Below are 115,343 nucleotides of genomic sequence, written 5' to 3'. Positions count from 1 at the left end.
TAAAGCGAGAATCCTGCATTACAGAATGCCGAAATGGAATGGAAAACTGCCGAGAATCCGTAAAATCCTACCGGGTCCATGCGGTTAAGCAGCAGGGCGCCGATTGCTTCTATAGAAAGCACCGCCGTGACTACGCCCACAATGAATTTACCAATATTAAAAGACGGGTCGTGAATTAGCGTCTGGCTGACAGCAATACGGTCCGAGGCACTGACCTTTTTACCCAGCAGGTAAATTACCAGACTGGCGTAAGTCATAATACCCAGACCGCCCAGCTGGATCAGGAAGAGAATTACACTCTGCCCGGTACGGCTGAAAAAGGTCCCGGTATCCACCACCGCAAGCCCGGTAACGCAGACCGCTGAGGTTGCCGTGAAAACAGCATCGAGAAATGAAAGTTCCTTTCCCGGATGGCAAATGTCCAGCTTGAGCAGCATTCCACCAACCAAAATAGTGGCGAAAAATGCGTAAATGGGCATCCAGAAAGGAGAAGTCGCTTTGGATTTCATCAAGATAATTTACGCTTGAGTTATAAAGATAGCAAGAAAGCTGTATTAGTGACGTATTCACAAGCTATATGCGAAGCAAATCAAAAGGTTTTGAAAGGGATGGGGTCTGGGGAAGGGAAAACTTTTGCAAAAGTTTTCCCTTCTCCAGCCGCCGGAGGCACTAAATTTTCCCAGTACGCTTCCTGTACTCAGCAAGCTTCTCTTCCACTTCTTCCCAGCGTTCGAAGGTGGTTTCGTGCTCTGCTTCGAGGTTTTCGAGCTTTGTTTGGGCAGCAGCCATTTCTTCGCCGGACTTTTTGTAGAATTCCGGGTCGGCCATGAGGGTCTGCATCTCTTCGATGGAACCTTCAAGCTCTTCGATTTTTCCGGGAAGCTCGACTATTTCCACTTCGAGACCTTCGAATTCGCGTTGCTCTTTGTAGCTGAGCTTTTCAGGGCGGTCGTTTGAGGTCTTCTTCGGTTTTGGCTTGGCAGCTTTGGGCTTTGCTTCCACTTCTTGTTGCGGACGCTGGCGCACCCAGTCGTCGTAGCCGCCTACGTAGTCATTTACCTTTGCATTACCGTCAAAAGCCAGTGTCCCGGTAACCACGTTGTTCAGGAATGCACGGTCATGGCTGACGATGATGACTGTGCCGGGATATTCCATGATGCGGTCTTCGAGCAGTTCAAGGGTTTCGGCGTCAAGGTCGTTTGTAGGTTCATCCATTATCAGCAGGTTGGAAGGGCGGGTAAACAAACGGGCCAAAAGTAAACGGTTGCGCTCACCGCCGGAAAGTACACTTACCGGGGAATTGGCCCGGTCCGGGGAAAACAGGAAATCCTTCAGATAACCCATGACGTGCTTGTTGCGACCATTGATGGTTACAGTATCGTTGCCGTCAGCTACAGAATCGCGCACGGATTTATTGGGGTCGAGCTGTTCGCGGTGCTGGTCGAAATATGAAATTTCGAGTTTGGTTCCCAGCTTTACGCTGCCGGAATCTGGCTTAAGGTTCCCAAGCAGCACTTGAATGAGGGTAGTTTTGCCTGCACCGTTGGGGCCGATAATACCGATGCGGTCCCCGCGCATGATGGTGGCGGATAGATCTTTGAAAATTGGGTTGTGGTCCCATGCGTAGGAGGCGTTAACGGTCTCGGCAACCACTTTGCCGGAACGTGTGGCTTCTTGAATTTCAATGGTGGCTTTTCCGGTCCGTTCACGACGCTGCTTGCGTTCATCTCGCAGTTTTTTGAGCGCGCGTACTCGGCCTTCGTTACGGGTGCGGCGGGCCTTGATGCCCTGCCTGATCCACACTTCCTCGCGGGCGAGTTTTTTATCGAATTCAGACCAGTTCTTTTCTTCGGCAGAGAGGATATCCTCTTTACGTTTGAGAAAGGTGTCGTAATCGCAGGACCAGTCCGCGACGTTGCCGCGGTCCAACTCAATGATGCGGGTGGCGATCTTGCGCAGGAACATGCGGTCATGAGTGATGAAGATCAGGGTGCGGATATTTTTGACAATAAATTCTTCAAGCCAAGCAATGGAGTCGATGTCCAGATGGTTGGTGGGTTCGTCGAGCAGCAGGACATCCGGCTTGCTTGCCAGTGCACGGGCCAGTAACGCACGTCTTTTCAGTCCCCCGGAAAGGGTTTCAAAGCGCATCTCGGCACTGAGCGAGAGACGGGAAATTACCATTTCAATGGTGGTCAGGGCCTCCCAGCCACCATGTTTTTCCATAACTTCTTCAACTTCGGAAAGCTTGGATACATCGCCGCTGTTTGCCACTTCAAGGCTGACCGTATGATAGCGGGTCAGGGCCTTACCCAGATCGCCGAGCCCTCCGGCAACAACTTCGAATATGCTTCCTTCCAGTCTTTCCGGAACTTTTTGGGAAAGGCGGGCTACACTGACTCCTTTCTGATAAGAAATGTTTCCGTCGTCGGGCACGAGGTCTCCGCTCATGAGCCTGAGCAGGGTGGATTTACCTTCCCCGTTACGGCCCACAATACAGATCCGCTGGCCTTCTTCTACTTGAAAGGAAACTTTATCCAGTAGTTGAGGGCCGCCGAAGGTCATGGAAAGATCACTTACACTCATCAATGCCATTTGTTTAACTCCGCACTATACTTGATTAAAAATATAATATAATTAAAGACAGGGGTGGTTGTTTTTTATAGTATTTCAAACTTGAGGCGGCAGTGTAGAATTTTGCCGCCAAAAAGGGAAGTCTATTGAATTGTGCTGAAAGGGTGTCTTTCAGGTTGCAATTTGTTGACGAAAGCCTGAGCTTAGGGCAGATAACACCTAATCCTGCTTCCGATGAGTTTTTTAGTTTGATTTTTCAACCCCTGCCAAAATGGCGGGTGGGATAAATAGATAAATATGAGTACCGGCGATAGATTACTGGACATCTTTCAGGACGAAACACTTGAACGGCTCGATAATATCGAGACTGGGCTTTTGCAGTTGGAGAACAGCCCCGCGGATCTTACCCCGGAGCTTATTAATTCCATTTTCCGGGATGCCCATTCCATCAAGGCCGGGTCCAATCTGCTTAAGCTGACCGTTATTGAAGAACTTTCCCACAAGCTGGAAAATCTTTTGGAAATGGTCCGATCTGAAGGACTGATCCCCACGGAACTTATTATCACCGCTTCTCTGGAGTCTGTGGATAAGCTCCGGTCCCTGACTGAAGACGTACTTAATAGTAATACCAAGAGTATCCGTTTGCAGAAAACCATGCTTGAGGTTTCAGTACAGCGTGCCTTGGCAGGTGAGAGTTAGGTAGAAATTTTGATTGCAAATTTTTAAGCCCCCGCACTTAGATCAGTGCGGGGGCTTTTTCATAAGAATTTCTGAATACTTAGCTTAAACTTTTTCAGCGATTTCCCTGCCCCATTCGGTAATGGCGTCCCGTTCCGGGTCTCCGTCTACTTTAAGGCTGTCGCCTATGACCACAGCACCCATTTTTTCGAGTTTTTCTTCAATGGCGTCCACTGCACCGCAAAAATAAGTGTAGTCGGAATCTCCGCAGCCAAACACGGAGACTTTTTTGCCTTTCAAGTCAGCACTTTCAAGGGCATCGTAGAGGGGGATAAAATCATCCTGTAATTCAATCTCTTCTTCGCCCCAAGTTGAGCAGCCGAAAAGTACGATGTCGTATCCGTTGCCGAGGTCGGCAACACTTACATCGGTGACGTTTTTCAGTTCTACTTCGATCTCTTTGTTTTCAAAAGCTTCGGCCACGTATTCGGCAGCTGTTTCAGTATTTCCAGTAGTTGAGCCGTAAACAATCAATGATTTGGACATGGAGTCCTCCTTTTGGTTCTGTAATCGGTTTGATAACGTTATTTAGAGCTTTAGTGAGAGTGAAATTCAAAGTCAATATCATTTATCAATAAATTGTTAAGAAAGTATGAAAATATCAGCTAAGGGGGGATTGTATGTTTACGCCGCGACTGAGTGGTGTTATGCATTCATTAAGACTGATCGGTATATTCCGCCCGCGCCATTGACGGCCTGCCGTGTTTTACCGAGTCCTGCCTCCCCGGCAGGGTGAAAGGTCCAACTTCATTTACAAATTGATATTGATAGCGCGAGATTGTTTATAGTCTTTCGTGTTCGGTGCTTACCTTTTTTATTCCGGCCGATTTATCCTGCTGTTTTCTGCATAGTCTGGTATATTCAGATTTCATTTTTGCAGTATCTTATTATTTAGCGCCATCAAACCGGCCCGGATTTATTTTCAACTTCAAATAATACGGAGGTCACTACCATGAGTGTAAAACTTGATGTAACCGGTTTGGATTCTTGGGGGTTCAATAACGACGGGCCGTTGATCATTGCCGGTCCTTGCAGTGCAGAATCTCGCGAGCAGCTTCTGGAAACCGCCCGCGGCATTAAAGACAAGGGTGTTCACCTGCTGCGTGCAGGTATCTGGAAACCGCGTACCCGCCCCGGCTGCTTTGAAGGCATGGGCGAGGAAGGCCTCAAATGGCTGGTAGAAGCCAAAGAGGAAACCGGGCTGCCCATTTCTTGCGAAACCGCTACTCCTGAACATGTGGAACTCTGTCTTAAGTACGGCGTTGATATGATTTGGGTCGGCGCACGGACCACTGTTAACCCCTTTGCCGTGCAGGCTCTGGCTGATGCTCTTAAGGGAACTGATATTCCAGTGCTGGTCAAAAACCCCATCAACCCTGATGTAGAACTCTGGCTCGGTGCTCTTGAGCGCATTAACAAGGCCGGGGTCAAAAAACTCGGTGCCATCCATCGCGGTTTTTCCTCCGCACGTGCCAGCGAATACCGCAATGCCCCCAACTGGAGAATTTTTATTGAGCTGCGCCGTCGCACTGAGGGCATGCCCATCATCTGTGACCCCAGCCATCTCTGCGGTAAGCGTGAACTCATCCCCGCAGTGGCCCAGAAATCCCTCGACCTCCTTTTTGACGGTTTGATGATTGAATCTCACATCAATCCTGATGTGGCTCTCAGCGATAGCAAACAACAGTTCACTCCCGAAGATCTCGGCAAGGTTCTGGCTGATCTTGAAGTGAAGCATGCAGCTGCGGAAGATGAAGAATTTGCCCTGCGCATGGAAAGCAAGCGTAACCGTCTTGTTGAGATTGATGATGCTATTGTTGAGCTTCTTGCTGAGCGTATGGCTTTAGGCCGCAAGATCGGTAAGATGAAATGTGAGCGCAATATTGCTCTTTTGCAGCCCGAACAGTGGAAGAAGACTGTTGAAAAGCGCACCCGCGAAGGTGTTGCCCGCGGCATGGATGAGCATTTCATGCTCCGTATTTTTCAGTACATTCATGAAGAGTCCCTGCGTCAGCAGGAGTGCGTGTTGGCCGGAGAAGAGTAATGTCCAAGGTCAATGTTGAGCTGCGCGGTGAGTTCGATAATTCTTATGAGATCAGCGTGGATTATTCCGTAATGGATGAACTTGTCGCGGACCTCAAAGCCAGGAAGTACGGACATACCCCGGTAGTTATCTGTGATGAAAATACCCGTGAGCTTTTCGGTCATGAACTGGTCGAAAAGCTCGCTCTTGAGGATATTGATCCGCTACTGCTCACGGTCCCTGCCGGGGAGAGCAGCAAATCCCTTGATGTGTTCGGCTCTTTGCTGGAAGCCATGCTTGAGGCCGGGATAACCCGTCAGGATGTGGTGGTTGCTCTTGGGGGCGGCGTGGTCGGGGATCTTTCCGGCTATGTTGCGGGTAGCTACATGCGCGGTATTAATTTCGTGCAGGTGCCCACTACTTTGCTTTCACAGGTGGATTCATCTGTGGGTGGCAAGGTTGCGGTAAACATCAAGCACTGGAAGAACTATTGCGGAATGTTCTATCAGCCCAAGCGGGTTTATACGAACATTTCAGCCCTTGAATCCCTTCCCGAACGGGAGATTCTCAGCGGGCTGGGCGAAGTGGTCAAGACCGCCTTCATCGCCGACCGCGATCTGGTTGATTACCTGTCCGCCAATGCGGATAAGGTCCGCTCCCTTGATCGCGAGGTTATGGCCAAGGTCGTGGCTCGCTGTTGTGAGATCAAGGCCGACGTGGTTGTCCGTGACGAAAAAGAGGGCGGGGTGCGCCGTATCCTCAACTACGGTCATACCGTGGGTCATGCCATTGAAACATTTGCCGGATATGAGATTTCTCATGGCGAGTGTGTTGCATGGGGCATGCGTATTGTTGCGCGGGCCAGCCACAAAGCCGGGATGCTTTCCTCTGAAGATCTCCAGTTGCACGAAGGCCTTATGGACAAGTTGGGGCTCGCCACCGGAAAACTTGACATTGAGCCAGCCAAGATCATGCAGCTTATGCAGAAGGACAAGAAGGTTAAGCAGGGCGCAGTAGTTATTGTCGGCCTCGACAGGTTGGGCAATGCTGTGGTCTGTGAAGATTTTCCGCTTGAGTTGATTGAAGCCGAGCTTGAAAAGATGGCTTAAGATGCCTCCGGCGGGTCTGCCGACGGCCTCTCCGAGGGGCCTCCCGGCGGGCGCTTTCAGCGGGACCAAAGGGACTAAGCCCCTTTGGATTCCCTATCAGGCTTCGCCGCGTTGCTTGCTGAACTTGTCATTAATATTAAATAAATTGCGGGGAACTGGTTGTTTTTCCAGTTTCCCGCTTTATCTTTTGGGGCAGAAACAACAAGGAGTTCTCATGAAAGATATTTCCACCAAGCTGGTCAATGCGGGCAAAGCTGAGGCCCTGCAAGTTATAGATACTATTAATCCGCCCCTGCACCGGGCTTCCACTGTTCTTTTTGATTCCTACGCTGACATGCTCAAGGCGAATAAGGGTGAATTCGAGGGAGTTGAGTATGGAACTTGCGGTTTGGGTGCCCAGAAAGCTTTTGAAGCTGCCATGGTTGAGCTTGAGGGTGCGCATGGTTGTAAGTCTTTTCAGTCCGGCCTTGCTGCCATTGCCATGGTGCTTATGGCTTACACAAAGCAGGGCGATCATATTTTGATTTGCGATAATGTTTATGGACCCACTCGTCGTTTCTGTGATGGATTCCTTTCCAAATATGGTGTTGAAACCGAATATCTACCCTCTGACGCCGGAGCGGGCATAGCTGATTACATCCGCAAAAATACAAAGCTGCTGTTTATGGAATCTCCCGGATCAAATACCTTTGAGATTCAGGATATTACCGCCGTCACCGAAGCCTGCCGTGTCAAAGGAATTATTTCGGTTATCGATAACACTTGGGCGACTCCTTTATATTTTAATCCCTTTGAGCATGGCGTGGATGTTTCTATCCAGTCCTGCACCAAATACATCACCGGACATTCTGATATTTTGCTGGGTACTGTTTCCACCAATGAGCGCAACTGGGAAGCCTTTGAAAAGTGCTCCGGTCTTTTTGAAGCTTTTGCTGCACAGGAAGATTGCTATCAGGCATTGCGCGGTTTGCGGACTTTGAAAGTGCGGCTCAAGGCCCATGAAGAGTCTGCCCTTGAGGTCGCCAAATGGCTGGTTGAGCATGGAATGGTCGAATCTGTGATCCACCCCGCCCTTGAAAGTCACCCACAGCATGATCTTTGGAAGCGTTATTTCAAGGGTTCAAGCGGACTTTTCGCATTTACTCTTAAAGAGCAATATGAAGATATCGACCATTCCCCATTCGTGGACAATCTGGATCTTTTCGGTCTCGGCTACAGCTGGGGCGGCTACAAAAGTCTGATCACCGGAGGTAAGTTCCGGCGCACGAACCATTTCGGTTATGAAGGGAAAACAATTTTCCGTCTTAATATCGGACTGGAAGACGTGGAAGATTTGAAGGCTGATCTGAAGCAGGGGCTTGAGCGGTTGCGGTAAGATAAGTCAGGATATGTTTTATTTCACACGGTCTTTTCGCGTTATTTGCGAAGCTTACTAAAAGTTATTGGGAGTCTTGAACCCTTTTTACAAAAAGGGTTTAAGCCCTCGGAGGGCCGCCGGAGGCGAAATATTTTGACTAAAGCGCATCAACTAATTCTTAGCCGCTTCCAAATAAATCTTCTGAAATTTTGGTATTCCCACTTCCTCGGCCCAGTGTAGGTAGAGTGATTTGAGGAAATTGCGGCGCAGCTGGGGTGCTGCTGCGATGCGGTTTTTTATTGCTGCTTCCACATCCATCTCGCTGATCACATTGTGCAGGGTCTGCGCGCGATGAATGATGCGGTGTTTGCTTTCGATCAATTCATTTCCCTGTCTGGCGATGCGTTCCCGCAATTCTTTGTCTGCCAGCAGGGTGTTCAGCTTTTCCACTAAATCTTCGGCATTATTCGGCTCGTAGGCCAGCAGATGCACCCCGTCTTCAAAGAGATCAAAAAGTCCGTTTTTAATTTTGGGTGTGAGCAGGCAGGACCCGCAGGCCAGTGCTTCAAATACGCGAAAGTTGAGGTCCCCGCGCTCGGCAATGTTGAGCACAACTCGGGCCTTGGGAAAAAGATTGCGATACGCTCCCTGAGTTACGTGCATCCCGGAAATTTTTTGAGAAACTTTATCCAGAAAATTCATGCGTTCCGGGGTCAGTACCGGATCGACTTTGCCTACGAATAGCAGATCCCATTCTTTTTCCATTTCAACAGGCTGGTCTACATCCATGACAATGGGCGGAAACCAGAGCAACCGCGATTCCTGCAAACGCGGGCTGAAACGGTCCAGATGATCCTTCAGGCTGACCAGACAGATATCGAATCCTTGGGCGTAAAGGGGGTACCAGCTGTGGATGTGGGTATCGATGCAGTGAAAGATGGTCAGACAGGGGTAATTTTCGACCCCGGCAAGGGGCGGGGCGATAGAGCGGTCAGCATAGACCACGGCATAAGGCTTAGTTCCGGTTTTTTCCAGAATATCCTGCCAAGTGAATACCTGCTGCCCTTGAATTGGGATGTGGACTGTTTTGTAGCCCAGTTCATCCATTCCGGTGCGGAAGAAGGTGTTCCCGATCCATGCTATGATTTTGGTTTCTTGCTTGTTCACGGATAGAAGATACCAATTTATCTTATTATTTGAAAGAGGCGGTCTCGGGAGTGCTTTTTACTTGAGCATATCAATCAGGGACGGTTCATCAAGTTCAAGCGATGGAGTGAATCTTACACCGAAGAGGCTGTCTTCCTGCCAGACAGCAACAGCCTTCTGGCTGCTGAGAAAACCGATTCTATCATTAAAAATACAGCCGCGAATAAAAAGTTCATCGTCCAGCTTTATTTTTCTGGAATCATTGTCCGAATTAATTTTGAATTTCATCCCTTTTGTTGAGATGTTGAGGATAGTTATATCGAGATCCCCACCGGAAGTAGCAGCAACATCGCATTGCCGGAAGAAACTGTTGATTGAACTAAGTTCAATCCTTGTATGCTTTCGCCTGTCTGATAATGTATTCATCTTTACCTCCCCATCGGGGTGAACACTAAATTCTTAATAAATGCAAGTGAATTATTTTTTGTATGACCGTGGCAAAACGTATTTCGCTAGTCAGTTTTGTTGTTGGATAGTCTCTTCAATATGGTCCGTTATTGTGCCTTGTGTTTATTGGAAGAGTGAATCTTAGAATTTTATGCAATGTTGACGAGAGTTGTTTTAGCTTTATAGAGTGTTAATGAAGTAGGTGGGTATTATAAATGCGGGGAAAATTATGGGGTCTGATGATCTTCAAAGATATGTATTTGAATTGAAAGAACAACTTGAATTGCAGACTTTACTTGCGGATTCTTCTTCAGAGGCCATAGGTGTCTTTGATGGAAATATGCTTTGCGTGGCTGTTAACAAGGAAGTTCTTAAAGTTCTGGGATATTCGCATGAGGACGTTCTCGGCATGCACGGGGAGGATTTTGTTGCCGAGGATTATCGTGATCTTGCAAAAGAGAAAATTTCTACCAGATATGACCAGCCATATTTTGTTATGGGGAGGCGCAAGGACGGTTCTACTTTTCCTGCTGAAATTCGTGCCCGCACTGTGGAGCTTCGGGACAAAATATACCGTATTTCAGCTATGCGCGACATTTCCTATCTGAAAGCAACGGAAATGGAGTTACGCGAAACCCTGCATGAACTTAAAATTATTTTTGAGAATAGCCGGGTCGGGATGATGTTTCTGCAAGGTGGGCGAATCTTGAAGAGGGCCAATCAGGCTCTTGCCGATATTCTGGGCTATGAATCCCCAGCAGAGATGCTTGGTTTGAGTATGTTGGACTTGCACCTTACTGAAGAAAAATTTCATGAATTTGGTCAGCAGTATTACTACACCCTTGTTAATCGTGCGCAGGCGAAGGTTGAGTACCAGTTACGGCGTAAGGACGGGAAACCGCTGTGGTGTTCTCTTGTCGGTCAGGCCGTGGATGTCAATGTTCCTGCTGATTTGAATCGCGGTGTACTTTGGGTGGTAGATGATATTTCCATACGTAAAGCGGAGGATGAGCGGCTTTTTCTGCTGGCAACAACGGACAGTCTTACCGGGGCCTTTAACCGCAGGGAGTTCTTTCGCCAGGCTGAGTTGTTCATGCATGGAGATAATCGCAATCCAATAGGCCCTTCCATGTTGATGGTTGATCTTGATAATTTCAAAAGAATCAATGATTCATATGGGCATGAGGTCGGGGATGCTGTATTGCGTTTTTTTGCCGACACCTGCCGCGAGGTTATCAGGGATGAGGATGTCTTCGCCCGTATGGGAGGGGAGGAGTTTGCAGTGTTTTTGCCCGGTACAGATCTTGTCGGCGGCATTGCTGTAGCCGAGCGGTTACGCAGGAAGTTTGCAGCGAGTGACATTCCTGTTGCGGCGGGTGTTATACGTTGCTCAATAAGTATCGGGGTTGCTACTATGAGTTTGCGCAGGCTTGATCTTGAACGGTTGTTGCGCATGGCGGATATGGCTTTATATGATGCAAAGGGGGCGGGCCGTAATCAGGTCAGTTTTTATGATTGATGAAATTTTTAAATAAAACACCTGTCGTCTTATTGAATTTGTTTTAACTCTTGGCTAATGCTGGTAAAAAAGTTAAACGGTTAGGTATAGGGAATTGTAATAACGCATTTAATGCGGTTTGACTTTTAGGGGAAGGCCGTAACTAATAAAGTCAGGAGAATGTGGTGAGGAAGTTACTCGTTGTTTTTGCGTTGATCGGAATGATGCTTTCCGGGTGCGTATACGTTAATATGGATGTTGAGAATAAACCTGTTTCGGGCACTGATTTCAGCGGACTGAAGACATTTGCTTTTAAGCAGAAAAGCGAATCCAAGAAAGATCTTGAAGCTATTCTGCTCAATACCGCCAAGCTGGAACTTGAAGCCAAAGGTTTCAAATATGATCCCAATTCACCTGATTTTGTAGTTGTTGTTAATTTCGGTTCCAAAGCTTTCATGGAAAGAGGTGTTACCTATAAAAGGGAAGCTTACGAGTACGATTATATCAGCAAAACGAATTCTGAAATCGGTGTTGTAAAGACCGCAGATGCCCCTCGCGTGGACAATACCGTACGTATCTATTTGATGACCCCTGAAGATGAGGGTTTGAAAACCTATCTCTGGCGGGGTAAAGCCACAAGTCAGGACCGCGAAGGTCTCGATATTGTCGGTAAATGTCTGGTCAAGGGCGCTTTACTGAAGTTTCCCGCAGCCAGTGGTAATTTTCGCGAAAAATTAAATGTTAGAGATTGTAAATAAACGATCACAATAAATAGTACCAAGTTTGAGGCCTCCGGATTAACTCCGGAGGCCTTTTCTTTTGCCCTGTGAAAATTTCAATAGCACTTGACTTTGAGGGTGAAGAATGTCATTTCTTCATCACTATATAACAATATTTTTATATATTGAATTTGATTTGTATGCGCCCGCAGGAAACGGAAGACGGTGAGAATCCGTCGCAGACGCGCTGCTGTAACCGGGTAAATCAAGAAGGGATGGTATCGTTCCACTGTTGCAAAACGGGAAGGAGCGGTGCTGTGCGTCAAACAGACCCGGAAGCCAGAAGACGTCCTGCGGGAGTAAGTGCCGGACCTCGCGAACAGGTCTGTGAAACAGGGACAGAAGTCCCGCGCCAACAGGCGGACACTTCGAACATGGAGAAATTTAATATGCTGACGCACACTTTAGGCTACCCCAGAATGGGCAGTAACCGTGAACTCAAACGAAAACTTGAATCTTACTGGAAGGGCCAAGCCGAGGCGGATGATCTTGGACTGACCGCCAAAAAACTTCGCGAATTGCATTGGAATGATCAGAAGCAGGCTGGAGTTGAGTTACTGCCGGTCGGTGATTTTTCCTACTACGACCATATGCTTGATAATGCGGTGAGATTTGGAGTTGTCCCCGCTAGATATAATGTTGAAGGCAGCAAGGCCTCCCTTGATGATTATTTCAGAATGGCACGTGGTGAAGCCGGTGAAAACGGTGTGGCTGCCATGGAAATGACCAAGTGGTTCGACACCAACTATCACTACCTAGTGCCTGAATTTAAAGAGGATCAGGAATTCTTTCTTGCTGACGAAGCTTTGCTTGAACAGGTTGACGAAGCTGGACTGCTTGGACACAGAATTAAAGCTGTCCTGCCCGGACCATTGACCTTTTTGCAACTGGGTAAGTGCGCGGATCAGGAATTTGACCGTCTTGATTTGCTGGAAAAACTGATTCTCGTTTATGTGGAACTGATCGAAAAGCTGTCCGCAAAATGCGAGTGGATTCAATTTGATGAGCCGATTTTGGCCCTTGATCTCGACGAATCCGTGCGTAAACTTTTCAACCCTGTTTACCGCACTTTCAAGGAAGCAGCTTCAAATTCCAAAATTCTTGTTGCCTCTTATTTTGGCGGTCTTGGTGATAATTTGGAAACCGCAGCCTCTTTGCCTGTTGATGCTTTGCACGTCGACCTCGTGCGTGGTGCGCAGGATCTTGAACCGCTTTTGGCGAAGCTGGCAGATAACTTGAGACTTTCCCTCGGCGTAGTGGATGGCAGGAATATCTGGCGGGCTGATCTCGATAAAGCTGTTGCTGCTGTGAAGTCCGCAAACACTGTGCTTGGCGAAGAACGGGTGCTGGTGGCTCCTTCATGCTCACTTCTGCATGTTCCCTTTGATCTTGACCTTGAGATTCAGTTGGATGCGGAGATAAAATCATGGATGGCTTTTGCTCGTCAGAAATGCGCTGAGATCAGAATTGTTGCTGATGCCGTAGGCGGCAGAGAGGTTGAGGGGGAGCTTGCTGAAAACCGCAAAATCCTTGAAGTCCGTAAAAATAGCCCACGCGTAAATAACCAGCAGGTAGCCCAGAGGTTGGATGCGCTTAAGCCCGCTGATTATCTTCGTAACTCTGTTTATGAAAAACGTGCTGAAATCCAGCGCGGGCTTGGTTTTCCCATCCTGCCCACAACCACCATCGGTTCATTTCCCCAAACCTCCGAAGTCCGTTCTACCAGAAGTGGTTTCAAGAATGGCCGCATTGAGCGTGCTGATTACGAAAGTTTTATGCGCGGATATATTGAAGATTGTATCCGCCGTCAGGAGGAAATCGGACTTGATGTGCTGGTTCACGGTGAACCTGAACGCAACGACATGGTCGAGTATTTCGGGGAAAACTTTGACGGCTACTGCTTTACCTCCAACGGTTGGGTACAGAGTTACGGTTCCCGCTGCGTGAAACCCCCGGTTATTTTCGGTGATGTTTCCCGCCCCGGTCCCATTACTGTGGATTGGATCAACTATGCCCGTTCCCTCTCCGACCGTGAAGTCAAGGGGATGCTCACCGGACCGGTAACCATTCTTTGTTGGAGCTTTGTGCGTGATGACCAGCCTCGCAGTGAAACCTGCCGTCAGATTGCACTGGCAGTGCGTGACGAGGTGGCTGATCTTGAAAAGAGCGGTGTGAAGGTCATTCAAATTGACGAACCCGCCCTGCGTGAAGGTTTGCCTCTGCGTAAATCTGAGCAGCCGGAGTATCTGAAATGGGCGGAGGAGTGCTTCCGTCTCTCCGCTTCCTGCGTTGAGGATGCCACCCAGATTCACACTCACATGTGCTATTGCGAATTTGATGAAATTATGAATTCCATTGCCGCCCTTGATGCTGATGTGATCAGCATTGAGGCCAGTCGCAGCCGTATGGAACTCTTGGGCAGCTTCAACCGGTTCAGCTATCCCAATGAAGTCGGTCCCGGTGTTTACGATATCCACAGCCCTGCAATTCCGGCAGCTGATGATATGGCCCTGCTGCTTGAGAAAGCTCTGGAAGTTATTCCCGCAGAACGGCTCTGGGTGAATCCCGATTGCGGGCTAAAGACCCGTAAATGGGATGAGGTTGTTCCGGCCCTTAAGAATATGGTTCAGGCGGCTGAAACAGTACGTCGGAAAATTCAGTAAAATAGATTAATAACTCCCGGGCCGTGCCTGCGGTCCGGGAATCAAGCAGATAAAAAATGGAGAATTAAAATGCAGGTGGCACAGAATATCAATGAAGCTGGACAGTTCTTTTCCTTTGAATTTTTTCCGCCCAAGGATAAATCCACATGGCCCGTATTTATGGAAAGGGCCGCAAGACTGGCCGCGCTGAATCCCCTTTTCGCATCGGTAACTTACGGAGCAGGCGGTACCAGCCACGACAATTCACTTGAAATATGTTCCCTGCTTAAAAAGGATATGGGTATTGATATTCTCGCCCATCTGACTTGTGTGGGTGCCAGCGAGAAGTCCATAGACGAGTTTGTCGGCCGCCTTGGCGAGGCCGGCGTCTCGGATATTCTGGCTCTCGGTGGAGATGGGGTTAAAGATGCCAACGGTGACGGTCAGAGTCGTTTCATGCATGCCTCCGACCTTGTGGAGTATGTGGACGAGAAATTTTCCGGAGTGGGAATGGCTGTGGCCGGGTATCCCGGTGGACATCCTGAATCTCCTTCCATTGTCAAAGATATTGAAGTTCACAATTCCAAGCTTTCCAAAGGAGCTGATTTCACCATGACTCAGCTTTTCTTTGATAACAGGCTCTATTTCGATTATGTGGACAGGCTGGCCGAGATTGGCAGTTCTGCTCCGGTTATTCCCGGTGTGTTGCCTATTCAGTCCTTAGGCTCTCTGCGCCGGATCATGTCTCTGTGCGGTGCGGCAATCCCCGGTGATCTTTATTGCGGGGTGGAAAAGGCCTTTGAAAAGGGCGGTGATGAAGCGGTTATGGAATTCGGTTTTGACTTTGCGCGTAAGCAGATTACGGACCTGCTCGATAAGGGGGCACCCGGAGTTCATATCTACAGTCTGAATCGCGCAGCCATGTGTGAGAGGCTGATTACGAATTTGAAGAGCGACGGATATTTTTGTTAAAAAATTACCCATCCTCCTAAAATAAAAGTCCCCATCCGTAGCAATACGGACGGGGACTTTTAGGTTGCATGAACAGGAATTACAAAAAGCCTTTGAAAGCTTCGGCGATTTGGGCGGCTGATTTTACCCGCTCCGGTCCGTTCTCGATGATGAAGGGCAGAATTTTATCTGAATATTCTCCCAGTCCGGAAAGTAGGGATTCGCTGAGTCCTTTGGCGGAAGGTGAGGCAATAAAATTCTTGATCTCGGTATAAAGGGTCTTGGCTTCGCCAACTGAGCTGTTACCGGAGGTGTAAGCTGTTGATGCATGACCGTAGACCTTTTGGGCTTTCTCAAAACTGCCCGGAGTGGTGATGATCTTGGTCAGCTTGGAGGTCAGGGAAGAGTCAGTTGTTCCTCCATCCATGCTTTCGGAAAATCCGACCAGTTTGGTAAGACGCGTAAAGGTAGAACCTGAATTAATGTCACCGAGTTTTGAGGTTAGGGCTGCTCCCTCATCGGGGTTAAGCAGGCTCATCGTTGTGGTTTGGGCATCTACGAGATTTTCCGTGGAATCGTAAAATCCTGTGTAAACATTTTTGGCCCGGTCAAGCAGGCTTGCTCCTTCTGCCGCGCTTTTAGCTGTTTCAGCAGAGGAGGACAGGTCATTGAGGCTGAAAGCTTGTGCTGTGGGTGCCTGAAAAAGTATGCAGGCTGCCAGCAATGAAAGAACTATCATAAGGGAACGGGAATTTTTCATCTTGTCTTCTCCATTTTTAGGTTAGATTTGCAGTATACTTGAATAGTAAATTTTTTCCATTAGAAATGGAGACAGGAACGGTAATAGGGGACTTTGTGGCAGGAAGCATAAGAAAAGGCCGCAACACCCGAGGATGTTGCGGCCTTCTTTTATGCGTGAACTATGCTGGTGTTATTTGGCGTCGTGTGTATTACGCACGGCCATGGCGTGGGTCAGACGGTCAATTATGATCGCTAGAAACACGATAGACAGTCCGGCTTCAAAGCCCATACCGATATCAATGCGGTTAATGGCTACCAGAACTTCCATACCCAGCCCTTTGGCCCCGATCATGGAGGCTACAACGACCATGGCCAGAGCCATCATGGTTGTCTGGTTGATGCCCACAACAATGGTCGGCCTTGCCAGTGGCAACTGTACCTTGAACAGAGTCTGCATGGGAGTAGCACCAAAGGCCCGGGCCGCTTCAATCACGTCCTTGGGCACCTCACGGATTCCCACATTGGTCAGGCGGATGATCGGCGGCATGGAATAGATAATGGTTGCGAAAAGCGCGGGCACCTTTCCAAGGCCGAAGAGCATCATTACCGGGATCAGGTAGACAAAGCTCGGCATGGTCTGCATGGCATCGAGTATCGGTTTGATGATGGTTTCCACGCGGTCGCTTCTAGCCATCCATATTCCCACAGGAATACCTACGGCAAGGGATATGAAGACCGCGCCGGTGACCAGTGCCAGAGTCATCATGGTCAGCTTCCAGTAACCGAAGCAGCCGATAGTGAACAGCATGGCCGACATGCCCAGTCCTCTTTTCCAGCTGCCGAGCAGCCACCAGCCCGCCACACCTACGCCGATTATTGTTACAGGCCACGGAATCATGAGGAAGAACTGCTGTAGCGCAATAAGGAGTTGCAAAAGGACACTGCCGAGGGCGTCGAAAAATTCCCCCCAGTTATCCATGACCCATGCCATTCCTGCATTTACCCAGTCAGCCAGTGGTATTTCCAGAGCTTTTGGAAACTTATACATTATAAAATCCGGTTGTTATGTTTATTGCGGTTATATTTTAGTTAAGTGCGGCCTTGATCTTGGCTGCTTTGTCTGCGGGAACCCATTTGGTCCAGATGTCTTCATTATTCTTAAGGAACCACTCGGCGACCTCTTCAAGGTTTGCCTTTTCATTTTTCATGTAGGCGAGACACTCGTTGGTCATGGCCATGGTGGTTTCGTAGTTCTTGAACATCTCGATGATTTTGGGAGCACGCTTCATCAGGGATTTGCCCACGATGATGTTAACATCGGAGTTGGGGTAATCGCAGAGTCTGGTCTCGTTCCATACTTTAGGATCATAGGGGGCTTCCTCAAGGAAGGTCATATCGATCATGCCCATTACCCAGGTGGGACCCCAGTAGTATCCAACCCAGCCCTTGCCGCGTTTGTAAGCGGATACCATTGAGCCTGCCAGTGCGGCATCGGAACCGGGAGCGAGCATATTAAAACTCTCGTCCAGTCCGTAGTTTTTCAGTTTCTGTTCGGTCTTCTGGGTGGCGGTCCATCCGGTTACGCCGGAATATATGAGGCCCATGGAAGGGTCTTCAGGATCTTTGAAAAATTCAGGGTACTTGGCAAGATCTGCAACTGTTTTGAGTTCCGGTGTCATGGGTTTGATGCCGCGTTTGGGATCGCCCTTGATCATGTAGGTGGGAACCATCAACCCTTCACGGGCATCCTTGAAGTTCGCGCCGAGGTCAAAAAGAGTGCCGGATTTGATCCCTTTATCGTAGAGGTGCTGTGAGTTTGAGGTCCAGGATTCCATGTCCACGTCCATGTCGCCTCGCATGATTGCTTCATATGCAATGGCGGTTCCGGCGGGGATATATTCTACGTCTGTGCCGTAACCGTGTTCAATTATGAATCCCGCAATGCGGTTGTGGATCTGGATGCTGTCCCAGTTGAGGTCAGCGAAAATTACCGGTTTGTCTGCCGCCTGAGCGGAGTTAACGGGCAAAATGCTAAACATTGCTGCGAAAACAATGCCTGCAATCCAAAACATTGTATGTGATTTAGTTTTAATCATAAAAAATCCTCCAGGATTATTAAATTGACGGGTCCGGTCCGTATTCAGCTACTGCGGCTATAAGGTTACCGCTGACCACAACACCGATAAATTCATTGTTTGTATCTACGACGGCAAGGGGCCAACCGGATTCGGATCTCATGGGATATAGTTCCAGCGCAGGAGTCTCAGCAGAGACACTGCGGGCAGGTTGAATTATGTCTTCAAGCTTTTTGTTTCCGGTTTCAACGGCTTTTGCCGCATCAGCAGCATGGACGATGCCGAGTACATGGTCGCTTGAATTGAGAGCAAAAATAGATGAAATATTGTTTTTGCGCATTTTACGCAGGGCAGCGCGCGGTCCGTCCACAGCAACGTAGACGACTGCTTCTGCTTTTTTCATGACGTTTTCCGCTGTGAGTACCTTGGTGGCGTCCACATCTTCTACAAAACGTCTGACGTAGTCGTTGGCTGGTTCGGTGAGAATTTCTTCGGGGGTGCCTGTCTGGACGATCACTCCGTCCTTCATGAGTACTATGCGGTCACCCAGTTTCAAGGCCTCGTCGAGGTCATGGCTGATGAAGATTATGGTCTTGTGCATGCGTTTTTGCAATTTGATCAGTTCATCCTGCATATCACGGCGAATGAGTGGATCAAGAGCAGAAAAAGCTTCATCCATGAGCAGGATATCCGGGTCAAGGGCAAGGGCGCGCGCTAATCCGACACGCTGTTGCATGCCGCCGGAGAGTTGTGAGGGGTAGCTGTCTCCCCAGCCTTCAAGTCCAACCTGAGAAAGCATTGCTTCGGAAACTTTCCGTTTTTCAGCAGCTGGCTTGCCCATAAGGTCCAAGCCGAATTCAACGTTTTCATAGATGGTCTTGTGGGGCAGAAGCGCAAAGTTCTGAAAAACCATGCCCAGCTTTTTTTGGCTTAATTTCCGCAGGTCCGGCCCGTCCAGTGAGGTTACGTCCACACCGTCCACCAGTACCTTACCGTCGGTGGGTTCAATAAGACGGTTGATGCAGCGTACAAGGGTTGATTTCCCGCTGCCGGAAAGACCCATGATGACTAGTAACTCACCCTCATTGGCGGAGAAGGAAGCTTGGTTGACTCCCACACTGAGTCCCGTCTGATTGAAGATTGTTTCTTTATCCAGTCCTTCACGGACTAATTTTAAACCCTTCTGCGGATTTGTTCCGAATATTTTTGTAACGTTCTCGACAACTAATTTTTTCATTTACTAATGATGCCCGTAGGCCTTGTTTGAATTTAAAACGAAGAGAAAAGGGTAACATAGGAGTGTTATATGTCAAATTGGGTTTTTATTGTATGAATGATGCACTTTTGTATGTTGTTTGTATTATTTTAAAGTTGCGCTGGTTGGTTGTGTAGTTGTATTTGGGCCAGAGTAGAAAAATAAAAAATACAACATGCTTTTTGATGTATGATTTGTAAAATGCATTGTAAGTCTGTTGTCGTTGTCGGATTAACAATGAAGAAAAGGAGATGACGGAGGGCGGGCCAGTATATGCGTTAACTTGAAAATATAAATATGATGAAAACGAAAAAAGCCGCAACTTTCGTTGCGGCTTTCGTCATTTACGAGTGGTGCCGAAGAGAAGACTCGAACTTCCACGGAGAAACCTCCACTAGACCCTGAACCTAGCGTGTCTACCAATTCCACCACTTCGGCACTCGGTAGAGAAGTGTCTATTGACTTCAGCCAGCTTTGGCAAGAACTTTTTTTATTAAATCATAAATAAATTGTAAAAAGTAGGCTCGAATTTTTCTCCGCCTGCCTGTTTCCAGCTTAAGGGTGGGCGGTGTCAGGCAAGAATTAAGGGGTTTCTAATTGTAGAGCCTGTGCTCTCCTGTTATATGAATCCATGCTTTAAAATAAATAAGGGGGAAAGCGCATGGACCCGTCCGCAATGATTCCGGCTGCCATAGGTATCTCTGTTCATCCTATCTGGCCGGTAACTCTTTCGATTATTACATTTTCCGTTCACCTGCTGCTTATGAATGCGGTCTTCGGGGGGGCGGCAATAGTTTTTGTCCACTCCCTTTCCGGGGGGACAGATATTTCCCGCAATATCTCCGGCAAATTGCCGACCCTGCTGGCCTTGGCTATTAATGCCGGGGTGCCGCCGCTTTTGTTTTTGCAAGCGGTCTATGGGCAGTTCAGTTATGTCTCTTCCATTCTCATGGCCGCGTTCTGGCTGGCAGTTATTTTAGCCCTGATCAGCGGTTATTACGGCTTATATTTCCATAATTATCGATATGAAAAGTTAGGTGTTTCAGGTCGCAGGATGGTTACATTGGCTGTGCTTGTGCTGATTTCTTACATCGGCTTCATGCTTTCCAACAAGATGACCCTTATGTTGCGCCCGGAAGTCTGGGCCGAATACTTTTCCGATCCCAACGGTTTTGTTCTTAACCTGAGTGATCCGGTACTTTATCCGAGGTTTATGCATTTTGCCATTTCCGCACTGGCTGTAGGCGGTTTATTTGTGGCCTTTGTGGGCAAGCGAAAGGATAATTCTGATTTTGTCGCCACAGGCATGAAATGGTTCTCCCGTTCAACGCTGATCAATGTGGTCATGGGCTTCTGGTTTTTGCTGGCCCTGCCCAAGGAAGTTATGCTTATCTTCATGGGGGGGGACATACTGGCTACCGTGCTGCTCTGTGTCGGACTTGTGGCCACATTTGCCATGCTTCATGCTGGATTTACCAAGAATGTTTACTTTGCCACAGCGGCGACAGTTTTTATTGTTCCGGTTATGGCCGTTATGCGCCACCTTGTGCGTCAGAAGTATCTGGAACCATATTTCACGCTTGATACCGCCCCTGTTTCTGGACAATGGGGCCCGTTTATACTCTTTGTTGTTTCGCTTCTCGCAGGCGGATTCTGTATCGTCTACATGCTGAAACTCATGCTCAAGGCTGAAAGGAGTTAATGATGGAATATCCAATCTGGCACCTTACAACTTTCGGCGGTGGTTTCTGGATCGCGCTTATTGCGACTGTGCATGTTTTTGTGGCTCAGTTTGCTGTTGGCGGTGGCTTGTTTCTGGTGGTGACTGAGAAACTGGCCTACAAAACCGGTTCCGATGAACTGCTTGATTACGTTAAAAAGCATTCCAAATTTTTCCTGCTGCTGACCATGGTCTTCGGCGGAGGAACCGGGGTGGCACTTTGGTTTACCATGGCCTTGCTCAGTCCGCAGGGGACCCTTGTCTTGGTTCGTGAATTCCTGTTTGCATGGGCTACGGAATGGGTCTGGTTCGTTGGCGAGATCATCGCTTTGCTCATTTATTATTACTATTGGGAGAAGATGAACCGCCGTGACCACCTGCTCATGGGTTGGTTTTATTTTCTTTTTGCTTTCCTGTCCCTGTTCACCATCAACGGGGTGATTTCTTTCATGCTGACCCCCGGAGTGTGGCTGGAAACACGCAATTTCTGGGATGCCATATTCAACCCCACCTTCTGGCCCGCGCTCTTTTTCCGTACCGCACTTTGCGGCATGCTGGCCGGGCTGTTCGGCTTTGTTACTGCGGCGCGGATTAAGGATAAAAGCCTGCGCTGCATGCTGGTCCGTTTCTGCGGTATCTGGACTCTGACCGGACTCGTCCTGACTATCTTTTCCGGGTATTGGTATCTCGGTAGCTTACCTGCGGAACAGGCTATGCTAATTGTGCATAAATCGCATCGGGTGGCCTTTTTCATGCAAGTTTTCAAGTATACCGCTCCGGTACTACTCTTTGGCGGTTTATTCATGGCTATCTGTGCGCCGGGGAAGGTTAACTTCAGTTCGGCCATGGTCATGTTGGTGGTAGCCTTGATGTTTTACGGTTCATTTGAATTCGTGCGTGAGGCAGGCCGTAAGCCCTATGTGGTTTGGGACGAAGTCTATTCCACCAACATCACTGTGGAACAGGCTGAGGAATTGAAAGGGAAACCTATCCTGCAAAACTCCAAATGGGTTCCGCAGGATCTGCGTGAAATAAACGATGATAATCGACTCAGAGTTGGTGAATGGCTTTATCAGATGCAGTGCGCTCCCTGTCATGCCATTAACGGTCCCATGAACGACATTGTGCGCCGCACATCCAAATATACCACAGCCGGATTGGATGCTTTCATCTCCGGTATGGGCAAAGTTAATAAGTATATGCCCGAATTTTTGGGCATAGCTGAAGAGCGTAAAGCTCTTGCAGAATATATACACTCCGTGGGGCCGGGTTATAATCCCGCCTTGCCGGAACCCGAAGAAGCCGAGCTTACGCCCGCACCATTTGAAGCTGATCAGGAATATGTGCTCATGGCTTGGCCGTTGGAAGGGTTGCGTTTGATTATTGATAAAGACCGGACCATGTCTATTTCTGATAAGGGCAGCATTGTCCGCGCGCAGCTCATCCTGCGCGGTGATTCACCGGAAATAATGACAGATGATGTAAAGATTGTTTGCAAGCCGCAGGGTATGGATAAGAGTTTTGAGCTAAGCGCGGAAGACGGCTATTTCCAGTCTTCGCCCATCGACATTCTGCCCTACACCACTGAAGCTTATCAGCCTCTACCTCCGGTGGAAGTGCAGGCTCTAGATGCTGAGGGCAATGTCCTTGCCTCCACGACCATTGTGCTTCCTGTTTCCACCCGTCCGGGGTGTAACAATTGTCATGGCGGCGGTTGGGATATACCGGAGCAGGGTGGATTTTCAGCGCAGACCGCAGCAGATATCGCAGGTGTGCATGATCGGGATAACAAGACTAACTTCAAGCAGCGTATTAAGGATGGCGAAATCATAGATTGCATGGCTTGTCATGATGGCGAGATGCAACTTAACCTGTCCACGGCCTTGCATGGCTTCCATGCGGTTTACCTCGCAGACAGGGAAAACGATGCTTGCATGATGTGCCATCCGCAGGAAAGTCTGCGCGGGGTGCATGTTGATGCTGGAATGGAGTGTGTGAATTGTCATGGCTCCATGGAGAACCATTCGCTTGCCTTACTTAAGGGCGAGGAGCAGAAACCTGCGGCCAAGCAGCTCATGAAGCTGATTACTCCAGTCGATTATGATCTGGATGAGATCAACCCACGTCAGCCGTGGGAGCAGCAGCCTGACTGCCTGACCTGTCATGTTGAATTTGCTGATCCTGATTCCGATTCGGCCTTCAATGAATGGACCGAAGATAAGGAAGGCTTATTCCGCAACCGCAAGGATGAGATGGATGCGGTAATGTGCGCAGCCTGCCACAATGCTCCGCATGCTATATTCCCGGCAGCTAACGAGCGCGACAATCTGCGGCCATTGCAATACATGGGCGAAGCACAGCCTATGGGAGCAGCCGGAACATGCACTGTGTGCCATGAGGATGAAATGGGCTACCCGGCTCACCATCCCGGAATGGGATTGGAAGAATAAAGTAAAAAGGCCGTAATATCTCGGGAGATATTACGGCCTTAATTATTGGCAATTTATTGTGCGAAGCGGCGAAGCCCTAATGAAAGGTTTTGGGATTCTTAAACCCTTTTGCAAAAGGGTTTAAGCCGCCGGAGGCAAATTAGCCGCGTTTCAACAAAGGTCTTTCGTTCTGGGAAGCCCTGTTTACTGTGCGCATTACGTTATCGGAATCACCTGCGGGCACGGTGAAGGTGGACTGGCGTCCCTGAATCTTCACGTGCTGGATGCGTACGGGATTGATGCGTGCGCGGCGGCAGATCATGTCTACCAGTTTGCGCGGGGTCATACCGTGAGAGCGGCCTACGCCTGCGGTGAAACGAACACGACCACGTGGGCCGCCTGCGTTGGGGCCGCCGCATTCATCAATCTTGCGGTAGCTGCGTTTGTCCAGAACACCACCCTGTGAATGCTTGAGCAGCGCGGCAACAGCCTCGATAGGATCAACGTCTTCGAGCAGTTCGTGAGCAAGGTCGAGGTAGGAAAGGTGTTTGCCTGCTTCAACAATCTCGCTGAGTTCAGCACCCATGCGGGATTTTTTGACATCAATAACTTGATCGATAGTCGGCAGAGGCTTTTTGTCTACACGGAGCTGGGTTACTTTGGTGATGTAACGCAGCTTGCCGAATTCGCGGGGGGAAATCAGGGTAACAGCTACACCTTTTTTACCTGCGCGACCAGTACGGCCAATACGGTGAACAAAGCTCTGCGGGTCCTGCGGCAGGGCGAAGTTTACAACGTGGGACAGGTCCGGCACGTCAATACCACGCGCAGCAACATCGGTAGCCACAAGGATTTTACAGCGGCGTTTACGGAAACGCATGAGGATATCCTCACGGCGGGCCTGTGAAAGATCACCGTGGATAGGTTCGGCAGGGTAACCGCGTTCGCCAAGTGCTCCGGCTACGCGGTCGGCATCTGCACGGGTGCGGCAGAAGACCAGTCCGTAAAATTCATTCTGCGCGTCAACAACGCGGCAGAGAGCTTCAAAGCGGTCACGCTCATTAACTTCGTGAAAAAGGAGCTCGGTGAGCTGTGCTTCGTTTTTCTCGCGTTTAACTGCGATGACATCATAATCGCCCATGAATTTCTTTGCGATACGCATGACTTCGGGAGGCATGGTAGCGGAAAAGAGCAGGGTGCGGCGGTCTTCGCCAGCGTGTTCCATGATCTCGGAGACTTCTTCAAGAAAGCCCATGTTGCACATTTCGTCAGCTTCATCGAGTACGAAGTTGTTGATCTGGGAAAGGTTGAGGGTCTTGCGGCGGATGTGGTCTAGTACACGACCGGGGGTACCAACTACGATATCCACGCCGCGTTTAAGGGCTTTGAGCTGCGGAAGCATGGGCTGGCCGCCGTAAACAGTGGCAACGAAAATTTTGCGCTTGCCACGGAAAGACATAATTTCATCCGCAACCTGCATGGCAAGCTCGCGGGTCGGGGTCAGGACAATCGCCTGAACATGTCCGGCACCTTCGCGGATGTTTTCAATGATAGGCAGGCCGAAAGCTGCTGTTTTACCTGTTCCGGTCTGAGCCTGACCCACGATGTCCTTCTCGCCGGAAAGGAGCATGGGGATGGTCTTTTCCTGAATAGGGGTGGGAGCGGTAAAACCTTTTTTTTCGAGGGCTTCAATAGTAGCGTCGGAAAGGCCTAAATTTCTAAATTTTTCCATGATATTTTATCTCTCTAAATGCGGTAAATATAAAAGTTGTATTAAAAAGGGCAAAAAACAGAGCAGCGCGTCTCAGTTCTCAGCTGGGCGCGTGTTTGATTCCCATTTCAGCTATTCCGGATTTATAAAAATCTTTTAGTATATTTCGTGATTGCTGGCAAAAGTACAGCAATGCAAAGCAGAGCGCGAAATTCGCGGTCTGTTAGGGATATTCCGGTCAGGCGGAAAAAGGGTGAAAAACAAAGCAAGACCTGCCCCTTATATACAGGGGAGGTTTGTAGCTACCGTAATTAATGTCCGGTATTTTTGGAGGGACCGTCCGGTTATCTCGATCTACTTAAGGAGGGGTAAAACTCATCAAGGGCAGATCGTACTTTCTCCTGAAACAGCAAGGCGAATTGCCTGCATCACTGGTCCCAATCTTCTAATTAGGTTTCAGGGGAATCGTCACATTAAGGACGATGTACGAAACAAGTACACTGCCCTTGCAATTAAAAACTCGGGTCTCTTAGGACCCAAAACAACCGGATATGGACGGACGCGAGAACTGTTAAGCACCGAATGGGTGTTGGGTCAAGGGTTTTCTTGATTGTGTTGAATTTTAAAAGTGTTCGTAATAATCATGGGGAAGATTATTAAATGATGAGGTTTTCATGAAATATCTTGTTCAGAGCAAAAAATTTTCTGTTTTAAAGCAGCTTGTAAAATTAAGATCTAATGAAGATCATCCTGATATAAATGATGTTCTAGGTAAGTACGGTTTAAATACCGCTGCGCATTTTAAGGATATGGAATGTCTACTTATAAATTTGTCGGACGAATTAGTGGACTATGAAGATGGATCCTTTTCTGTGAGTGTTGACGAAGTTAAAGCAGAAGTTAATCAGGTTGCTGTCGAAATGGTTTTAAACGGTAGGAATGCTCCTAGTGTGTATGGAGATTTTATTTGTTTTTTGTCTAGGTCGAACGTGGAAAAATTTAAATCATTCTCTAATGAAGTGTGGAATGACGTTTTATACATTTATTTTGAGCTTATTAGACGTGGTGAAAATCGGTGGTGGAAATTAATTAAACTTCAACTTCAGCAAGCGAACTTGAATTGTAGAATTTTGAAAGAAATGCGTAAGTATAAAATTACTTTCGCTGATGGTAAGTTTAATTATGAAAAAACTAAATATTTAAAAATTGTACGTGATATAGAATCGCTAGTGGTTGAAGTTGGGGCTATAGAATTTTTAGCAATAATTTTCGATAAATTAAGTAGTAAATATTCCTACGCAAGTGGGCGGTATTTACAGCCGCGTTTTTATGACTCAGGTACCAATAGATTGGTTCTTCAAATTCCGTATATGTATTTAATTATGTTATGTGTTAAAAACATACATTCATATCCTTCTAAAAAAAATAAATCTGTTAACACTAAAATTTGTAAAATTATTTTGCTGTCGTCAAATTTAGTATTTATGCATGACTGTTACCAGTTTAATCGCTATTCCGATATGCTTATGCTCAAGAGTGGGTACAGATATGTGCTGGACACAATTAAGCGAAATTTAATGTATGACGAATTATTCAAGCTCAAACAACTGGGAGAATATTACGTTTGTGATTTTTTAGAAGGACTATTGAAGCTTAAGGATTCTTCTGCTGTAGAACGGAAATTAGGATTTAGGATTAAAGACTACTTTTCATTAGTGAAGAAAATATATGCTTTCCCGAAGAGAAGTATGGTCCTTTTTAAGGAAAATTACTTTTTAGACTCTGAAATAAAAATTTTAAATGCGATTTCTCATGGGACGATGGTCAATGATGGTTATGGCCTTCCCAAGAATGCATCAAAGGTTGGAAATCTATTTTTGTCAAAACCATTGATACGAATAGAGTCAGACTACTTACTCATAGACAAATGCTTGTGCGGTTGGGGATTCTATGAAGTTATAATGTTATTGCTTGGTCATAAATATAGTTCAGATATCGGTAAGAATATTGAGGAAATTATTAAGAATAAATTTATTGATAGTGGCTTCACGGTGCATTCCGGGGAATACCTTGGTAGTTCCCGTGAATGTGACTTAGTTGTAGAGGAACAATGCCATGTCAGTTTTTTTGAAGTTAAAAAGAAATCAATCACACGCAAAAGTGTTGAGGGTAATGAGACAGCAATTATTGGAGATTTAGTTGATTCTTTTTTTCATGCCCAAGAACAAATTTTAGCTCATGAAAAGCATTTAGTAAATAATGGAAAAATGAAATTTAAAACAGGTTCCACATTAGTTGTGGGGGATAAGGATATTGAAAAAATATCGATGTCTTTGTTTGAAAGTAGTTACTTAAATACTAGGGGAGCAGCTTCATCTATATTTGATTTTATTAGAAGTGTTGAGTTTAAAGAAAATAGAAATAAGATGAAAGGGATGAAATTAAAAGATAGAGTTAAGGCTTCGCGATTTGTCAAAAGTAAGAATAAGTTGATTAAACGCGTCAACAAAGAGTTGTTTGAAATGTACGGAGATGATGATGAATTGTATAGATACGAGATGCATAGCGTTTGGTTTAACTCTTTAGAGTTTATTTGTTTTTTGGTTGATCAAGCGGGCCGTCGAGAGGAAAGCTTCTGTGAGCTTTTGCAGAAGGTTAAGTCGATCACCTGCAATTCATCTGATATTTTTTATGAATATGAGTATAGTGTTGGATTGTCGCGTTAAATAATTGAGTATGTCATTCTGTTGGTCCGTATATAAAAAAAGCCGCGACTCCCGTCGCGGCTTTCCAAGCTTTCTCCAATTCACCAAACCCTACAAAATCAATTCCTGATCAGGTTTAAATGATCCGGGTTTCTTGATCAGCGATATCATGTGCTGAAAAGCGGGACTCTGCATTTCGTCACTGTCCATGAAATAAGTGTGTCCTTTGAGATCCAGCTTGTTGTTGAAGCTGTCGCAGTTGGCGGCGATTACCTTTTTCTTGACAATTTCACCCCAATCTTCCGGCCCTGTGTGCCCCATTCGCCTGCTGAAGACCATGTTCTTTACGTTAGCAGCTTTGCTGGCGGGCATGGCAATGTCATCATTGGCGTAATAGCAGACGATGTTTCGGGACGCGCTGCATATGTAATGACCTTCTTCGCCTTTGCCTAAACACTCGTTGGGGATGTCGGAGGCCATGAGAAAGGTGTTGGTGAATAGGAAAGGCACGTCGGCCCTTGCTATATTTTTTGCGAAAAAGGGGAGTGATTTTAGCATAACACGCCCGCCCATGGAGTGAGCCATGATGTGTATCCGCTTGCGGCATGGATCTTCCCGGTTAGCCATCTGCCATTCCATGAGTTTGCCTATGGCACGGGCAAAGAATTTTCCGCTGAATTCCGCAGATTCCTGATCATCCCAGTAATCTTTTAATACTCCGAAATCATTATCGCAGGGCCAGACCAGAGGCAGCACTTTTACTTTGCTGCATCCCGCCTCATTAAGTTGTTTCTGCATGCGGGCTGTGTTTGGAAAAATATCTTCCCATGGCTGGTTGTTGAAGCCGTGGATGTAGATGAGGAATTCATCGTAACCATGTTCGTCTTTAAGCTCTTTGAACATGGCTCCGCTCTTGAGTAACTCAATGCTGCGGTCTGGACCAGTCTTGCAGAATGACAGGTCCGGGGAGCAGAGGTTGCTTTTCTTAAATTTCTTGTTTTCATCTGATCCGGTTAAAACCCTGTTGGTAATGAAATAAATGTTGCTTAAATCTGCCATCCTATCCTCCTTAAGGATTATTAGGGCAAGAATATAGGTGACGGGTGGTTTTTTGTAAACAGTGTTTTGATTTTATATCTAGTCCTTTGCTCGTTTTTAAATCTCATGCCTCAATAAAGATAAAAAAAGCCGCAACTCCCGTCGCGGCTTTCCTTTTTCTAATTCTCTAATCTTCCTTAAACCTACCCGCAGGTAGTATACCCGCAAGCCTTGCAAATCTTGCAACCGCCCTCGGGGACGTATGCTTTTTGGCTGCATTCGGGGCAGCGATCGCCTAGCCCTTTGGATACGATGGTCTGATCATCCATATCCAAGGATATGTACTGGCGCAGTATGCGGGAAATTATCGCAGCCGCATCAATGATGTTGTAGCTGGAGCGGTCCAGTTGGGTGAGGATGCGGTCAATGGGCATTCCCACGCGCAGCAGCATGCTGGTTAAGCGGGTGATGGTTTCCCACAGAGAGTATTTTTCCTGAAAAACCTGCTCATTGTAGAACCCGTCTCCGGTCATCCCGGCTTCTTTGGGAAGTTTAACGAATATTTCAATGGGGTTGCCGGAATCGTCCAAGGATACAATGATGTACATCTTGGAACCTTTCCACATAACCCGGTGCCGTTCGGCCCGTTCAATATCGCCGAGTTCTCTTTCGATCAGGGTCGGATTCTGGCCCAGCATGGTCGGATCGGCTTCTTTGGTTTCTTCTTTTTTACTCAAGACACCTTTTTTACAACCGTTGCGGAAGACCGTTACTCCCTTAAGTCCTTGTTTCCAAGATTCAAGGTAGATCTCAAAGATGGTTTCCTTGGGAGTCTCCTCGGAGAGGTTGATGGTCGAAGAAATGGAACTGTCGGTGTACTGCTGGATCGCGGACTGCATGCGGATGCGGTCCATGTAATCCAGTTCATCGGCCTGCACGTAATTCAGCTTTTCTTTTAGCTGCTGGGCGGTGTATTTTCCGAACAGGTGCTCCTGATTGGTTTCAAGCATCCATTTCAGCGGGGGCATGTGAATGAACTCAAAAACTTTTCCGGCTTCAAGCCTTGTTTCACGGGCGTAGCTGAACAGGAATGCCGGTTCTATTCCTGAAGTGCAGTTGTCGGACATGATGGAAATGGAACCGGAAGGGCCGACAGTATTAAAAGCTGTATGGCGCAGGCCGGTTTTGAGTATCTTTTTGCGCAACTTCTTGGGCAGATCAAGGTTGCTGATGTATGGGCATTCCAGAAAGCGGCTGCGTGCGTCTTTATCCTTCAAGGCTTCAACTTCACCGAACCGCTCGGCAATGTCGGCACTGACGGATATTTCAGCGATGGCTTTGTCGCGCATGACTTCTTTGATGAAATCAATAGATTCGTCACTGCCGTAACGCATGCCCAGCATGGCGAGCATATCGCCCAGTCCGGTGAATTCTATGCCGATCCGCTTGCCGTATTTATCAGCATCACGATGCTTCTGAAGCGGGTGCTTGTTCTGGTTGAGATCAGACATGGTGTCCATGAAGGACATGGTCCGGGTCAGGTCATGATGGAAGAGATCGGTGTCGAAACGTGCTTCCTTGGTATACGGATTGACCACGTAACGGTACAAAACCATGGCTCCGAGCAGGCAGTTGCTCCAGTAGCCCAATGCCTGCTCGCCGCAGGGGTTGGTGGACATAGGCTTAAGGCGCAGGGGATCAATGTATGTGCCGGGGGTGTTACGCTGGGTGGTGTCCTGATAAAGGATGCCCGGATCACCGGATTTCCATGCTGATTCACTGATCTCTTCAAGCAGGTCTCTAGCTTTAACTGTGTCGTATTCTCTAAGGGGAAGTTCCAGTTCCTGCCAGCGGCTGTAATCACCGTCCCAGAGTTCGTTGTATACGGATTTTACCGGATCGAAGATGTCGGAAGTCTCGTTGCGGCGTCTGGAAAGGGAAAAGGTCAGTGGTTCGTCGGCAAGGACAGCGTTTTCGCTATTCACCGGAAGATCAGGCTGTACTTTGATCAGCTGCTTTTTGGGATCGGTGCCGATAACTTTGTAGATAATTTCAGCCTCAAGACGGTCCCCTACCTGCGGATCAAGGGCCTTGTATACTTCCGGCAGCAGTTGCAGGGTGGATTCATCGCAAATCTTACCGCTGATTTTAAATCTGTCGGGGAAAATGAAGGTCCAGTCCTTATCTTCTTCCACGGCCTGCATGAAATCATCGGTAACTTTAAGGCTGATGTTTGCACCGAAAACGTCCTGAATTTTACCAGTCAGGGAATCAACTCCGAAAATTTCTTCAGGTTTGCTCTTGCACCAGATGAAACGGCGGGTTTCCGGGTGCCTGATATCAAGAGATATCATCAGCGCGCCGCGTCTGCCGTTCTGCCCGATGGTATTGGTCAGCTCACTGAAAAGGGGCATGAAGCTTACAGCCCCGGAAGAAGTCACCGCAGCGTTGTTTACCGGATCACCGGAAGGACGCAGGATGGTGATGTCGATGCCGCTTCCCCCCCGGTAGGAGTAGGTGCGGGCAAGTTTTTTCTGGGCTTCGAAGATTCCTTCAAGGGAATCAGATTCAATCTTGGCCAGATAGCAGTTGCTCAGTGAGCATTTAGCATGTTCATTCCCGAGGCCGGAAAGTATGGAACCGGCAGGAATGAAACGCCCGGATTGGAGCATTTCGCAAACCTGCTCATTTTCCTGATTCTCGAAACGGGAATGTTTTAAAAATTCACGGCAAAGTCTGTTTTTGACGTCAGTAAAGGAGTGTTCCTGAAGACGTCCTTTGCGGTCACGGATCTGATATTTTTTGGAACTGACGGTTTCCTGAAAACGGGTGTGTTCTTCAAGAGCCATTTTAGCTGATTCGCGGGTGATTACAGATTGTTCGGTCATTATGGTGAGGATCCTTTAGAGGGCCTAGTTTTGGGCCCAGCTGTCTGAACTTTTTTGCTTTTATAAGCAAGAGCAGTGATTTGTATTTCTCGGCTATTTGCGAAAATTATGGAGCATACCTTAGCATCGGGCAAATACCTTGTATTTCATAGCGAAATATATCTGCCGAGAATAAGGCTCTCTATAGTGGAGACAGTCTTTTAGATTTGTGGCGCAGGGACCCAGAAGGCATGTCCTGCTTTTTTTTGAAACCGGAGAGCATACTTTAAAAGGTGCATCCGGGAGATGGTAATTATCTGCATAATGCAGATATGCTTCAGGCAGGGGGGCTGGCTTTTTCTGATCCTCAAAAGGATAGAACTCACAGCGGCAGAACCGCCCCGGATTTTAACCGGATTCCCTTATTCTAAATTGAAAGAATAAATTCCTGAAGTGAAAAACAACGAGAAGAAGTTTAACAAAACCTAAACTGCGGTCAATAATTTTTACCTGTTTTGTAGCAGAAACATCCTTAGCCCAATGGGCAGTAGGGCTGACTTGTTGTCAGTGGTAAGAACACAAAAAAGCCGCAACATTTGTTGCGGCTTTTTCTAGAAAAATGGTGCCGAAGAGAAGACTCGAACTTCCACGGAGAAACCTCCACTAGACCCTGAACCTAGCGTGTCTACCAATTCCACCACTTCGGCACGGCGAAGAACTATCTATAAATATCGCGTGTGAATTGCAAGCTTTATTTTCATAAAAAGTTAATTTTTTTGAAAATAACTTGAGTTTTACACTGCCTAAAAAAGTATTGCCCGTAATCTCATCCCTTGTGCAGGGCGGGATTACGGGCATATCCGGGTAGGTATATCCATCGCTTCGGGGCCGGATAAGCCTCAAACCGATACTGACTAGATTTACTTCCTGAAATCTATAGGTACGTAATTTCTGGGAGTTTCGCCAGTGTAAATCTGGCGCGGACGGTTAATTCTTGCTGCCGGGTTGGTGTAATCTTCGTACCAGTGGGCAATCCAGCCGGGCATGCGGCCGATGGCGAACATTACCGGAAACATGGTTACCGGGATTCCCAGCGCACGCAGGATGATGCCGGAATAGAAGTCCACGTTGGGGTAGAGCTTGCGCTCGGTAAAGTATTCATCGGAAAGCGCGCGTTCTTCCAGTTTCATGGCGATATCCAGCAATTCATCGCTGAAGCCGTGCTGCAAGAGGTCATGAGTGGCTTCTTTGAGGATTTTTGCACGCGGGTCAAAGCTCTTGTAGATGCGGTGCCCGAAGCCCATGAGGCGGCATTCTTTTGTTTTGACCTTCTCGATGTAGTCATCAATGGTGTAATCGCCGTTCTGGATGGTTTCGAGCATGTCGATTACAGCTGCGTTGGCTCCGCCGTGCAGACGGCCCCAGAGGGCGCAGATGCCGGAAGATACGGAGGCGAAGATGTTCGCCTGAGTGGAACCGACCATCCTTACTGTGGAGGTGGAGCAGTTCTGTTCATGGTCGGCGTGCAGCTGGAAGATCAGCGAAAGTGCTTTTACCGCTTCTATGGGCGGATCGTACTGCTTATAGGGGATGGAGAACATCATGTGCAGGAAGTTGTGGCAGTAGCTCAAGTCCGGGTCCGGGTACATAAAGGGACGCCCTATGGATTTGCGGTAAGAAAATGCCGCAATGGTACGCACCTTAGAAATGATCTTGCCCACAGCAAGGAAAAATTCGGACTTGTCGTTGATGTCGTAAAGGTCCGGGTTATGGCTGCCCAGCGCGTTGATTACTGCGGAAAGGATCGCCATGGGCTGGTTGCGGTGAGCGGGGAAACCTTCGAAGTGGTGACGCAGGTCCTCGTGAATGAGTTCCTCTGCGGTGAGCAGGGCGGAGAAGCGGGTCAGGTCTTCCTTAAGAGGCAGTTCACCGAAGATGAGCAGCCATGCGGTTTCGATAAATTTACCGTGTTTGGCAAGATCTTCGATGGGATAACCGCGATAACGCAGGATTCCATTTTCGCCGTCTACAAAGGTAATGTCACTGGTGCAGGAGCCGGTATTGCCGTAGCCGGGATCGTAGGTGATGAGGCCGCTCTGCGCTCGGAGTTTGGTGATGTCTACGCCTGTTTCGCCTTCTGTTCCATGGATTACAGGCAATTCGTATTCTTTACCGTCATACTTCAAGATCGCGATGTCTTTATCACTCATGTACTTAACCTCCGGTTAATTGTCTGTGCGCGCTGTATCATGTCTCTGTTTTCGGGCAAGAAACCACAGCATTCAAAGACAAAGCATGCGCACTGGCTATCCAGCTCTGCGCAGACCTGCTTGATGCCGGGTCTTGCGGTCCGGGTGCAAGGTCTGGAGCCTTGCGGAGTTCCGGATATTTAGCGGGCAGAAATGTGATTTCTTTTGGACTGGACAGGGCTTTAGAACCTGTTGCTCCAGTGTAAATGGTTTTACGGCGATTTGTAGGGAAACAGCGGATGCTTTTTCCCGATGTTGCAAAGGTATTTACTCAAATTCAGCTGAAAAGTCCAGTTGTGGCGACAGTATTATCTTTTGAAAAACAATTTAAAATCTGTATAAAGTTCAGCAATAGCGCGGTTTTTTTGAAGGTAGCTTATTCTTCCAGCCTATATTGGACCGAGTATTTGCGCATGCGATTATGGACGGTTCCCCGGCTTATTCCGAGGATCTTTGCTGCCTTACTTTTGTTTCCTCCGGCATGCTTTAAGGCATTGATGAGTGCCTGTTTTTCGTCCGGTTCCATGATTGGACTGATTTGTTTCGGGCATGGTGTTGCACTACTGGTTTCCCCAATGTGTGGGGGTAGGTGGTCGGGCAGAATCGGGCCACTGTCTTTGACTACGGCAGCATATTCCAGTGCGCTTTTCAGTTCCCGCACGTTTCCGGGCCAGTCGTAGCTCATGAGTTTACGCATGGTTTCCGGGGTTGGGCCTTCGCCTTGATTGATATGATCGTGCAGGTGGATGAAGTGATCCACCAGCAGGGGCAGGTCTTCCTTACGTTCCCGCAAAGGCGGCAGGTGTACCGGGATTACATTGATGCGGAAGAAGAAATCTTCGCGGAACTGCTTTTCTTTAACCAGATGGCGCAGGTCCTGATTGGTGGCGGTAATCAGTCTTGCATCCATGGACAGGTTGATATTCTCACCCACCCGTTCAAAGGAACGAGTTTCCAGTACCCGCAGCAACTTGACCTGAATGGGCAACGGCACATCGCCAATTTCATCTAGAAAAATTGAACCGTCAGCAGCTTCCTCAAAGCGGCCCTGTCTGTGGCGGTAGGCTCCAGTGAACGCTCCCTTTACATGGCCGAACAGCTCGCTTTCCAGCAGGGATTCATTGAGCGCAGCGCAATTGAGTTGCACAAAAGGCTTATCTACACGGGGGCTCATTTCATGGATGGCTTGCGCTGCCAGTTCTTTACCCGTGCCAGATTCCCCGTAGATGATGACCGGGGCATCGGAGCGGGCGGCTTTGCGCAGCAAGGTATAGACTTTCTGCATGGCCGGGGAATTGCCCACAAATCCGCAAAGCCCGCTTTCTTCATGCTGTAGCTTCTGGGAAAGTTCTCGAATTTTCAGATCCTTGCGGTCAAGCTCGGTAATGTCGGTAACTGTTTCCACCGCGCCGAGGATGCTGCCGTCATCGTCCATGAGCAGGGAAGCATTTTTCAGCACATGCAGGTAGTTTCCGTTTTTGCCGATGATATGGCAATTTTTGCGGCTTTCCTTGCGTTTTTTAAATAATCCGCACCAGTGTTCGTCGGTTTGTTCGCGTACTATCCGGCAGGCATCACAGCCCAGCACGGAGCAGGGCTTGTTCAGCAGCTCTTCCTTGGAGAATCCGGTCATGCGCAACAGAGCATCATTTACCATCATAATAGTTCCGTTGGGGCGGATAATGATCAGCCCGTCATTCATGGTGTCGATGACTTCCCGTAAATAAAGGTCGATGTCCTGCTCGGTCATGATATTTATCCAGTGTTTAGAAAGTGTTCAAATTCCTCTGTTTATGTATTTATTTGAACATATGTTTGTACATGTGTTCAAGCGTTTTGTGCTTATTCAGGATTGCTAGGCACAAATAAGTAGGCAGGACTAGCCATAAACAAAGGGAATATGGTAATTATTGAGTCAATACTAAAAGTAGGTACGGATTCTGCTCTGTCTTAAGCATAACCGTTTCACGATGAAGCTGAATTTATTGCAGTTCGAAAAGGAATACGTATGACAGACAAGAAGAACGGAATTTCCCGAAGGAATTTCTTAAAGGGGCTTGGAGCCGCAAGCGGTGCCATGCTCCTGCCTGCCCGTGATGTTGCGGCAGCGGGCAATAGTGATGAAGAACTTTGTACATTGCTCAATCTTTCCAAGTGTATCGCTTGCGGTGAGTGCGTCTCAGCCTGTCGTGAAGTGAACGAACCCAAGTTTCCCAAGCCCAAGAAGCCATATCCCGAAATGCATCCCAAGAGCCGGGTCAAGGTTGAAGACTGGTCAGAACGCACCGACGTTGATGATCGTTTAACGCCCTACAACTGGCTCTACATTCAGAGTACGGAGGTGGAATATCAGGGCGAGACCCACGAAGTTAATATCCCACGCCGTTGCCTGCATTGCCGTAATGCTCCCTGTGCCAACCTCTGTCCGTGGGGTGCGGCCGGAAAGCAGAAGAACGGTATCGTGCGCATTAATGAAGATGTCTGTCTTGGCGGGGCCAAGTGCCGCACGGTTTGCCCGTGGCACATCCCGCAGCGTCAGACCGGAGTCGGGCTGTATCTAAGGCTCATGCCCGGTTTTGCCGGGAACGGAGTCATGTACAAGTGTGACCTCTGTTACAACCGCATTGATCAGGGTGAACTACCTGCCTGCATCAAAGCCTGCCCGGAAGATGTACAGACCATCGGCCCGCGTAGTGAGATCCTCAAGAAGGCTCATGTATTGGCGGAAAAGAACAATTGGTTCATTTACGGCGAGGAAGAGAACGGAGGAACCAATACTATCTACCTTTCCCCGGTACCTTTTGAACTGCTTAATGAAGCGGAGGTAACAGGTCCCGGAAAGCCCGGACTCGGATCGGTGGAAGATTCCATGGCTGACGAGGAGAAGTTGGCTTACGCAGTGGGCGTCGCGCCTTTTGCCGGGATCGCTGCCGGAGTTATTAAGGCCGGAAAATTTCTAGCAGCCGCAACAGGAGGTAAGGACAATGATTAGCCTCCTCTTTGCACGCATATTCAAGCTGACCATTTTTATTATGGCTTTGACCGGGGCGGCTCAGATGCCCATATTCAAGCGCTACTACATCGCGGATATTCCGGGGCTGGGCTGGCTGGCGGACTTCTACCTGACCAATAAGATTCATTATGTCTTTGGGGCAGTACTCCTTTTTATGGCTTTGTACCTGCTGACCATATTCATTCTGGCCGGGAAGAAGCACTTCAAATTGTCTTCTTCAGGCATGCTGCGGGCTACTCTTTATATGGCTGTAATAGGTACCGGGTCCTTACGGGTGGTCAAGAACCTGCACTCGGTAACCTTTGATCCTTTTACGGTCATGCTCATTGACTGGACCCATCTGGGATTTGCAATGCTGCTGGGCATGGCGGCCATGTATGCTTTTCTCCGGGGGCGGAAGTCGTATCTGGAAAAGGGGCCGGGACTTGGATTTATGAAGTAAAGTAACCGGGGCCTTTGTCCCGGTCATCTATAACTATGGAGGGTGGAGATGAGATTAATGCGGAACTCAGTACTGCTGCTGTTGGCGGTGGTCTTTCTGGGCGCAAGCGCATTTGCCGCCGGGGATACCGCCCCTGGTCGGGAAATGGCCCGTCAGGCTACCAAGGGTAAGGAGCTTTGGATTACGGCTGACCATTCCAAGTTCGATGCACTGAAGCAACCTTTCAAGAGCGGACCGGAAGTGACTAAGGCTTGTTTGACCTGTCACACCGAAGCCGGACACCAATTCCACAAGACCATCCACTGGACCTGGCTCGATCCCAAGGCGGAAAAGGAGCTGAAGGTCGGTAAGGGCGGTCTGGTGGTTAACAATTTTTGTATCAACATCCAGTCCAATGAACCTCGCTGTACTTCCTGTCACGCCGGGTATGGCTGGAAGAACAAGGATTTTGATTTTAGTTCGCAAGAAAAGATCGACTGCCTTGTCTGTCATGAGCAGACCGGAACTTACAAGAAGTTTCCCGCTGGTGCAGGTAATCCCGCACCCCCGCCGGGTAAGAAGTTCAAGGGTAACGGCAAGTTCTACGCCGCTCCCGAATGGAACAAGGTTGCCCAGTCCGTGGGCCGTCCTACCCGCAAGAATTGCGGTACCTGCCATTTCTACGGTGGCGGCGGTGACGGCGTAAAGCACGGAGATCTTGATTCCTCCATGCTTAAGCCAGCCAAGACCCTTGATGTGCATATGGGTATGGACGGACAGAACTTTGCCTGTACCCGTTGTCACTCCACAGTGAAGCACGATATCGCAGGCCGTATCTATTCAACCCCCGCAGCAACCGAGCGTAAGTCTCTGCTTGAAGACGATCTCGGCTCCAAGATCATGTGTGAATCCTGCCACAGTGCAAGACCGCATAAGTCAGAGCTGGGCATGAAGCTCAATGACCATACTGACAAGCTGGCCTGCCAGAGTTGTCATATTCCGACCTTCGCCCGCGAACTGCCTACCAAGATGTGGTGGGACTGGTCCGCAGCAGGCAAGAAGAAGGACGGAAAGCCTTATGTTGAAAAGGGCGAATGGGGAAAGCCTGTCTATATGACCAAGAAGGGCGATATGCGTTGGGAAAAGAACGTTGTTCCTGAATATTACTGGTTCAACGGCACCATCGATACTATTACCGCCCAGACGACTATCGATCCCACCAAGCCTGTTCAGGTTTCAAAGGCTGTGGGTTCTATTGAGGATAAGAATTCCCGCATCATGCCCTTTAAGGTGCATCGCGGCATGACCCCCTATGACAAGGTCAACAAGAATATAGTTATTCCACACCTCTTCGGTAAGGATAAGGATGCCTATTGGAAGGGCTACAATTGGGAAAATGCCGTTGCTTACGGTATGAAGTATGCCGGATTGCCTTTCAGCGGCGAAGTGGGATTTGTTGAGACTGAATATGTCTATCCCACCACCCACATGGTTGCCCCCAAGGAAAATGCTGTAGCCTGCGAAGAGTGCCACAGCAAGCAGGGCCGTCTTGATAAGATGACCTGTTTCTATATGCCCGGTCGTGATGCATCCGCTATTGTGGATGCCGGAGGCTGGTTCGTGGTGCTCGCCTCGGTAGTGGGTGTTATCCTGCATGCCCTTGGCCGCATTTTCATCAAGGGCCGTAAGGAGGACTAGATATGAGCGGACATAACATGAAGAAGATCTATCTCTATTCAAGGTTCGAGCGTTTCTGGCATTGGACCCAGTCCATCCTGATCATGCTGCTCATGATTACCGGGTTGGAGGTGCATGGAGTATTCACCCTATTCGGGTTTGAAAAGGCCGTGGACCTGCACAATACGCTGGGAATCAGCTGGCTGGTCCTGTTCGTATTCATCATCTTCTGGCTGCTGACCACCGGGGAGTGGAAGCAGTACATCCCCACCTCCAAGAAGCTCTTTGATGTGGCCATGTACTATGCTTCCGGTATCTTCAAGGGCGAGGAACATCCGGTACATAAGAGCAAGGATGCCAAGCATAATCCTTTGCAGCGTCTGGTTTATCTAGGCCTCTCAGCAATCCTGCTGCCCTTGCAGATGGTAACAGGGTTACTCTATTGGACCTACAACGACTGGGCCGCTTACGGTCTGGATTTCCTGAGCTTGAATGTAGTAGCCAACGTACACATGGCTTGCGCCTACGCACTGCTGGCGTTCCTGGTGGTGCATATCTACATGACCACTACCGGGCACAATATCACAGCCCACATCGCGGCCATGTTCTCCGGCTGGGAAGAAGTTCCCGAGGATTACAAGGCTGAGGAATGGGAGGTTCATGAGAAGTAGGTTTAGTAATTAAGAAACTAAATAAACCCCGGCAGGATTGTGTGTCCTGCCGGGGCTCTTCTTTGAGTAAACAATGATTGAAATTTAGTTATCTGTTGCGCATCTTGCTTCGTATGGCTGCCAGATACAGAGCATATTTTCTTGCTTCTGCCTTGGTTCTGACTCCCATATCGTTTAATGCGTCCGGGTTGTCCCAGCAAAGATTTACCGGAAAGTAACCGTTGGATTTAAGGTAGTTTGAAATAAGTTCGTGATAGGCGGATGGTACATAGCCATCATATACAAAATTATTCCCATTCGAAATGCTGAGTATTGTATCCAGATAATCTTGCCACCATTGGCTGGAAAAGAGTGAGCGGACAGTCACGTCAATTTTAGTTGGATTCAAGCCTTGTGCTATGAATTTTTGTAATTCCGGTTCGCAGGGTTGTTTTTCTGCTTGGATATCCAAGAGAAGTCTGTCGCCTGAAATAGTTTTGTGCTCATGGAACAAGGCATTGCGAATAGTGGTTTTGCCCGCTCCAGGATTCTGCATAAGCATAAATGCATACGGCTTTTTTTTCCTGATATGATAGACATGGCGAGGGATTGGGTCGCCTATTTGCGGTGTACTTTCACCTAAGTATTTGTAGGCATAGCGTGATAGAATTTTAGTGACTGTTTTTTGGGTCGGGAATAGTCGTGTATCAATACTTCGTTGTACCTTTACCCACTCAGAATCATCACCTGACGCGATACCTATTTCTAGTACAAGCGTTCCTTTAGAAGAAAGTCGTTCTGCAAGCATATGTATTAAACTTTCTTGATCGTCTGCATAATGCAGTGCAGAGGAGCAGAGTATTACATCCCATTTTTTTTTGGGTGAGAGGTCATTCCAGCTTTGTACTGAAAAATCACAACCGGGAAAGTTTTTTTTCGCGCTGTTGATAGCCTGCTCATTAATATCAATACCGAGGACTTTTCTTGCTCCGTCAAACAAAGCATAACCGCAAAAAAAGCCTTCATTGCAGCCTACATCAAGAAATGATTTAGCTGTAAGAGGGGGGATATTTAATTGTGCAAGTTTGCTGAGTGAATCTGAAGATCCCGGTTGGTAGGGAAATGTCTGATAACCTGTCATGTTTTTCTCCCAAAATAATTCTTAAACATTAGATAGAGATATTGATATCAAAAATATATTTGTATTAAGAAAGATAATGACGGCGTGATTATCACAGAAATATGAGCTTATCTAGTGTTTATTGTTTAAGTAGAGCGTGTATGTATGCTTTCAAAGCGTGTGGTTGCACAATATCACAGCCCACATCGCGGCCATGTTTTCCGGCTGGGAAGAAGTCCCCGAGAATTACAAGGCTGAGGAACGGGGAGGCATGAGAAGTAGGGTGATGCTGAGGAATTGAGTTGAATTAAAAATAAACGGGCCGCGCTGATGCGCGGCCCGTTTTGTGGTTATATTGGAATTAGTTAGCGGACAGTCTCATTTTATGGGTCTGAAATAAATATCTTACGCAGGCCTTGCCGCAATCTTATCACGCACCCGTTTCGGGAGTACCGAGATAAAGTTATCTTTCCCAACTTTGCGGGCCGCTGCTTTCGGCAGTTCATCAAGCAGGGTGTAGTATTTTCTGATATTGAAGGCGTAATTTTCATATTTACCCACAGCGTCAGAGCCGATCATGAATCTGTCGGGAAAGTTTTTGACCAGCTTCAGCCAGCAATCTTTCACATCATATTTCGGTTTGCCTGAAGTTATATTGTCTTCATAGACGAGCCATGAAAGATCTATCCAGAGGTTATCGTAGCGGACCATCATTTCCCCGAGCATGTCGGTGTATCTTTCAGGGTTCATGTGCAGATAGCGACTCAGTCCGGCATGAGCCCAGACAATGCGGGTGTCCGGGTGTTTAGCCAGCGCATCTTCTACTTCATAGACATAGAGGGGATTGTCCAATTTAACCCTTGAGGTGCAGTTATTGTGCAGTGATACGGGCAGGTCTTTTTCCGCAGCCAGATCGTAGACCGGGTCTAAGGCGACATGGTTGGCCCGTGCTGTCTCGCCGTAAGTCAAGTTAGTCAGGTCATCGCGATGACCGAAAATTTCACCGATTCCTTCCCAAAGGTCACCGTATTCATCAATCATGCGCTTGATGTGGTCCACAGCGTATTTGTCAGTGGGGTTAAAGGCACATATATAGGGATGAAAACGGTAGCGTTCATTTTCAGGTAATTTCAGAACAGCGCGGGCCACAAGAAAATCCGTGGCTGAATACCAATAGGCCCGAGAATTGTCTTCCATGTAATATTTCGGGGCCACGGGTTCATCTTTATCCCACTTTTTTACCAGCGGCATACCGGAAAACATGATGTGTTCCACACCGTTAACGTTCATGGCCTTAATCAATTCAGCCGTTCCTTCGGTTTGTTGCAGGAAGTCCACATAATGGAAATGGGCATCTGCTACGGTGTACTTGGGAGGCCCGGACATGAACCATCCGGCTTCCTTAGCGGTTTTCTTTTTTGGCTTTTTGGTGCAGCCGCTCAAGGTAAAGATTCCTTGTGCGGAAACAGCAACAGCCCCGGCGGAAGTCAGTTTGAGGAATTTTCGGCGATCCATATGATTTGTCCCTTGTTTGGAATCTTTATTTTTACATACACCTAAAGAAAATTAAAAAATTACGCCCAGCCTCTCAGGAGACTGGGCGTTTTTGCTAATTCTTATCCGGATACTTATCAGAACAAAGCTCCCCGCCTGCTCCCCAGTTTTCCTTTTTCACCTCATCAATGACAACATAGATTGATTCCACGCTGCATCCGGTGATCCTTGCCATTTCTTTGGAAAAGACTTCAACAAGTTCTCTTTTCTGTTCGATGGTCCGGCCTTCGAACATTTCAACTTTTATTACGGGCATTTTCTTTCTCAATTTTTAATAAAGTTAATATTTATCGAAAACTATCTTTTAACCGGCAAAGCCATCCCCTACCTGCATCCTTTTCCATCCATTCCACTTCTCCGATACGCATGTAGAGATGGTCGAGAAAGAAAGGGATGAAACCATTTTTAATCAGCTTGGGAATGTCGGCGGGCATTTCATCAAAATAGAAGCTGAACTCGTGCATGGCGAAATTTTCGTTCTGCTCGAATTCAGCTGAATTGCGTAATGCGGTTAGCAATCCCTTTCTTGTCATGGGACTGAAATCCAGACGTCCCATGCGGTCCAGGATGTCGTTATCTGTTTCGATACTGTCGGAGTCAAAGATGAAGGTCAGCACTAAGTGACTGCCTTCGCCGTCCTCAAATTTTCCGATATTGAGCAGACCTTCGCGGATGAAGCTGCCCTTGCCGAAGCGGTAGCGGAACGGGGCAAATCCGACTACGTTCTCACGGCATTTTTGCCTGATGATGTGTTCTTTGTCCTTATTCATAGCCCCTCCGGCAAGATTCAAATACTTTATCCCAGCCCAACTCCCGGCTTCATTACCTGTCCAGTGAGGTTGGTTTCGTAGCCGCCCAGTTCGTTAATTGCAGTTTTGACTTTATCAGATTTTATGAGTTCTAGCAGGGTTTTTATCCTACTGTCTTTCATATGCTTCTGGGGGATAACCAGATCGTATCTTTCATGGGCCAGCGGCACAAAGTCGAGGTCCAGTGCCTTGGCGGCGGCAAAAATTCCAAGTCCGCAGTCCGCAGCCCCGGTGAGCACGTTAGCAGCCACGGCCATGTGGGTGAATTCCTCACGGTCGTAGCCGAGGATATCTGTAGATTTCAGGCCCGCTTTTTTCATATGGTGATCAAAAAGTATTCTGGTTCCGGCCCCGCGCTGGCGGTTGATGAAATTAATGGCTAGACCGCCCAGTGACTTTATGCCTTCTATCGCTTTCGGATTTCCCTTGGGAACGATGAATCCCTGATGGCGGATGGCGAGGTTGATCACCGTCACTTCCATTCCGGGCAGGTATCTTTCAATGAATGGAAAGTTGAAGTCATCTGTTTCCGGGTCAAAAAGATGCGCTCCGGCAAAGAGGGCCATGTCGTTTTTCAGCGCAGTCAGTCCGCCCATGGACCCGGCATGGGTCGACACCAGACGTAGTGGATTGTCACCGCCCATGAGCATATCGGCGAGCATGTCGATGGTGTTGTCATGGCTGCCCACATGCATGAGTACTTTGTCCAGTTCCGCACGGCTGGAGAAAAGTTCCACATCAACAGTTGTGTTAAGTTCCACGCCTTCGCTTTCCGCAGGAACGCGGGTGAAGCCCTGCGCTTTGGTCAGGGTCGTGATCATGCCTGCCCCGCGTGAAAGGGGGACGCCGATGTATTCATCGTCAACCTGTCCAACGGCGAGGCGAACGATTTCTTCCTGTCCGGGCTTGGAAGGGGTGCGCCTTGCCAGACGAACCTGCACTTTGTCACGCTGAGGTTCATGTTTTCCGGCCAGCCACGAAATTATCGGGGTGAGTACATCTTCGAAGCAGACCACCGCGCTGACCGGATAGCCCGGTGCGCCTACCAGCAGCTTGCCTTGAGCCGTACCCAGAACTGTGGGTTTGCCGGGCATTACAGCTATACCGTGCACCAGCAGTTGGCCCAGTTTTTCAATAACTATGCGGGTGAAATCTTTGCTGCCTGCTGAGGACCCGGCACCGACCACTACTATGTGTGAATGTTTGAGGGCTTCTTCAACTGCTGCGGTCAGCTTTTCCTCACGATCTTTGACCGGTCCGGTGAATCTGAATTCCACATCCAGTCCGGCGGCTAAGGATTTGTATACCTGCGAGTTGGATTCAATGACCTCACCCGGTTTGGGTGTGGGGCGATCAGCAAAGGGCAGGACTTCGTCCCCGGTGGGAATGAAGGTCATGCGGATTTTTTCGTAAACTTTGAGTTCGTAAATTCCGGCGGAAAGCAGCGCGCCCATATCAAAGGCGGAAATAGTGTGCTTGCGCGGGAGCAGCATTTCAGTGGCTACAATATCTTCACCGATGCGACGCACATGCTGCCACGGAAAGGCCGGAGTTTCGATGGAAATATTCTCACCTTCGTCCACCACATGTTCAATCATGATGATGGCATCCATGCCTTCCGGCAGAGGATTACCGGTATTGACTGCAATGCAGCCTTCGTCTTTTTTCAGCAATAGCGGCTGGCCTTCACGGGCGGTGAAAGTTGTGTCGCTCTTTACCGCATAACCGTCCATGGCTGCGGAATGGTAGGTGGGCGATGAACAGCGGGCTATGACGGCTTCGGCTGTAACCCGCCCAAGTGCTTCGTGGACCGGGATAATCTCGGTTTGGACCAGTGTTTTGCGGTCAAGCGCAGCCATGGCTGTTTTCACGGCTTCGGGAACGGGGATGGTTTTCAGGTAGATATTGCGGTCACTCACGACTTATTTCCTTATTGAATGGCCTCCGGCGGCTCTCCGAGGGCCCTTTCAGGGGGACCAAAAGGATTAAGCCCCTTTGGAATCCCTATTAGTTGGCTGTTGTTTGATGCAAATATGTTTTTTTATATTAAATCTTCCAGATATTAACCGTGTTTCCGGCGTAAAAACCTTCGGTATCAGCGGGGATGATCATCAGCCCGTCTGCCTGAATCATGGTCTTGAGCAGACCGGATTTTCCGTAAATGGGTTCGGCTAAAGGTAAGCCGTCTTCGCGGTTGATCAGTTTCATGCGTACGTAATCTTCACGGCCCGGTTTGGAAACTGTGTTGCGGCCCAGTTCGGCTTGAATCATGGTCCGCCCGGATGTTGAAAAAGCATCCTTCTGGCCCATGAGCTGGCGGATGAATGGAACAACCAGCGAAAGCATGACCACCTGCACCGAGGTTACCTGTCCGGGCAGTCCCAGCACGGGCTTGCTTCCGGCCCGCCCGAGGATGGTCGGCTTGCCGGGGCTGATTGCCACCCCGTGGGCGAGGATCTCAGAATTTTTCATTGATTCAATGGCCTGCACAGTCAGATCTCGCATGCCCACTGAACTGCCCCCGGAAAGGAGCACTAGATCGTTCTCTGCTATAGCTTTTGTGAGGGTGGATTTCAGTTTGTCCAGTTCATCGCGCACAATTCCGTAATTTACAGCTTCCGCTCCAGCTTCAGTCACAAGGCAGCGCAGGGTGTGGGAGTTCACATCCCGTATTGTTCCAACCTTTTGCGGGGAGTCGATTTCAACAAGTTCGTCCCCTGTGGAGATAATTCCCACACGCGGTTTGCGATGGATAGCAACTTCCTTCATGCCCAGAGCGGCGAGTAATCCAGCATCCTGAAAGCGGACTTTGTGCCCGGCCTGAAAAACTGTATCGCCTTTAGCTGCATCTTCGCCTTTGAGCATGGTGTGTTCGCCCGGGGCAGATGATTTGCGGATTTCAATGGTCCCGGCTCCAAGTTCCTGTGTGTGCTCAACCATAACCACGGCATCGGCTCCGTCGGGCAAAGTTCCCCCGGTGGGGATGGCAGCACATTCTCCGGGCTGGAGTTCAAAGTCTGGATTCTCATCCACCTTAAGGGTGGCGGAGCATTCCAGATAGGTCGGGTTGCCCTCGGTTGCGCCGAAGGCGTCACGGGCATTGACCGCGTAGCCGTCCATGCAGGAACGGTTAGCCGGGGGCAGGTCTTCCGGTGAGATAATATCCTCACCAAGCACCAGTCCACAAGCATCAGAAATGGAAACCTTTTCAGTGTCCACCGCTGTAAAAGAATTCAGCAGGGTTTCAAATTCAACCCTGCTGATAATTTCAAAAAATTCATGGTTTTTCAATGGATGCCTCCGGCGGCTCTCCGAGGGCCAGAGAACCCTTTTGGAAAAGGGTTCTCTGGACTCTCCTAAAACTTTTAATAGTTTAATTAGATTATTTTTATAAAAATCGGCGAAGCCCTAATAAAAAGTTTTGGGATTCTTAAACCCTTTTCCCAAAAGGGTTTAAGGCCCCCGGCAGGGACTTCTTTAATTCTTAATCTTAATCTCAATCTCTCCGGGAACGTAGCCTTTAAGCTGCTTAAGCATGGCGGTTATCCCGGCTGAAAGCATGTCGGCCACAAAGGGGTTGAAACCCAGTTCGGCACCGTTGCAGGTAACTTCCATCTGGGTTTTCATGGCCTGACATCCGGAAACGCGGGCCTTGCCGGAGATAATATCAGCCACGAATTCCATGCAGAACTCGCGTCCGCAGGCCCCACAGTTGAGACCCGGCAGAATGAAACCTTTATCCATGACCAGGTCAGCCAGTTCTTCCAGCAATTCCTCGGAAGGCGGGGTTTCCGGTGAACAGGCCGGAATCTGTTTAAGGGCCAGTTCGGGGTAAAATTCTTTGTCGTCGTTGTCCTCACGAACCATGATCACCCGGGGCAGCCAGCCAACTTTGTTGCCGCCTTCCATGACGATGACATCGGCATCCATGAGTGGAATAAGGTCCTGAACGGTGCGTTCCTGCTTCCAAGAAACAAAGGATTCGCTGGGAGAGTACGCGGCCACACAGGAAGCTATCTTCTTGTACTCTTCGGTATCCGCGCCCTCGGCCCCGTCAAAGCCGTGATGGGAATGCTTGAGCACACCGACTTTGTAGCCTTTTTCAGTGAGCTTCTTGACCAGCGCAAGGCCCATGGTGGTTTTGCCGGTTTTTTTCTTGCCGACGATTGCAATAGCTTTCATGTGATTTTTCTCCGTATAAAAAATACAGGCTGTTCAAAAGTGGTGAGATGTTAGGCGTGAAAAAGTTCAAGGCCGAAGCGTACCTCATGTACGTGAGGATTTGAACTTTTTGAAGCAACGACGCAGATCGCCGTTTTTCAACAGCCTGTTAACTGACAATTTCAGTACCGATCCCGCTTTTGGTGAAAAGTTCCAGCAGCACGCAGTTTTCAACCCGTCCATCAATGATGTGTGCTTTTTCGACTCCGCTGTGAACTGCTTCAAGGCAGCAGCTCAGTTTGGGAATCATGCCGCCCTGCGCCACGCCGGAGTCGATTGCTTCGGCTGCTTCACGGCAGGTCATGGAGGAAACAAGATTTTTGTCCGCATCCAGCAATCCCTGAATATCAGTCAGCAGATGCAAACGTTTGGCGTTCATGGCAGCGGCAACAGCACCAGCTACGGAATCGGCGTTGATGTTGTAGGTGGAACCTTCATCGTCAACTCCCACTGGCGCGATCACCGGGATGAATCCATCTTTTTGCAGGGATTCAATCAGGGTGGTGTTGACCTCGGTTACTTCACCCACCTTGCCGAGGTCGATGATTTCAGGGGATTTGGTTTCGGATTCAATTACGAGCTCTTTCTGCTCGGCCTTGATGAGCATGCCGTCCTTGCCTGAAAGTCCTACCGCCTTGCCGCCTTGCAGGTTAATCAGGTTGACAATCTGTTTGTTGACCTGTCCCACGAGGACCATTTCAACAACGTCCATGGTGGCTTCGTCAGTGACCCGGTATCCGCTCTTGAACTGGCTGTCGATGTTCAGCGCGCTGAGCATTTTTTGAATCTGCGGTCCGCCGCCATGCACAACCACTGGGTTGATGCCGATGTATTTGAGCAGGATGATGTTCAGGGCGAATGCTCGCTTCAGGTTTTCATCGATCATGGCATTGCCGCCGTACTTGATGACGATCGTCTCGCCGTAAAATTCTTTGATGTACGGCAGCGATTCAATAAGAAATTTGGCCCTTATAATATCTTGTTCCATATCCATGTTGCTTATTTCTCCTGAAACTTTTGAAGCTTTTTCTGTGCATGAGCGGATAAAGGCTCCGCGTGGCGTTTGCTATCTATAATTTAAAAGTCTGGTGAGGGGAAGGGTGGGGTTTGTTGGTAGCGGGATGGCACGGAGTGCTTGGCCTTTCTGAAGTAATAAAAAGTTTTTGCAGTGTGTTCTGTAGTACATATCGATATTCTTTGTATGTAGATAGTCATTTGTATGTAGATAGTTGTTTGTACTTAATATATAAAATTGACTAAAAATGACAATTAAAATACTAGCATTATATTGAGGTGGTGGGTCAATGTTGTTTTTTTTGTTGTTTGTTTCGAAAATAATAGCATTGTGGTTGTGAATGCTCTTTCTGTGTTTTTATTAATAGGGTCTAAGAATGTTTCGTCTTTCAAATTGTTTATTTGCGTTTTTGGTAATTTTTATTTTCCTTTTTACATTTACAGCAAATTGTGCAGCTGAGGAATTGTATCTTCTGAGTAGGGCAAATACTAAAATTTATGTCTTTGACAGTACAGCGGATAAAGAAGCACCTCCATTAAGAACAATTGATGCTTCTTCTACATTAACAGCAAATAGAGTTTATGGACTAACTGTGTATGGCGGTGAGATATTTGTAAGTGACGAATCGCAAAAAACAATCAGTGTCTTTAAAACCTCAGATGACAAGATTACTACTCCAATTCGTCAAATTACGGATACTACGAATAGTTATTTCGCAACTCCGAGGGCCCTCTTTGCTTACGGAGGCTACTTATATTGCTGTGATGAAAGTAAGAAGAAAGTATATGTTTTTAAAACAACTGATTCAAAAGATGCTGCTCCTACAAGAACCATCTCGGGATTTAGCAACATTCCTTATGCTTGCTGCGTTTATAATAATGAACTCTATGTTGTAGATTCGGGGGGAGACGTATTTGTTTTTAATACTGATGCTCATGGGACAGTAGCAGATCAAAAGAAAAGGGTTTTGCAACCTTCAAATTCATTTAGTACTCCCAGAGGCTTTTTTATCACGGATAATGTTGTCTATATCTCTGATCATAATCAAATTTGTAGTTATACAGCAACAGACTCAGATTCTTCATCTTACTTAACCAGAATTACAGGTAATTCAAAAGCTAAGGTTTCATTGGGATATTCATTATACGTCGACAAAGAAATATATAGTGGCAACTACGGTTCCGGATACGATGTACAGGTGTTTTCCAAAGGTGCGGATGATGATGTTTCTCCTGTAAGATATCTCGACTATCCAGAACTTAATGATATTATCTCTGTTACTAAAGAATTGGGCGGCGATGTTGTCTCAGGCAGCACCCAACAAAAAGGAGTTGAGGTCTCAGTTCTTACTTCTTCATCCAATTCAACTTCAGAGTCCGATTTTTTTGCAGCTTATTCCGTTCCTGTTGAATTTTCACTCGAAACCCCTGTTTCTTCATTCGAGGCTAGTATCAACAGTAATGGTGCCAACGGAGTGTTTGCATTTAATTCAACAGCTCTTAATGGGACTGCCGGAAGGTACAGTCTTTTGAAATGTTTCGAAACAAATGGGACAACCAAAGGTTTTGGACGCTATGCCCTCAGTGCTGATCCGGACACAGAAGGGACATGGTGGATAGAGGATGAAGACAATAATTATATCTCTGCTGACACTATTCTGACTTACGGCGCAAAATATTACATAAACTTCGTAGTCAAAGATAACGGGGATTATGATGAAGACAGGACTCTGGGCGAGATTAAAGATCCTGTTGCACTAGGAACCAGCGACAGTGGTACAGGGTGCACTCTGAATCCGACCGCCGGGTTCAGCTTGGAATGGGCTATATTGGGAATTGGAGTCTTGTTGTCTATTCTGCGTTCCAGATTATACAAACGGTAGCTTTTTTCCGGCAGTCCCGTTGCCTGACTAAATTAGCGGCAACCTTAAACTCCTGAAAAAGGCTGCCCGGTGACAGGAAAATCAAACAAAAAGGCCGCGCAGCTTAAAGCTGCGCGGCCTTCATACATTCATGAGAAGCAGGCTGTTTTATTCGCCGATGGGCAGGACGGTGCGTCCGTACTGTTCATTGATGACTTCAGCCATGGCAAGATAGCATGCGGAAGCTCCGCAGACGATGCCTTCCCATCCGGCAATTGTTCCGATGAAGTGACTGCCGGAGAAATCGCGTACAGCCAGCAGGAAAAATAGCACAGTCAGGGAAAAGAAGATGAATTGCAGAACCTTGTTGCTTTTCAGGGTTCCGAGGAACATGAACATGGTGAAGACTCCCCACATGAGCAGGTACCAGCCCATGAAAGCGTGCGGGGTGGGATCGGCAAGGCCCATCTTGGGCATTACGATCAGGGCAACCAAGGTTAGCCAGAACAGGCCGTAGGAAGTGAAGGCGGTGGTCCCGAAGGTATTGCCTTTTTTGAATTCCATTATTCCGGCGATGACCTGCGCGATACCGCCATAGAAAATGCCCATGGCAAGGATCATAGAACTGATGGGAAAAAATCCTGCGTTGTGGATGTTCAGCAGGATGGTGGTCATGCCGAATCCCATCAGGCCCAGCGGGGCGGGGTTTGCGAGTTTTGAGTCCATTTATCTCTCCTAAAAATAAGTCTTTCAAAACACACCTGATCCGGGCTTCCGCCGTCGGTGGGTTACAGCGGAAAATGTGAGTGGTGATGTTGGGTGGAGTGCGGGTGTGTTTTTGTAAGTAGTGAACGCTCATTCAGTTATGTTAAAATGAATTTAATTGCAAGTGATAAATTGAGCTGAGGGTGATTTGGGCTAGGTGAAGGGGGTGCGAAATTATGAAAATGAACGCTTAATCAGTTTTTATTGTTGCTTTTGCTACCGGATAATCTTTTTCATTCTGCTGAAATGGGTTATCCTGTTTATACTCTAAAATTGTTGGGAAATATGAGTACGCGTTTTCTCTCTTCAATCATATCTTGAATAAACAGGTAATACCGGGAAGGAAGAACAAATGACTGTATCTGCTCTGACTTTGATAACTCTCGGAATGCTGTTCATGGTCGGCTTTTTAGCTGACACTATCGGGAGGAATACCCCTATTCCAAGGGTTTCGATTCTTATGGTTGCTGGCCTGTTAATCGGCCCGTCAGGTTTAGATTTGTTGCCAGTTTCAACGCAGCACTGGCTTCCTGTTGTTTCCGATATGGCTTTAGTCATGATCGGGTTTCAGCTGGGTAGTTCCTTGAAATATGATTCCTTACTTAAATCCGGTGTACTCGTCTTCTGGATAACATTCGGTGTGGTGGCTGCTGCTGCTATTATTGTGAGCGGTGGGCTGTGGTTGGTAGGAATTCCTCTGCCTCTTGCGCTTATTTATGGTGGTATCGCACCGGCAACAGCTCCAGCTGCAACGGTCGATGTTGTGCGTGAGGTTAATGCTACGGGGATGTTTACCGAAATTCTGCTTAAACTGATAGCTCTCGCTGATGCTTTGGGTTTGATAGTTTTCAGCATAATGCTGGCTGCAGCCCATATGTTGTCCAACGGTGGAGGCGGGGTAGATATTCTATTACTTGGTGCTAAAGATATCGGTTATGCAGTGGGGCTTGGGCTGGTCTTAGGAGGGGTTATGAGTTACCTGACCGGATATCTTAAATCAGGTGAGCATACCTTGTTAGAGGCTCTTGGTATGATCTGTATCTGCGGCGGGGTTGCCATGTGGCTTGATGCTTCATTCCTCCTGGCTGCCATGACCATGGGGGTGGTCGTTATTAATTTTGCAAGGCGTATAGATTGTTCATTTCATTCAATCCGTTCCATTGAGTGGCCCATTGTTGTTCTCTTTTTCTTGTTTGCTGGGGTAAATATTGAATTTGAACATATAGTTGTTAATCTAAAGCTTATACTTTTATATATTCTACTACGCATAGGTAGTCGTTTTGTTGGATCTGTGCTTGGGGCTAGAAAAGGTGGGGAAAGTATATTTTTTGGAAAATGGATGGGTATGGCCATTATGTCTCAAGCGGGGATAGCTCTTGGGATGGCACTCACTGCTGCGCACAGGTTTGAGGAATTTCAGGCCGTGGTTTCGGTTATTGCGGCCACGACGGTATTTTTTGAGATAGCCGGACCAATATGTACCCGTTTTGCTCTGAAGAAAGTGGGAGATATTACCCCCGGCGAAAAGCGGAAAATCAATCGTGAAGGGTGTTCTTTTTAGTGATTAATTTTCGGCGTTGGTATTGATGAAGAAGGCAATATTGAGTATTAAAATATTAATAGTTGTTTTAATATCTTACAAAAAGCGATCGGAGTATCCATGGACCAGAATAAGAGACGCAGAACCCGTGTAAATGCAGGTTTCAGGGTCGTGCTGCATAAAGAAGATATTGATGCTTTTGTGGAGTCACACAATCTAAGCTTGAAAGGAATCCTTTGCGATCCAGTGAAGGGATTTTTTGTGGGTGATGAATGTGAAGTTTCCATTCCACTTTCAGAAGAAGCCATAATCAGAGTCAGCGCAAAGATAGTTCGCTCAGACGAAACAGGTTTGGCTGCTGATTTTCATCACATGGATGAGATTAGCTTCACGCATTTGCGTCGTCTGATTCAGTTTAACGCTGAGGATGCTGATTCAATAGACAACGAGCTTACTTCGCCTGCTTTTGATTCTTGATCGTCGGGATGCACAGGGTGACAGGCTTGAAGAGGCATAATTCGTAGGCCCGGGCTACCTTTTTTGCTTTTGCTGAAGGCAGGCCGCAGTCCACGAGTCTACAATATATGTGGAGCGGGTTGAAGATGTGCTCCATAAAGGCGATAAATCCAACTTTCATTTTTTCGAACAGTCCCTGTTTTAATTGATCCCCGACTGGGATGTCCGAAAATGAACAAAAAATATTTTCCAGTCAACTATTGCGTAAGTCATAGTTCTATTACGCAGTCTCTGTTTCAAATCCCCTTAAAAACATTGTGGAGATGACCAGCATAATTGCTGCTACCACAGCTCCGGCATAGAAAACAGCTTGCAGGTTGAATCCGGAATAGACCAATCCCATCAGGATCGGGGCGATTGTTTGTCCCGCACGGAGCAGCATTCCGTTTACGGACATGAATACCGCCCGTTGTTCCATGGGGGCTATTGCTGTGAGCATGGACATGGAATTGGGCAGGTTCAGCCCTTGTCCCAGTCCGAAAACACAGACCGGAAGAATGCACCACAGAGCCGAATCTGCTGCCGGGAGCATAATCATGGACGCTCCGTAGGCAAATGCGGAAATGGAAATCATGAGCGGCTGAGACATGAAGTGGGCCAGTCTGCCCATCTGTGAGGCAGCCAGTGCGGTAATGAAGGATGCACTGGAAATAACCAGTCCGATCATCAGCGGCGAGGCCTCGAATCTTGAATTAAGCAGCAGGGGCAGGTAGGTGACAATCGGTCCGTAGAGGATGATGAAAGTCAGCAAAGAAATTGCGAACAGGCTTAATACTTCCTTGCAGCGCATGCCCGCGAGGGCGTCCTTCATATATTTTTTGAAATTTCCGTTCGCAGAAGGTTCGGGGTTATCCAGCCGGAAAGCTACAATCCAAGCCAGCGGTAAGGCTGATAGAGAGAGCAGGAAGGGTGCTTCCCAGCTGATCTGGGCCAGAATGCCGCCTATGGCTGGGAATATAGCAGTACCCATGCTCAATACCCCGGCATTGAGTCCCATTGCTTTGATTCTTTCCTTGCCGCTGAAAAGGTCCCCGATAATGGTTAAGTTAATAACCCCGATGGCGGCGGCACCGATCCCCTGAATAAAGCGGATCAATAACAGGGAATGAAAATCCGGGGCAAAGAAGCAGGCGGTACCGGCAATTCCAAAAAGGATTAATGATGGCACAAGTATTTTTTTGCGGCCCAGACGATCTGCAAAGATTCCAGCCAGAGGGGCAAAAAGAATGCCCGGCAGGGTGAAAATCGTAAAGATCAGTCCGATTGTCGATGCGGAGATACCGAATTCGCGGATCATTTCCGGCAGGGCGGGAATGATGCTTGAAACACCCATGATCGCCATGAGCGTAACTGAGAAAACTATCTGTAAGTTCTTGTTTTTATATAAAGCTTCCATGAGCGTTCAGTCCTTTGGGGGTGGTGTGAATCACGAAAGCTACTCGCAAATGATCCTCTTAGCAACCGTCGGAAAGGACTGAAAAAGAGCAGAGGTCATAAAAATATGGAATTACGTGCAGTTGTCAGGTAACAATGGGCCATGCCCGGATCAAATAAAGAACTCAGATACAGCCCGTTCATGTTTAAACTCTACCTTTTTTTCAAGAACAGTCCGTCGAAATTCACGGTTCTGCTTGGATTTCTGGTGGGTCAGATATTCATCAGCCCCATTGCCGGGGACTCCCTGTTCTTACAGCAGGTATTGTATTTCTATACTTATTTAGTCCTGCTTTCAGCTGTTTCGGCAATAGTGGTCAATAAAGCCAAGCTTTATGCTTATTTTGGACTTTATGGGGTTTCGCTGGTCAGTTCTATCCTGTTTTTTAAGACGAGGTCCATGCTCTGGTTGGCGGGTAGTGAAGTGGCTGACATGCTCATGTTGATGATTACCATCTGGGGCATACAGCAGTTCATGTGGCGTCAGAAAAGAGTTACCCGCGATTTGATTTCCGGGGCAATATGCATTTACATGCTGGCCGGACTGGCTTGGTCCGATGCTTACAGCCTGTGTGAGATTTTAAAAGACGGATCATTTTCCGGGATTAATATTACTGAGAATGTTTTCGCTGTACGCGGGGCTTTGACCTACTTCAGCTATGTGACCATGCTCACCGTGGGCTACGGGGATGTCCTTCCGGTGTCGTTCATGGCCCGCTCACTCTCTATTCTGCAAGGTCTTTTCGGGCAGATGTATCTGGCTGTGTTTATTGCCGGAATTCTTGGAGCATTTCTTTCCCAGCAGCATTTGGGATCTGCCGGAAAAGTGCAGGAGAATCTAGATGGGAAAGATGATCCCTAAGCCCATCCAGTAAAGCCGTTTTTCTGCTCTCGACGCTCGGCCTCAAACATTTGCTTCTCTTCATTGCCGTAAAGGTCGGTAACTTTAAGTGGAGAGTAGAGGGCCTGCTGTGTCGCATTATCTTGGACTTTCAGACTCAGCAGTTGGGTATTTATTCCGCTTTTAAGCTGTTGTTCCAATGGTGATAGAGTGGATTTATCCTGTTCTTCAGTTGCCTGTTCTTCTACTACTCTAGGGGTTGCAGCCAGTTTGAGAGCGCTGAACTCATCAACAAAAGAATCTGTTCTGCCGCGCATGAATCTGGTGAATTTATCTCCCTTGCGGGAGTTCTGGTGTCTCAGCCTATCCAGCTGTTCCTGAGTGATGTCCTCATCATGGTATAATTCATCTATGTCTTTGAGGACTTTCTCATCTTCTGCATAGTTGGAGTCATCGGTGTTGAAAATCTTACCCTTGGCAAATTCAGTCGCTGCATGGGTTACGCTGGAGGCGTCCTCCGAATATTTATTCTGTCCTGCATTCTTAAGCTTGCCTTTGGCATGGGCTACAGCACCGTCACGGGTGGCATTAACTAAATCGCTCAAATCTTCGGAAGAGAATGTTTCCACTTCGCTACGAGATTTTTCAATAGCCATCTTGGCAAGGTCGAAGGTGGAAAGGTCGTCGCGCATTTTTCCATCTACGAACATGGTCCATTTCAGGCCGTCTTTTTTTAGGAATCCGAGATCATCTTCAAGAGTTTGCCAGAAATTATCTTCAGCAGCTTTGGCAAGATTTTGAACTCGGGTAATGATTCTTTCACTGTCCCCGTTGTAGAATTTATCAATCAGTTTTTCAGCCTGTTTGAAATCCTGCCCTTGGATAGCCTTGGTTAATTCGTTGATATGCTCCCGATACTCTTCGCTATTTCGCCCGGCGAGAAGTTTTTCACCGTTATCGAAAATCTTATCCAAGCCTTTTTTAAGGAAAACGGAAGATTTTCTCATGACCTTCTCGAGCTGAAATGTAATATCTTTTTGAGAAAGTTTTGGATTTTCCTGTTGGGCATCGGCAGCAGAGATTACAGTGGGAGTATTAGTGCCTTCCTTTTCTGAGTTGCTCAGTTTGAAAGATCCGGTCTGCATTTGATTGAATTGATTGAAACCCTGTATGCGCATGGCTATTTCTCCTGATCAGAATCGGATAAAAAATATTCCCATTTGTTTTGTTGGGCCTCATATTTGTTTATGGCCTCGGTCTCATTTACATAGTTTTCTTCTGAATGGTCTTGCAGAAGGATGCTGCTGAGATTTTCTTGAAATTGCATTTGATTTTGCTGTGATTTGACCAGTATATCCATTGGAGCAACAGTAAACTTCCCTGATTCTTCCACAGGTGTCGCCTGCCCTAAGCCACCAGCTGCTGTCACTAGTCCAGAGGTTTTCGCAGGTGTCTCCTGCTCTTCTTCTGCTTTTTTTACCTGCATAGCGGTGCGTTTCAAACTTCCATAGATTTCAAAGAAACGGCCGCTACGTTCCCGTGCGTATTCGTAAAAATTGTCTGTCTTACGCTTATTGCGATGTTTAAGTCTGTCGAATTGTTCCTGATTGATTTTCTCGTCGGGTTTAAGGGCAAAAATGTCGGATAACTCTTCTTTGTCTTCCTTGATAACTATATCATTGGTATTAAAAATTTTGTTGCGAGAAAATTCAGCAGCTGAAGCTGTGACGCTGATTGCGTCCTCAGAGTATTTGTTACGCCCGGCATGTTTCAGTTTTACTTTGGCATTTTCGACTGCGGCTTTGCGGATGGAATTTGTAATGCCTGAAAAGTCCTGATCTGCAAAAGGGTCTGCTTCTTCTCGTGCCAGCCTCAAAGCCAACATGGTCATCTCTTTCATAGTTATTTTTTCATATTTCTTGCCATCGTATCTGAAATTGTATTGAGCTCCTCCTCCTGGTAAAGAATCAATCCCATCTGCAACTTCGTTCCAGAATTTATCTTCAGTTGCTTGGGCCAGTGTTTTGATTTTGCTGATAATTTTGTCAGTGCTTCCACCGAAGAACTTGTCTATAAGTTTTTCTGCTTTTTTGTAGTCCTGTAGTTGTATTGCTTCGGATAGGGCATCAATGTGTTTGTCGTATTCTTTACTACTCCTACCGGCCAGAGTGGACTCTCCACCTATGAATATTTTGGATATTCCTTCATGCAGGAACTTGCATGATTCGTTTATGGCCATTTCGATTTTAAAACCAAGGTCATTTTGCGATATATTTTTTTCGGTTTTGATGCCCTCTTCTATTTTCTTTTTTTCAGCTGCAATTTTGTCCGCGTTTATCTTTTTGAAATCATCGGTAATTGCTTTGATGTCGAAAGCGGAAGTTGTTGATTGTCCGAATGATGAGATACGCATGATCTTTGCCCCTTTTACTTAGACTTAAGTAAGTCCTGTATTGAGGTAATAATCGGTGGTTCTTAAGAAAGCTTTATATGATCATGATAAAAAAATAGTTAAAAATAATTAATCCGTTCACGGCATAATTATAGGGCAAAAAAAAGGACAGGTTTTAAAAACCTGTCCTAAGTGATAAACATGATGGATTTAATATGTTCAGCGGCGAAGCCCTGATGAAAAGTTGAGGATAGTCCAGAGAACTCTTTCCAAAGGGTTCTTTGGTCCCCGAAGGGCCGCCGGAATCATTCTTACAAAGCAGCGTCCAGCAGCAGATTATCCCGGTGAATGGCTTCGGGGTAGGGGCATTTACCGAGGATAGACTCGATATTGCAGGATTTGCAGCCCATGATTTTGATCATGTCTGCGGAGCTATAACAGGACAATCCCACAGCAAGAGACTTGCCTGATGTGTTGACCACGCGGACGAGTTCTCCGGCTTTAAATTTTCCCTCAACTTCGGATATCCCGGCTGGTAATAAACTCTTACCCCCGGAAAGCAACGCCTTTTCAGCCCCGGCATCAATGACCAGATCTCCGGCAGGATCACAATGATAAGCCAGCCAGTACTTGCGCCTTGATACGGATTTTTCATCGGGCACGATCCATGTTCCGCACTCTTCACCGTTAAAAACGCGTTCAATGATCATGCGCTCTTTGCCTGCGAGGATCAGAGTAGGTACTCCGAGCTGGGCAGCACGGTTGGCTGCGCGCATCTTGGAGAACATTCCCCCGGACCCCACGGCGGTTTTGCCGTCGCACATGGCGTCAAGATCGAGGTCATGGACGTTCTCAATGCAGGCCAGCGGCTTGGCATCGGGATTCTTGTCCGGGTTCTTGTCAAAGACCCCGTCAGCGGAAGTGAGGTTGATGAAAAGATCTGCTTCCACCACGTTTAAGATCAGGCTGGCGAGGGTGTCGTTATCCCCGAATTCCAGTTCCTGAACAGCCACGGTGTCGTTTTCATTGATGATGGGGATTACCCGCCATTCAAGCAGTCTTGAAAGGGTGTTGCGGGCATTAAGGAAACGGTCGCGGTGCTTGAGGTCGTCACGGGTGAGCAGGACCTGAGAGGTCACAAGGCCGAAACGGCGGAATGTCTCGTCATACTCATGCATGAGCCGGGACTGACCGATGGCCGAGGCGGCCTGCCGCGCGGGCAGGTCATCCAGTTTTGCACCGGAAGGAATGGAATTTCGTCCGGCAGCAACTGCACCGGACGATACGAGGACTATATCGACCCCGCGTTCGTGCAGGGTCGCCAGCTGGTCGGCAAGGCGGCAGATCAGGCCGAGGTTGATCCCCTCTGCCGTGGTCAGAACCGCGCTGCCGATTTTTACAACAATGCGTTTAGCTTCCTGTAATGTCTCAATCCTGTTGTTCGTCCTGCTCATCTTCTTCCTCTTGATTCATGGCTTTGAATCTGTCCCACATATCTTTGAGGAGTTCCTGAACCCCGTCACTGTGGAGGGCGGATATGAAATAAATTTTCTGACCTGCTTCCTCAGCTTTAGCCTTGATTGATTCAAGGTCTTCCTCGGAAAGAAGGTCTATTTTGTTGATGACCCGCAGCTGGGTTTTAGCGGCCATTTCCTCATCGAAAATGCGCAGCTCTTCGTCGAGCATATTGAATCCGTCCAGCGGATCTTCAAGGCTCAGGTCTTCTGCGCTGAGGATATGGACGAGGAATCTGGTCCGTTCCACATGCTTGAGGAAACGGTGCCCCAGTCCCAGTCCTTCGCTGGCCCCTTCAATCAGGCCGGGAATGTCCGCGATGACCAGTTTGCTGCCCATGTCATCATCCACCACGCCGAGGTTGGGCACGAGGGTGGTGAAAGGGTAGGCTGCGATTTTGGGTTTCGCAGCGGAAATTTTGGAAATGAAGGTTGATTTACCTGCATTTGGCAGACCTAGCAGGCCAACGTCCGCAATGATCTTAAGCTGCAAGCGAATGCGCTTTTCTTCACCGGGAAAACCTTCTTCAGACTGACGCGGTGCCTGGTTGGTGGAAGATTTGAAGTGGATATTACCACGTCCGCCGTCTCCGCCCTTGCAGATTATTTCTTCGCGTCCTTCCTGAGTGAGGTCGGCGATGAGCTTTTCAGAGCCGTCCTCAGTGTTCACTTCATATACAAGTGTACCGAGAGGAAGATCGATAATGGCATCATCAGCAGCTTTACCGTATTTATCACGGCCCATGCCCTGTTGGCCGCTCCTGGCTTCGTAGACTCTTTTGAGTCTGAAGTCATAGAGGGTCAGAAGTTTGGAACTGCCGCGGAAAATAAGGTCTCCGCCTTTACCGCCGTCACCGCCGCTGGGGCCGCCCTTGGGGATAAATCTTTCCCTGCGGAATGCCACGCATCCGTTACCGCCCTTGCCGGAACGTACCGTGATAGTTGCTTCATCTATGAATTTCATAACAAATACCTGATTAGGATGCGCTTCGCGCTTTTGTTGAGTGATTTCGTCTCCCTGCCAAAGAAAATGGAATTCTTGAGGGGAGTGAAATCGGAGAAATATGATTTATTTACTATAAAGTAATACTGCCGAAAAGACACGAAAAGGCAGGGGACGCATTGTGTAATGCGACCCCTGCCTGAAAAAAAGCTTTCGCCTGATGTCTAGGCTTCGGCAGGAACGATGTGTACTCTGGTTTTAACGCGGTTTTTGCGAATGTACTTTTCGTACTTCACAACACCGTCAACCAGTGCAAACAGAGTCCAGTCTCTACCGGTGCCAACGTTTGTACCAGCGTGGACTTTACTACCAACCTGGCGAACAAGTATGTTGCCAGCCAGTACTTCCTGACCACCAAAACGTTTTACACCACGTCTTTGGGCATTACTATCGCGACCGTTTTTCGAGCTACCGCCCGCTTTCTTATGAGCCATTATTAGCCTCCTTAGTAGGTTCTGTCGTCAAGCTTAAGCCTGAATGGCTTCCACTTTGATTCTTGTGTAGTCCTGACGATGACCCTGTTTGGTCTGAGAGTCTTTCCTGCGTCTTTTTTTGAAAACGATGATCTTTTTATCACGACCATGTTCAAGGATAGAGCAAGATACTTTCGCACCTTCAACATAAGGAGCACCGATTTTGACGTCTTCGCCCTGACCGATAAGAAGAATTTTATCCAGATCGACTTTGGTGCCTGCTTCAGCGTCCATTTTCTGGACATTGAGTTCCAGACCTTCTTCAACGCGGAACTGCTTGCCGCCAGTCTCAATTATTGCATACATTTTTTGCTTACCTCCGTCACGTAAGAGAGGGGAAGATATTCGTATCTAGATGGAAAAGTCAAGTAGGAATTAAACTTTTTTTTCAGAATTTGTTATCTTACCCAGAAGTTGAGTGACAGGCGGTTGATTACCTTTACAGTTTCTAATCACCGGGCAATTGCGCCCCATACACTCTTTATTTGTTTTCATTTGATCGCATAGTATATGCGCATCTGCCTTAAGGCGCAAGCCCAGAACATCTTCTGAAACCTGTGCCGCAGCCTTCAAGGCCAGCCAGCAGTCTCGCTGGCAACAGCGCGCAGCTTCTATGTCCGCAATAAGTTTTAGAGCCGCCAGTGTTCCTTTCTGGGCAATGGAGCGTTCAGACGCTGTAAAGGGGGTTGCTTCCAGAATGGCACTCATGGCCGTACCTACGCCGATGGCTGCACCGCAGATTCCCATGAATCCGCAAAACCCTCCGGCAACTTTTGCGCCGCGTGATACTGCCGTATCAATGACCTTGTCGTCAATACCCCCACCGCTGTTTTTATAGGCAGCGGCAATTACGCCCGGAACAAGGGCATGGTGTTCAGGGCCATGCATGGGAATTGCCGGATGGCTGCGCGCTTTTTTTAGCAGCTCGATCATATCGGTTTCCGTGCTGGATTTTAGCAGGTGGGGCAGTACTTCCATACCGTCCTTGCTGTGACATTTGTCGCAGACAAAGTGGCCCTTCACGCAGTGTCCATTGGCTTCGTGCTCTTCCCCGCAGAAACAGCAGACCATTTTGCGGTATTCGGTCAGGTATTCAAGATCCGCCCCGCAAACCATGCACCCTTCCATGTTTTTAAGGGAAGGAGGCACTGAGTTGGTTTTCATTTCCGGCTTTGGTTTGTCAAAGGAATCCGGTGTGGGACAACAGCAGGATTCGCCGATGAAAACATTATCCACCGCACCGTCATTATTTATAATGAATAATTGTTCACCTAGGAGATTCGCCTCCTGTTCCGGGATTTCCATCACGCTGCCGGGGGTAAGGATTGTTCCGCCGGAAGTAATAGCAGTAGCCAATGGGCCTCGATAAACAGTTTTGACCGTATCTTTTTCTTCCGGTTTGCGGGCTGAAAAGGTCAGGGAAAAGAATTGGTGTCCACCCACAGTGCGGTAAGGGAACCGTTTGATCATGATCAGGGATTCAAATCCCGCTTCTTCGAGCAGGCCGCAAAGATTCTTTTGAGTCTGCGCTCCGGCAATGCATTCCCCGTGTAGGGTGTCGTCATTGCGGATTTCCGGTCCCGGTTCGGTTTCACAGACCACGTCAGAGATGGTCAGTCTGCCTCCGGGCTTTAGCACCCGAAACATCTCGGCAAAGGTGCGTCGTTTGTCGGTGGAAAGATTGAGAACACAGTTTGAGAGCAGCAGGTCGGCGGTTCCTTCATCAAGGGGCAGGGTTTCGAGGTAGCCCTTGCGGAAACTCATATTGTCGTAACCAAGCGAATCGGCAACTGCTGCTTGCCCTTCACGGGCATGGGCAAGCATGGGATCAAGCATGTCAATTCCGGTCACTTTGCCTTTTTTTCCGGTCATTTTAGCGGCAATGAAACATTCTATGCCTCGTCCGCTGCCAAGATCTACCACATGCTCACCAGTCGAGATTCCGGCATCCATGATTGGCGAACCGCATCCGTAACCACGGAAACGGTATTTTTCGGGGATATGATTCATCAGCGCAGGATCGTAACAGGCGGGGTTGAGGATATCCTCTTTGGCTGTGTCAGCAGCTTCGGTGTAGAAATCTTTGACCACTGCAAGGCTGTTGTTCCCGGCAACGGCCAGCAGACAGTTGGTGTGGGTCAGGGCCACCGGGCCATGCCCGGAACAACGGTCCAGCTTGTCTCCCATTTTAAGAAGCAACTGCGGGGTGTCATGCGGTTGTGATTCGCGGCTCTTACGGGTAATCAATTCCAAGGCCAGTTTTTCATAAAGCGGGCTGTAAGGATCGTCCCCAAGGAAACTTTCGCGGTGCATAAAGCTGTGGTCGGTATCGCCACCGCCGAGGATCAATTTAAAAGGCGTGTTTAGATCTTTACCACTGCTTTTGCGCAGCTTTTCAAGTGCTGAGCTTTCTTTCCATGCTTGTCCTAAATTATCATTAATACAAGTGGCTAGCTTTTCAATTCCGACCGTAGCAGCAGAAGGATATAAATTTTCATCCGGGCCTACAGCTAAAGATTCCCACCCCGCTGTTGATCCGTCGTGGATTGTGCCGCAGGGGGCAAAAATCATACTTTTGACCGCTTCAACATTATCAATAGTCACCCCGGTTCGTTCCCCGGTTTCCCATGCTTCAAGAAGGTGGGGATATATTTTATCCGGCTTGACGAACTCTTTGGATTCCCCCCGTCCGCGTACGAAATACCACATGAAATGCACATTTGAAGCCCCGGTACGGGCCGCAAACTCCACCACATCCTTCATCTCGTGTACATTTGCTTTGGTCACGCACATGGAGAGCGTGAAGGGAATTCCTTCGGCAGAAAGCCAGTTCAGGGATTGCTCAAGTCGCTTGAACATACCTTCGCCACGCAGTTTGTCGTGTGTTTTGCCGATGCCGTCCACGCTTATTTGCAAATGCAAGCGGTTGAAGTCGTAACGGTTTTTTGAAAAGAATTTTTTTACGGTCAGCCCGTTGGTCAGCACGGCAACGTGACTGGATTCGATCTCCAGCATGCGGGTCAGGATCGTATCCAGCCCTTTGTGAACTAACGGTTCCCCGCCAGTAATGGCGAACATTCGGCATCCCAGTTTTTCTGCTTGTGCGGTCAGATCAAGCACTCTTTCTGTTTTCAGTTCCCGCTTGGCTTGCGGTGAAGAGGAAAATAGGCAGTGGGTGCAGGCCATGTTGCAATTGTCAGTAATGTGGAACCAGAGTTCGCGCAGGGAGTCTGTTTTCAGTAATTCGTATCTTCCAAGGTAGATAGATTCGTCCGCATCAGGCAAGCGCATGAGAAAACGTTTATCTTCAATGGAAAGTTTTGTGTCGGGGTTCTTCTGAATGAAATCCAGCAGTTTATCACCGGAAGATGTTGGGACAAACCAGTCCGGGGAATTAGGTCTGAGATATACGGGAGTGTCGTTATGGGTAATCCGGGCCCACTCTGAGATATTGAAGGACAATGCCAGTCTCCTTGAAGGAAAGTATGTATTTGAAAAACTTTGGGTAAAAAATCAATTTTACCTATAAGTAAGACTTATATCAAGGCCCGAGAAAGGGTCATCACTTCTACCTTCTCAGCTCTGGATTCCAGCAGGGTTCGGGCGCATTCATCCACGGTGGAGCCGGTTGTATAGACATCGTCCATGAGCAGGATTTTTTTCCCCTCAACAAGGGATGGATCGGCAGTGAAAGCGGTATGCAGGTTCTTACGTCTTTCAGCACCGCTAAGTTTTGTCTGGGGAATGGTTTTACGGGTCCGGATCAGAGCTTTGGCGGATATTTTCGCCCCGGTGACTGAGGATGCAAACCGGGCAAGAACAAGTGACTGGTTGAAGCCACGTTCCCGCAGCCTGGCAGCATGCAGTGGGACCGGGATAATCAAATCCGGGCAGCTTGTTTCAGGTATCTCTGCGCAACGCTGTTCGATGAATTGTTGAAAAACCGTGCTGTATCCATATTGATTATTGAATTTCCAGCCAAGTAGCATGTCGCGCAGCAACCCTTTATGCAGACCGTAAAAATAAAGTCTGCTGAAGTTACGGGGCACTGTCTGGCAGGTGATACAGGGCAGGGAGTGTGCGTCCGGGGAATTGAGTTCCTCCCCGCAGACGATACATATATTTTCCGGCTTGGGCTTGATGGTGCTGAGGCAGGATTCGCATAATCCTTTTCCCGTGTGAATGTTCAGGCAGGCCGGACAACGGTTCTCTCTGATTATTTTTTTCAGCCTCGTCAGAGTGGCAATGGGAGATATATATTGCTGGATCTTCGCGAACATCGCTTAATTATTTGGCTGATATTTTCTTACTAAACGGATGATGTTTTCTTTTAAGATCGGCTTGAGCAGGAAACTGTCGTAGCCTGATTGGAGACAGCTGCTCAGTAGATCCGGGTTATCCCCGGTGGTCATGGCAATGATTGGAATCCTTATTCCCTCTTGGCGTGCCTTGGCAACGACGTCGCGCCCATCCATTTCCGGCATGTGCACGTCCATGAATATTATGTCAAAACGTTCCGAGGTGAGCATTTTCAATGCCTCACTTCCATCCTCAGCAAATTGCGGATCAATGCCCAGCTTGCCGAGATAGGTTTTTAGCACGAGGCGCACCGGGGCTGAATCTTCAGCAACAAGCACTTTTAAATTGGGGAAAATGTCTTCACTCATTATTTATATTCCTCTGCCATGCTTCCTCTCCGTATTTGCTGATGAGTGTGCATTTTTCTGTGTCATTTTCCAGATCGTGCGGTTCATCTATGCCCCGAAAGACCATTGCCGGCTGGAGTTCGGCTTTGAAGAATCTGAGGAAAAATTTGAGTGAGAGTTCAGCGCCCTCAAACAGTTTTTCCCCTTTAGGTCTTCCGGCCACAAAGCAGGCATATGCATTCCGCTTGCCCAGTCCGGCCATTATTTCGGAATTTCCGGTTGCGGCTTCAAATGCCCACTGACCCCGGTCAATGAAAGTTTTGAACCGTGAGGGCAGGTGGTAAAAGTATATAGGAGAGGCAAAGAAAGTAAAAGGGGCGGAAATCATTTTTGAGTATAATTTCTGCGCCCCGTCCTTATCTGCGAATATACAGCGATTGTCCGCTGCACTGCGGCATTTCAGGCAGCCGATACAATGCTCGAAATCCATATCACCGAGGTTGACGGTTTCCGCGTCCCCCCCGGCAGAACGGATTCCCTTCAGGAAAAGGTCGGCAGCAAGGTCGCTGTTCCCTTTTCGGTGGTGGCTGCATTTGAATATTACCGGAAGCTGTTTCATTTTAATCGTTCTTTTTGGCCCGTGGTTCTTTACTGCGGAAAACTGCGCGGATGTGGTCTTCCTCTTCGAATGTTTCCAGAGTCCACTCGGGCAGAATTTCCAGCTGATGATAGAGCTGTTCTACCGTTCCTTTGTCCACAAGGGCAGTTATTTCATCGGTTCGTGCAAAACGGAGGTACCAACCTACCTCCAGTCCCACGCCTCAGCATTTGTTGCGGGCATCGACAATTTTTTGTTTGCTCATGTCAGTCTCCGCTTAAATTTCAACCCCGCTGAAATAGGGATTATGGTTTATCTCGTCACCCACGGAGGTGGAGGGGCCGTGTCCCGCAAAAAGCTCGGTTTCAGCCGGGAGCGTGAATATCTTTTCCTTAACTGAAGTCAGCAGCTGTTCTGTATCGCCGTAGGGGAAATCTGTTCTGCCGATGGAGCGGCGGAAGATGAGGTCACCGACAATTGCTGCTTTCAGGGCCGGGAAGTGGAAGGTCAGGCTGCCCGGAGTATGACCGGGGGTGGAGTAAATTTTACATTCCAGTCCGATCAATTCAGTCTCACCTTCCCCGATGTGTTCGGTTTCAAAATGTGGAACCTCAGGAAAGCCCATCAGTCCACCGCGCCCGACCTGTGTGTCCATGAGTACGAGGTCATCGTTTGAAGCGTAAATGGTTTTTCCGCTGGCATCAGCCAGTGCCCGGTTACCGAGAATATGGTCAAAGTGAAGATGCGTATTCAGGATGCGTTCCAGCTCCACTCCGGTTTTCTTAAGATAGGAGAGTACCGGGGTGGGGTCGCCGCCCGGATCAATAACCAGAGCCTTGTTTTCATTAACAATTACAAAGCAATTGGTCTCAAGCGGACCAAGAGGAAAAATCTTGATTTCCATTAAAAATCCTCCAACATATATTCTGAGAGTTCGTTTCGTTTTGAGTTGCCTTTCTGGTCCGGGTGGCCGAGGGCGAGGACAACCTGAAGTTCGTATTTTCCAGCAGGCTGGTTCAGTGCTTCCAGGGCCTGATCCTGCTGGTTGATGATTTCTCCAAGCCAGACGGTTCCCAATCCGAGGGAATGCGCGGCCAGCATCATATTCTGAATACAGGCTCCCGCGCCCTGATGATCTTTCATCTCGCTGTACACGGCTTGTTTATCCAGAAAAATGCAGATCAGCACTTTGGCTGCCTTAACTATGTGTCCGTATTTGGTGCACTCCGCAAGGGGGGCGACTCTTGCGTCATCCTCATGGATTACCAGAAAACGGTATGGCTGGTTGTTCAGCCCGCTGGGTGCCCAGCGTCCGGCTTCAAGGATTGCGGTCAGGTCATCGCGTGAAACCGGTTCGTCAGTGAATTTCCTGATGGAACGGCGTTCATAAAGGGCTTCAAGTACTGAATTAGTTTTGCTCATATTTGTCTCCGGTTACTAAAAAGGCACGCCACGGAAAATATTGATTTTGTTGATGGCCCGGTCGAATTCCTTGGGGTTCAGTTCCTGATTCAGGTCATGGTCAAAATCTTTGAAATTGGCTTTTAACTGGATGGCCTCAGCTTCCTGCTCATCAATCTTGCCGTCATTGTTGGTGTCGGCTTTTTCAAAGGAGGGGATGGGCTGTCTTATTTCGTATTCATCGATAATGGTACACTTGATGTGCCTTCCATCTGTATCGAGAGTCACATCGATGAAGGTTCCGGGGTCAACGTAAAGTTTGGTGCAGGTATCCCCGGAATAGAGGTCTTTACCGTTGCTCGCTTCAAGGGCCAGTTTGACTTTAGCCTTACCGCCTTTTTTGTCGAAGCAGTCTTTGTTGTATAAAGCATTGCAGGTGCAATCGGCAATGGTATTCGGTTTGATGCGTCCGAATTTGAAATCATTGGATTTACCCCAGACCCGGATAACGCTGTCAGTATGGTTGATGACAGTAAAAAATGTTTCTTCAGCCGCTGCGGATGTAACGGTCATAGCTAGCAGGGCGGCGGGCAGTATTGCGGTTTTCAAAAAGCCTTTGATGTTCATGTGTTTTCCCCCGGATTGTGATGTTGCTATTTTTTAAACATACATGCCCCTAATTGCAAGGACATAAGAAAAGCCCACCGGAATTAATCCCGGTGGGCTTTGTAAGTCACTTTCGGCTTAAGCCGTAGAGGTTAGACCAACTTGCCGAAGGACAGGATGATGTTCTTACGGTAAGTGCGGTTTTTCCATACGGATTCAGCTCCGTCTTCTTCAATTTCACGGGTCAGGATTTTGCGGAGTTCGTCCTGCTGAACTTTTCCGAGATGGAGTTCGCTGATGTCGCCCAGCAGAGCCAGAGGATCAGTGTAATCAGCGGGAAAAGGGTCACTTTCATTGTCCCTGCAAAAGAAACAGATTGTTCCTGAGTGGAAATTGCCGGTGGCTTTTTTTACGATGTCGGTCATTGGATTGTCTCCATGTTTGCGTCCTGCTTCCATATGAATGCCCTGAAGCATTTGACGCCTGATGTTTTGCATTGCAGTTCATGTGCCAAGCAAAACTTTCCTCATTCGGGCATTTTAGCGGCATCTGTTTTTAAGGTGGGAGCGCAAGTATCCATAAATCCTCCCACCGGATTTCCCGGTTAATGCTAACAATAAGATTTAATTAAAATCTTGCTCAAACAACCCTAGTTGTTCTGAGTGTGCTTAGTTAGCTCTTCGGGTCTCCAGAAACGAAAAAAGGCATTCCCATTCGGAAATGCCTTAAAGAAATTCAATTTATTAAATCCCTCTCATGGACCCCATACGGGGAAGGCATTGGCACCTTGCTGCTGGAGCAGGTTGCCGGATGGTCGACGGGCCGAATTCCCTCGCATCCTCTTCATGAGTAATCTTTTTTCGATTCAAAGAACGTAGAGGGATAATATTCATGGGAGGGGGGGGCGTCAAGTGGTTTTTTATTCCTCCCCAGCCATCCGAGCCAATTCAACATCAACTTCAACAGAATCCAACTGCCGACAGGTAGTAAAAGTTTCTTTGTTAACCACACCTTTGTGGATCAGGAAATGACGTTCGGCCAGTTTGGCGAGTTGCGGCCAGTGGCTGATGACGATGAGCTGTTGGCGGTCAGCGAGGTCCTGCATTTTTTCTCCTACCCGGTTCAGGGTATGCCCGCCGATGCCGGAGTCTACTTCATCAAAGATGAGAGTCGGCTTTTCGGATTCGCCTTGCAGCCCAGTGATTGCCAGCAGGAAGCGGGAAAGCTCACCGCCGGATGCGATTTTGTCCAGCGGCTGGGCGGCCTGACCGGGGTTGGGAATCCACATCAAACGCCCGCGCATTTCATTAAGTCCGGGATAAAGTTCGTGGGGCTGGAATTCAAATTTAACCTGCACATGCTCAGAAAATCCAAGTCCTTTAAGCTCTGTCACTACCCGATCTGTCAGCTTTGTAGCTGCGATTTCACGGGCTGTCGCCAGTTTTGTAAGAGCTTCGGAAAGCTGTTCGACTAATTCTTTTTCTTTTTTTTCGATCTGGGCCAGCTCAAGGGCGCAGGAATCTAAGAAGTCTAAATTGTCTTGAATTTCCTGTTGCAGATCAACAATTTGGTCAAGAGTTCGGCCGAGTTTGCGTTTAAGTTTTGAAAGTTCGTAGAGCCGTGATTCAATGTCGTCGATGGATTCTTCGGAATTAAAATCAAGGGGCTGAGCACGAAGTTTACCTGCCAGCTCATCAAGGAAATGTTTAAATTCAATGACTGCTTCCCGGTCCTGACCAAAATCAGGAAAAAGTTCGCAAATACGCTCCATTTCCATGCCTAGTGCTGAAACACCGCCGGACACATCCAGTGGTCCGCGCATGATATCCATGGCGTTCTCAATGCATTTTCCGGCATCTTCCTGCGCGCGTAAGGCGTTTTTCTTTTCCAGTAATTCGTTTTCTTCGTCCGGGTAGGGGGCTACTTTTTCAATTTCAGTGCGTTGGAATTCAAGGAAATCTTTTTTCTCCAGCAGGGAAGAGGAGCGTACTTTCAGTTCTTCTTTTTTGGTCAGCAATGCCCGTAGCTCAGTTAGGATGTCATCCTTTTTAATCGGCAGGGAAATATCATCCAGAAATGTATCCAGCATGCGGCATTGGTAGGCGGGCTGAAGCAGTTTTTGCTGGGCGTGCTGGCTGGTGTGCAGGATCATGGATGCGCCCATTTCGCGGATGGTGTTCTGTGAACTCAGCTTGTCATCCACGTAAACCCGGCTGCGGCCCGTTTGTGCCGAAAGTACCCGCCGTACAATGGATTCTGATCCGTCCGGGTGGATGAACAGGGCTTCCACAAAAGCCTGTTCCTTGCCGGGACGAACCATGTCCGGGCGCATTTTTTGTCCGGTCAGGAAATCAATTGCCCGCAGGATGAAGGATTTACCGGCACCGGTTTCCCCGGTGAGCACATTCATGCCCGGTGAGAATTCTATTTCAGCGTCTTCAATGAGTGCGAGGTCGCGTATTCTAAGCAGTTCCAGCATGTTGAATCACCGTTATTGTTTCAGTCTGGGGTCGAGGATGTCACGCAGGGCTTCGCCGAGCAGATTATAGCCGAGTACGGTCAGCAGGATAGCCATGCCGGGAAAGATGGATAGCCATGGTGCGATTTCAAGCACTTCTTTGCCGTCCATGAGCAGGTTGCCCCATGACGGTTCCGGGGGCTGTACTCCAAGGCCGAGGAAGCTGAGTGAGGATTCCACAAGGATTGCCCCGGCCACACCAAGTGTTGCCGAGACCAGCACGGGAGTGATGGCGTTAGGCAGAATGTGGGTCAGCATGATGCGGGTAGGTCCGGCTCCGGCCAGCCGTGAGGCTAGCACAAAATCACGCTTGCGCAGGGAAAGAGTTTCTGCCCGGACCAGCCTTGCTACGCCCATCCATGAGGTAAAGCCGATGACGATCATGATGTTGGTCAGTCCCGGTTCAAGAAAGGCGATGACCGCGAGGATAAGAAAAAAAGACGGAAAGCAGAGCATCACATCCACCCCGCGCATGATGATTTCATCCACCAGCCCACCGAAATATCCGGCAGCAAGGCCAAGTGCCAGCCCGATGGCAGTGGAGATTCCCACCGCCACAAAGCCGACCCAGAGTGAAACACGTCCGCCGTAAAGCATGCGGGAGAAAACATCACGTCCAAGCGCGTCTGTACCGAAAAGATGAGTTGTGCTGGGACCTTGTAGCAGATGATCCACGTTCAGGGCATTGGGATCATACGGAGTTAACAGGGGTGCAAAAATGGCAGCCAGCGAAACTGTGCCTACAAGGAAAAGTCCGAGGTAGAGCAGCCCGTATTTTTGCAGTTTCGAGGGCGGAGTGAGCGGTCTTTTCTTACTCATCAGTCCTGCCCTCCGGCGCGGATACGCGGATCAGCCAGCCCGTAAGCCATGTCTGCCAGCAGGTTTCCTGCAAGGGTCAGCATGGCACCTAGTACCAGCGAACCCATGATCAAAGAATAGTCACGGGCCATAACTGCTCCGTAGAAAAGTTGTCCCAGTCCGGGCAGGGCAAAGATGGATTCAATGATTACACTGCCACCGATGAGTCCGGGAATGGACAGGCCGAGGATGGTGATAACCGGGAGCAGACCGTTACGCAGCGCGTGTTTGAAAAGCACTGTGCGCATGGGCAGTCCCTTGGCCTTGGCGGTGGTAATGTAGTCCTGCCGGAGTACTTCCAGCATGGAAGAACGCATGAACCGCGACATTCCGGCTAAGCTTCCGAAAGTATAAATAAAGATGGGCAATGCCAGATGGCGGGCCAGATCAACCATTTTTCCCCATGGGGAAAGCAGTTCGTAATCAAGTGAGGTCAGTCCGGATATAGGAAAAATGGGGTAGTAGATACCCAGCCAGAGCATGAGTAGCAGGGCCAGCCAGAATCCCGGCATGGCAAATCCAATGAAGACCAGCACGGTCATACTTCGGTCAAACCAGCCGTCTTGTTTCCATGCCGAGTACATGCCGATGGGCACGGCAATTATTAATGTCAGAAACAACGAGGCCATGTTCATGCCGAAAGTCAGCGGCAATCGCTCTTTAATGCGATCCCAGACCGGGCGGCGATCGCCGGACATGGATAGTCCGAAATCGAACTTAGCCATACGGGTGACCCAGTTGATATATTGTTCGTGGATAGGCTTATCCAGACCGTACAGTTTTTCCAACTTCTGGCGGGTTTCAACTGTCGCAGTAGGGTTCAGGGTGGTCTGCATATCGGTGGGTGATCCGGGTGCAAGATGGATAACCCAGAAACTGATCACCGTGATGCCGATAAAGACCACGGAAACCCATGCAAATTTTGAAAGTATCTTTAAGGCAATGTCCAGCATGGTACCTCATTTAAAAATAGCAGGTTAGACAGCGTCAAACTGAAGACAAGATACTGCAAGTCGACGCTTGAGGCAATAGTTAATGTTTATAAAAAGTAAACGAGTGTTTGTGTTTTGTTTACAGAGGGCGATATGAAGCCCAGCTTAACCGAAGCGGACGGCTAGGGAAATCGATTTATATTAAAATAATTGAAAAAGAGAGTTGACAGCAGGGGCAGGTTTTTATAAATCCTTCTTCACCCAACACAAGTGGGGCTGTAGCTCAGTTGGGAGAGCGCTTGAATGGCATTCAAGAGGCCGTGGGTTCAATTCCCTCCAGCTCCACCAGATATTTCAAGGACTTACAATGAAAATTGTAAGTCCTTTTTTTTGAGGTAGCTTTTATGAGTAACCATAGAATTAAACAACAGGCTTTCCCTTGTCCTGAGCTTTATCGTTATGTGGATCGGTTTTGGGCTTGGGAAGGAGATGAGTCAGAAGGGTTGTTGCGTTCTCGTATGCTGCCCGGAACCGGCAAGGAAGTTACCTTTCATTACGGTGCTCCTTTATCCCTTGAATATCGTGACGGCGAAATTGAGAAATTGCCTCGGGCACATCTTATCTGTTTGCGTTCTAAGTCTGCTATTTTAAGAGCTTCTTCGAAGACCAAATTTATTTCTATTCGCTTTCGAACTGGAGCTTTTCGCTATTTTTGCCCAATACCCGCTGAGCAATTGGCTGACAGTTTTATTGATGCCGGAGAGCTTTTGGGTGCTGAAAGTCGCCTTTTGGCTCAACAGATAGACGAGGCAAATGATTTTCAGGAGCGCGTTAGGTTCATCGAAGCGTACTTACTTAAAAGATTGCACCCTTTATTGGATAATGGTCGCCATATTGATCATGCTGTAGACAGTTTTTATTATGACCATTCCTTTGTCCGACCGGTAAATATAAGTGATCAAGTCGGTATGGGAGTTCGTCAGTTTCAAAGGATGTTCAAGACAGCCATGGGGGTAACGCCCAAACGTTTTATCCGTCTTTCCCGGTTTCAACACACTGTTAAGTCTCTGCTGCTGATTGGAGCAGATGATATGCTGGGCACCGCTTTAGAACACGGTTATTACGATCAGTCTCATTTTATTCGGGATTTTAAAGAGTTTACCGGGCAAACTCCGCGGTCATTTTTGGACAGCCAGACTAGTATGACGCATTTTTACAATACGAGCAGACCCCAAAAGACCATAGTCCAATCTTCAACAAAATAATGGAGGTTTAACAATGGTTATATTGACAGCTTTATTGCAGGCGAAGAAAGGTATGGAAGAGGAATTTGAAACTGCGTTGCGCATTATGATTCCCGAGACTGCACAGGAAAAAGGGGCACTTGAGTACCGTCTGCATCGTTCAAAATCGAATCCTGAAAGTTATTTCTTTTACGAAAAGTACGTGGATCAAGCTGCGTTAGATGCGCATCTTGCTACTCCATACTACAAGACTCTTATTGAAAAAGTAGGGCCATTGCTGGCTCAAGAACCGCTTGTGGACACTTATACTTTTCTTGAGGGTATTCCTGAAGGGAAGTAGTTAAGGGTGATGTTTTGATATTATTCTGCCGCGGACACCTTATCCCTATTGAAAGGATTGTGTGTCCGTAGCAGTTATTTTAGTTTTGAAGAAATTACACGAAAAAGGTCTGTTTTTTAAATGGAAAAAGCAATTTCTGGAAAATGCTTCAGAACTTTTTTCCAGCGGAGCAGGTTCTTCCGCAAAGTAAGAGGAAGAAGTGACAGCCCTTCTTTATGAAGAGATTGGATGCTTTAAAATGGCATTCAAGAGGTCGTGGGTTTAATTCCCTCCTGCCCCACAAGATTTTTCAAGGACTTACAATGAAAATTGTAAGTCCTTTTTTCGTTTTACGGCGAGTTTTAAGTACAAAATTTAAATTTTGGTGGTTTACTGCCCTAAATTGACAGGTAGCTTGATGGTAAAACGGGTCCAGCTGCCCGGCTCCGAATCAATGGTCATGGAGCCTCCGTGCTGTTCGGCGATAATAAAATAGGAAACCGAAAGGCCTAACCCTGTGCCTTTGCCAACAGGCTTGGTTGTATAAAAAGGTTCAAATATTCGTGATCTGGTTTCCACATCCATTCCCGGTCCGTTGTCTTCTATTTGAACTACGACTTCCGGTCCTTCCTGAAATGTTCTTAAGGAAAAACAGGGGCCGGATTCAGTGTAGTGCTTATCTTTCATGGCTTCAGCTCCATTTTTCAGGAGATTGAAAAATACCTGTTGAATTTCACTTCTCTCGCAATAAGCCTTGGGTATATTTTTATCGTAATCGCGTATGATCTTGATTTTTTTGAAATCAAATTGTTTTTTCAGGTCATAGTCACTGGCGGCGATGTCAATTGTTTCTTCCAGTAAATCAGCCATGTTATGGGACCCCATGCTCTGTTCACTCTTGCGGCTGAAACTGAGCATGTTGCGGACAATGGTGGAGGCGCGTTCAGTGGAAGTTTTAATGGCGTCCAGCATTTTAGGTATGTCACGTTGTTTCAGATAGTTGCGCATATCTTCAAGTGATACCCCACATTGATCCGCAGTTGCGTGATTGGCAGGAAGATCTCCGAAAATGCGTTTGTGCATGTTGTAAATATTTCCGGAAATACCAGCCAACGGGTTGTTTATCTCATGGGCCATTCCAGCTGCAAGTCCCCCAAGTGACATCATCTTTTCGGATTGAATTATGATTTGTTCAAGGTTAACCTTGTCAGTTACGTCGTCCAGACGGATAACAGCTCCTTCAATTCCATTGCTGGTCAGGGGATAGATGGTGATATCCTCGTGATATGTCCTTCCATTCTGCTGGTAGGTAAGTCTACCTTCGCTACAGGGGGTGGAGCTTTGCATGGCTGTATGGATTTCCGTAATTTTTGAGGAGAGTCTTGGGTAAACTTCCTTAAGATCACGGCCGGATACTTCTTCGTTTTTTATCCCGGATTCAAGTTCTGCCTGTGCATTCCACTGGATTACTTTCGCTGAGCTGTCCACTGCGATGAGCACGGAAGGCATGGAGTTAATAATGTTGCTCAGCAGGCTGCGCAGTTTTTGCATTTCCTCTTCTGACTTCAACCGCTCGCTGATATCAATGGCGGAAACAACTATGCCTTGCAGGCTTCCTTGGTCAAAGACGGGCATGGAGTAATAGTCGACCGGGACGAATGTGCCGTCCTTTCTTATAAATGCATCGGTACCCCTCTGGGGCTGTCCATCCCTGAGAGTAGAGTGCAGCGGGCAGTCAGCCACAGGATATGGAGCCCCGTTTTCTTTGCTGGAATGGCACATCTCGTGATGGTTTTGATGAATGAGTTCTTTCTTGCTGTAACCCAGCATTTTGCATGCTGCGGTGTTGATAAAAATAATGTTTCCTTTGTGATTCAATCCGAAGATAGCTTCTGCGGCCGAGGAAAGCACCATCTCGTTCATGTTGTGCAGCTTGATAATTTCATTGAGTTTTTGTGCAAGGTCTCGGTTGAGGTTATTGATTTCTTTTTCTCTCTGCTGAATGCTGCATGACATTTTTTCGAAAGCAGCTGCGATTTTATCAAATTCTTTGATGTCCTTCGGATTCGGAGACGGGCTGTAATCTCCGCGTGAGAGCCGTGCTGCAAGAGACACAAGTTCATCAAAATGGGAGGTTGTAGTCTTGAGCTTGAAAATTAGAAAAAGCATGCCCAGAAAAAGTATCAGCAGAGCAAGAGTGATGAATGCAAGAGTGTAGGTAATCAGGTTTCGGTATACATCTCTTGAATTCTGGTAAATTAAAGCTACCCATTGAAAAGGACCGATGGAGGCTGCGTAGGCAGTGTCATAGTGTTTATCACCTTTGATCTGAATCTTTCTGACTGCTGAGCCGGAAATACCCTTGAAAAGTTTAAAATGCTGGTCTTCATTTCTTTGTTGTACTTGGGTCTCATCTGTATGTGCTATGTATGTCCCAGTTTGGTCGGTGATTGCAAGGATGCTGCTTTTTCCAATGCTAAGTTCTTTTATTAATGAGTTAAGGTTTGGAAATGTTACGTTGGCGATGAGTACTCCACTGTGGATTGGAATGGAGATTTGAAATACAGGGGTTCTGTGAGTGTCTGAAATTATAGCCGGGGACCAGTAGGTAGTTTTTTTTGAATGTGCGTATTTAAAAGAAGGGTAGTTGGACATGTCCAGGCCTAGAATATCTTTGGAAAAAGGGGAAAGAGCATAGACTATCCCGTTACTATCAAGCAGGCGTACCTGATGTATAGCCCTGCTGGCAACGGTGATGGCTTGCAGGTACATCTCGGTTTGAGCCGGGGAATTTTTGTTTTTCTCGATTGCTGCTGCACAGTTTTGCAGTGTGCTTTGAATGTCGTGCATCTCTTCTTCAACTATATTCACTATTAGTTTGGTAGAAGAGTTGTTTCTGGCTTCAATATTCTCTTTGAATTGATCCAAAGTGTAAATATAGACCAGTGCTGCAAAAAGTAGGAAAGGAATTGTCGTCGACACAATAAAATGCAACGACATTATTTTACTTAAGGAGTTTTTGTTTTTCATATGAATCAAATGTCGTTAATAAATTTACCGTTTTTGATAATTAGGATGCTGAACACTTCTTTAACATCCCCAAATTTATTAAATACTATTTCTGTCCCGACCACGTTGAATAGCTTTTTGTCCAATATGCTACGTTTTATTTGAGCGGGATCATCTGACTTTGTGCTTTCAAGGCCGTAAATAGCAATTTTAAATATCTTAGCATAACGGGTATAGATGAATGACGGCTCCTTGTTATATCTGGATATATATAGTTTTTTTAAATCATCAATTTCCGGGTTGACATTATCATAGTCGTGTAGGCCGATGAGCCGCATGCCTTCCACTGCCCTTCCGCCATGGGTAATGATATCATTTGATTGGGTCCAGCTGACCCCGAAAAAGGGTGTTCTCTTCAGCCCTGTCTTGCGCAGGGTTTGCGAAAACATGGCCGCGTCAAAGCCGTTAGTAATGAAGAGAACAGAATCCGGCCTTTTGGCGGCCACTTTCTTGGCCATGGACGTGAAATCCGGGTTGTGGCTGCTGGAAAATTCTATCTCAACCGGGATTTCCTTGCCAGCTTTCTTCATGATGCTTTTAAATCGATTGGCAATGGCAGTAACATACTTTTCGTTTTCTATGTCGCCGATAATGGCTGTTCTGCCCAGTCCCAGAGATAGAACCCGTTCTGCGAGGGTGTTTGCCTGCCCGGCGCTGGAGGTCGCCGTGCGCAGTAAGTTGTCATCCCTGTCGGCAAGGAAATCTGTGCTCATGGTCGGGCTCATCACCAGTACATCGCGGCCCGCAATGGCTTCGGTGGTGGCTTGGGCCATGGCACTGGTGATGGGGCCCAAAATTAGGCGGACGTTGTTCTTAGTGAGATCTATTATGGCAGCTTTGGCCTCTTCCGGGGAGCTTTTGTCATCCCTGATCACCAGTTCGATTTTTCTGCCGTTTATTCCTCCTGCCTTGTTTTGCTCTTCTGTCATCAGTTGCAGAGTGTTTCTGGCGGTTACGCCTAATTCGGAAAAACGTCCGCTTATACTGCCCACAAAACCGATTTTAATGGGGGAGGAATCTGTGCATGAAGTGATCGTCAGCAGGATGATTATTATCATGATTTTTTTTGAAAATAGTATGTTGTAGATACTTTTTATCACAACTTTCTCCTGTTTTTTGGGGGGCCGTTTAAGGCTTTGTTCTTAGACAGGTATATTTGATTGGCCTGAAGCATATAATTAAATTTGTACGACAATTAAATACCACAACTGTTGAAGAAAATCTTGCATAATGTCTGTGTTACATCTGCTTGTTCATCTCTTCAAATCCGGTATTAATATTTATCTTTCTTGTCCGGTGCTATTTTTCAAGCTTAATTACTATCTCGGTAAGCTCATCTGCAAAAGACTCATTCATGGTGTCATGCCCGATAAGTAGCCTATACCACATGGACCCGAAGACCATGTCCACGAGTGTATCCAAATTCTGAGTAGGGGAGATTTCATTTGAATCTACGGCCTGCTGAAGGATGGATTTAAGGATTTCCTGACGTTTAGCCACAAAATTTTCTTTAAACCGGAGTCGGAATGATTCGTCATTCTGGGCCAGTGCCATGAGGTAGCGCAGGTTGCCGCCATCACCTTCATTTATTGATTTCATGGAGTCCCGCAGGAATTGGCGTAGTGTTATCTGCAATGATTCATAGGGCGGAACAGGTATTTTACTATCTGCCTGACTGAGCATCGCTTCCAGCACAATATCCCCTAAAGAGGGCCACCAGCGGTAAATGGTAGGTTTGCCTACTCCAGCCTTTTTAGCGATAGCCTCAATGGTCAGCTTCTTACCGCTGTTTTTATTCAGCAGCTCATAAGTTGCGCTCAGTACTGCCTGTTGTGCTTTTTCGCTTCTTGGGCGTCCGGCTTTTGTCTTGGTCATGTGATTCACCTTGATTTCTTCTGATGCTGCCTTGTGCCATGCTTGAAGTTTATTGACAAGTTTAATTACGTTACGTAGCGTAACGAAATAATTCAAAGCCTAGCTATTAAATAAATTACTGGAGAATGGAGGAATGAGATGAATATTAAGTCTGTTAAACTGGCCTATTTTTCCCCGACAGGAACAACCGAAAAGGTAGTTCAGGCTATTGCCGAAGGGATTGGAGTTGACGACCCGGAGTTGGTTGACATTACCAAGCCGAGCCAAAGAGAGCAGCCGCTTGAAATTTCAAAAGACGAACTGCTTGTAATTGGAGTTCCTGTTTATATGGGCAGGGTTCCGGGGCTACTAGAGGATTGGTTTGGCAGAATTAAGGCACATGGAAGCCCGGTGGTTTGCGTTGTGGTCTATGGAAACCGCGTCTACGATGATGCCTTGCTTGAGCTTAAAGATATTATGCTGAAACAGGGGGGCGTGGTTGTAGGCTGCGCGGCGTATATTGGTGAACATTCCTTTTCAGATGAGGAAACTCCCACTGCACAGGGCCGTCCTGATGCAAGTGATGTGAAGCACGCTGAAATGTTCGGAACGAAGGTTCGCGAAAAGCTGGACTCAATAGCTGATCTTTCCAATAATTACGGTATGGAAGTTCCCGGAGAATACCCGTACCGGGGAAATACTGAATTGTGGAACGTCGATTTTATAGCAGTAAGCGATGCGTGTGTTCAGTGCGGTCTCTGTGCTGAAATCTGCCCCACCGGGGCGATAGATGCTCAAGACAGTTCCGTTGTTGATCAGGTTAAATGCATCACCTGTTGTGCATGCCTCAAGAAATGTCCCCAGCAGGCCAGAACAATGAAGGACGGCCCGGTAAAAGATGCTCGTAAAAGGCTGAACAATCTTTTTGCTGAACCTAAAAGACCGGAATACTTTTTGTAATTGCTGATGATTGAACCAGTTCAATTATGGCGGGTGCAGAGCTAGTTAGTTTTGTGCCTGTCTTACTCGTCGCTGCTGGATTAACCACTGGTTCTGGTATAAAAAGAGATCTCCTGACGACATTAAAGGAATTTCTTTCTTCATATATTATACTATTCCGGAGTTAAGCCATGCCGACATATAAATCCATCTGTCCTTACGATTGTCCCACCACCTGTGGACTACTTGTGGAGAGTGACGGGACTCAAATTACCAAAGTTAAGGGTGATCCTGATGACCCGATCTGCGGTGGGTTGATCTGCCGTAAGATGCAGCGGTACGAAAAATCCATCTATTCGCCGGAGCGGATTCTTACTCCTTTGAAAAGAATTGGAGATAAGGGGGAAGGGCGATTTGAACCCATTTCATGGGATGAGGCCGTTGAGACCATAGCCGGGAGATGGAAAAAATCCTTAAGTGAATATGGCCCGGATTCCATCCTGCCGTTTTATTATTCCGGGGTAATGAGCATGATTCAGCGTAATTGCGGTGATGCTCTTTTCAATAAGATGGGATCATGTCAGCTGATTAAAACTCTTTGTTCATCAGCTAAAAGTGCTGGATATCGGGCGGTGATGGGGAATACCGGTGGCCTTGATCCTCGCGAACTCGCGGACAGTGATTTGTATATTGTCTGGAGTAGTAATATGAAGGCTACCCGTTTGCAGAGTATGCCCGATCTGGTCAAAGGACGTAAGCAGGGCAAGCGAGTTGTACTCATTGAATCTTTTGCCGGGGAAATGGCTGAATATTGCGATCAGGTGCTGCTCGTTAAACCCGGAACGGACGGAGCCTTGGCTCTCGGCATGATGCATGTGTTGGCGAAGGAAGAGCTGGATGATGCGGTATTTTTACAAGCCGAGGCCGTTGGCTATGCTGAATTCAAGGCCACGTTAGATCAATATACCCCGGAATGGGCCGAATCAGTGACCGGAGTCTCGGCGCAGGTGATCGTCGAACTTGCCCGTGAATACGCAGCAGCTTCAGCCCCGGCAATCATCCTCGGTAGCGGTAATTCTCGCTATGGAAATGGCGGTATGACCGTTCGTTTGATAACCATTCTTTCTGCTTTTACCGGAGCATGGAAACATCCCGGCGGAGGACTTTGCGGTTGTCATCCCGGCGGTAAAACGTGTGTGGATGCTGCACGTATTACCCGCCCTGATTTTCGTGAAAGGGAAGGACGCAAAGTAAATATCAACCAGCTTGCCATGGCCTTGAAAGAGGATGATGGGCAGACACCCATCCGCTGCCTGCATATTTACGGCAGCAATCCGGTGGGTTCTGTTTCCAATCAGCTCGGCATTAGGCAGGGATTGCTCAACCCGGATCTTTTTACTGTGGTCCATGAACGGTTCATGACCGATACCGCACGCTATGCTGATATAATTCTTCCGGCGACTTTTTCGGTTGAGCAGTCTGATTGCTATAGTTCATACGGGTATTGTTCGTTTGGAGCGGCATATAAAATTATTCCCACTCCCGGAGAGTGCAAAAGTAACTGGGATATTTTTTGTCTTCTCGCCAAGGCTATGGGTTACAATGACAGCCATTTTGAACGCAGTGAAGATGAATTGCTGGAGGAACTTTTTGATAATCCCATGGAAGGATTACAAGGTATAACTGCTGATCAGCGGGAGAGGCTGAAAACCGGGGGCATGATTTCATTGTCCTTTGCCGACCACACCGATTGGCAGACTACTTCGGGCAAGATCAATATCATAAGTAAAGAACAGGATGAGCCTGTCCCGTATTATCAAGAGTGTCACGGAGGATCTTTTCCGCTACGCTTGATTGCGGTGCCCAGTACCGAGATCCTCAATTCAGTTTTTCTTGAGCGAGAGGAGCTTGTTGAAAGTCGTGGAGCTATGTTTTTGGATATTCATCCTGATGATGCCGCTGCCCGGTCAATTAACGACGGCGATATTATTGTTGCCTATAATGATCTGGGCGAGGTTACTTTCACAGCCAGAGTCACTGCGCATGTGGCAAAGGGTGCCGTCGCTGCTGCGGGTATATTCATGGCCCGCCAGTCCGCCAACGGTAATCTGGTCAACACCCTGCATCACGAACGGCTTTCGGATATTGGCGAGGCAACCACTCTAAATGATAATACTGTCGATATTCGGCGTGAATTAAAGCCTTAGATCATATTGAAGGTAGTGTTTGGGTTGAAGTTTTTTGATTTAATTGGGTGAAGAGTGTTGACAGCCGGGGCTGGATTCTATAAACACATCTTCACCCAACACAAGTGGGGCTGTAGCTCAGTTGGGAGAGCGCTTGAATGGCATTCAAGAGGCCGTCAGTTCGATTCTGTCCAGCTCCACCAAGAATATCAAGGACTTACAACAAAAGTTGTAAGTCCTTTTTTCGTTTGGGGAACCGTGCGGGGAACATTTGTGGTTCACCTATTTTTTGATTTTGAGAGTCAAATTCTAATAGGTTTGTTGTCGTATGATAGAATGTGTGTATTATAAATCGCATGAAAGAAATTAAGAAGTTGAACGATTTAACGCGAACGGTGACTAGTGATGAAAGCGATCTGTATTGTCGTTACCTAAATGTGGGACTGCTCTTTTATGGTAGGGCTGACATGTGCTCGTCACGATTTCTCAGTGTTAGTACGCAGGTTACTGGAACTAAAAAGTTGCCATATGGGGTTAAACTAGTGGATTTAATTGCATGTGGTGCTCTTATTCCTGAGCTATTTGTTCAGCTTCCAGAACAGATGTTCAAAGCATGGGTCGGATACCCTGTTTTGGGTACTACTAGCGATGATCTTTTGTGTGAAGCTTCGGAGGCGGCTAGGTTATATGAAATTTCTATTTCTCCATTTTACTCTGACGGGCGTTTAACTGAGTTTTGTCACCCTTACGATTCGTCGCTCAAAGAGGAATTCGTTAACGAATTTCAAGCAGATATTCCGGGTAATATCAAGCTGTTAACGCATGATAACGGCAGGAAGTTTTATCCTTATGAGGCTTATCTCCCTTACTGGAAGTCTTATGTTTTGCTGGAAGCCCTAATACAATGTAAATTTATAGACAGGTACTTGCGTGGGTGTGAAGGCAAGTCTAGATTTATTGATTCTGTGCGCAGGACAGAAAGTAAGTGGGCACAGAAATATTCCAGTACGTTTAATCGAGTTTCATGGTACCGAACTATAATGGCTGGTATACTCAAATCTAACGTGAAAGTTCAGGCAAGCTACGGGGAGCTGGTAGAATATGTATTGCAACAGTGCAATTCAAGTGTTGGTGATTTAAAAGAAGATTTGAAAATGTTGCTTACGATCTATCAAGATTGGAGTTTCGGGTTGAACAGAGATGGTATAACTGACTGGCAGAGGGGACTTGAATCATTAAAGTTTGATGTCTTCTGTGTTTTTGAAATGTTGTGTTATTCTGGAGAATATACGGAAGCTCTGCTATACTCAGAGTGGATTTCGGAAAGAGACAATTTGGGCTGGGCAAACTTATCTGATGTTCTACCCGTTGAGGAAATATTATTTAAACAGAAGTTCGGAAGGTATGTGCCCTTATATCTTAAGGGTGTTCCTTTGGATTGTGGTGAGCAAAGTTGGTCAGATGTCTATGATAACTTAGCTCAGTATGCTGGTTTTGAATGCTGGATTCGTTCTTTTTGTGATATGCACGATGCTTTAAATTCAAAAACAGATTCTAAATGTAGAGTTAATTTTAAGCAACCAAGGTTGTTGGATCAGCTTTTAGTGATCACCATTAGAACTGAAGTCTTGTTGCGGTCTATACTAGCGAAGCATGCCGAGGTCCCGTTTGATCTGAAGACTGTATTTACGAGGTTGTCTTTGGTTATTGGTGAAAGAAATGAAGGCAAGAGTGAACATCGTGTTGCGGGGCAAGCATTGGCATCAGCTGTAAGTGCATGGAAATTAACTCGGCTTGATGGAGCTCCAGAGAATATTTTTTATTTTACCGAAAATAGCCATTTAGGTCGCAACTGGCCGAGAGAGAGAAGATCAATTTTCAATTTAGTAATGTCCTTTGTTACAGCACGAAATTATTTTGCTCATCATTCATATAAGGATTTGGAACTTGGCAATCGGTTGGATCGGTTACCGCGGGAGGTTCTTATTGCATGCCTGTTTATTGTTATCTATGTAGAAAGGCTATTAAACGGGAGTTCCACTTAATTTGTTTCTCATGGGGCAAAAAAAATGCCAGCCCCTCCGAAGAAGGACTGGCTTGCTCATACAGTCTTGTCGAAACTATTTTTTATTATATCGGTGATTCGGAATCGCTAAGGAATTCTTTTAGACCTTCAGAGTACTGCTCGTAAATAAACTGAAGGTCAGCTGGGTTGACAAATAGTTTGCCAGAACGAACGTAGACTGGGCGGTCAAATTTCCACAGAGTTTGGCAAAGACTTCGGTAGCCGTTGCTATATTTGTTTCCTGCATCTTCAAACGAGATTAATTCAAAGGTTTGGGGCTCATCTGTGACTTTTAAATCAAATCTATCCATTACGACATCTCGTACACAGTAATAATGTACTCCATCGGCAATGTAGGCATTTAAAATCAGATCAGTATTGCTGTGCTGTAATGTCATTCCTTTTTCAAACATCTGGTCTACTTCAGATTGAGTAATCAGATTGTTAAATCTCATAAAATCTCCATGTTTATCTGTTTATAAGTCCTATCGCGAAATGACCGGACATTTATTCGAAAATTGCAGTATTAGTGATAGGAGGTTCATAGGGTAAAAGAACGCCAGCCCCTCCGAAGAAGGACTGGCGTGTTAAGGTTAGGTTTTCGAGTTGTTTGATTAAGCTGTGGCAAAACAGGTGAGCTGGGTTGCAAGAGCCTGTTTGTCGCCTTCCTGTGCGCCTAGAAGGTCAATTGAACCATCTTTCGGATACCAATACAGTTCGCCACCGTTTAAAAGATGGTAGATATATCGATTGGCCTGAGTTTCCCAATGACCTTGAACACCGGATTGATCAACGTGGTATTTAAGGTTTGCAGGGGAGCCAAGGTATCTATTCTGGTGATAGTTCTGAGTTTGCATTTCGTTATTTTCATACATATTTTTCATTTCGAATTCCTCTTTGGGTTAATTTTAATTTTAAATGCGATGCCAAGGACCCAGTCCCCGACATCGTGTTTTCTACAATTGAGGTAATAAGTTTACAGCACGTATTTTTTCATTTTTCTGTACATGATAGTACTGGTCAGCGGTCATCTTCGTTGAAGCGTGTCCTAATATTGCTGACACAGATGCTAAATCTGCCCCATTATTAAGGGCTGTGGTTGCATGTAGGTGTCTGATATCATACGTTATGATGCTGTCGGGCAATCCTGCTCTTTTGCATGCATTTCTGAATCCTTTGCGTATGCTTTTGATCGGCCTACCATTATACTCGACCAAGTACGGTGTGGTTGCGTTTTTCCGATATTTTCTTAGTTTGCTAAGGAATCTATCGGTTACAGGTATTGTTCTCCATGTGTTTGTTTTTGTGGCGAAAACTCGCACTTGTTTATTTTCCCAATCTACCCATTTCCATTGCAAAGATAGTAGCTCACTTTCTCCAGTGCGGACCCCAAGATTAAAAGCAATCTCGATAGCCCACGCTACATGCTGTGTGGCATGTTTTATGATCAATTTGAGCTCATCTACCGATAGCGTAGATTGTCTGGGTTTTTCCTTAGCTTTCTTCCATTTTTGTAATGGATTCTGTTCGGTGTATCCTTGATCTACTCCGAAGTTGAAGATGATCTTCAAATAAGACATGTAGCGATTACGAGTGGTGGGAGAGTTGTCGGCGTAGCGTGACATCATGAATCTCACAATTTTTTTCTGAGTCAGTCTGTTTACAGGTACTGTCCCCAGTTCAGGGAGGATGTGGTAGTTCAGGATGAAGGCGAAGTCTTTGAGCCAACGCCCCGCTTTGCCCTCACATTTTTTCTGATCAATGTATAATTGAGTCAGCTCATCGAGGTACATGTCATCGTGATGAGGATTGATCTTCTCGCCGAGTTTCTTCTTTAGCTTGACCTCAAGGTCGAATGCTTCCGCATTTCGTTTGCCTTGAGTTGTTTTGCCAAAGGTTTGGGTTTTCTGTTTCCCGAATTCATCTCTATATTTGACAAGCCATGATCCAGTTTCAGGTCTTCTATGTACACTCATGTTACACCTCCAGCTTTTTAAGGCTTCGTTTGTTGGTAAAAGTCTTAATTTTAAAGCAGTTGGGAGTGCTCATCCACGTGTTCAATGTTGAGGCCGCAAATCTATTACGATTAGGACCACAGCGTGGAACCTGATGTTCTGTTGCAAGGTGTCTGAAATGGTCCGGTGAGTAACCGCAGTATTCGGCGGCGTCTTTGAGATTGTAGAAAGGACCAGTAATTTCAACTTGATTACATAATTGTTGTTTCTCCATTTTGATGTGTATTCCTTGAACCAAAAAGATGATTGGGCAATAGCCTCCCAATGAGGCACCCCGTATGGGTTTGCCTGCTCTTCAAGACGCAGTGAATATCGTGAATAATAATGTCGAAGCTGTGTGCTTCAGTAATAGGTGTCATCCGTCAGGGGTGACTTGAAGATTAACTGCCCTGACTTCTGACAGGGTTGGGCTTACGATGATCGTTTCCCGATTCCCAATCTCTGGGAGTAGGTTATGAGGAAGTGTAAAAAACTCCCATTGTCTATTCTTTTACGCAAATAGTCTAGAGATAGTCAAGAGAAAATTAAAAAAACTTCCACCCCCCGACCCGAAGATCGGGGGGAAGTCCATACCACTGGACTAACCTACTCACGTAGGACCTTTTGTGTGTGCTGTGCGCGAACCTAATCAAAAGTGTGCGGACAACCAGAAGCCCTCCATTCATTATTGCAAATGCAAAATGAAACCCATCCGGTATGTTGTTGAGCCCTAACCCTTCTGGAGTCCACTTTTGATATGGCTCACATATATGGAATTTCTCTATATAAAGGCTGATTATACAAATCCAATGACAACAAAACGTTCGTTTTCTTTTACACTTTTTAAGCCCAAATCCTAAAATAAAACGTGCCTTTTCTTTTACTGTTATCGTAAAATTAAATTGGTTTTGGGGTTTTATTTTACATTGAAGAAAACGGAGAAGAATATGACCAAAGTAGTTGCCTATATGCGCGTCAGCACTCACAAGCAGGACACCGAGAATCAGGAACTGGAAATTCTTAGATATGCCAGCAGCCACGACATGAATATCGACCACTGGTTTAAGTTGGAAATATCTTCACGGAAGTCCTTGCGGGACCGTCGCATCGATGAGTTGATGGATATGTTGGCATCTGGCGATACTTTAATCGTATCGGAGCTTTCTCGCCTCGGTAGGTCTCTTTCTCAGATTGTGACTATCGTGGATGAACTGATTGAAAGGAATGTTACCTTCATTGCTATCAAGCAAAACATGATCCTTGATGGCAAAAACGATATGACTGCAAAAATCCAGATTGCTATGTTCGGTGTACTCGCTGAAATCGAAAGAGACCTTATCAGTGATCGTACTCGTTCTGGTCTGGCGCGTGCCAAGGCCAACGGCAAAACGCTTGGTCGTCCGAAAAGTTCTCAGTCTTCAATATTGGATGAAAAAAAGAATGAAATAGCTGAGATGTTGGAGAAAGGAATTTCAAAGGCCTCCGTAGCCAAGGTCATGGGTGTGTCAGGCCCTGCTCTTCATTATTTTTTGAAAACTCGACAAATCGCGCGATAACTTTAAATATATCTGCAAAAAAACCGTACTCATTGGTAAGCACGGTTTTCTTTGAAGACTACTTCTTTGCACCAGCGTCTTCTTTCTTTACTGCTCCCGCAGGATTTTCAGTATCTTCCTTGTTTTCCGATACCACCTTTGTGAGAATGATCTTGCTGCCCTCAACGATTTCAACATTGAATCGATCTTCATACTTAAATTCTCCCTTGAGCATGTTCTTGGTCAAGCGTACCTCACCTTTGAAATTCACCATGGGCAATTTCCTGTTGCCCTGCTTATACAGGCCCGGAACTTCGTAGAACTTACGGTCTTCATTACAAAGACGCATGATATGCTGACGCAGTGACTGCTTGGAAGCTATACCAAGCTTCTCCTGAATCTGATCCGCATTCAGCTTATCTTCAACGATCATCTTACGAAGTTCATCAGCATTGTACTTGCTTTCGAACATTTTCTTGCCAGTGCCAGATGTATCCTTTTTAACCATGCCTACCTCCGTTTGTTGGCGTTTCTTCTTTTATTTCTATATGTTACTGGCAAATGTTCAATTTTAGACGGCATTTTCAGTAAAAAAGCAGGAAATCGCACAAAATTGGGGTTATTTTCGCATTTATTTGTTTGGGGAGGGGTAAGATTAGAAAAATTGTTTTCTGCGAGGATATGGGTATTTAAATCGATAGTTTTTCTATGAATTACAGCATCATATGCCGAGGCCCCTGTAAAAAGCAGATTGGAGGGCAATTTTACCTGAACACCAGTTGTGAAAACTGAAAAATTATTCCCTTACATGGAAAGAAGGTAAGCTGATTTCGATAACTGATTTTCAAGGAAGGACTCGGTGACCAAATAAAAATATGTATGCATCGGGAGAGGCTGCCAGCCACCATTGAAATTGCAATTTCTGCTACTCCAAAACTCACAGCAGGAATTTATAGCTGGCGGTCTCATCTTCCATGATGGACATTTTTTGAGGGACCTCGGCGTTTGTCCTGCAATAATATATATGCATCGAAGAAGGAGGGTAGGTAGCCCTCCGATTTTTTTTTACCGACAAGGAGAGGGGGATAGAAATGACCAAAAAGCTGGGCTTTATGGGCCAACGAAAATTTTAAACGCGCTGGATAATATCTACAAATGGGGGGGAAAACGTTCTGGTGGTGAGCCCATATGTTCTATAGACTAAAGTCCGGCCCTGAAGGCCCCGATTTTGTGATGAAAAAAAGGGAGGGGGGGGATTGGAAATAAAAATAAAATATTTTATTTATTAATTAATTATATTTTTTCTTCTTTCTTTTTTTCTTCCTTTGTAGATCTAAGGGGGAGAGATAAGCCCTAAAATCTGGGCCTTCGGGGCCAGCAGCAGTTTTAGGCCCACATATCCCAGCTTTTTGTAGCTAAAGACAGCAACAGGGTAGAGGACATAAAATCCTCCACCCTATTTTTGTTTTTTTGATGTCTCTCCTAACTCAGTGACTCAGTGCTGAGAACAAGGACGCGTATTCGATCATCGCATGTTTCTCTTTTTGTCTTATAAGATTCATTGTCTGCTGCAAGCAGCAGTCCTTCATTAGAGAGACGTTTGTGGATTTGAGTTTCAGTCAATATGGTCTTACGCTTTAATTTTTGTGATGCATTGCGGTAATTTTTTATTGCTATGTCTGATAACAAGTACACTTCCTTGCTGTCTTTGTTAATATATCCGCCTTTCTCTCCTTGTGGGGTCATTTCATCTGTTACGGGATCAACTTTCCATCCCCACAGTTCAGGGTTAGAAGGTGCTCCACCATTTACAGAATCTACAAAGTGCATCGTGCCATCATTTAGTGCAACCTTTATATCCCCCAAGTATTGCGCTGTCGGATTTGGATTTATGAATTCCCCATGGCGTTGTATTGCAAGTTGTAGGGCTCTTTCTCCTCTGGCAAGAAGGTTGTCTTTTTCTTCTTGAGTGATAACTTCATAGTCTTCAAAACATTGGAGTATTACTTCTAAGCTTACCATCAAGTCGGCATAATTGTCAGAGGTTCGGTCATGGATAGTTTTGAGATGATCATTTTCATCTCTGTATTCATTTCGGCGAGTGATAAGTTCTATCTTGAAGTCGTCGATTTTAGGAATAATCCACTGGATAACTGCTGCTGCGCTAGCGGTAAGAAGTCCTTTTCGACCTGCATCCTGAAGCGCTGACAAGACATCATTGTTAATCGTTTCCGTTGTGAGTGGCGTAATTACCATCCTACCGCGAAGGCTATGTGCATTCCCCTTTCCTTTTGGGATTTGCTCACCTGTGGCTAAAATTAATCCCTTGGGAACATAAGCCTCTATGAGTTCTTTCGATGCCCCCATGCGAGTTCGTCCAGCTTTATTTGATTGCCCTCGATGAATGCGATCAGCAAATTCATCAAGTTCTGCCTGCTTTGCACTTATTGTTTCCTCAATATAGTCGTCCATGACAGTTAGTGCGTCTTTTGCCATTGCAATCATTTTTTCTGTACTATTTGCCGTGGATATCCAGTTGCCTAGCGGAGCTGAAGATGTGAACTCTTTGCCATAGTGAGCTTGAAGAACTCGCGCGAGAGCAGTTTTTCTGCTGCCTGTGTGCCCATACATGAAGATCGAATACTCAGGTGGTAAGGCCTCTGAGAGAATCGCTCTGTATGCACCAATGAAGCCTACAAAACTAACGCAGTCAGGCGCGACATCAATAATTTTTAAACTCGCCTTCATTCCGACAGCCATGTCATTTCGTGTTGGCATAGGGATATTGTAGTGAATAAGGCTTTGTTCTAACCGGACAGATGTGTTTGGGTTAATGCTATTTTCTGACATTGCTCCTGCTGCGGAGAGGTAGTGATATTTGTCATCAATTTTCCGAAATCCGGTGTGCGAATATGCTGTCTCATAGACTATGTTCTTACTTAATTCCTTAATAGCTATCCCTAAATGGGTCTGTTGATTAGAGTAGCATATGGCTTTTGCACCGTATTTTGAGTCTATGAAGCCCATTTTTTTGAATTCAGTAGCAGGCCAAGTAATTGGATCGAAAGTTTTTCCATCCTCGTGCCTTCCTTCTAAATAGTAGTATTTTTGTTCTTCATAGCCGTCATCTAAAGTAATTTCCTTGGTTATTTTAGTGAAAAAATTGCTCAGTTTTGCCGAAGTATGACCATCCCCAGTAGGTTTGTTGTAATAGAGGCAATTGTTTTCCTCGTAGTACTGGGGTGGTTCTTCTAACGATTTATAGGCATATTTTTGCTCGGCTGCATTTATGATTGGGTCATATCTGTTGTAATTTACACCACGGTCCTTTAGTTTTCCTCTGAACTTAGTGTACTCAACCATATCTTCCATTTTTAGGGTTACAAATGCTTGAATAACTTCAGCTTCATAGACGACATCTTTGTTATTCTTAACTTGAGAAAGTGCTCGAATGACAGCCAGTTTAGCTTGCTTGATGCGGTCTTTTTCACCAAGCTGGATAGGCGATTTGACATGTTCTTTGAATGGGCATGACGCACATCCCTGAAATCCATGTTCTGAGGCAATGCGTTGACATGTGTGCGGGGTGTGACTGCTTGCATGACCATACTTGGTATCAGTTTCATCGTATGCGTAATTCGGGTATGGTTTGCTTAACTCGTGAGCAAATTTTTCACCGTCTACGCAACGAGAGAGTATTGTCAGCATGGAGAACCATTCTGGTTCGAGGAGACTTGCTGCGTCATCCCGGCAGTGCTGCATCCATGCACATCTTTCAATGATTTGCTCGAAGTTTGAAGGCTCAAACTGTTTTGCTTGGTGCGTGGACTTTGTTTTTTGCGCAGGTGTCAGCTTGTTTTTTTGCTTGGGTGGTTTTGGTATTAAATTTTTCTCGATTTCTGCAACGGAGTATCGAGGTACATTCAAGGTATTACTGATCCATTTTACTTGACGCGGGGTTCCTGTTTTAAGGTTATGGGAACCTACTACCCTGTATACTCTGCATATGTCAGAGGTGTTGTCGATAATATATCCTGCTCTTTGGGCAATAATGCGGATGTTAGCCTGAAACCTTCTCAGCAATTCTTTCGCAGATTCTCTGTCTTTTTCAGTGTATATGTACAGCGGTTCATCGAAAAGCCAGTATACGTGAAGTCCTCCCCCACTGTTCACTATTATGCTGGGGGGGAGTGGGAATTGTTTCAGTGTATTGAGTGCTTCCTCTTCGCTGGGAGGGTAGTTGTTCCCTGCATGTCCGGCACCGTTGATGTCTATGTCAACATGGACGCAGGTGATGCCTTGCACATCATTAGCTGTGCCACGTTTGCCTGCCTCAGGAATTTTATCCATAAGCCCAGTACAGAAGTAGATGTCTTCGTGCTCCCGGTTTTTAAGGGTATATTCATATGCTTTCTGGGTGTCTCCTATTGGGATGGGCTTGAAATAGCCGTCTTTTTTTCTAGCCAGCATTAGATAGCCCTTTGCTCCTTTAAAAATTGTATCTAAGAATATTTTTGGATTAACTTGTGGAGCTGGTGGAATTCCAATTTCTTTAGTGGGTACGCATGGGGCGTGCTCAAGTATATTGGAGTTAGTATTTTTATTCATGAGATTTCCTTTATATTCAAAGGTCTTGATTAAATAGTGGCAGAGTTCATCTTGCTATGAACTCTGCCTTTTGTGCGGTCCAGTTAATATTCAAGGCATGCAGCAAGGTCTTTTGCTGCGATAAATACGTCATTTCCTATCGAAAACACGGGAAAGCCCCGCTCAAGAGTTCCTCCAACTACTGATTTGCTATCAACGCCAACGAATTCAGCATAATAGTCAACGTTTAAAAGAGCTGAGGTTTGGGCGAGAGTGGATTCGTCTGACCGGATTGCGATGTCATGGAGGTCGAGTATGCGATACGTGGCTTCCAGCATATCGGTTCCCTCACTGATCGATTTATCTATGTATGGAATCAATTCGCAAGTGACGTTGCTTTGACCAAGGCTGCACAGAGGAATAGATTTATCCTTGAGTGTTGAATTGACATCTTCACAAATGGCGAAGATTTCTTCTTCGCATGAATAGAGAGGACAGTCCGCCTGCGCTAGTTCGGCAGTCAGAGTGTTAGGGGATATATGAAGTTTATTTGCGATCTCGTTGACACGGACCATCGGGGTTGTTTTACCGACAATTTTGCCGTTGCGTTCGGCTACGACAGGGAAGGTTGTGTCTGGGAATTCGAGATAGCATATATTCTCTTTTTTATTAGAAATCATACTTTACTCCTGTGATCCCCCTTTCTAATTCAGGGGAAAGGCGGAAAATTTAAGATGGACTATTGAAGAGGAGTGATTAGTTTAGGTGGGCAGCATATAGCGAGTGGCCTACACGACTAATCATCGTGCATGTACAGTGGACATTTTTTCGAGTTCGCGGGCAATGAACTCGAAGTTTTTGTCGTTACTGAATGCGTGACCCCGGTTATGGGGAGCTCCAAATGAACACTTTGGTCGTACCCGTGTGGGTTGCTAGTTCCGAGCCTTCCTCTGTTGTCTATGAGAGAGGAAGGCTTGGCTGTGATTTAAAGATCTTTCATATAATTGTTCCTATTTATTGGTGTTTTTCTGGATGAAAATTCTAGTTGTGCTGCAGCGATGAATGCACATTAGGAGGCTTATCGATGTTTGTCTAGAGAAAACGTGAGTAGGTTATTTTTAAAATAATTTTAGTTTTATGTCCTCACTAAAACTGTGTGAAAATGTTTGAAAGAAATAATCAAGTTTGGGAAAAGTTTTTGGGTTTTTAATGCAATGATTAAAGTAGAAAAGCATAGAAGAAAAAAAACTGAGGAAGTGCTAAGAAATTTTCTTAAGCTACTTCCAATCTTAACAAGCTATGGATGCCATAAGAAAGGCAAGAATTGTTCACAGACAGAGTATGTCCAAAGTTGTGTATTAGATTCACTGCATCCATTGTATGGAAAATTAAAGTCCAACAGCGGGTGTCATGATATACAAAAAAAGTTTCTAGATACTTCTTTGGGTGGAATGTCTGGAGAACTCTTGTTTGTAGATATAAATACCGAATCTGTGCTTTTTACAACGTTTGATGCAGTAGATAAGATACCGTTTTTTATTGATGAAACTGATTTTGGCTGGGTGGCACATTTTTTAGGTGATTTTTGCAAAGACAGGAGTGGGTGGGAGTCTGATTTCAGAGATAGGTTGAAATATAAGGCCGTTGTTTCTAGTTTTTCAAATGAACCGGACTCCGGCTTGGGCTTGTTCGATCCCGCTAGATACTACAAGGAGACCACAAAATTTTTGGTCGCTAGTCATAATGAGAGCAGTGAATTGTCGTCAGTGCAATCCTACGATGAAATAAGTGATCTTTTCAGTGGAGTCTGGAAGGACCTTCGAGGATTCACATATTCTTTGCTTGCTACATATTTTGATTTGTTTGATGGGTTTGATCGGATAAACGAATGTGCTGTGTGCGGGACTTTGTTTATTCCAAAAAAGAGTGGTAAAGATGTGGGGCTATACTGTAGTCCGAAATGTCGAAAATCTCAGTTTAAATCTACGGAATATGAGGCTTGTATCAAAAGGCATCGGAAGTTTTATTCTCAAAAAATAGAAGCAGTACAAGAGTACATCGCTACTCATCCAGATAGTGAATTTCGGGATATTGTTTTTCCCGAATTGCCAGATCCGAGCATTTGCAAGGATGGGAACTGTCCGTGTCCTGATGAAAAACCCAAGCGAGGTGGTTGTCCCGTTTTCAAGGAACGCTATAAAGATGTGCTTGCTGCGTTTGCTGAGATCAAGAAGAAACGTAAGGCAAAAGCCTGCTAGGTGACTTCATTAAAAATCAAAAAGCCCACTTCTCACTCGAGTCGTGGGCTTTTTGGCGTATTTAGGTACAGGTTTAATGGTAGCCACAATGCTGTGGGGGGGGCTACTTATCCCCGAACATCATGATCACGGCAAAGATCGCCGCAACAACCAAAAGCTGTTTAATAATTTTAATCGCTCCCTTAAACCCAAACGGAGCTCCACAATTCCAGCACTCTTTACTCTTTAGGGTATTTTCCGCTTTGCACTCCATACATTTCTTAGTCCTCATCATGATCTCCTTATTTTCGAAAATTAACTCCAAATCCAACCACAGACAGAAATTGAAAAACATAATTCTATCTTTAAACTGAAAAATCAACAAAAAATTCAGTCCTCAGGTTGTTCAAACTCTATCTGTGGTGGGTATTTTGTATGGATACTCAAGGAGTTTGCATGGACGACATTTCAAAACAGATAGGCATGCGCATCAGGACATTGCGAAAGAGTCGTGGCCTTACCCAAGAACAGTTGGGCGATGCTGCTGGAATTAGCGATAAATATCTCAGTGAAGTTGAGCGTGGGGGCAGTAAGGTTTCTGTTGAAGTTCTCAACAAGGTTGCTGACGGCCTGAAAATATCCCTGCATGACCTCTTGGAACTGGATCAGAATACAAGGACTCGTGACGAAGTTGTTGCTGGCATCACAGATATGCTTGATGGTGCCAGCGATGAGCAGTTGTTGGTCCTTCATCGTGTTGTTAAGGCGATCCTGTTGTAATTTCCCACCTCGGCCCAGATTGCCCACATTTCCCACATTTTTTTAGACCACCTATCCAAGTTCAGAAAAAAATCCCATCCGCAGCAAAGCAGATGGGATTCGTTTTTTTCAGTAATCCTCAGGCAGCATAATTGTAAGTACTGGCTCACCTGAATCTCCGGGTCCAATCATCGCCCAGCATTTTACCTTCTCTAGCTTCGTACCTTCTCCCATAACGAATAGTGGCTCAATTTCAACCATAGAACCATCCCAGCGATCCTTAGCTGCGAGAAATGTGAGAAGGAGCACGGCATGCAACCGCCCTCTGGTCGACTGACCTTCCCCTTCTAGATCATCTGGTGGTTCAATATATTGATGGTAGAGATTTGCAGTAATAGCCACAGGAACCTTAAAGCCAGTCTCCTTGGCCTGTTCAGTGACATCGACCAGTACTCCGTCTTCGATAGCTTGCTTCCGGCTGTATGAGTATACCACCTCGAATTCGTCTTCTGACATTTAGGACTCCTTTTGCAGTTAATATTTTCAATCAACTTAAAAGGTTATCCTTGTTTGATGTATGCGGTCACGGGGAAGCAGGTAACTGCATAAAGTGGTTTTGGCGAGAATGTGCTTCTACCCCTATACGCTAAATTCTGCTATATGCTTTCGGTAAAACTATATAGGAGTTAGCTAAATGGGTGAATATTTCTATTTTTTAAAAGATGGTTGGGTTCCAGAGGCAGAGGATTTGATTGATGCTGGTGAAGTGGTTGAATTGGGTATGGATGATGTCAATATTAAGATTACCCCTGAAACAATATCTTCAGGAAAAGTTAAGTTATTCAATGATGAGACTGTTTGTTTTAATTCTCCCGAGCAATTAGTGGATATCCTTATAGAGAAGTTATTGAATGCTGACTTTGACAATGAGAAGGTTGCAGAGATCATTAATGGAGTGTTGGATTGAAATAATGACCAATGAGGATTAAATTTGAACAGCTTGAAAGTTACTAGTGTTTACAGAAATCAAGGATAAATAATTGAGTATTGCAGGAAAAACATCGTCTCAGGGTGATGAGTTCGAATTACAGATAGCACTTCATTGGCTGATAAGCTTGTACCGGGATGAAGAGATCGATTTTGTTCAGGTGGATTCAACAGGGGCTCCTAATCTTGAGCAGAAAATACCGATTGATGATATTATAGTGGCCTATAAAAATGGACGGAAAAAGTTCATCCAAGTGAAGAAAAACCAGCCTACATATCAGGTTTGGCGTTTTTCCGATAAAGTATTGAAAGAAGAACTCGCTAAGGCTCTAGCACAGCACGAATTGACCCCTAATGCAGAAATTTGGTTTTACTCCCGTTCTCCTTTTGGGAACTTACAGAAGTTAGCTGAAGGAACTCGCAAGTTTCGGTCTTACAACAGCTTCAAAAAATCAGCTTCCAAGAGCCTTTTAGATCCACTCAAATCCTTGGCGAGGATTATTTCACCTAAAGTTACTGATTTGTCACTGAAAAAGTCGTATGCGCTTGCCAAAGTGTTATTCTTTGACTCTAGCCAAGACTGGGCATCAAGAAATTTGTTGGATTTAAAAGCACACTTCCCTCAAGCAAATACGGTGAAAAGTGTGCTTGAAAGATTAGTAGCTGAGCATGCGGCCAGTCTTCCAGGGACTCCCTATGAACTTAATCGATTGGGCCTTCTTGAAATTCTTAAAGAGCACAGTCTAGAGTCAGCCCCCATTTATTCCGAAGCCGACGTACTAAAAAGTTTTCAATCGGCATCAAGAATAGGACGAACATGGGGACGAACAATTGACGGTGTCAAAGTCGATCAGCCAGAACTAACCGATGTGCTGGATTACATTAAAGTGGGCAATAAAAATATACTTATTACTAGCCTGCCAGGATGTGGAAAGACTTGTCTGCTTCTAGATTTGGTAGATCAGCTCGAAAAAGATTCTTCTGTAGGAGTTTTATTTATCAAGGGAGATCAGTACTCGGATGCAAATTCTGAAGATGATCTTACTCGCATGGGACTACCTGAAGGCATTGTTGGACAATGTGCACGTTTAGCAGCATTCCGCAGGGTAGTAGTTGTCGTTGATTCGCTGGACGTTCTTTCTTTGAGCAGAAGTCATGGTGCTTTTAAAATTATTCTCAGTGTTATTGACCGGTTGAGTCTTGTTGATAATACCATTGTAGTCGCAGCTTGTAGAGAATTTGATCGACAGTATGACCCACAGCTCAGGGACCGCGACTGGCAAAAGATAATAAAAATATCTCCATTTGATTATGGTACTGTTGTTCGTCCTCTTCTCGATAAATGGGCTGTTGACGACTCAGATATTAGTGAGAGTTTACAATCTTTGATTTGTGTTCCCCAGAATCTGAATTTGTTTAAAAGATTAGTGGAATCTAAGAGTTATCTCGAGCTCAACAATGCTTGGGATTTATTCGATCGATACCTTGTTGAGTATGTTGAAAAAGACTCTTTGTTAGGAACTCGTGCAATCGATTTGCTGTATCGCATGGCACAGGAGATGATGAAAAACCGTTGTTACACGTTGCCAAAGGTAAGAATTTCATCGGAAACAAGATTAAGTCAGAGATTAATCAGTCAAGGGGTACTAGTTGAACAGCAGCTAGGAGTGATAGCGTTTTCACATCAGACACTTGCTGATAATTTGTTAGTGCGGGGCAGCATTACTAATGGTGAAGGGCTAGTTGATTTTATTCATGAGCATCTTCCGCTTCCGTTTATTCGGCCTGTCGTCAAATCCTTTTTTGGGTATTTGAGGGTTCTTGATAGAGTTCGGTTTAGCAGGGAGTTTAGAAAAGCTCTTTCAGATGATAAAATTGCTTACCATTTAAAGCGATTGCTAGTTGAATCCTTTGCTGAAATGTCAGTGGACGATAAGGATTGGTCACTTGTTCGATACCTTCTTAATGATCACTCTGCTTTGTTCAGGAGATGCCTTTATACTATGACGGATGTGAAGTGGCTTGATATGATTGAGCAGAAGCTTCTCACTGCCTTTGTTGGAAAAGAAGATCGAAGTTCTTTGGAACAGATCGTAATCCAAAGGCTAACAATTTGGATTGAAAAATATCCTGAACGGGTTATCGCGTTATGGACTGCTTTGTATGACAATAGTCCAGAGAAAGCGAAGCAAGCACATAATATAAGCATTTATTTAGGAGATTTGAAAGAGTGGACGACTGTTGGGGTTGGAGCTCTGCTTGAGCGGTTACTCTCTGTTGAAGGCTATGAACGGGATTTCATTGGTAGGCCATTGAGTCTGTGGGTGGACGCAACCAATAGTGGCGATAAATTACTTTGGGATTACATAATAAATAAAGTCCCTGACGCAGGGCCTAGTAGGCTCGGAAAGAAAGAGCTTCGTTGTGATGGATATGATTTTCATGACGATAAATTCTTAGAAAAGCGTTTTCAAAAGTCAGAACTTTTGTTGGGATTTGCAATAGACTCCTTAATTGAATGGAGTCAGAAAGAGGTATGGCAGTCTGATCTGCATTCTTTTTCAAATTATTTTTTAATGGATTCTTCATGGAGATATACCCACAACAAGCATGAGACATATTCTGCTGATGGAATTAACACATTACTTTCATGCGTAGAATCCGCTCTTAACTGGCATGCCCGCGAAGATACTATTTGGTGGAAGGACAACGAACTAAAGATTCGAGACTCCAGAGAGTTTGGATTTATGTATTTTCTGGCTCTTTGTTATAAAAATAATCCAGAGAAAAATATTATTGGAATCTCTTCACTTCTGACTGATAAAGAGCTGTTAAGGTTTGGTAGGATTGAATTTGAATTAGGGCAGTTAGCCAACTCAGCATATCATTTGTTGACCGAGGAAGTGGCGGCTAAAAACCAAGATTTAGTCATGTCGTTGTATAGTGAAGAAAAGTATGAAGATGGCGAGTATGAATGGATCAAGCGAAAGCGTTATGACTACCTCGTTTGGATTCCCAATATATACAGGATAAAGGCAGCTCAAGACTTTGTAAATGAACATCGCCGTACTTTTGGATATGAACTTCCTACTCCTCAGATATGGTCGAGTGGAGGGACGGTTAGGCAGCCGTTTGACCATAAAATACTTTGCCAGCTCTCACCACCATGGGCAATGAAACTTGTTCGGAATTACAATGAAGATACTGGTTTTGTCGACATGGATGATCGATTGCTTGGAGGTAAAAGAGAAGCCCTATGGGGGTTCCGTGAGGCTTCTGCTCTATGTCCAAAATATATGCTTGGATTGCTTCCTTTAATTCGACAAGAGAAGTTAGATGTACAATTTATTTGTGATATTTTTGCTGGGCTCGCCCAACATGTTCGATATCTTTATGGAAACTTGTCTTCAGCGCAAAAAGACTGGGAACCTTTTGAGAAGTCGATTTCCAAAGAGGAACTTCGAGATTTGGTCCAAACTGGTCTAGAATTGACTGGAGAAGTTTGGAGTGATTTAGGCTGCGTGAGTTCCTTGCTTATGGCAGGTGTACATGTTGCGGCGAATCCATCTGACATAGCGCACCTTGTTAGGATGCATGAGAAATTTTATAGTCAAATTAAGACTGTAAGTAGCGAGGAAAATTATGTCATTGAGCCTGGGGCTGAGGCTCTGATTTGTTTGGCCGAAAATTGTATCAAGAATGACTGGGAGATAGGAGAAAAAGTTGACAAGTTGTTGGTTGCCTACGTTCAGATGGGAGATGAATCAGCTCTAATTACTTTCCTCAGGTATCTACCCTATTTGATACATTATAGCCCTGAGACATCATGGAGATTTTTTCTGACAGTGATGGGGCGTTTAAAGATCGACAAATGGTGGGCCGCAGAACGATGCTTTTATTATAACTACCATAAACGAACAGATGAAATCTTACCATATATTGAAAAGCTACTTGTGAGCGGATCTGATGAAGGTCTAGAGGTTGCAGGTAGAATCTATACGCTTATGTATTTGTCTGACGTTGTAGACGGAGAGGAATATTTTTCTCGTATAGCAAGGTCTCCTGAAAAGGCTATACAAGGCGCCGTACAGAATTTAGCTCATAATCTTTATGTCAAAGATGTTTCTGATAAATGTCGCAAAATATTGCCTAGATTGTTTGCGGAATGCAGTTTGACAAATACTGTCATGGAAAGTTTTGCAAGTGTGTTCCATAAGGATTCAAGCAAAGTGGGGATGGTTGGTAATGAGTTGGTGTTTTCATATCTCAAAGCTTTGCCCAAAGTTTCAGGAAGTCCAGGCATATATAGTTTTTATAGATGGCTCAGTGCTCAAGCGAAGAATGACCCTCTTCAGAATTTAGAATATTTGGAGGTGCTGGCTGACGCTTGCGAATCGTGTGTTGGTGATGTTCGACAGTATGGATCAAGAGATAATATTCCAATTGTTCTTCGTGAAATACTTATTGAGGCGGATGAGGTGGATGATCCAGAATTGATTAACAGAGTGATAAATGTTCAGGATCGACTAATGCAAAATGGTTTTGATGGAATTTCAAAACTCTATGACGATTACTAATAGCGGTTAAGCTTTTGGGTTTTTGTTTAAGAAGGAATTCTCGCAAATTTTCCCCCTCCTGCGATTTTGGAATTGGAGTTCGGGGAACATGGGATTTTGTGAAAAAAATCCAGGAAGGGGGCTCTCCTTGCGAAATTTTGGGATTGGAAAGTGTGGGGCAATTTGTTGAAAGTTGTCCCACGCTTTTTTTTATGGGATTTGGTATCAAATTATCTATTAAATTTCTGTTTCGTGTTTGTGGGTGTGAAGGCTCGCATTTTTATTCAAAAGTTAAGTGTGTTAATGGGCTATAAGGGTCTCTGGTGTTAGGATCGTCATTGTAATATCAATTTTTTCGTTAAGATTGCAAAAGATTTGGTCGTAATATTATATAATTATGAAGTATGCTTTAAATTACAGGTCTGGTCCTGATGGTCTCCATCTATATGATCGCAAGTCTGGTACAAATATACTCTTAGATGAGTTTGAAATTTCATCAGAAAATTGGTCTCCAGCTCCTCGCCAAGTCTCGATTGCATTAACGAATGCTTGCAATTTACAATGTCCATTTTGTTACGCCCCGAAGCAACTCGCCGAATTATCTTATGTGCAGTTGCAGACATGGTTGGATGAATTGAATACTAACGGATGCCTTGGGATAGGTTTTGGTGGAGGCGAACCTACTCTGTATAAGAATCTTCCACTTCTTTGCGATTACATAAACAATCATACGAAGCTTGCTGTCACCTTTACTACCAACGCGCATAATCTCAGCGTATCTTTGGCAGATCAACTAAAGGGGCGTGTCGCGTATGTGCGTGTAAGCATGGACGGGGTAGGTGAGACTTATGAAATTCTACGCGGTAAATCTTTTGCTTCACTATGTAGCCGCTTTGAAAGAATTCGTTCAATTGCAGCGTTCGGTATAAATTATGTTGTTAACAGCCAAACTTTTCCCGATTTAGATGAAGCTGTTATGGTCGCGGCTGACCATGGCGCGACTGAGCTGTTACTTCTTCCAGAATTGCCGACCCCAGGTAGAGAAGGGATAGATCCGGTCTCGGTTAGCAATTTAAAAGAGTGGGTCTATTCCTATTCTGGTCCCCTACGTTTAAGCGTTAGTGAAGCTGGGGCAGATAAACTTCCTACGTGTGATCCTTTAGTTAAGGAAAAGGGGCTACGTTCCTACGCGCATATAGATGCATCTGGAATTTTGAAGCGTTCTTCATTTGATTCAGTCGGGGTGAAAATTGGCGATGGTGGTATCATTAAAACACTTTCGAAATTAAGGCCTATTCCAGTGGAGGTGGGGTATGAAAATTTGGCATGAATCGGTTTCTGAACATTCAATGAGACTTGTGATGATTGGTAGTTTTAAAGAAGTGCGGGATGCTGATAAGGCTAAGGATATTATTGATAAATTTACTGGTTACGCCCTCGAAAATGACGATAAACTAGATGCTAATACGGATCGCTATGATGATGCGTTATTAGACCTGATGCGCAATACCAATACCCATTTAATAGGCCCTTCTGAAATTGAACAATTTATGTACGGCGTAGATGTTGGCACTGAAGGGAAGAAAATTATTATACGAACGGATGAATCTGAGGTGTCTGCTTTTATGAAGATACTTATCAATGAGGGTGCACGAGTTGAAGTTTATTCCGGTCATGATTACCCAGAAGTAATAGAAGAAGAGACTACAGAATAAAGCCGCAAAGTGAGACAGGTATGCCAGCAGTAAATTGGAGTATTTTTGAAGGTCTTCCTGGAGATGCTACACATAATTTTGAATACCTATGTCGAAGTTTAATTCGCAGACATTATAATCGTTTTGGAAGTTTTCGAGGGCTTGCTAATCAGCCTGGAATTGAATTTCATCTAAATATTCAAAGTGACTGTTCTCTGGGGGAAACTGGACGGTGGTATGGATGGCAATGTAAGTGGTATGACTTGCCTAGTGGTAGGGCTATTGGTTCCACAAGGCGGCAGAAAATTGAAGACGCGATTATAAAAACAGAAGAAATACTTCCTGATATAACTGATTGGGTACTTTGGACACGCCATACACTTACTGCTGGTGATCAAAGGTGGTTTTACGGCATAAGTTCAAAGATGCGTCTACATCTTTGGACAAAAGACGAAGTCGAGGAACATTTAAGCGGTCCGGCTGAAATTTTACGTGGAACCTATTTCGGGGAATTAGTGCTTACTCCTGATGAGCTTGAAAAAATGCACAGGACTGCAATTGCACCAATACGATCGCGTTGGATTCCTGAAGTCCATCAGGTAATGCATGCTGAGGAACAGGTTAGGCTCTCTTTAGGAGAAGTCGCAGCATGGGACGATCTAAAAACAATTTCACTACAGCTAGATAAAGCGGGTAAAGATCTAATAGCTTTCAATGAGCCCGTTTCAGGAAGTATTTCAGAAGGATTAGAATCTGTACTGGGCGGGGTTAAAGATTGCTCTTCGCTGCTCACAGAAATTTGCTCGGCTCTTAGTAATGGTGATTATAGTACTACATCCCAACTCGTAGATAGAGGGTTTGCCTTTAACCGAGAATGGAAAGTTTTGCTTAGAAAGTTAAGAAACGCCAATGATCGGAGGGCATTGTACTTAACTAATATCTTAGCCCTTTTTTCTGATGCCCGTATTGTTATGCGGGAAATGGCTGTTTTTATACAAATGAGTATGGTGGCAGTCCTTGCTAGTGCTGGATGTGGTAAGACTCAGCTGGCAGCCGAGATTACTTCTCCTACCAAAGATAGAGTTGCTGGTGTCTTTCTACATGGAAGAAATTTAAATGCTCGGCAACGATTGGATGATCTGGCAAAAACCGTTGTGATTCAGGGGCGCCCAGTTGAGACCTTTGAAGCTCTTGTTGCTGCTGTTGATGCAGCCGGACAAAGAGCAAGGCGGAGACTGCCCGTTGTTATTGATGGGTTGAATGAAGCGGAAGATCCTCGAGCGTGGAAAGCTAATCTTGAATCTATAAAGGTTACACTCGAAAATTATCCGTATGTCCTTTTGGTTTGTACGCTAAGGACGGAATTTTCTGAAGAGTCTCTTCCTGGTGATGTTCAGAGTTGTAATATAGCAAGATTTCAGCACACACATGAAGCCGTTAGAGCTTATTTTAAGCATTATTTAATTGAATTGAATGATGCTGCACTCCCAGTTGATTTGCTAGAGCATCCTCTTACTATGCGGCTGTTCTGCGAGGTTACAAATCCAGATCGGAAAAAAGAGGTCGGTGTAGAAGCCATTCCAGGATCATTGACGATTTTATTTGAGAAACATCTCGAGCAGGTCTCTACTCGAATAGCTGAACTATCGTTACCATCTTGCCGATACTATGTTTCGGATATTCGGTCTGCTCTTAATAGGGTTGGACAGACGCTTTGGGAAGAGAATGTAAGGACTGTAGATTTTGTCCAATTACGCAGACTGATTGACGATAGTCCTAGGTGGGACCAAAGTCTTGTTAAGGCTTTGGAAGAGGAAGGGGTTTTTTATAGGATTCCTGACAATAATTCTACAATGACAATAGTCAGTGTTAGCTACGATGCTTTTGCTGGTCATATTATTGCAGATTACATTCTGTCACAATATGGCGGGCCAGGGTTTAAAGTATGGCTTAATGAAGACGCTCAATTAAAATTGTTGTTTGGGGATATAGGCGAACGGCACACCTTAGCAGGTGATATTCTTAAAGCACTTATAGGGCTTCTTCCTATGCGGATGTATAGAGAGCAGCTTTGGAGGATTCTTGAGGGGCAACCAAGACAAATTGCTCTATATGGGGCTGCTTGGCTGTCAAGTGACTTTTTGGATCGAGAGACTGTTGATTCTTTGTCCAACCTGACAAAACAAGGACCTGGAAGATATAGTCAACATCTTTTTTCGAGGTTGAAGATAACTAGAGCGGCGTCTTCCCATCCTCTTGATGCCGTTTTTTTTGATACTGTTTTGAGAGAAATGGAAATGGCTGATCGAGATATCCACTGGTCTGAATGGGTTCGGCGATCTTCAGATAGCCTAAAATCGGATATTCTGTATATTGAAAAAGGTTGGAGATCGAATCAGACTAGGGATAAAGATGATAAACTTCGTGCACTTTGGATCAAATGGATTCTTACCACCACAGATCATGGCTTGAGGGATCATGCCACACGTGCATTGTATTGGTTTGGGATATCAGCTCCTGACGAGCTCTTCCAAATGACGTTGGATTCTTTTTCAGTGAATGATCCATATGTTCCAGAGAGAATGCTAGCGGCTTCATATGGAGTGGCAATGTCTATATGGGCGGATAAAAGTGTTGCCGATTTTAAGGATATACTATCGAATTTTGTCAACTCGCTGATCGAGTCTCTGTTCATGCCTGGGGCTCCATTTGCGACTCGACATATTTTTATTAAAGAATTTGCTCTTGGTCTTATTGAATTAGCACAAAAAAGATTTCCTACATCAATTCCCGTTGAAAATCTGGAATTTATCCAACCACCTTTTGATCATTTGCCTGATGGTTTTCCTGATGTTGCTACGATTGATGATTCTGTTTCGAAAGCAGCTGAAAGTGCAATTCCCATGGATTTTGTAGATGATACTTTATGTAATATTATCCCAGATAGAGTCAAATATGACTATACTGATCCGACTTACAAAGCAGTGCGAAAACAAATTGATTGTCGTATTGTCGAGCTTGGGTATTCAGAAGACCTTTTTGAGCAGATTGATAAAGAAATACGCAATGATAGTTGGCGTTACCGTCAGCGTGAAGGCTACAAAGTGGACAGATATGGTAAGAAGTATTCACAAATTGCATACTATGAAATGTACGGTCTCCGCTTTGATAGAAACGAGTTAAGTGATTGGCGTGCAGGAGAACGAACACCAGATATAGATATCGACCCAACTTTTCCTGATCCCCCATGCACATGGATTCCTGAATTACCGGAACTTTATGCAAAGCCTTTTACAGATGTTCGCGAGTGGATTGAGTTTGGGCCGACCCCAAATTATACACATTTATTACATCCGAAAAATGTCGATGGTGTAGAAGGACCATGGGTTTTGCTTGAGGGATATATTGAACAGTATTCAGAAGTAGATGCTCGTAGAACTTTTACATTTCTTAGAGGTGTCTTGCCTAAGAGTCATCATGCGGATGATTTGTTAAAAAAGTTTAATGAAGTTCGGTATCCAGGGAATATGTCGATCCCTGAGCCTTTTCAAAATCATTACTGTTTCGCAGGTGAAATTCCGTGGTCCGCACAATACATTGCTGATCTCCAAAATTCAAAAGGAAGCGCTACTGCTGATGTAAGGAAGGCATTTTCGTTTCCATGGGCAGGCGTGAGAGTAGAAGTTCCAGTTTGTGTGTACTGCTGGGAGTCATATCACAGCATGTTGAATCAAGCTGGAAACGTCACCGTGCTTGCCCCAAGTCTTTGCGACTCTCTGAATATTAAAAGTATCAGGGGGAGGTGGGATTTCTATGACGAAGAGAACAACCAAGCAACATTATGTCGTGTATTTAAGAAAGATGAAGCAGTTTACAGGTCAACATTGTTTTATATTCGTGAGGACTTGCTCGACCGCTATCTCGATTTAACCAATCAAAGCTTGGTGTGGATGCTTTGGGGGGAACGCGGGTTTCACTATAAATACTCACAAGATATAATGGAAGATCATTATCATTTGCTCAGTGCACATAAGCATATTCATAGATTTGGATTGAAGTATGGTGATGAGTAGATTTTAGTTATATGAATAGTTGGAGTTGGTGTCCATAGTCTTGCACATATTTAGGAGGTTGTTTGATGGCTCTTTTTGAAAGTTTATTTTCTGGTTCAGTGCCAACATCTATTCACCTTATTTGGGATCTTTGGAAGTATAAAAACAAAAGTACAAGTTGTGATGAAGAAATTTCAGAAATAAATCGATGCCCTGAAGAGGTTGCAGTTGATACAAGTAAACAAACAGAGGCTTATGCCATTTCTAGGCGAGTGGGCAAAGTTGTGGAAATGATGAATGCCGGACGGCATACCCGATACACCCTCGCAGAGCTCGCACAAGTTTTAGGTATGGAACGCGTTGGTGATCTGGAAAAAATAATATCAGGAGAAAATGAGCCTTCATTCAAGTTCCTGAAGGATTTTTCCTGTCATTTTGGAGTTGATTTCGATTGGTTAGCTAGTGGGCAAAATACACCTTTTGCAACAACGTTAATTCATTTTAATTTTCCAGGGGCATACTTGGAAATAATTGAAGAACAACAACCTGAGAAAATTTATTTTGTAATGTGTCAGGGAGATACACCGGATGCTTTTATTGTTTTAAAAAATAGTAGGTTGAATTATTCAGTGTGTCCAACAATGTGGCGGATTAGTAGCCGTATAGATTATGGAGTGGAAATATTACTCCATGACTTCTATAAAATGCAACAAAAGATGGACGCCATGGGTATGTTTTCTAAGTGTTATAGTGTGTCTCTCAAAAGAGATGTGTTTCATGAGTTACACTATGGTGAGATTTTCCCAGGGAGAGCACTGGAAGAAGCATGCAAAAGCAAATGGTTTGAAGATTTTTTTGACATATATCATAAGTATCCTATTGCTGATCGTTATGGTGAGTTCTATGGTGCTGAATTTTTGCTTGCCCAGGGTATTGTAAGGGATCATGAAAGTAAGAGATTAGATCAGTAGATATTGGAGTTAAAGCTATGTTCCAAATAGATAAAAGTAGTAATCGTATTAGCGCCTTGGAGAAGATGACGTTTTCAGAACTAAAATTTAAGGAAAGGGAACACCTCCAGGAATGGCTGGCAAATACACCTGAGTCACTAGGAGAAGACTTTTTAATAATTCAAAAAGAATTTGATGGCTTTGATGAAACTCGTGAACGATTGGATTTGTTAGCTTTAGATAAAGACGGGAATTTGGTGATTATTGAAAATAAGCTCGATGATTCGGGCCGTGATGTTGTCTGGCAAGCGATTAAGTATGCATCGTATAGTTCTAATTTGAATAAAAATCAGGTGATTGAAATTTATCAGCAGTATCTTCGAAAGATAGGTTCTGACGATGATGCAGAGGAGTCTTTAACTAATTTTCTTTGTGTTGAGGATTTGGACGAAATTATTTTGAATAAAGGGAATGGACAAAGAGTTATATTTGTTGCTGCTAATTTTAGGAAAGAGGTAACTAGTACAGCTCTTTGGCTTTTGTCACATGGGATCAATGTCCAATGCTTCAAGGTTACACCGTATGAATTTAATGATGAGTATTTATTGGATGTAAAGCAGATTATCCCAGTACCTGAAGTAAAAGACTTAATGATTGGAATGTCTGAAAAAGAAGCAGAGGAAAAAGGTGTTGAGGCTAAGCAAAAGAAAGTAAATTCAATTCGTCTTAAATTTTGGGAGCAATTACTAAGGTATCTCAGAGAAAGCTCTTGTAACATATATGATAATATTAGTCCTTCTCATGATCACTGGAGTAATGCAGGTTCTGGTGTTGGTGGGGCGCCGTATGCATTAATTTTTGGTAAAAAATTAATTAGAATTGAATTGACTCTCAATAACGCATCACAAAAAATAAATAAGATGATGTTTGACGAGCTCTATAAGTCAAAGAGCGAAATTGAAGAAGCGTTTGGGAAAGAGCTTACATGGGAAAGACTTGATAATAAAAAATCTTCTCGAGTTAAGTTTGAAGAAGCAATTGATGGGTATAATGAAGAAAATTGGCCTTACATTAATAATTGGATGTTTGAAAATTTGCAGAAAATAGAAGTTGCAATAAAGAGCCCGTTAGTAGCAGCTAGTACTTTAGTGAGAAGCAGCTCCCTTTCAAAGTAAATTTTTTATACGACTATTTAAATAGGGTGATTGGTAGGTGTTACCATACGTGGAGCTGGAAAAGATGCAAAAAAATCTAACCGTTAGTTCTCTGTATTTTGTTAAAGGGGTCAATTATACAGGACCACCTTTTTCTCTGCATAATAATGAGCTTCAGAAGCTTACTGTGTTTTCTGAACTAGAATTGTCGGAAATTTATCCCCATTCTATCGTTGAAAAATTATGGTTGGGGACATCTGCATATTGGAACAACCTTCCGAATGTAAAGTTGAGCGATGTGGATATAGAACAGAGGTTGTTAAAGCAATATAATCAAAATTCTAAGGCGGGATTTTTTGTTCAGATAAGTAGCCACGTTAAAATTAACATTGAGCTTAGGTCATTGGAAGATGAAGTAAAGAAACTTACCCCAGATAATCTATATCCTGTTCCAGTAGATACAAAACAGGATAAAAATCATCTTGTGTATTACAAGAATAGCGATTTGGCAGTAGCTGATCTGCAGGATGAACTTAATTGTGAGTTTGTGGAAATAGAAAAAGGTGAGGCAAATATCATGTCTACATATTTAATTAAAAATGGGAATACCTCTTCTGTTAGTAAATTGGCCTCAGCTGCATTTATTGAATCAGATGAAATGCAAATATGGTTAAAACCTTTTAATTTTTCCATTACAGAAAATTATAGTGTCGCCCTTAGTGATTCAAATTCTATGGTGGATAATTTTTATTCAGAATCAAAATTATCTAGTTTTGTTGATGGGCTACTTCTTATGCAATCATTTGGATATAATACGATTACCCCTTATGCGCAATTTATGTCACTGTGGGGAGTACTTGAGAAATTAATCAATAAATCTTTTAAAAAAATTAGTAAAAAAAGAATAGTTGAAATCGCTCAAAATCATAAAGACTTGCTAAATGCGAGGACAGTTGATTATCTCGAAGCATTGCAAGACCTTGCGGTAGAAAGAAATAAGTTCAATATCGTGGATAAATTTATTGTGACCGCATCTGAAGCAGGGATTGAACCTAACAACGATATGCTTAAGCTGTTCAAAGACATAAAAAAAATAAGAGATGCCTTGCATAGCTCTATTTGTGAGAGAGGGCACTTTCCTACAAAGTCAATTTATAAAATACTCAGAATGCTGTGTGTAAATTTGGGAGATGTTGAGTACTTTGGTTCAGGAGAACCACCCACCCCCGCTAATCCCGTAAAATCCCCAAAAGCTGTTCCCAAGGGGTAAAATTAATCCAAGTATTTCAACCATTGGAGAACTGGCTCCCCGCATGGCATTCAAGAGGCCGTGGGTTCGATTCCCTCCAGCTCCACCATTTTTCTTTAGTAAATCAACCGGTTAGGCGAATAGCTTAATCGGTTTTTTTGCGTGGATAACCGGGTGGATAACATTTGGATAACATTTTGAAATTTTGGACAATTGATTTTGAGACTCAAAGTCTAAAAAGGCGAGGTGTCAGTTTCTTTACATCTGTTAGTTGTGTAGTTATTATATCTCCAATGCCTTGATTGTATTACAAGGTGAACAAGTAGGAGCTGTTATGATAATTGAGATTAAAGCAGGCGTTAAGTCATGTTGGGCTAGCAAAAATGGCATCATGGAAGCAGTTTATGCCGCGCTTGATATGTGTCGTACTGATTCAAATCTTCTTGAAAAGTACAAAGAATCAAAGAACACACGTCGGAGCATCGACTATAAAGAATTAATTGATAATAATTGTATATATGTTTTGAAAAAAATTAATCCAGAATTGACTCAATTGTATTTAGGTTCAGCGCAATCTATTGCAGGTAATAACGTGGATAGAACTCGCCATACTTTTTCTTCAATACGTACAATGTGGGAAGAAATTTTAAGTCATCTTGCACCTGAGAGTGACGTTTTAGTGTGGTTAGAAAATACAAAGCGCAGTTCTTATCAATATATTTATGAAAAATATAAAAAGCATAAAGGTAAGGTTGTTGCCGTGAACATGCCGACCCGGTTAGGGAGATTGTTGTATGCATTTCGTAACCAATTATCAGATAGTTTTTTTAAGATTATAAGTAAACAAGTGGAAGCTATAAAGAATTATATTGAAGAGTTAAATCTGGTGCATAAGTCTTTTTTGAACTTTACTCGCAAAAAATTAAAATCGTTTTTTATGCTAGGTAATACTCAATTGAGTAGTTTGCGATCAATTTTTACCTGATGAAAGATACCTAGTTTTTTTGTTATTTCAAATTGCATAAAATAAGAGGCCAGATCCGTAACAGGGATGGCCTCAGTTTATAACATTTAGTTGTTGTCACCATGTCTGATGTCATCATGAATAATAGGAACTCCATGCCAGAAAGTGAAAAAGTTATAATTTGTCCGATTTGCCATTTACAGTCACCTGATGTGCAGAAAGAAGCATTTACCTCTGGCGATTATGAGGAATATGCGTGTGCTCGGTGCGGGAAATATAAAATTTCTAGAACAGCCGAAGTTATTGTCTGTAATCAAGGCGTGAAATTGCCATTTATCTCTGCTTGGATCAGAGAAAAGCATGAGTATGGTGGTGAACGACCATTTGTTACTTCTGATATTTTGAATAGTTTTGTAAGCATTAACCCTACAAGAGACGATCAAGTCAAGGTTAAACAGTTATTATACTATGTTAACAGTAAAACTAAGTCTCTAGGTCAGAGTGTTGGTATTGTGGATACTTTTGATTTCCCAATAATATGGGGATATAACGAAGTAGAGTTGCGTGCATATTTTCAGCATTTAATTGATGAAAAAATGGTTGAATATGCGGATGATGGTAGTTTCGGCAATAGTTTTGCGTATAACGTGAAGATAACGGTTAAAGGGCGAGCTTTTCTCAGTGACAAAGATAGTGTCAGTGTTATGTCTAGCCAATGGGATGGTGTTAACGAATACTTGAAAGTTGCTAGTGATAATTTGAAACCTCTTGAGGGGTGTGCAATGTATAAGAACTGTGCACATTCTTGCCGTGAAGCAATTGTAGCTCTTTCTGATTCTGTTTACGAGGATGGTCATGGTAAATATGAGATAAAACCATCTAATTATTCTAATGCTCTTTCAAAGTTGGAGTTAAGTGCTGCTGTATTTTTTTCAGGTGGAAAAATGAAAGATATACGTGGTGCGGCAAAGAGAGCTATTAATCTTGCTAGTAAATTTGCTCATGCGGATTCTGTGGAATACTTCCAAGCGCGTCAATGTTATGCGTGCACTTGTGCCCTTATTGATGTTTTTGATTCTCAAATAAAACTAAAAAAGGCCAGCCCACAACAGGACTGGCCTTCATGATTTAAAGCTAATCGATCAATCAGAATACGTTACAATTCCGGCAACAAACTCACTGCACGCTGTTTCTCGCTTCTCTGGGCATGGCAGTATACATCTGCTGTCATCTTCGTAGAAGAATGTCCTAAGCGCGCACTTCACTTACGCTCTCAGGTCTGCCCCGTTGGCGAGGAGGTAGGTAGCGTGAGTCATAGGATATGAACGATTCACCGTAACCAGCCTTGATGCATGCCTCCCGAAAAGGTTTTCGGATCGATTGCCATACAACCGTACAATTTAATTTAGTGTAAGAGAGTGAATAAAACCCTGTAAATTCAATTCCAATTCTTCTTTTGTTAATATGCTTTAAAAGGCAGGATATCTTTGTTACGAACAACAGAGATGAGCAATGATTCAAGATCTTGCGGACAATGAAGTTTCTGAAAGAATGGAACACAAAACAATGAGGACAGGAAATGAACAAAGAACATAAAGGGCTCAAAAGCATTTACATAGGCTACCATCCCCGGACGCATGACGGCAGCGCTCCTCGATCACGCAGCCTCAGTGATTCCATTGCGATTATGGAGGACTTCAACAAAAAGCAGGGTGAGGGGACTCTCCGGGCCGAGGTTGTTGAAATCGCCTTCTTCAGCGGCGGTCTTTGCGCCGTTGCCGTTATGGAGGACAAAATCGGCAAAGTCTGGCAGTATCTCTAATTTCAGCCAAAACTTGCCCCGGATGGTAAGATTAATCCATTTGTTTTAAGTATTTAAAAGTCAGACTCCGGCATGGCATTCAAGGGGCCGTGGGTTTAATTCTCTCCAGCTCCACCAGATATTTCAAGGACTTACAATGAAACTTGTAAGTCCTCTTTTCGTTTGGGGAACCGAGCGGGGAACATTGGGGCTGTGAACAGCCAATAAATGCGGCTGATCCATTTTTGCTTAGTCGGTTGCCAAGACTAAACTTCCTTTAAGAAAATTTCACCAGTCCACTTATAGCCTTCTTCATTAAAATCATTAAAATGCTTTGGGTTAGTGACGTTATTTTCAATGAGCCACCTGACAAATCGACCTTTAATGTGCTTTCCTTGGTGACCTGCCGGCATCTTTTTTCCTGCTTTTTTCAGGACAAATTCAACCTCAATTCCATTCTCATATTTCACCGCTTTCTTGTGTGCTTGCGGTAATAAATCAATAACAAATTTGTTTTTTAATTGCTCTGAATTGGAATTTACCCATAACTTGGCAGCCTTTAATTTATCAATCTTCAAACGATAATTAGGAATCAAATCAGTAGGGCTTACAAGGCCAAATAGCCCCGATACAATTAACACTTTTTTATCAAAGTCGGATTTATTTTTCAAAGTTTGATAATCGATAGCGTCATAAACAACACCTGTATACCGTTCGATTGCTGGCATTGTTTTTGAGATTAAGACGTCCTTATTTACAGTAATTGCTTTCTCGAGCGCCTTTTCTTTAAGTCCATATAATTTTTTAGGGTCAGCTTCTTTAATCGCTTCAATTAAGTCAGCTGAAATACCTGAAACAGCCTTTAAAGGCTTGTTCTTTCCGCCATCAGCTTTACCCTCAGATGGTGGAATTAAGATAATAGTTTTCATAAAAGATATTAAGAGTTTAATTAGTTAAAAAAGTTTAGTATTTATAAAAGAAACTAATCAGTCAGATTCATTTTATTAACACAAAATATATAGCTGTCAGAATCTAGCAAAATAGCATGGAAAGAATTTTCATTATCGAAAAATTTGGAAGCTATCCTATACTGATGCATTTGAAAATACTTGTAGGTGGTGGCGTGTGAATTTAATAACGGTAAACCTAAAATATTTTTAGAGGTTACATCTTTCGATGTAACCTCTTTTTTAGGATCAATAGGGATTCAGTTGTTACTATTTCGGGCTAGGTGCCTTCAGCAAGAGTTGACCCCGGACCAGCCAGTGGTCGGAAAGATTTTTTAGATGCCCCGCAATGCGGACACTGCCAGTCGTCAGGAAGGTCGGCGAAAGCTGTTCCGGGAGCGGTTCCGGTTTTGGATTCACCTTTGTCGGGGTCGTAAATGTAACCGCAGTTGCTTACCTGACATTGGTACATATCTTTGGGATTAGCCATGGTTTCCTCCTGCAATGACAGTATGTTATATGTTTTGTGGTTTATGGTGTTTTAAGATTAACACAAATTGAACCTTGTGGGTATGGTTTTCGGTAGAAAGGAAAGAATGATGGATGATTATGATGCGAATTCAGAAAACATATTTGTTTAGTAAATAAGCGATTTATCAAGCAACTTAGATAAGTGAGGGCTACACGCCCATATCTCATAATTTATCCAATTATTGCAGCATTGACTGACAGTGCCTTTGTAGGGCCAAAACCTATATTTCTTGACATGGTAGTATGTTGTTGAATATTGCAGCATATCAATCATTACTAAGGAAATACATAGTGCGCTCATTTCGTTTTGCTGCAATTATACAATTGTTTTTGTCTTTTACTATTTCATTTCTGCTATTGCCTTGCTTCGTTCTTGCTGAAGATAGTGCTTCATCCACGCCTAAGCTTTTTTTTCAGAACCAGCAGGTAGATCCTTTGGAGTCCTCTTTGGGCTCTTCACTTTTGCAATCAAATATTCTTCCTCCATCCTCTGTAAAATCTGATGATTCTAAACCGACATCGAAAGAGACGTTCTCGCGGCGTTTGTCTTATTCTGCGCGCACTACAGTGGAAGAGTACGATTACTATGTCGTGCAATTTTCCGGTCCCGTGCAATCTGCATGGAAGACCTCTCTGTCAAATCAGGGTGCTGTCTTTTATGACTATATTCCGCAGTATGCGTTTATCATCAAGCTCGGTACGGCAAAGGTCCGTGCTGTCGACGGACTCGGTTTTGTTCGCTGGATTGGCAAGTATGATGCTGATTTGAGGTTATCCAGCGATGTTTATGACATCACTACCGGAAAACTTCAGGAACAGGGTAGTCTTTTAAATATTCGGGTGATTGCTTTTCCCGGTGAAGATGTGGATTCACTGGCACGTGAAATCCGTTCGGCAGGAGGTTCTGTCCTCTCGAGTTCTTCCTCTGAATGGAGTGTTCAGTTTGAAGTTAAGATTTCGATTCAAAATGTAGGTGGTCTTAAAGACATAAAGGGTGTGAAATGGATTGAAAAAGCACCTGAGCATCGCACGGATAATAATATTGCAGTGGGTATAATCGAAGCCCGTTCAGTGCAGGACAAAAAGTGGCCTGTCTCAGGTAGCAAGCTCTTTGGTGAGGGGCAGATTGTTGCTGTTTGTGATAGTGGAATTGATACTGGAGATGTTGATAATCTGCATGCTGATTTCAGCGACGGTCAGGGCGCAAGCAGGGTCATAAATAATACTGTTTTTCCGGG

98 protein-coding genes, 4 tRNA genes and 3 riboswitches (2 of these 105 running past the window's edge) are annotated in these 115,343 nt (G+C 45.7%); of the genes, 43 read left to right on the top strand and 59 right to left on the bottom strand.

All coding sequences use genetic code 11. From position 1 onward, the window contains the following. Positions 1 to 509: the 5' end (the start) of a potassium transporter TrkH gene (locus D0S45_03955; protein TIH19343.1), read on the bottom strand. It extends 853 nt beyond the left edge of the window; only the first 509 of its 1,362 coding nucleotides appear in the window; its start codon is at positions 507 to 509; its stop codon lies off the left edge, out of view. A gap of 160 nt (positions 510 to 669) precedes the next feature. After that, positions 670 to 2,595: an ATP-binding cassette domain-containing protein gene (locus D0S45_03950; protein TIH19342.1), complete on the bottom strand. Its 1,926-nt coding sequence runs from the start codon at positions 2,593 to 2,595 to the stop codon at positions 670 to 672. A gap of 276 nt (positions 2,596 to 2,871) precedes the next feature. Here D0S45_03950 and D0S45_03945 point away from each other — a divergent pair, with 276 nt between their 5' ends. Then, a complete protein-coding gene (locus tag D0S45_03945) occupies positions 2,872 to 3,273 on the top strand; it encodes a chemotaxis protein CheA (GenBank protein ID TIH19341.1) in 402 nt (133 codons plus the stop codon). Positions 3,274 to 3,357: 84 nt separating this feature from the next. Here the strand turns inward: D0S45_03945 and D0S45_03940 are convergent, their stop codons facing one another. Further along, complete coding sequence (locus tag D0S45_03940; protein TIH19340.1) at positions 3,358 to 3,798, bottom strand: flavodoxin; 441 nt, start codon at positions 3,796 to 3,798, stop codon at positions 3,358 to 3,360. Between the two features lie 466 nt (positions 3,799 to 4,264). Here D0S45_03940 and D0S45_03935 point away from each other — a divergent pair, with 466 nt between their 5' ends. The 3 genes from D0S45_03935 to metC all read left to right on the top strand — a co-directional run bounded on the left by D0S45_03935 (position 4,265) and on the right by metC (position 7,819). Further along, on the top strand, positions 4,265 to 5,356 hold the full coding sequence (locus D0S45_03935) for a 3-deoxy-7-phosphoheptulonate synthase (protein TIH19339.1): 1,092 nt from the start codon (positions 4,265 to 4,267) through the stop codon (positions 5,354 to 5,356). Then, a complete protein-coding gene (gene aroB / locus D0S45_03930; protein TIH19338.1) occupies positions 5,356 to 6,444 on the top strand; it encodes a 3-dehydroquinate synthase in 1,089 nt (362 codons plus the stop codon). Before D0S45_03935 ends, aroB begins: the two co-directional genes overlap by 1 nt. Before the next feature lie 214 nt (positions 6,445 to 6,658). Continuing rightward, positions 6,659 to 7,819 (top strand): cystathionine beta-lyase, encoded by a 1,161-nt coding sequence (gene metC / locus D0S45_03925; protein TIH19337.1) that lies wholly within the window; start codon positions 6,659 to 6,661, stop codon positions 7,817 to 7,819. Between the two features lie 153 nt (positions 7,820 to 7,972). On the opposite strand, the gene D0S45_03920 is transcribed toward metC, so the two are convergent. Together D0S45_03920 and D0S45_03915 are read right to left on the bottom strand one after the other, a co-directional pair. Beyond that, the gene (locus tag D0S45_03920) at positions 7,973 to 8,908 is read right to left on the bottom strand and encodes a glycosyltransferase family 1 protein (GenBank protein TIH19374.1); all 936 of its coding nucleotides are present in this window, start codon (positions 8,906 to 8,908) and stop codon (positions 7,973 to 7,975) included. A 117-nt stretch (positions 8,909 to 9,025) separates the two neighbouring features. Continuing rightward, on the bottom strand, positions 9,026 to 9,373 hold the full coding sequence (locus D0S45_03915) for a pilus assembly protein PilZ (GenBank protein ID TIH19336.1): 348 nt from the start codon (positions 9,371 to 9,373) through the stop codon (positions 9,026 to 9,028). Between the two features lie 250 nt (positions 9,374 to 9,623). Here D0S45_03915 and D0S45_03910 point away from each other — a divergent pair, with 250 nt between their 5' ends. The 4 genes from D0S45_03910 to D0S45_03895 all read left to right on the top strand — a co-directional run bounded on the left by D0S45_03910 (position 9,624) and on the right by D0S45_03895 (position 15,285). Beyond that, positions 9,624 to 10,913 carry a sensor domain-containing diguanylate cyclase gene (locus D0S45_03910; GenBank protein ID TIH19335.1) on the top strand — a complete coding sequence of 430 codons (1,290 nt, stop codon included), beginning with the start codon at positions 9,624 to 9,626 and terminating at the stop codon, positions 10,911 to 10,913. A 164-nt stretch (positions 10,914 to 11,077) separates the two neighbouring features. Next, complete coding sequence (locus D0S45_03905) at positions 11,078 to 11,650, top strand: DUF4136 domain-containing protein (protein TIH19334.1); 573 nt, start codon at positions 11,078 to 11,080, stop codon at positions 11,648 to 11,650. Positions 11,651 to 11,791: 141 nt separating this feature from the next. Beyond that, a riboswitch (cobalamin riboswitch) is annotated at positions 11,792 to 11,982 on the top strand. Between the two features lie 78 nt (positions 11,983 to 12,060). Continuing rightward, positions 12,061 to 14,334, top strand: coding sequence for a 5-methyltetrahydropteroyltriglutamate--homocysteine S-methyltransferase (locus D0S45_03900; GenBank protein TIH19333.1), 2,274 nt, complete (start codon positions 12,061 to 12,063; stop codon positions 14,332 to 14,334). A gap of 69 nt (positions 14,335 to 14,403) precedes the next feature. Next, entirely contained in the window at positions 14,404 to 15,285 is an 882-nt protein-coding gene (locus D0S45_03895) for a methylenetetrahydrofolate reductase [NAD(P)H] (protein TIH19332.1), read from the top strand. Positions 15,286 to 15,364: 79 nt separating this feature from the next. Here the strand turns inward: D0S45_03895 and D0S45_03890 are convergent, their stop codons facing one another. The 5 genes from D0S45_03890 to D0S45_03870 all read right to left on the bottom strand — a co-directional run bounded on the left by D0S45_03890 (position 15,365) and on the right by D0S45_03870 (position 19,773). After that, on the bottom strand, positions 15,365 to 16,024 hold the full coding sequence (locus D0S45_03890) for a hypothetical protein (GenBank protein TIH19331.1): 660 nt from the start codon (positions 16,022 to 16,024) through the stop codon (positions 15,365 to 15,367). A gap of 171 nt (positions 16,025 to 16,195) precedes the next feature. Further along, a complete protein-coding gene (locus tag D0S45_03885; protein TIH19330.1) occupies positions 16,196 to 17,053 on the bottom strand; it encodes a proline/glycine betaine ABC transporter permease in 858 nt (285 codons plus the stop codon). A gap of 37 nt (positions 17,054 to 17,090) precedes the next feature. Next, complete coding sequence (locus D0S45_03880) at positions 17,091 to 18,101, bottom strand: ABC transporter substrate-binding protein (GenBank protein ID TIH19329.1); 1,011 nt, start codon at positions 18,099 to 18,101, stop codon at positions 17,091 to 17,093. Between the two features lie 19 nt (positions 18,102 to 18,120). After that, the gene (locus tag D0S45_03875; GenBank protein TIH19328.1) at positions 18,121 to 19,317 is read right to left on the bottom strand and encodes a glycine betaine/L-proline ABC transporter ATP-binding protein; all 1,197 of its coding nucleotides are present in this window, start codon (positions 19,315 to 19,317) and stop codon (positions 18,121 to 18,123) included. Between the two features lie 369 nt (positions 19,318 to 19,686). After that, positions 19,687 to 19,773, bottom strand: a tRNA-Leu gene (locus tag D0S45_03870). 223 nt (positions 19,774 to 19,996) lie between these two features. On the opposite strand from D0S45_03870, the gene D0S45_03865 reads away from it, so the two are divergent. Next, a complete protein-coding gene (locus D0S45_03865) occupies positions 19,997 to 21,037 on the top strand; it encodes a hypothetical protein (protein ID TIH19327.1) in 1,041 nt (346 codons plus the stop codon). A 2-nt stretch (positions 21,038 to 21,039) separates the two neighbouring features. Continuing rightward, on the top strand, positions 21,040 to 23,505 hold the full coding sequence (locus D0S45_03860) for a cytochrome bd-type quinol oxidase subunit 1-like protein (protein ID TIH19326.1): 2,466 nt from the start codon (positions 21,040 to 21,042) through the stop codon (positions 23,503 to 23,505). 139 nt (positions 23,506 to 23,644) lie between these two features. Here D0S45_03860 and D0S45_03855 read toward each other — a convergent pair whose 3' ends face one another. Then, complete coding sequence (locus tag D0S45_03855) at positions 23,645 to 25,216, bottom strand: DEAD/DEAH box helicase (protein ID TIH19325.1); 1,572 nt, start codon at positions 25,214 to 25,216, stop codon at positions 23,645 to 23,647. A gap of 151 nt (positions 25,217 to 25,367) precedes the next feature. Between D0S45_03855 and D0S45_03850 the strand changes: the two genes are divergently transcribed. Then, positions 25,368 to 25,805 (top strand): hypothetical protein, encoded by a 438-nt coding sequence (locus tag D0S45_03850; GenBank protein TIH19324.1) that lies wholly within the window; start codon positions 25,368 to 25,370, stop codon positions 25,803 to 25,805. 64 nt (positions 25,806 to 25,869) lie between these two features. Beyond that, positions 25,870 to 27,921, top strand: a complete 2,052-nt coding sequence (locus tag D0S45_03845; protein TIH19323.1) for a hypothetical protein — start codon at positions 25,870 to 25,872, stop codon at positions 27,919 to 27,921. A 90-nt stretch (positions 27,922 to 28,011) separates the two neighbouring features. Here D0S45_03845 and D0S45_03840 read toward each other — a convergent pair whose 3' ends face one another. The 5 genes from D0S45_03840 to D0S45_03820 all read right to left on the bottom strand — a co-directional run bounded on the left by D0S45_03840 (position 28,012) and on the right by D0S45_03820 (position 35,813). Continuing rightward, positions 28,012 to 28,959: an alpha/beta hydrolase gene (locus tag D0S45_03840; GenBank protein TIH19322.1), complete on the bottom strand. Its 948-nt coding sequence runs from the start codon at positions 28,957 to 28,959 to the stop codon at positions 28,012 to 28,014. Positions 28,960 to 29,141: 182 nt separating this feature from the next. After that, complete coding sequence (locus D0S45_03835) at positions 29,142 to 31,826, bottom strand: adenosylcobalamin-dependent ribonucleoside-diphosphate reductase (protein ID TIH19321.1); 2,685 nt, start codon at positions 31,824 to 31,826, stop codon at positions 29,142 to 29,144. Positions 31,827 to 32,127: 301 nt separating this feature from the next. Beyond that, positions 32,128 to 32,272: riboswitch (cobalamin riboswitch) on the bottom strand. A gap of 153 nt (positions 32,273 to 32,425) precedes the next feature. Further along, positions 32,426 to 32,512: transfer RNA gene (locus D0S45_03830), tRNA-Leu, on the bottom strand. A gap of 213 nt (positions 32,513 to 32,725) precedes the next feature. Next, a complete protein-coding gene (locus D0S45_03825; protein ID TIH19320.1) occupies positions 32,726 to 34,015 on the bottom strand; it encodes a citrate synthase in 1,290 nt (429 codons plus the stop codon). 415 nt (positions 34,016 to 34,430) lie between these two features. Then, the gene (locus D0S45_03820; GenBank protein TIH19319.1) at positions 34,431 to 35,813 is read right to left on the bottom strand and encodes a PAS domain-containing protein; all 1,383 of its coding nucleotides are present in this window, start codon (positions 35,811 to 35,813) and stop codon (positions 34,431 to 34,433) included. Positions 35,814 to 36,062: 249 nt separating this feature from the next. On the opposite strand from D0S45_03820, the gene D0S45_03815 reads away from it, so the two are divergent. From D0S45_03815 to D0S45_03800, 4 genes are read left to right on the top strand one after another with little or no spacing between them, the layout of a single operon-like run. Next, on the top strand, positions 36,063 to 37,046 hold the full coding sequence (locus D0S45_03815; protein ID TIH19318.1) for a 4Fe-4S dicluster domain-containing protein: 984 nt from the start codon (positions 36,063 to 36,065) through the stop codon (positions 37,044 to 37,046). Next, positions 37,039 to 37,509, top strand: a complete 471-nt coding sequence (locus tag D0S45_03810; protein TIH19317.1) for an iron-sulfur cluster-binding protein — start codon at positions 37,039 to 37,041, stop codon at positions 37,507 to 37,509. The genes D0S45_03815 and D0S45_03810 overlap by 8 nt, the downstream gene beginning before the upstream one ends. Positions 37,510 to 37,557: 48 nt before the next feature. Further along, on the top strand, positions 37,558 to 39,186 hold the full coding sequence (locus tag D0S45_03805; protein ID TIH19316.1) for a tetrathionate reductase family octaheme c-type cytochrome: 1,629 nt from the start codon (positions 37,558 to 37,560) through the stop codon (positions 39,184 to 39,186). A 2-nt stretch (positions 39,187 to 39,188) separates the two neighbouring features. After that, positions 39,189 to 39,836 carry a DUF4405 domain-containing protein gene (locus D0S45_03800; GenBank protein ID TIH19315.1) on the top strand — a complete coding sequence of 216 codons (648 nt, stop codon included), beginning with the start codon at positions 39,189 to 39,191 and terminating at the stop codon, positions 39,834 to 39,836. Between the two features lie 88 nt (positions 39,837 to 39,924). On the opposite strand, the gene D0S45_03795 is transcribed toward D0S45_03800, so the two are convergent. From D0S45_03795 to argB, 8 genes are all read right to left on the bottom strand, one after another. Continuing rightward, positions 39,925 to 40,956, bottom strand: a complete 1,032-nt coding sequence (locus D0S45_03795) for a methyltransferase domain-containing protein (protein ID TIH19314.1) — start codon at positions 40,954 to 40,956, stop codon at positions 39,925 to 39,927. Between the two features lie 384 nt (positions 40,957 to 41,340). After that, on the bottom strand, positions 41,341 to 42,450 hold the full coding sequence (locus D0S45_03790) for an amidohydrolase (GenBank protein TIH19313.1): 1,110 nt from the start codon (positions 42,448 to 42,450) through the stop codon (positions 41,341 to 41,343). A gap of 94 nt (positions 42,451 to 42,544) precedes the next feature. Beyond that, positions 42,545 to 42,745 (bottom strand): 4-oxalocrotonate tautomerase, encoded by a 201-nt coding sequence (locus D0S45_03785; protein ID TIH19312.1) that lies wholly within the window; start codon positions 42,743 to 42,745, stop codon positions 42,545 to 42,547. Positions 42,746 to 42,776: 31 nt separating this feature from the next. Continuing rightward, the gene (locus D0S45_03780) at positions 42,777 to 43,259 is read right to left on the bottom strand and encodes a hypothetical protein (protein ID TIH19311.1); all 483 of its coding nucleotides are present in this window, start codon (positions 43,257 to 43,259) and stop codon (positions 42,777 to 42,779) included. Positions 43,260 to 43,285: 26 nt separating this feature from the next. Next, on the bottom strand, positions 43,286 to 45,217 hold the full coding sequence (locus D0S45_03775; protein TIH19310.1) for a molybdopterin biosynthesis protein: 1,932 nt from the start codon (positions 45,215 to 45,217) through the stop codon (positions 43,286 to 43,288). A 127-nt stretch (positions 45,218 to 45,344) separates the two neighbouring features. Then, complete coding sequence (locus D0S45_03770) at positions 45,345 to 46,589, bottom strand: molybdopterin molybdenumtransferase MoeA (GenBank protein ID TIH19309.1); 1,245 nt, start codon at positions 46,587 to 46,589, stop codon at positions 45,345 to 45,347. 186 nt (positions 46,590 to 46,775) lie between these two features. Then, entirely contained in the window at positions 46,776 to 47,480 is a 705-nt protein-coding gene (locus D0S45_03765) for a molybdopterin-guanine dinucleotide biosynthesis protein MobB (protein ID TIH19308.1), read from the bottom strand. A gap of 148 nt (positions 47,481 to 47,628) precedes the next feature. Beyond that, entirely contained in the window at positions 47,629 to 48,507 is an 879-nt protein-coding gene (gene argB, locus D0S45_03760) for an acetylglutamate kinase (GenBank protein ID TIH19373.1), read from the bottom strand. A gap of 1,225 nt (positions 48,508 to 49,732) precedes the next feature. On the opposite strand from argB, the gene D0S45_03755 reads away from it, so the two are divergent. Further along, positions 49,733 to 50,416, top strand: a complete 684-nt coding sequence (locus D0S45_03755) for a hypothetical protein (protein TIH19307.1) — start codon at positions 49,733 to 49,735, stop codon at positions 50,414 to 50,416. Positions 50,417 to 50,563: 147 nt separating this feature from the next. Here the strand turns inward: D0S45_03755 and D0S45_03750 are convergent, their stop codons facing one another. Continuing rightward, positions 50,564 to 51,121, bottom strand: a complete 558-nt coding sequence (locus tag D0S45_03750) for an acetate uptake transporter (GenBank protein ID TIH19306.1) — start codon at positions 51,119 to 51,121, stop codon at positions 50,564 to 50,566. A gap of 391 nt (positions 51,122 to 51,512) precedes the next feature. Between D0S45_03750 and D0S45_03745 the strand changes: the two genes are divergently transcribed. Next, a complete protein-coding gene (locus D0S45_03745) occupies positions 51,513 to 52,721 on the top strand; it encodes a cation:proton antiporter (GenBank protein TIH19305.1) in 1,209 nt (402 codons plus the stop codon). A gap of 99 nt (positions 52,722 to 52,820) precedes the next feature. Further along, positions 52,821 to 53,177 carry a PilZ domain-containing protein gene (locus D0S45_03740; GenBank protein TIH19304.1) on the top strand — a complete coding sequence of 119 codons (357 nt, stop codon included), beginning with the start codon at positions 52,821 to 52,823 and terminating at the stop codon, positions 53,175 to 53,177. Here the strand turns inward: D0S45_03740 and D0S45_03735 are convergent. Further along, positions 53,152 to 53,337, bottom strand: coding sequence for a hypothetical protein (locus D0S45_03735; GenBank protein TIH19303.1), 186 nt, complete (start codon positions 53,335 to 53,337; stop codon positions 53,152 to 53,154). The genes D0S45_03740 and D0S45_03735 overlap by 26 nt on opposite strands. Before the next feature lie 99 nt (positions 53,338 to 53,436). Next, positions 53,437 to 54,612 carry an MFS transporter gene (locus D0S45_03730; GenBank protein TIH19302.1) on the bottom strand — a complete coding sequence of 392 codons (1,176 nt, stop codon included), beginning with the start codon at positions 54,610 to 54,612 and terminating at the stop codon, positions 53,437 to 53,439. Between the two features lie 141 nt (positions 54,613 to 54,753). Between D0S45_03730 and D0S45_03725 the strand changes: the two genes are divergently transcribed. Continuing rightward, positions 54,754 to 55,512, top strand: coding sequence for a two pore domain potassium channel family protein (locus tag D0S45_03725; protein TIH19301.1), 759 nt, complete (start codon positions 54,754 to 54,756; stop codon positions 55,510 to 55,512). Here D0S45_03725 and D0S45_03720 read toward each other — a convergent pair. From D0S45_03720 to D0S45_03635, 18 genes are all read right to left on the bottom strand, one after another. Continuing rightward, positions 55,509 to 56,669 (bottom strand): hypothetical protein, encoded by a 1,161-nt coding sequence (locus tag D0S45_03720; GenBank protein ID TIH19300.1) that lies wholly within the window; start codon positions 56,667 to 56,669, stop codon positions 55,509 to 55,511. The genes D0S45_03725 and D0S45_03720 overlap by 4 nt on opposite strands. Positions 56,670 to 56,671: 2 nt before the next feature. Further along, entirely contained in the window at positions 56,672 to 57,904 is a 1,233-nt protein-coding gene (locus D0S45_03715; protein TIH19299.1) for a hypothetical protein, read from the bottom strand. A gap of 290 nt (positions 57,905 to 58,194) precedes the next feature. Continuing rightward, positions 58,195 to 59,337, bottom strand: a complete 1,143-nt coding sequence (gene proB / locus D0S45_03710) for a glutamate 5-kinase (protein TIH19298.1) — start codon at positions 59,335 to 59,337, stop codon at positions 58,195 to 58,197. Then, on the bottom strand, positions 59,312 to 60,361 hold the full coding sequence (gene obgE, locus D0S45_03705; GenBank protein TIH19297.1) for a GTPase ObgE: 1,050 nt from the start codon (positions 60,359 to 60,361) through the stop codon (positions 59,312 to 59,314). The genes proB and obgE overlap by 26 nt, the downstream gene beginning before the upstream one ends. 203 nt (positions 60,362 to 60,564) lie before the next feature. Further along, complete coding sequence (locus tag D0S45_03700; GenBank protein TIH19296.1) at positions 60,565 to 60,834, bottom strand: 50S ribosomal protein L27; 270 nt, start codon at positions 60,832 to 60,834, stop codon at positions 60,565 to 60,567. Between the two features lie 33 nt (positions 60,835 to 60,867). After that, positions 60,868 to 61,179 (bottom strand): 50S ribosomal protein L21, encoded by a 312-nt coding sequence (gene rplU, locus D0S45_03695; protein TIH19295.1) that lies wholly within the window; start codon positions 61,177 to 61,179, stop codon positions 60,868 to 60,870. Positions 61,180 to 61,248: 69 nt separating this feature from the next. Continuing rightward, the gene (locus D0S45_03690; GenBank protein ID TIH19294.1) at positions 61,249 to 64,335 is read right to left on the bottom strand and encodes a methyltransferase domain-containing protein; all 3,087 of its coding nucleotides are present in this window, start codon (positions 64,333 to 64,335) and stop codon (positions 61,249 to 61,251) included. 74 nt (positions 64,336 to 64,409) lie between these two features. Next, positions 64,410 to 65,153, bottom strand: coding sequence for a ComF family protein (locus D0S45_03685; GenBank protein TIH19293.1), 744 nt, complete (start codon positions 65,151 to 65,153; stop codon positions 64,410 to 64,412). A 3-nt stretch (positions 65,154 to 65,156) separates the two neighbouring features. Beyond that, a complete protein-coding gene (locus tag D0S45_03680; protein TIH19292.1) occupies positions 65,157 to 65,540 on the bottom strand; it encodes a response regulator in 384 nt (127 codons plus the stop codon). Then, positions 65,533 to 66,138 (bottom strand): flavodoxin family protein, encoded by a 606-nt coding sequence (locus D0S45_03675; GenBank protein ID TIH19291.1) that lies wholly within the window; start codon positions 66,136 to 66,138, stop codon positions 65,533 to 65,535. The genes D0S45_03680 and D0S45_03675 overlap by 8 nt, the downstream gene beginning before the upstream one ends. A 1-nt stretch (position 66,139) precedes the next feature. Further along, positions 66,140 to 66,337: a hypothetical protein gene (locus D0S45_03670; GenBank protein TIH19290.1), complete on the bottom strand. Its 198-nt coding sequence runs from the start codon at positions 66,335 to 66,337 to the stop codon at positions 66,140 to 66,142. A 57-nt stretch (positions 66,338 to 66,394) separates the two neighbouring features. Beyond that, positions 66,395 to 67,021, bottom strand: a complete 627-nt coding sequence (locus D0S45_03665) for an MBL fold metallo-hydrolase (GenBank protein TIH19289.1) — start codon at positions 67,019 to 67,021, stop codon at positions 66,395 to 66,397. Further along, positions 67,021 to 67,539 (bottom strand): nitroreductase family protein, encoded by a 519-nt coding sequence (locus tag D0S45_03660; protein ID TIH19288.1) that lies wholly within the window; start codon positions 67,537 to 67,539, stop codon positions 67,021 to 67,023. Before D0S45_03660 ends, D0S45_03665 begins: the two co-directional genes overlap by 1 nt. Positions 67,540 to 67,554: 15 nt before the next feature. Beyond that, complete coding sequence (locus D0S45_03655) at positions 67,555 to 68,145, bottom strand: hypothetical protein (protein ID TIH19287.1); 591 nt, start codon at positions 68,143 to 68,145, stop codon at positions 67,555 to 67,557. A 131-nt stretch (positions 68,146 to 68,276) separates the two neighbouring features. Then, entirely contained in the window at positions 68,277 to 68,600 is a 324-nt protein-coding gene (locus D0S45_03650; GenBank protein TIH19286.1) for a hypothetical protein, read from the bottom strand. A gap of 275 nt (positions 68,601 to 68,875) precedes the next feature. Then, positions 68,876 to 68,976: riboswitch (SAM riboswitch) on the bottom strand. A gap of 67 nt (positions 68,977 to 69,043) precedes the next feature. Next, on the bottom strand, positions 69,044 to 70,603 hold the full coding sequence (locus tag D0S45_03645; protein TIH19285.1) for a DNA repair protein RecN: 1,560 nt from the start codon (positions 70,601 to 70,603) through the stop codon (positions 69,044 to 69,046). A gap of 12 nt (positions 70,604 to 70,615) precedes the next feature. After that, complete coding sequence (locus tag D0S45_03640) at positions 70,616 to 71,461, bottom strand: ABC transporter permease (protein ID TIH19284.1); 846 nt, start codon at positions 71,459 to 71,461, stop codon at positions 70,616 to 70,618. Further along, positions 71,461 to 72,453: an ABC transporter permease gene (locus tag D0S45_03635; GenBank protein TIH19283.1), complete on the bottom strand. Its 993-nt coding sequence runs from the start codon at positions 72,451 to 72,453 to the stop codon at positions 71,461 to 71,463. Before D0S45_03635 ends, D0S45_03640 begins: the two co-directional genes overlap by 1 nt. Before the next feature lie 251 nt (positions 72,454 to 72,704). On the opposite strand from D0S45_03635, the gene D0S45_03630 reads away from it, so the two are divergent. The 3 genes from D0S45_03630 (at position 72,705) to D0S45_03620 (ending at position 74,016) form a co-directional block, all read left to right on the top strand. Next, positions 72,705 to 72,780 (top strand) — tRNA-Ala (locus D0S45_03630). Positions 72,781 to 72,836: 56 nt separating this feature from the next. Next, positions 72,837 to 73,697, top strand: coding sequence for an AraC family transcriptional regulator (locus D0S45_03625; protein ID TIH19282.1), 861 nt, complete (start codon positions 72,837 to 72,839; stop codon positions 73,695 to 73,697). A 13-nt stretch (positions 73,698 to 73,710) separates the two neighbouring features. Then, on the top strand, positions 73,711 to 74,016 hold the full coding sequence (locus tag D0S45_03620) for an antibiotic biosynthesis monooxygenase (protein ID TIH19281.1): 306 nt from the start codon (positions 73,711 to 73,713) through the stop codon (positions 74,014 to 74,016). 369 nt (positions 74,017 to 74,385) lie between these two features. Here the strand turns inward: D0S45_03620 and D0S45_03615 are convergent, their stop codons facing one another. The 3 genes from D0S45_03615 to D0S45_03605 form a co-directional block, all read right to left on the bottom strand. Then, positions 74,386 to 77,025, bottom strand: a complete 2,640-nt coding sequence (locus D0S45_03615; protein TIH19280.1) for a PAS domain S-box protein — start codon at positions 77,023 to 77,025, stop codon at positions 74,386 to 74,388. A 5-nt stretch (positions 77,026 to 77,030) separates the two neighbouring features. Next, on the bottom strand, positions 77,031 to 78,164 hold the full coding sequence (locus tag D0S45_03610) for an amino acid ABC transporter substrate-binding protein (GenBank protein ID TIH19279.1): 1,134 nt from the start codon (positions 78,162 to 78,164) through the stop codon (positions 77,031 to 77,033). A 199-nt stretch (positions 78,165 to 78,363) separates the two neighbouring features. Next, positions 78,364 to 78,939, bottom strand: a complete 576-nt coding sequence (locus D0S45_03605; protein ID TIH19278.1) for a TetR/AcrR family transcriptional regulator — start codon at positions 78,937 to 78,939, stop codon at positions 78,364 to 78,366. Positions 78,940 to 79,077: 138 nt separating this feature from the next. On the opposite strand from D0S45_03605, the gene D0S45_03600 reads away from it, so the two are divergent. From D0S45_03600 to D0S45_03585, 4 genes are all read left to right on the top strand, one after another. Further along, a complete protein-coding gene (locus tag D0S45_03600) occupies positions 79,078 to 79,878 on the top strand; it encodes a 4Fe-4S dicluster domain-containing protein (protein TIH19277.1) in 801 nt (266 codons plus the stop codon). A gap of 170 nt (positions 79,879 to 80,048) precedes the next feature. Then, complete coding sequence (locus tag D0S45_03595) at positions 80,049 to 82,064, top strand: dehydrogenase (GenBank protein ID TIH19276.1); 2,016 nt, start codon at positions 80,049 to 80,051, stop codon at positions 82,062 to 82,064. Positions 82,065 to 82,170: 106 nt separating this feature from the next. After that, a tRNA-Ala gene (locus tag D0S45_03590) sits at positions 82,171 to 82,246 on the top strand. A 153-nt stretch (positions 82,247 to 82,399) separates the two neighbouring features. Next, positions 82,400 to 84,088: a hypothetical protein gene (locus D0S45_03585; GenBank protein ID TIH19275.1), complete on the top strand. Its 1,689-nt coding sequence runs from the start codon at positions 82,400 to 82,402 to the stop codon at positions 84,086 to 84,088. 85 nt (positions 84,089 to 84,173) lie between these two features. Here the strand turns inward: D0S45_03585 and D0S45_03580 are convergent, their stop codons facing one another. The 4 genes from D0S45_03580 to D0S45_03565 form a co-directional block, all read right to left on the bottom strand. After that, on the bottom strand, positions 84,174 to 84,563 hold the full coding sequence (locus tag D0S45_03580; protein TIH19274.1) for a hypothetical protein: 390 nt from the start codon (positions 84,561 to 84,563) through the stop codon (positions 84,174 to 84,176). 159 nt (positions 84,564 to 84,722) lie between these two features. Beyond that, positions 84,723 to 84,992, bottom strand: a complete 270-nt coding sequence (locus D0S45_03575; GenBank protein TIH19273.1) for a hypothetical protein — start codon at positions 84,990 to 84,992, stop codon at positions 84,723 to 84,725. A gap of 72 nt (positions 84,993 to 85,064) precedes the next feature. Then, positions 85,065 to 86,084, bottom strand: a complete 1,020-nt coding sequence (locus D0S45_03570; protein ID TIH19272.1) for a site-specific integrase — start codon at positions 86,082 to 86,084, stop codon at positions 85,065 to 85,067. Position 86,085: 1 nt separating this feature from the next. After that, positions 86,086 to 86,337: a DNA-binding protein gene (locus D0S45_03565; protein ID TIH19271.1), complete on the bottom strand. Its 252-nt coding sequence runs from the start codon at positions 86,335 to 86,337 to the stop codon at positions 86,086 to 86,088. A 712-nt stretch (positions 86,338 to 87,049) separates the two neighbouring features. On the opposite strand from D0S45_03565, the gene D0S45_03560 reads away from it, so the two are divergent. Beyond that, on the top strand, positions 87,050 to 87,658 hold the full coding sequence (locus tag D0S45_03560; GenBank protein ID TIH19270.1) for a resolvase: 609 nt from the start codon (positions 87,050 to 87,052) through the stop codon (positions 87,656 to 87,658). A 58-nt stretch (positions 87,659 to 87,716) separates the two neighbouring features. Here D0S45_03560 and D0S45_03555 read toward each other — a convergent pair whose 3' ends face one another. Next, positions 87,717 to 88,145, bottom strand: coding sequence for a hypothetical protein (locus D0S45_03555; protein ID TIH19269.1), 429 nt, complete (start codon positions 88,143 to 88,145; stop codon positions 87,717 to 87,719). Positions 88,146 to 88,544: 399 nt separating this feature from the next. Here D0S45_03555 and D0S45_03550 point away from each other — a divergent pair, with 399 nt between their 5' ends. Next, the gene (locus D0S45_03550) at positions 88,545 to 88,841 is read left to right on the top strand and encodes a hypothetical protein (protein TIH19268.1); all 297 of its coding nucleotides are present in this window, start codon (positions 88,545 to 88,547) and stop codon (positions 88,839 to 88,841) included. A 278-nt stretch (positions 88,842 to 89,119) separates the two neighbouring features. Here the strand turns inward: D0S45_03550 and D0S45_03545 are convergent, their stop codons facing one another. Then, a complete protein-coding gene (locus tag D0S45_03545; protein TIH19267.1) occupies positions 89,120 to 92,245 on the bottom strand; it encodes a hypothetical protein in 3,126 nt (1,041 codons plus the stop codon). An 83-nt stretch (positions 92,246 to 92,328) separates the two neighbouring features. Next, positions 92,329 to 92,904: a hypothetical protein gene (locus D0S45_03540; GenBank protein TIH19266.1), complete on the bottom strand. Its 576-nt coding sequence runs from the start codon at positions 92,902 to 92,904 to the stop codon at positions 92,329 to 92,331. Positions 92,905 to 93,390: 486 nt separating this feature from the next. On the opposite strand from D0S45_03540, the gene D0S45_03535 reads away from it, so the two are divergent. Then, positions 93,391 to 94,482, top strand: a complete 1,092-nt coding sequence (locus D0S45_03535) for a hypothetical protein (GenBank protein ID TIH19265.1) — start codon at positions 93,391 to 93,393, stop codon at positions 94,480 to 94,482. Between the two features lie 103 nt (positions 94,483 to 94,585). On the opposite strand, the gene D0S45_03530 is transcribed toward D0S45_03535, so the two are convergent. After that, on the bottom strand, positions 94,586 to 94,846 hold the full coding sequence (locus D0S45_03530) for a hypothetical protein (protein ID TIH19264.1): 261 nt from the start codon (positions 94,844 to 94,846) through the stop codon (positions 94,586 to 94,588). 50 nt (positions 94,847 to 94,896) lie between these two features. Here D0S45_03530 and D0S45_03525 point away from each other — a divergent pair, with 50 nt between their 5' ends. Continuing rightward, entirely contained in the window at positions 94,897 to 95,241 is a 345-nt protein-coding gene (locus tag D0S45_03525) for an XRE family transcriptional regulator (GenBank protein TIH19263.1), read from the top strand. Between the two features lie 108 nt (positions 95,242 to 95,349). Here D0S45_03525 and D0S45_03520 read toward each other — a convergent pair whose 3' ends face one another. Then, positions 95,350 to 95,736, bottom strand: coding sequence for a hypothetical protein (locus D0S45_03520; GenBank protein TIH19262.1), 387 nt, complete (start codon positions 95,734 to 95,736; stop codon positions 95,350 to 95,352). Between the two features lie 178 nt (positions 95,737 to 95,914). On the opposite strand from D0S45_03520, the gene D0S45_03515 reads away from it, so the two are divergent. The 11 genes from D0S45_03515 (at position 95,915) to D0S45_03465 (ending at position 112,648) form a co-directional block, all read left to right on the top strand. Then, on the top strand, positions 95,915 to 96,187 hold the full coding sequence (locus D0S45_03515; protein ID TIH19261.1) for a hypothetical protein: 273 nt from the start codon (positions 95,915 to 95,917) through the stop codon (positions 96,185 to 96,187). A gap of 73 nt (positions 96,188 to 96,260) precedes the next feature. Next, on the top strand, positions 96,261 to 100,784 hold the full coding sequence (locus D0S45_03510) for an AAA family ATPase (GenBank protein ID TIH19260.1): 4,524 nt from the start codon (positions 96,261 to 96,263) through the stop codon (positions 100,782 to 100,784). A gap of 376 nt (positions 100,785 to 101,160) precedes the next feature. Further along, a complete protein-coding gene (locus D0S45_03505) occupies positions 101,161 to 102,093 on the top strand; it encodes a radical SAM protein (protein TIH19259.1) in 933 nt (310 codons plus the stop codon). Beyond that, positions 102,077 to 102,478 carry a hypothetical protein gene (locus tag D0S45_03500; GenBank protein ID TIH19258.1) on the top strand — a complete coding sequence of 134 codons (402 nt, stop codon included), beginning with the start codon at positions 102,077 to 102,079 and terminating at the stop codon, positions 102,476 to 102,478. The genes D0S45_03505 and D0S45_03500 overlap by 17 nt, the downstream gene beginning before the upstream one ends. 20 nt (positions 102,479 to 102,498) lie before the next feature. After that, complete coding sequence (locus D0S45_03495) at positions 102,499 to 106,530, top strand: hypothetical protein (protein TIH19257.1); 4,032 nt, start codon at positions 102,499 to 102,501, stop codon at positions 106,528 to 106,530. A 65-nt stretch (positions 106,531 to 106,595) separates the two neighbouring features. After that, the gene (locus D0S45_03490; GenBank protein TIH19256.1) at positions 106,596 to 107,480 is read left to right on the top strand and encodes an XRE family transcriptional regulator; all 885 of its coding nucleotides are present in this window, start codon (positions 106,596 to 106,598) and stop codon (positions 107,478 to 107,480) included. A gap of 17 nt (positions 107,481 to 107,497) precedes the next feature. Further along, entirely contained in the window at positions 107,498 to 108,634 is a 1,137-nt protein-coding gene (locus D0S45_03485) for a DUF4268 domain-containing protein (GenBank protein TIH19255.1), read from the top strand. A gap of 64 nt (positions 108,635 to 108,698) precedes the next feature. Then, entirely contained in the window at positions 108,699 to 109,883 is a 1,185-nt protein-coding gene (locus D0S45_03480; protein ID TIH19254.1) for a hypothetical protein, read from the top strand. Between the two features lie 313 nt (positions 109,884 to 110,196). Next, positions 110,197 to 110,847, top strand: coding sequence for a hypothetical protein (locus D0S45_03475; GenBank protein ID TIH19253.1), 651 nt, complete (start codon positions 110,197 to 110,199; stop codon positions 110,845 to 110,847). Between the two features lie 134 nt (positions 110,848 to 110,981). Continuing rightward, a complete protein-coding gene (locus tag D0S45_03470; GenBank protein TIH19252.1) occupies positions 110,982 to 111,953 on the top strand; it encodes a hypothetical protein in 972 nt (323 codons plus the stop codon). A 452-nt stretch (positions 111,954 to 112,405) separates the two neighbouring features. Then, positions 112,406 to 112,648, top strand: coding sequence for a hypothetical protein (locus D0S45_03465; GenBank protein TIH19251.1), 243 nt, complete (start codon positions 112,406 to 112,408; stop codon positions 112,646 to 112,648). Positions 112,649 to 112,893: 245 nt separating this feature from the next. Here the strand turns inward: D0S45_03465 and D0S45_03460 are convergent, their stop codons facing one another. Next, the gene (locus D0S45_03460) at positions 112,894 to 113,556 is read right to left on the bottom strand and encodes a YaaA family protein (protein TIH19250.1); all 663 of its coding nucleotides are present in this window, start codon (positions 113,554 to 113,556) and stop codon (positions 112,894 to 112,896) included. 298 nt (positions 113,557 to 113,854) lie between these two features. Next, positions 113,855 to 114,064 carry a rubredoxin gene (locus D0S45_03455; GenBank protein TIH19249.1) on the bottom strand — a complete coding sequence of 70 codons (210 nt, stop codon included), beginning with the start codon at positions 114,062 to 114,064 and terminating at the stop codon, positions 113,855 to 113,857. Between the two features lie 332 nt (positions 114,065 to 114,396). On the opposite strand from D0S45_03455, the gene D0S45_03450 reads away from it, so the two are divergent. Then, positions 114,397 to 115,343 carry the 5' end (the start) of a peptidase S8/S53 subtilisin kexin sedolisin gene (locus tag D0S45_03450; GenBank protein ID TIH19248.1) on the top strand. The gene runs 2,350 nt beyond the window's last position, so the window shows 947 of its 3,297 coding nt (coding positions 1-947); the start codon lies at positions 114,397 to 114,399; its stop codon lies off the right edge, out of view.

Source organism: Marinifilum sp. JC120, from assembly GCA_004923195.1.
Taxonomy (GTDB): domain Bacteria; phylum Desulfobacterota; class Desulfovibrionia; order Desulfovibrionales; family Desulfovibrionaceae; genus Maridesulfovibrio.
The sequence above is the reverse complement of the archived record's forward strand: the minus strand, read 5'-3'. Positions and strand labels throughout refer to the sequence as shown.

Bases quoted from the DNA above. Each gene is read 5' to 3' on its own strand.
- D0S45_03950 (TIH19342.1), bottom strand. From the start codon at position 2,595: ATGGCATTGATGAGTGTAAGTGATCTTTCCATGACCTTCGGCGGCCCT.
- D0S45_03945 (TIH19341.1), top strand. From the start codon at position 2,872: ATGAGTACCGGCGATAGATTACTGGACATCTTTCAGGACGAAACACTT.
- D0S45_03940 (TIH19340.1), bottom strand. From the start codon at position 3,798: ATGTCCAAATCATTGATTGTTTACGGCTCAACTACTGGAAATACTGAA.
- D0S45_03935 (TIH19339.1), top strand. From the start codon at position 4,265: ATGAGTGTAAAACTTGATGTAACCGGTTTGGATTCTTGGGGGTTCAAT.
- aroB (TIH19338.1), top strand. From the start codon at position 5,356: ATGTCCAAGGTCAATGTTGAGCTGCGCGGTGAGTTCGATAATTCTTAT.
- metC (TIH19337.1), top strand. From the start codon at position 6,659: ATGAAAGATATTTCCACCAAGCTGGTCAATGCGGGCAAAGCTGAGGCC.
- D0S45_03920 (TIH19374.1), bottom strand. From the start codon at position 8,908: ATGGATGAACTGGGCTACAAAACAGTCCACATCCCAATTCAAGGGCAG.
- D0S45_03915 (TIH19336.1), bottom strand. From the start codon at position 9,373: ATGAATACATTATCAGACAGGCGAAAGCATACAAGGATTGAACTTAGT.
- D0S45_03910 (TIH19335.1), top strand. From the start codon at position 9,624: ATGGGGTCTGATGATCTTCAAAGATATGTATTTGAATTGAAAGAACAA.
- D0S45_03900 (TIH19333.1), top strand. From the start codon at position 12,061: ATGCTGACGCACACTTTAGGCTACCCCAGAATGGGCAGTAACCGTGAA.
- D0S45_03895 (TIH19332.1), top strand. From the start codon at position 14,404: ATGCAGGTGGCACAGAATATCAATGAAGCTGGACAGTTCTTTTCCTTT.
- D0S45_03890 (TIH19331.1), bottom strand. From the start codon at position 16,024: ATGAAAAATTCCCGTTCCCTTATGATAGTTCTTTCATTGCTGGCAGCC.
- D0S45_03885 (TIH19330.1), bottom strand. From the start codon at position 17,053: ATGTATAAGTTTCCAAAAGCTCTGGAAATACCACTGGCTGACTGGGTA.
- D0S45_03880 (TIH19329.1), bottom strand. From the start codon at position 18,101: ATGATTAAAACTAAATCACATACAATGTTTTGGATTGCAGGCATTGTT.
- D0S45_03875 (TIH19328.1), bottom strand. From the start codon at position 19,317: ATGAAAAAATTAGTTGTCGAGAACGTTACAAAAATATTCGGAACAAAT.
- D0S45_03865 (TIH19327.1), top strand. From the start codon at position 19,997: ATGGACCCGTCCGCAATGATTCCGGCTGCCATAGGTATCTCTGTTCAT.
- D0S45_03860 (TIH19326.1), top strand. From the start codon at position 21,040: ATGGAATATCCAATCTGGCACCTTACAACTTTCGGCGGTGGTTTCTGG.
- D0S45_03855 (TIH19325.1), bottom strand. From the start codon at position 25,216: ATGGAAAAATTTAGAAATTTAGGCCTTTCCGACGCTACTATTGAAGCC.
- D0S45_03845 (TIH19323.1), top strand. From the start codon at position 25,870: ATGAAATATCTTGTTCAGAGCAAAAAATTTTCTGTTTTAAAGCAGCTT.
- D0S45_03840 (TIH19322.1), bottom strand. From the start codon at position 28,959: ATGGCAGATTTAAGCAACATTTATTTCATTACCAACAGGGTTTTAACC.
- D0S45_03835 (TIH19321.1), bottom strand. From the start codon at position 31,826: ATGACCGAACAATCTGTAATCACCCGCGAATCAGCTAAAATGGCTCTT.
- D0S45_03825 (TIH19320.1), bottom strand. From the start codon at position 34,015: ATGAGTGATAAAGACATCGCGATCTTGAAGTATGACGGTAAAGAATAC.
- D0S45_03815 (TIH19318.1), top strand. From the start codon at position 36,063: ATGACAGACAAGAAGAACGGAATTTCCCGAAGGAATTTCTTAAAGGGG.
- D0S45_03810 (TIH19317.1), top strand. From the start codon at position 37,039: ATGATTAGCCTCCTCTTTGCACGCATATTCAAGCTGACCATTTTTATT.
- D0S45_03805 (TIH19316.1), top strand. From the start codon at position 37,558: ATGAGATTAATGCGGAACTCAGTACTGCTGCTGTTGGCGGTGGTCTTT.
- D0S45_03800 (TIH19315.1), top strand. From the start codon at position 39,189: ATGAGCGGACATAACATGAAGAAGATCTATCTCTATTCAAGGTTCGAG.
- D0S45_03795 (TIH19314.1), bottom strand. From the start codon at position 40,956: ATGACAGGTTATCAGACATTTCCCTACCAACCGGGATCTTCAGATTCA.
- D0S45_03790 (TIH19313.1), bottom strand. From the start codon at position 42,450: ATGGATCGCCGAAAATTCCTCAAACTGACTTCCGCCGGGGCTGTTGCT.
- D0S45_03785 (TIH19312.1), bottom strand. From the start codon at position 42,745: ATGCCCGTAATAAAAGTTGAAATGTTCGAAGGCCGGACCATCGAACAG.
- D0S45_03780 (TIH19311.1), bottom strand. From the start codon at position 43,259: ATGAATAAGGACAAAGAACACATCATCAGGCAAAAATGCCGTGAGAAC.
- D0S45_03765 (TIH19308.1), bottom strand. From the start codon at position 47,480: ATGAAAGCTATTGCAATCGTCGGCAAGAAAAAAACCGGCAAAACCACC.
- argB (TIH19373.1), bottom strand. From the start codon at position 48,507: ATGGAACAAGATATTATAAGGGCCAAATTTCTTATTGAATCGCTGCCG.
- D0S45_03750 (TIH19306.1), bottom strand. From the start codon at position 51,121: ATGGACTCAAAACTCGCAAACCCCGCCCCGCTGGGCCTGATGGGATTC.
- D0S45_03745 (TIH19305.1), top strand. From the start codon at position 51,513: ATGACTGTATCTGCTCTGACTTTGATAACTCTCGGAATGCTGTTCATG.
- D0S45_03740 (TIH19304.1), top strand. From the start codon at position 52,821: ATGGACCAGAATAAGAGACGCAGAACCCGTGTAAATGCAGGTTTCAGG.
- D0S45_03735 (TIH19303.1), bottom strand. From the start codon at position 53,337: ATGAAAGTTGGATTTATCGCCTTTATGGAGCACATCTTCAACCCGCTC.
- D0S45_03730 (TIH19302.1), bottom strand. From the start codon at position 54,612: ATGGAAGCTTTATATAAAAACAAGAACTTACAGATAGTTTTCTCAGTT.
- D0S45_03725 (TIH19301.1), top strand. From the start codon at position 54,754: ATGCCCGGATCAAATAAAGAACTCAGATACAGCCCGTTCATGTTTAAA.
- D0S45_03720 (TIH19300.1), bottom strand. From the start codon at position 56,669: ATGCGCATACAGGGTTTCAATCAATTCAATCAAATGCAGACCGGATCT.
- D0S45_03715 (TIH19299.1), bottom strand. From the start codon at position 57,904: ATGCGTATCTCATCATTCGGACAATCAACAACTTCCGCTTTCGACATC.
- proB (TIH19298.1), bottom strand. From the start codon at position 59,337: ATGAGCAGGACGAACAACAGGATTGAGACATTACAGGAAGCTAAACGC.
- obgE (TIH19297.1), bottom strand. From the start codon at position 60,361: ATGAAATTCATAGATGAAGCAACTATCACGGTACGTTCCGGCAAGGGC.
- D0S45_03700 (TIH19296.1), bottom strand. From the start codon at position 60,834: ATGGCTCATAAGAAAGCGGGCGGTAGCTCGAAAAACGGTCGCGATAGT.
- rplU (TIH19295.1), bottom strand. From the start codon at position 61,179: ATGTATGCAATAATTGAGACTGGCGGCAAGCAGTTCCGCGTTGAAGAA.
- D0S45_03685 (TIH19293.1), bottom strand. From the start codon at position 65,153: ATGTTCGCGAAGATCCAGCAATATATATCTCCCATTGCCACTCTGACG.
- D0S45_03680 (TIH19292.1), bottom strand. From the start codon at position 65,540: ATGAGTGAAGACATTTTCCCCAATTTAAAAGTGCTTGTTGCTGAAGAT.
- D0S45_03675 (TIH19291.1), bottom strand. From the start codon at position 66,138: ATGAAACAGCTTCCGGTAATATTCAAATGCAGCCACCACCGAAAAGGG.
- D0S45_03665 (TIH19289.1), bottom strand. From the start codon at position 67,021: ATGGAAATCAAGATTTTTCCTCTTGGTCCGCTTGAGACCAATTGCTTT.
- D0S45_03660 (TIH19288.1), bottom strand. From the start codon at position 67,539: ATGAGCAAAACTAATTCAGTACTTGAAGCCCTTTATGAACGCCGTTCC.
- D0S45_03655 (TIH19287.1), bottom strand. From the start codon at position 68,145: ATGAACATCAAAGGCTTTTTGAAAACCGCAATACTGCCCGCCGCCCTG.
- D0S45_03650 (TIH19286.1), bottom strand. From the start codon at position 68,600: ATGCTTCAGGGCATTCATATGGAAGCAGGACGCAAACATGGAGACAAT.
- D0S45_03645 (TIH19285.1), bottom strand. From the start codon at position 70,603: ATGCTGGAACTGCTTAGAATACGCGACCTCGCACTCATTGAAGACGCT.
- D0S45_03640 (TIH19284.1), bottom strand. From the start codon at position 71,461: ATGAGTAAGAAAAGACCGCTCACTCCGCCCTCGAAACTGCAAAAATAC.
- D0S45_03635 (TIH19283.1), bottom strand. From the start codon at position 72,453: ATGCTGGACATTGCCTTAAAGATACTTTCAAAATTTGCATGGGTTTCC.
- D0S45_03625 (TIH19282.1), top strand. From the start codon at position 72,837: ATGAGTAACCATAGAATTAAACAACAGGCTTTCCCTTGTCCTGAGCTT.
- D0S45_03620 (TIH19281.1), top strand. From the start codon at position 73,711: ATGGTTATATTGACAGCTTTATTGCAGGCGAAGAAAGGTATGGAAGAG.
- D0S45_03615 (TIH19280.1), bottom strand. From the start codon at position 77,025: ATGAAAAACAAAAACTCCTTAAGTAAAATAATGTCGTTGCATTTTATT.
- D0S45_03605 (TIH19278.1), bottom strand. From the start codon at position 78,939: ATGACCAAGACAAAAGCCGGACGCCCAAGAAGCGAAAAAGCACAACAG.
- D0S45_03600 (TIH19277.1), top strand. From the start codon at position 79,078: ATGAATATTAAGTCTGTTAAACTGGCCTATTTTTCCCCGACAGGAACA.
- D0S45_03595 (TIH19276.1), top strand. From the start codon at position 80,049: ATGCCGACATATAAATCCATCTGTCCTTACGATTGTCCCACCACCTGT.
- D0S45_03585 (TIH19275.1), top strand. From the start codon at position 82,400: ATGAAAGAAATTAAGAAGTTGAACGATTTAACGCGAACGGTGACTAGT.
- D0S45_03580 (TIH19274.1), bottom strand. From the start codon at position 84,563: ATGAGATTTAACAATCTGATTACTCAATCTGAAGTAGACCAGATGTTT.
- D0S45_03575 (TIH19273.1), bottom strand. From the start codon at position 84,992: ATGAAAAATATGTATGAAAATAACGAAATGCAAACTCAGAACTATCAC.
- D0S45_03570 (TIH19272.1), bottom strand. From the start codon at position 86,084: ATGAGTGTACATAGAAGACCTGAAACTGGATCATGGCTTGTCAAATAT.
- D0S45_03565 (TIH19271.1), bottom strand. From the start codon at position 86,337: ATGGAGAAACAACAATTATGTAATCAAGTTGAAATTACTGGTCCTTTC.
- D0S45_03560 (TIH19270.1), top strand. From the start codon at position 87,050: ATGACCAAAGTAGTTGCCTATATGCGCGTCAGCACTCACAAGCAGGAC.
- D0S45_03555 (TIH19269.1), bottom strand. From the start codon at position 88,145: ATGGTTAAAAAGGATACATCTGGCACTGGCAAGAAAATGTTCGAAAGC.
- D0S45_03545 (TIH19267.1), bottom strand. From the start codon at position 92,245: ATGAATAAAAATACTAACTCCAATATACTTGAGCACGCCCCATGCGTA.
- D0S45_03540 (TIH19266.1), bottom strand. From the start codon at position 92,904: ATGATTTCTAATAAAAAAGAGAATATATGCTATCTCGAATTCCCAGAC.
- D0S45_03525 (TIH19263.1), top strand. From the start codon at position 94,897: ATGGATACTCAAGGAGTTTGCATGGACGACATTTCAAAACAGATAGGC.
- D0S45_03520 (TIH19262.1), bottom strand. From the start codon at position 95,736: ATGTCAGAAGACGAATTCGAGGTGGTATACTCATACAGCCGGAAGCAA.
- D0S45_03515 (TIH19261.1), top strand. From the start codon at position 95,915: ATGGGTGAATATTTCTATTTTTTAAAAGATGGTTGGGTTCCAGAGGCA.
- D0S45_03505 (TIH19259.1), top strand. From the start codon at position 101,161: ATGAAGTATGCTTTAAATTACAGGTCTGGTCCTGATGGTCTCCATCTA.
- D0S45_03500 (TIH19258.1), top strand. From the start codon at position 102,077: ATGAAAATTTGGCATGAATCGGTTTCTGAACATTCAATGAGACTTGTG.
- D0S45_03495 (TIH19257.1), top strand. From the start codon at position 102,499: ATGCCAGCAGTAAATTGGAGTATTTTTGAAGGTCTTCCTGGAGATGCT.
- D0S45_03490 (TIH19256.1), top strand. From the start codon at position 106,596: ATGGCTCTTTTTGAAAGTTTATTTTCTGGTTCAGTGCCAACATCTATT.
- D0S45_03485 (TIH19255.1), top strand. From the start codon at position 107,498: ATGTTCCAAATAGATAAAAGTAGTAATCGTATTAGCGCCTTGGAGAAG.
- D0S45_03480 (TIH19254.1), top strand. From the start codon at position 108,699: ATGCAAAAAAATCTAACCGTTAGTTCTCTGTATTTTGTTAAAGGGGTC.
- D0S45_03475 (TIH19253.1), top strand. From the start codon at position 110,197: ATGATAATTGAGATTAAAGCAGGCGTTAAGTCATGTTGGGCTAGCAAA.
- D0S45_03470 (TIH19252.1), top strand. From the start codon at position 110,982: ATGCCAGAAAGTGAAAAAGTTATAATTTGTCCGATTTGCCATTTACAG.
- D0S45_03465 (TIH19251.1), top strand. From the start codon at position 112,406: ATGAACAAAGAACATAAAGGGCTCAAAAGCATTTACATAGGCTACCAT.
- D0S45_03460 (TIH19250.1), bottom strand. From the start codon at position 113,556: ATGAAAACTATTATCTTAATTCCACCATCTGAGGGTAAAGCTGATGGC.
- D0S45_03455 (TIH19249.1), bottom strand. From the start codon at position 114,064: ATGGCTAATCCCAAAGATATGTACCAATGTCAGGTAAGCAACTGCGGT.